117 protein-coding genes, 2 tRNA genes and 1 pseudogene (1 of these 120 only partly in view) are annotated in these 113,577 nt (G+C 67.0%); 58 read left to right on the top strand and 62 right to left on the bottom strand.

Annotation, left to right across the window (positions count from 1 at the left end):
* The 6 genes in view from A5784_RS25335 to ftsH are tightly spaced (at most 21 nt apart) and all read right to left on the bottom strand, a layout consistent with a single transcriptional unit that may run on beyond the window.
* Positions 1-21 carry the start of a DUF3180 domain-containing protein gene (locus A5784_RS25335; RefSeq protein WP_064947619.1) on the bottom strand. It extends 456 nt beyond the left edge of the window, so the window shows 21 of its 477 coding nt (coding positions 1-21); the start codon lies at positions 19-21; its stop codon lies off the left edge, out of view.
* A gap of 3 nt (positions 22-24) precedes the next feature.
* On the bottom strand, positions 25-561 hold the full coding sequence (gene folK / locus A5784_RS25330; RefSeq protein WP_064947618.1) for a 2-amino-4-hydroxy-6-hydroxymethyldihydropteridine diphosphokinase: 537 nt from the start codon (positions 559-561) through the stop codon (positions 25-27).
* Positions 558-953: a dihydroneopterin aldolase gene (gene folB / locus A5784_RS25325; protein ID WP_064947617.1), complete on the bottom strand. Its 396-nt coding sequence runs from the start codon at positions 951-953 to the stop codon at positions 558-560. Before folB ends, folK begins: the two co-directional genes overlap by 4 nt.
* A complete protein-coding gene (gene folP, locus A5784_RS25320; RefSeq protein ID WP_064947616.1) occupies positions 946-1,779 on the bottom strand; it encodes a dihydropteroate synthase in 834 nt (277 codons plus the stop codon). Before folP ends, folB begins: the two co-directional genes overlap by 8 nt.
* A complete protein-coding gene (gene folE, locus A5784_RS25315) occupies positions 1,776-2,390 on the bottom strand; it encodes a GTP cyclohydrolase I FolE (RefSeq protein ID WP_064947615.1) in 615 nt (204 codons plus the stop codon). The genes folP and folE overlap by 4 nt, the downstream gene beginning before the upstream one ends.
* Before the next feature lie 21 nt (positions 2,391-2,411).
* A complete protein-coding gene (gene ftsH / locus A5784_RS25310) occupies positions 2,412-4,709 on the bottom strand; it encodes an ATP-dependent zinc metalloprotease FtsH (protein WP_064947614.1) in 2,298 nt (765 codons plus the stop codon).
* A 132-nt stretch (positions 4,710-4,841) separates the two neighbouring features.
* On the opposite strand from ftsH, the gene A5784_RS25305 reads away from it, so the two are divergent.
* Complete coding sequence (locus A5784_RS25305; protein ID WP_197514868.1) at positions 4,842-5,762, top strand: alpha/beta fold hydrolase; 921 nt, start codon at positions 4,842-4,844, stop codon at positions 5,760-5,762.
* 22 nt (positions 5,763-5,784) lie between these two features.
* A complete protein-coding gene (locus tag A5784_RS25300) occupies positions 5,785-6,519 on the top strand; it encodes an SIMPL domain-containing protein (protein ID WP_064947797.1) in 735 nt (244 codons plus the stop codon).
* Between the two features lie 24 nt (positions 6,520-6,543).
* On the opposite strand, the gene A5784_RS25295 is transcribed toward A5784_RS25300, so the two are convergent.
* The 5 genes from A5784_RS25295 to dacB form a co-directional block, all read right to left on the bottom strand.
* Complete coding sequence (locus tag A5784_RS25295) at positions 6,544-8,736, bottom strand: molybdopterin-dependent oxidoreductase (RefSeq protein ID WP_064947612.1); 2,193 nt, start codon at positions 8,734-8,736, stop codon at positions 6,544-6,546.
* Positions 8,737-8,833: 97 nt separating this feature from the next.
* Positions 8,834-9,421: a hypoxanthine phosphoribosyltransferase gene (hpt, locus tag A5784_RS25290; protein WP_502687543.1), complete on the bottom strand. Its 588-nt coding sequence runs from the start codon at positions 9,419-9,421 to the stop codon at positions 8,834-8,836.
* A gap of 5 nt (positions 9,422-9,426) precedes the next feature.
* Entirely contained in the window at positions 9,427-10,386 is a 960-nt protein-coding gene (gene tilS, locus A5784_RS25285) for a tRNA lysidine(34) synthetase TilS (RefSeq protein WP_064947610.1), read from the bottom strand.
* The gene (locus A5784_RS25280) at positions 10,365-11,420 is read right to left on the bottom strand and encodes an Rv3626c family coenzyme F420 biosynthesis-associated protein (protein ID WP_064947796.1); all 1,056 of its coding nucleotides are present in this window, start codon (positions 11,418-11,420) and stop codon (positions 10,365-10,367) included. The genes tilS and A5784_RS25280 overlap by 22 nt, the downstream gene beginning before the upstream one ends.
* The gene (dacB, locus tag A5784_RS25275; protein ID WP_064947609.1) at positions 11,417-12,805 is read right to left on the bottom strand and encodes a D-alanyl-D-alanine carboxypeptidase/D-alanyl-D-alanine endopeptidase; all 1,389 of its coding nucleotides are present in this window, start codon (positions 12,803-12,805) and stop codon (positions 11,417-11,419) included. Before dacB ends, A5784_RS25280 begins: the two co-directional genes overlap by 4 nt.
* A gap of 128 nt (positions 12,806-12,933) precedes the next feature.
* Here dacB and A5784_RS25270 point away from each other — a divergent pair, with 128 nt between their 5' ends.
* From A5784_RS25270 to A5784_RS39335, 3 genes and pseudogenes are all read left to right on the top strand, one after another.
* Positions 12,934-13,422 (top strand): inorganic diphosphatase, encoded by a 489-nt coding sequence (locus A5784_RS25270; protein WP_064947608.1) that lies wholly within the window; start codon positions 12,934-12,936, stop codon positions 13,420-13,422.
* A gap of 80 nt (positions 13,423-13,502) precedes the next feature.
* Positions 13,503-13,985, top strand: coding sequence for a 2-oxo-4-hydroxy-4-carboxy-5-ureidoimidazoline decarboxylase (locus A5784_RS25265; RefSeq protein WP_082945063.1), 483 nt, complete (start codon positions 13,503-13,505; stop codon positions 13,983-13,985).
* Positions 13,986-14,028: 43 nt separating this feature from the next.
* Positions 14,029-14,196: pseudogene (locus A5784_RS39335) on the top strand (HNH endonuclease signature motif containing protein); the annotation flags it as partial.
* Between the two features lie 97 nt (positions 14,197-14,293).
* Here A5784_RS39335 and A5784_RS25260 read toward each other — a convergent pair.
* The gene (locus A5784_RS25260) at positions 14,294-14,671 is read right to left on the bottom strand and encodes a hypothetical protein (RefSeq protein WP_064947606.1); all 378 of its coding nucleotides are present in this window, start codon (positions 14,669-14,671) and stop codon (positions 14,294-14,296) included.
* 153 nt (positions 14,672-14,824) lie between these two features.
* Here A5784_RS25260 and A5784_RS25255 point away from each other — a divergent pair, with 153 nt between their 5' ends.
* The 5 genes from A5784_RS25255 (at position 14,825) to A5784_RS25240 (ending at position 20,000) form a co-directional block, all read left to right on the top strand.
* Positions 14,825-15,526 (top strand): hypothetical protein, encoded by a 702-nt coding sequence (locus tag A5784_RS25255; protein WP_064947605.1) that lies wholly within the window; start codon positions 14,825-14,827, stop codon positions 15,524-15,526.
* A 19-nt stretch (positions 15,527-15,545) separates the two neighbouring features.
* Positions 15,546-16,433, top strand: coding sequence for a hypothetical protein (locus tag A5784_RS25250; RefSeq protein ID WP_064947604.1), 888 nt, complete (start codon positions 15,546-15,548; stop codon positions 16,431-16,433).
* Between the two features lie 447 nt (positions 16,434-16,880).
* Complete coding sequence (locus tag A5784_RS37805) at positions 16,881-17,666, top strand: ABC-three component system protein (RefSeq protein WP_156750763.1); 786 nt, start codon at positions 16,881-16,883, stop codon at positions 17,664-17,666.
* 4 nt (positions 17,667-17,670) lie between these two features.
* Complete coding sequence (locus A5784_RS38460; protein ID WP_156750762.1) at positions 17,671-18,138, top strand: ABC-three component system middle component 2; 468 nt, start codon at positions 17,671-17,673, stop codon at positions 18,136-18,138.
* The gene (locus tag A5784_RS25240; RefSeq protein ID WP_064947603.1) at positions 18,135-20,000 is read left to right on the top strand and encodes a hypothetical protein; all 1,866 of its coding nucleotides are present in this window, start codon (positions 18,135-18,137) and stop codon (positions 19,998-20,000) included. Before A5784_RS38460 ends, A5784_RS25240 begins: the two co-directional genes overlap by 4 nt.
* A gap of 1,110 nt (positions 20,001-21,110) precedes the next feature.
* Here A5784_RS25240 and A5784_RS25235 read toward each other — a convergent pair.
* Together A5784_RS25235 and A5784_RS25230 are read right to left on the bottom strand one after the other, a co-directional pair.
* Positions 21,111-21,761: an HD domain-containing protein gene (locus A5784_RS25235; RefSeq protein ID WP_064947602.1), complete on the bottom strand. Its 651-nt coding sequence runs from the start codon at positions 21,759-21,761 to the stop codon at positions 21,111-21,113.
* Between the two features lie 54 nt (positions 21,762-21,815).
* A complete protein-coding gene (locus A5784_RS25230) occupies positions 21,816-22,694 on the bottom strand; it encodes an SDR family NAD(P)-dependent oxidoreductase (protein WP_064947601.1) in 879 nt (292 codons plus the stop codon).
* 58 nt (positions 22,695-22,752) lie between these two features.
* Between A5784_RS25230 and A5784_RS25225 the strand changes: the two genes are divergently transcribed.
* The gene (locus A5784_RS25225; protein WP_064947600.1) at positions 22,753-23,412 is read left to right on the top strand and encodes a TetR/AcrR family transcriptional regulator; all 660 of its coding nucleotides are present in this window, start codon (positions 22,753-22,755) and stop codon (positions 23,410-23,412) included.
* Positions 23,413-23,434: 22 nt separating this feature from the next.
* Complete coding sequence (locus A5784_RS25220; RefSeq protein ID WP_064947599.1) at positions 23,435-24,574, top strand: serine hydrolase domain-containing protein; 1,140 nt, start codon at positions 23,435-23,437, stop codon at positions 24,572-24,574.
* Here A5784_RS25220 and A5784_RS25215 read toward each other — a convergent pair.
* Positions 24,556-24,945 (bottom strand): hypothetical protein, encoded by a 390-nt coding sequence (locus A5784_RS25215; protein ID WP_197514867.1) that lies wholly within the window; start codon positions 24,943-24,945, stop codon positions 24,556-24,558. The two genes, A5784_RS25220 and A5784_RS25215, sit on opposite strands and share 19 nt — an antisense overlap.
* Before the next feature lie 180 nt (positions 24,946-25,125).
* Here A5784_RS25215 and A5784_RS25210 point away from each other — a divergent pair, with 180 nt between their 5' ends.
* The gene (locus A5784_RS25210) at positions 25,126-25,518 is read left to right on the top strand and encodes an STAS domain-containing protein (protein ID WP_064947598.1); all 393 of its coding nucleotides are present in this window, start codon (positions 25,126-25,128) and stop codon (positions 25,516-25,518) included.
* Between the two features lie 17 nt (positions 25,519-25,535).
* Complete coding sequence (locus tag A5784_RS25205; protein ID WP_064947597.1) at positions 25,536-25,967, top strand: ATP-binding protein; 432 nt, start codon at positions 25,536-25,538, stop codon at positions 25,965-25,967.
* Positions 25,968-25,971: 4 nt separating this feature from the next.
* Here A5784_RS25205 and A5784_RS25200 read toward each other — a convergent pair whose 3' ends face one another.
* The 4 genes from A5784_RS25200 to A5784_RS25185 form a co-directional block, all read right to left on the bottom strand.
* The gene (locus A5784_RS25200; protein WP_064947596.1) at positions 25,972-26,418 is read right to left on the bottom strand and encodes a response regulator; all 447 of its coding nucleotides are present in this window, start codon (positions 26,416-26,418) and stop codon (positions 25,972-25,974) included.
* Positions 26,415-27,941, bottom strand: coding sequence for a sensor histidine kinase (locus A5784_RS25195; RefSeq protein ID WP_064947595.1), 1,527 nt, complete (start codon positions 27,939-27,941; stop codon positions 26,415-26,417). Before A5784_RS25195 ends, A5784_RS25200 begins: the two co-directional genes overlap by 4 nt.
* The gene (locus tag A5784_RS25190) at positions 27,938-29,122 is read right to left on the bottom strand and encodes a PP2C family protein-serine/threonine phosphatase (protein ID WP_064947594.1); all 1,185 of its coding nucleotides are present in this window, start codon (positions 29,120-29,122) and stop codon (positions 27,938-27,940) included. Before A5784_RS25190 ends, A5784_RS25195 begins: the two co-directional genes overlap by 4 nt.
* A gap of 75 nt (positions 29,123-29,197) precedes the next feature.
* Positions 29,198-30,166: a TerC family protein gene (locus A5784_RS25185; RefSeq protein WP_064947593.1), complete on the bottom strand. Its 969-nt coding sequence runs from the start codon at positions 30,164-30,166 to the stop codon at positions 29,198-29,200.
* A 197-nt stretch (positions 30,167-30,363) separates the two neighbouring features.
* Between A5784_RS25185 and A5784_RS25180 the strand changes: the two genes are divergently transcribed.
* The 5 genes from A5784_RS25180 to A5784_RS25160 are packed head-to-tail and all read left to right on the top strand — an operon-like array spanning position 30,364 to position 37,993.
* The gene (locus A5784_RS25180) at positions 30,364-34,299 is read left to right on the top strand and encodes a Pls/PosA family non-ribosomal peptide synthetase (RefSeq protein WP_064947592.1); all 3,936 of its coding nucleotides are present in this window, start codon (positions 30,364-30,366) and stop codon (positions 34,297-34,299) included.
* Positions 34,296-35,657 carry a M1 family metallopeptidase gene (locus tag A5784_RS25175; protein WP_064947591.1) on the top strand — a complete coding sequence of 454 codons (1,362 nt, stop codon included), beginning with the start codon at positions 34,296-34,298 and terminating at the stop codon, positions 35,655-35,657. Before A5784_RS25180 ends, A5784_RS25175 begins: the two co-directional genes overlap by 4 nt.
* Positions 35,654-36,949, top strand: a complete 1,296-nt coding sequence (locus A5784_RS25170) for a hypothetical protein (RefSeq protein ID WP_064947590.1) — start codon at positions 35,654-35,656, stop codon at positions 36,947-36,949. Before A5784_RS25175 ends, A5784_RS25170 begins: the two co-directional genes overlap by 4 nt.
* Before the next feature lie 7 nt (positions 36,950-36,956).
* Positions 36,957-37,655 (top strand): polyprenyl-phospho-N-acetylgalactosaminyl synthase PpgS, encoded by a 699-nt coding sequence (gene ppgS, locus A5784_RS25165; RefSeq protein WP_064947589.1) that lies wholly within the window; start codon positions 36,957-36,959, stop codon positions 37,653-37,655.
* A complete protein-coding gene (locus A5784_RS25160; RefSeq protein ID WP_064947588.1) occupies positions 37,652-37,993 on the top strand; it encodes a DUF2304 domain-containing protein in 342 nt (113 codons plus the stop codon). Before ppgS ends, A5784_RS25160 begins: the two co-directional genes overlap by 4 nt.
* Here the strand turns inward: A5784_RS25160 and A5784_RS25155 are convergent.
* Genes A5784_RS25155 through A5784_RS25145 form a run of 3 tightly spaced genes read right to left on the bottom strand, consistent with a single transcriptional unit; the run spans position 37,980 to position 41,339 of the window.
* Positions 37,980-38,564: a TetR/AcrR family transcriptional regulator gene (locus A5784_RS25155; protein WP_064947587.1), complete on the bottom strand. Its 585-nt coding sequence runs from the start codon at positions 38,562-38,564 to the stop codon at positions 37,980-37,982. The two genes, A5784_RS25160 and A5784_RS25155, sit on opposite strands and share 14 nt — an antisense overlap.
* A 1-nt stretch (position 38,565) precedes the next feature.
* Complete coding sequence (locus A5784_RS25150) at positions 38,566-40,350, bottom strand: N-acyl-D-amino-acid deacylase family protein (protein WP_064947586.1); 1,785 nt, start codon at positions 40,348-40,350, stop codon at positions 38,566-38,568.
* A gap of 29 nt (positions 40,351-40,379) precedes the next feature.
* Positions 40,380-41,339, bottom strand: coding sequence for a GDP-mannose 4,6-dehydratase (locus A5784_RS25145; protein ID WP_064947585.1), 960 nt, complete (start codon positions 41,337-41,339; stop codon positions 40,380-40,382).
* Between the two features lie 24 nt (positions 41,340-41,363).
* Between A5784_RS25145 and A5784_RS25140 the strand changes: the two genes are divergently transcribed.
* Together A5784_RS25140 and A5784_RS25135 are read left to right on the top strand one after the other, a co-directional pair.
* Positions 41,364-43,115, top strand: a complete 1,752-nt coding sequence (locus tag A5784_RS25140; RefSeq protein WP_064947584.1) for a hypothetical protein — start codon at positions 41,364-41,366, stop codon at positions 43,113-43,115.
* Positions 43,116-43,160: 45 nt separating this feature from the next.
* Positions 43,161-44,441, top strand: coding sequence for a 13E12 repeat family protein (locus A5784_RS25135; protein WP_064947794.1), 1,281 nt, complete (start codon positions 43,161-43,163; stop codon positions 44,439-44,441).
* A 23-nt stretch (positions 44,442-44,464) separates the two neighbouring features.
* Here A5784_RS25135 and A5784_RS25130 read toward each other — a convergent pair whose 3' ends face one another.
* On the bottom strand, positions 44,465-44,860 hold the full coding sequence (locus A5784_RS25130; RefSeq protein ID WP_064947793.1) for a tautomerase family protein: 396 nt from the start codon (positions 44,858-44,860) through the stop codon (positions 44,465-44,467).
* Positions 44,861-44,943: 83 nt separating this feature from the next.
* Here A5784_RS25130 and A5784_RS25125 point away from each other — a divergent pair, with 83 nt between their 5' ends.
* Positions 44,944-45,417: a RidA family protein gene (locus tag A5784_RS25125; protein WP_064947583.1), complete on the top strand. Its 474-nt coding sequence runs from the start codon at positions 44,944-44,946 to the stop codon at positions 45,415-45,417.
* Between the two features lie 23 nt (positions 45,418-45,440).
* Here A5784_RS25125 and A5784_RS25120 read toward each other — a convergent pair.
* Both A5784_RS25120 and A5784_RS25115 read right to left on the bottom strand, forming a co-directional pair.
* Positions 45,441-45,516: transfer RNA gene (locus tag A5784_RS25120), tRNA-Thr, on the bottom strand.
* Positions 45,517-45,591: 75 nt separating this feature from the next.
* Positions 45,592-46,800: a DNA polymerase III subunit delta' gene (locus tag A5784_RS25115; RefSeq protein WP_064947582.1), complete on the bottom strand. Its 1,209-nt coding sequence runs from the start codon at positions 46,798-46,800 to the stop codon at positions 45,592-45,594.
* A gap of 82 nt (positions 46,801-46,882) precedes the next feature.
* Between A5784_RS25115 and A5784_RS25110 the strand changes: the two genes are divergently transcribed.
* On the top strand, positions 46,883-48,505 hold the full coding sequence (locus A5784_RS25110; protein WP_064947581.1) for an adenylate/guanylate cyclase domain-containing protein: 1,623 nt from the start codon (positions 46,883-46,885) through the stop codon (positions 48,503-48,505).
* 25 nt (positions 48,506-48,530) lie between these two features.
* Here A5784_RS25110 and topA read toward each other — a convergent pair whose 3' ends face one another.
* The 3 genes from topA to A5784_RS25095 form a co-directional block, all read right to left on the bottom strand.
* Positions 48,531-51,359, bottom strand: coding sequence for a type I DNA topoisomerase (topA, locus tag A5784_RS25105; RefSeq protein WP_064947580.1), 2,829 nt, complete (start codon positions 51,357-51,359; stop codon positions 48,531-48,533).
* Between the two features lie 103 nt (positions 51,360-51,462).
* Positions 51,463-52,056, bottom strand: coding sequence for a hypothetical protein (locus tag A5784_RS25100; RefSeq protein WP_064947579.1), 594 nt, complete (start codon positions 52,054-52,056; stop codon positions 51,463-51,465).
* 98 nt (positions 52,057-52,154) lie between these two features.
* Entirely contained in the window at positions 52,155-52,358 is a 204-nt protein-coding gene (locus A5784_RS25095) for a cold-shock protein (RefSeq protein WP_006243848.1), read from the bottom strand.
* Between the two features lie 319 nt (positions 52,359-52,677).
* Here A5784_RS25095 and A5784_RS25090 point away from each other — a divergent pair, with 319 nt between their 5' ends.
* Both A5784_RS25090 and A5784_RS25085 read left to right on the top strand, forming a co-directional pair.
* Positions 52,678-55,065 (top strand): DEAD/DEAH box helicase, encoded by a 2,388-nt coding sequence (locus tag A5784_RS25090; RefSeq protein ID WP_064947578.1) that lies wholly within the window; start codon positions 52,678-52,680, stop codon positions 55,063-55,065.
* Between the two features lie 298 nt (positions 55,066-55,363).
* Complete coding sequence (locus A5784_RS25085) at positions 55,364-56,389, top strand: PAS domain-containing protein (RefSeq protein WP_064947792.1); 1,026 nt, start codon at positions 55,364-55,366, stop codon at positions 56,387-56,389.
* Here the strand turns inward: A5784_RS25085 and A5784_RS25080 are convergent, their stop codons facing one another.
* Genes A5784_RS25080 through ssd form a run of 7 tightly spaced genes read right to left on the bottom strand, consistent with a single transcriptional unit; the run spans position 56,390 to position 60,856 of the window.
* Positions 56,390-56,749 (bottom strand): Rv3654c family TadE-like protein, encoded by a 360-nt coding sequence (locus A5784_RS25080; RefSeq protein WP_197514881.1) that lies wholly within the window; start codon positions 56,747-56,749, stop codon positions 56,390-56,392. It lies immediately after the preceding gene.
* Positions 56,739-57,023, bottom strand: coding sequence for a TadE family type IV pilus minor pilin (locus A5784_RS25075; RefSeq protein WP_197514876.1), 285 nt, complete (start codon positions 57,021-57,023; stop codon positions 56,739-56,741). The genes A5784_RS25080 and A5784_RS25075 overlap by 11 nt, the downstream gene beginning before the upstream one ends.
* 38 nt (positions 57,024-57,061) lie before the next feature.
* Positions 57,062-57,265 carry a DUF4244 domain-containing protein gene (locus tag A5784_RS25070; RefSeq protein WP_064947576.1) on the bottom strand — a complete coding sequence of 68 codons (204 nt, stop codon included), beginning with the start codon at positions 57,263-57,265 and terminating at the stop codon, positions 57,062-57,064.
* A 27-nt stretch (positions 57,266-57,292) separates the two neighbouring features.
* Positions 57,293-57,865: a type II secretion system F family protein gene (locus A5784_RS25065; protein ID WP_064947575.1), complete on the bottom strand. Its 573-nt coding sequence runs from the start codon at positions 57,863-57,865 to the stop codon at positions 57,293-57,295.
* Positions 57,862-58,632, bottom strand: coding sequence for a type II secretion system F family protein (locus tag A5784_RS25060; protein WP_064947574.1), 771 nt, complete (start codon positions 58,630-58,632; stop codon positions 57,862-57,864). The genes A5784_RS25065 and A5784_RS25060 overlap by 4 nt, the downstream gene beginning before the upstream one ends.
* Positions 58,629-59,789: a TadA family conjugal transfer-associated ATPase gene (locus A5784_RS25055; RefSeq protein ID WP_064947573.1), complete on the bottom strand. Its 1,161-nt coding sequence runs from the start codon at positions 59,787-59,789 to the stop codon at positions 58,629-58,631. Before A5784_RS25055 ends, A5784_RS25060 begins: the two co-directional genes overlap by 4 nt.
* Positions 59,786-60,856, bottom strand: a complete 1,071-nt coding sequence (ssd, locus tag A5784_RS25050) for a septum site-determining protein Ssd (protein WP_064947572.1) — start codon at positions 60,854-60,856, stop codon at positions 59,786-59,788. The genes A5784_RS25055 and ssd overlap by 4 nt, the downstream gene beginning before the upstream one ends.
* A gap of 360 nt (positions 60,857-61,216) precedes the next feature.
* Between ssd and A5784_RS25045 the strand changes: the two genes are divergently transcribed.
* The gene (locus A5784_RS25045; RefSeq protein ID WP_064947571.1) at positions 61,217-62,089 is read left to right on the top strand and encodes an HAD-IB family hydrolase; all 873 of its coding nucleotides are present in this window, start codon (positions 61,217-61,219) and stop codon (positions 62,087-62,089) included.
* 425 nt (positions 62,090-62,514) lie between these two features.
* On the opposite strand, the gene A5784_RS25040 is transcribed toward A5784_RS25045, so the two are convergent.
* Positions 62,515-63,261 carry a Fic family protein gene (locus A5784_RS25040; RefSeq protein WP_064947790.1) on the bottom strand — a complete coding sequence of 249 codons (747 nt, stop codon included), beginning with the start codon at positions 63,259-63,261 and terminating at the stop codon, positions 62,515-62,517.
* A 128-nt stretch (positions 63,262-63,389) separates the two neighbouring features.
* Between A5784_RS25040 and acs the strand changes: the two genes are divergently transcribed.
* Complete coding sequence (gene acs / locus A5784_RS25035) at positions 63,390-65,351, top strand: acetate--CoA ligase (RefSeq protein ID WP_064947570.1); 1,962 nt, start codon at positions 63,390-63,392, stop codon at positions 65,349-65,351.
* A gap of 22 nt (positions 65,352-65,373) precedes the next feature.
* Here acs and A5784_RS25030 read toward each other — a convergent pair whose 3' ends face one another.
* The gene (locus A5784_RS25030) at positions 65,374-66,078 is read right to left on the bottom strand and encodes a serine protease (protein WP_156750761.1); all 705 of its coding nucleotides are present in this window, start codon (positions 66,076-66,078) and stop codon (positions 65,374-65,376) included.
* 151 nt (positions 66,079-66,229) lie between these two features.
* Here A5784_RS25030 and A5784_RS25025 point away from each other — a divergent pair, with 151 nt between their 5' ends.
* Together A5784_RS25025 and A5784_RS25020 are read left to right on the top strand one after the other, a co-directional pair.
* Entirely contained in the window at positions 66,230-66,751 is a 522-nt protein-coding gene (locus A5784_RS25025; protein ID WP_064947569.1) for a phage holin family protein, read from the top strand.
* Positions 66,751-67,707, top strand: a complete 957-nt coding sequence (locus tag A5784_RS25020) for an alpha/beta fold hydrolase (RefSeq protein WP_064947568.1) — start codon at positions 66,751-66,753, stop codon at positions 67,705-67,707. The genes A5784_RS25025 and A5784_RS25020 overlap by 1 nt, the downstream gene beginning before the upstream one ends.
* Here A5784_RS25020 and marP read toward each other — a convergent pair whose 3' ends face one another.
* The 4 genes from marP to nth are packed head-to-tail and all read right to left on the bottom strand — an operon-like array spanning position 67,708 to position 71,004.
* Positions 67,708-68,895 carry an acid resistance serine protease MarP gene (gene marP / locus A5784_RS25015; RefSeq protein WP_064947567.1) on the bottom strand — a complete coding sequence of 396 codons (1,188 nt, stop codon included), beginning with the start codon at positions 68,893-68,895 and terminating at the stop codon, positions 67,708-67,710.
* Between the two features lie 11 nt (positions 68,896-68,906).
* Entirely contained in the window at positions 68,907-69,683 is a 777-nt protein-coding gene (locus A5784_RS25010) for an NUDIX hydrolase (protein WP_064947566.1), read from the bottom strand.
* Positions 69,680-70,327, bottom strand: a complete 648-nt coding sequence (locus A5784_RS25005) for a TlpA family protein disulfide reductase (protein WP_064947565.1) — start codon at positions 70,325-70,327, stop codon at positions 69,680-69,682. Before A5784_RS25005 ends, A5784_RS25010 begins: the two co-directional genes overlap by 4 nt.
* On the bottom strand, positions 70,324-71,004 hold the full coding sequence (gene nth, locus A5784_RS25000) for an endonuclease III (RefSeq protein ID WP_064947564.1): 681 nt from the start codon (positions 71,002-71,004) through the stop codon (positions 70,324-70,326). The genes A5784_RS25005 and nth overlap by 4 nt, the downstream gene beginning before the upstream one ends.
* Before the next feature lie 190 nt (positions 71,005-71,194).
* Here nth and A5784_RS39985 point away from each other — a divergent pair, with 190 nt between their 5' ends.
* Together A5784_RS39985 and crp are read left to right on the top strand one after the other, a co-directional pair.
* On the top strand, positions 71,195-71,428 hold the full coding sequence (locus tag A5784_RS39985) for a hypothetical protein (protein WP_064947563.1): 234 nt from the start codon (positions 71,195-71,197) through the stop codon (positions 71,426-71,428).
* 90 nt (positions 71,429-71,518) lie between these two features.
* Positions 71,519-72,193 (top strand): cAMP-activated global transcriptional regulator CRP, encoded by a 675-nt coding sequence (gene crp, locus A5784_RS24990; protein WP_003883807.1) that lies wholly within the window; start codon positions 71,519-71,521, stop codon positions 72,191-72,193.
* Here the strand turns inward: crp and A5784_RS24985 are convergent.
* Genes A5784_RS24985 through sp36 form a run of 3 tightly spaced genes read right to left on the bottom strand, consistent with a single transcriptional unit; the run spans position 72,190 to position 73,600 of the window.
* Complete coding sequence (locus A5784_RS24985) at positions 72,190-72,990, bottom strand: MBL fold metallo-hydrolase (protein WP_064947562.1); 801 nt, start codon at positions 72,988-72,990, stop codon at positions 72,190-72,192. The genes crp and A5784_RS24985 overlap by 4 nt on opposite strands.
* A complete protein-coding gene (locus A5784_RS24980; RefSeq protein ID WP_064947561.1) occupies positions 72,987-73,442 on the bottom strand; it encodes a RidA family protein in 456 nt (151 codons plus the stop codon). Before A5784_RS24980 ends, A5784_RS24985 begins: the two co-directional genes overlap by 4 nt.
* Positions 73,439-73,600 (bottom strand): Sp36 family protein, encoded by a 162-nt coding sequence (gene sp36, locus A5784_RS38450; protein ID WP_075908995.1) that lies wholly within the window; start codon positions 73,598-73,600, stop codon positions 73,439-73,441. The genes A5784_RS24980 and sp36 overlap by 4 nt, the downstream gene beginning before the upstream one ends.
* Before the next feature lie 81 nt (positions 73,601-73,681).
* On the opposite strand from sp36, the gene bagA reads away from it, so the two are divergent.
* Both bagA and bagB read left to right on the top strand, forming a co-directional pair.
* On the top strand, positions 73,682-74,713 hold the full coding sequence (bagA, locus tag A5784_RS24975) for an ATPase BagA (protein ID WP_197514866.1): 1,032 nt from the start codon (positions 73,682-73,684) through the stop codon (positions 74,711-74,713).
* A gap of 29 nt (positions 74,714-74,742) precedes the next feature.
* The gene (gene bagB / locus A5784_RS24970) at positions 74,743-75,846 is read left to right on the top strand and encodes an ATPase BagB (RefSeq protein ID WP_197514874.1); all 1,104 of its coding nucleotides are present in this window, start codon (positions 74,743-74,745) and stop codon (positions 75,844-75,846) included.
* A 9-nt stretch (positions 75,847-75,855) separates the two neighbouring features.
* Here bagB and A5784_RS24965 read toward each other — a convergent pair whose 3' ends face one another.
* Positions 75,856-76,155 carry a WhiB family transcriptional regulator gene (locus A5784_RS24965; protein ID WP_165606267.1) on the bottom strand — a complete coding sequence of 100 codons (300 nt, stop codon included), beginning with the start codon at positions 76,153-76,155 and terminating at the stop codon, positions 75,856-75,858.
* Between the two features lie 359 nt (positions 76,156-76,514).
* On the opposite strand from A5784_RS24965, the gene ponA2 reads away from it, so the two are divergent.
* The 7 genes from ponA2 to A5784_RS24930 all read left to right on the top strand — a co-directional run bounded on the left by ponA2 (position 76,515) and on the right by A5784_RS24930 (position 83,693).
* Positions 76,515-78,953, top strand: coding sequence for a transglycosylase/D,D-transpeptidase PonA2 (ponA2, locus tag A5784_RS24960; RefSeq protein ID WP_064947559.1), 2,439 nt, complete (start codon positions 76,515-76,517; stop codon positions 78,951-78,953).
* Positions 78,954-79,035: 82 nt separating this feature from the next.
* Positions 79,036-79,992 carry a metallophosphoesterase gene (locus A5784_RS24955; RefSeq protein WP_064947558.1) on the top strand — a complete coding sequence of 319 codons (957 nt, stop codon included), beginning with the start codon at positions 79,036-79,038 and terminating at the stop codon, positions 79,990-79,992.
* Positions 79,989-81,095, top strand: a complete 1,107-nt coding sequence (gene cds1, locus A5784_RS24950; protein ID WP_064947557.1) for an L-cysteine desulfhydrase Cds1 — start codon at positions 79,989-79,991, stop codon at positions 81,093-81,095. Before A5784_RS24955 ends, cds1 begins: the two co-directional genes overlap by 4 nt.
* 217 nt (positions 81,096-81,312) lie before the next feature.
* Positions 81,313-82,479, top strand: coding sequence for a sensor histidine kinase (locus A5784_RS24945; RefSeq protein ID WP_064947556.1), 1,167 nt, complete (start codon positions 81,313-81,315; stop codon positions 82,477-82,479).
* Positions 82,476-83,141, top strand: coding sequence for a response regulator transcription factor (locus A5784_RS24940; protein ID WP_064947555.1), 666 nt, complete (start codon positions 82,476-82,478; stop codon positions 83,139-83,141). The genes A5784_RS24945 and A5784_RS24940 overlap by 4 nt, the downstream gene beginning before the upstream one ends.
* Before the next feature lie 83 nt (positions 83,142-83,224).
* Entirely contained in the window at positions 83,225-83,488 is a 264-nt protein-coding gene (locus A5784_RS24935; RefSeq protein ID WP_064947554.1) for a hypothetical protein, read from the top strand.
* A gap of 131 nt (positions 83,489-83,619) precedes the next feature.
* Positions 83,620-83,693: transfer RNA gene (locus A5784_RS24930), tRNA-Pro, on the top strand.
* A 563-nt stretch (positions 83,694-84,256) separates the two neighbouring features.
* On the opposite strand, the gene A5784_RS24925 is transcribed toward A5784_RS24930, so the two are convergent.
* The 4 genes from A5784_RS24925 to A5784_RS24910 form a co-directional block, all read right to left on the bottom strand.
* Positions 84,257-85,087 carry a hypothetical protein gene (locus tag A5784_RS24925; protein ID WP_156750760.1) on the bottom strand — a complete coding sequence of 277 codons (831 nt, stop codon included), beginning with the start codon at positions 85,085-85,087 and terminating at the stop codon, positions 84,257-84,259.
* Between the two features lie 116 nt (positions 85,088-85,203).
* On the bottom strand, positions 85,204-85,569 hold the full coding sequence (locus tag A5784_RS24920) for a hypothetical protein (protein WP_064947552.1): 366 nt from the start codon (positions 85,567-85,569) through the stop codon (positions 85,204-85,206).
* Between the two features lie 343 nt (positions 85,570-85,912).
* Complete coding sequence (locus A5784_RS24915; protein ID WP_156750759.1) at positions 85,913-86,248, bottom strand: type II toxin-antitoxin system HicB family antitoxin; 336 nt, start codon at positions 86,246-86,248, stop codon at positions 85,913-85,915.
* A 260-nt stretch (positions 86,249-86,508) separates the two neighbouring features.
* On the bottom strand, positions 86,509-87,648 hold the full coding sequence (locus tag A5784_RS24910) for a serine/threonine-protein kinase (RefSeq protein ID WP_064947550.1): 1,140 nt from the start codon (positions 87,646-87,648) through the stop codon (positions 86,509-86,511).
* A 46-nt stretch (positions 87,649-87,694) separates the two neighbouring features.
* Between A5784_RS24910 and A5784_RS24905 the strand changes: the two genes are divergently transcribed.
* From A5784_RS24905 to A5784_RS24895, 3 genes are all read left to right on the top strand, one after another.
* Positions 87,695-88,192, top strand: coding sequence for an SRPBCC family protein (locus A5784_RS24905; RefSeq protein WP_064947549.1), 498 nt, complete (start codon positions 87,695-87,697; stop codon positions 88,190-88,192).
* 37 nt (positions 88,193-88,229) lie between these two features.
* Complete coding sequence (locus A5784_RS24900) at positions 88,230-89,018, top strand: acyl-CoA thioesterase (protein WP_064947548.1); 789 nt, start codon at positions 88,230-88,232, stop codon at positions 89,016-89,018.
* A gap of 77 nt (positions 89,019-89,095) precedes the next feature.
* Entirely contained in the window at positions 89,096-89,293 is a 198-nt protein-coding gene (locus A5784_RS24895; protein ID WP_064947547.1) for a three-helix bundle dimerization domain-containing protein, read from the top strand.
* Between the two features lies 1 nt (position 89,294).
* Here A5784_RS24895 and A5784_RS24890 read toward each other — a convergent pair whose 3' ends face one another.
* The gene (locus A5784_RS24890) at positions 89,295-89,759 is read right to left on the bottom strand and encodes a GatB/YqeY domain-containing protein (RefSeq protein WP_064947787.1); all 465 of its coding nucleotides are present in this window, start codon (positions 89,757-89,759) and stop codon (positions 89,295-89,297) included.
* 69 nt (positions 89,760-89,828) lie between these two features.
* Here A5784_RS24890 and A5784_RS24885 point away from each other — a divergent pair, with 69 nt between their 5' ends.
* Genes A5784_RS24885 through A5784_RS24865 form a run of 5 tightly spaced genes read left to right on the top strand, consistent with a single transcriptional unit; the run spans position 89,829 to position 95,130 of the window.
* Positions 89,829-91,082 (top strand): DUF7847 domain-containing protein, encoded by a 1,254-nt coding sequence (locus tag A5784_RS24885; RefSeq protein ID WP_064947546.1) that lies wholly within the window; start codon positions 89,829-89,831, stop codon positions 91,080-91,082.
* Position 91,083: 1 nt separating this feature from the next.
* The gene (locus tag A5784_RS24880) at positions 91,084-91,737 is read left to right on the top strand and encodes a DUF4129 domain-containing protein (RefSeq protein ID WP_064947545.1); all 654 of its coding nucleotides are present in this window, start codon (positions 91,084-91,086) and stop codon (positions 91,735-91,737) included.
* Complete coding sequence (locus A5784_RS24875) at positions 91,734-92,846, top strand: DUF4350 domain-containing protein (RefSeq protein ID WP_064947544.1); 1,113 nt, start codon at positions 91,734-91,736, stop codon at positions 92,844-92,846. The genes A5784_RS24880 and A5784_RS24875 overlap by 4 nt, the downstream gene beginning before the upstream one ends.
* Positions 92,843-93,808, top strand: a complete 966-nt coding sequence (locus tag A5784_RS24870; protein WP_064947543.1) for an AAA family ATPase — start codon at positions 92,843-92,845, stop codon at positions 93,806-93,808. The genes A5784_RS24875 and A5784_RS24870 overlap by 4 nt, the downstream gene beginning before the upstream one ends.
* Positions 93,808-95,130: a DUF58 domain-containing protein gene (locus tag A5784_RS24865; protein WP_064947542.1), complete on the top strand. Its 1,323-nt coding sequence runs from the start codon at positions 93,808-93,810 to the stop codon at positions 95,128-95,130. Before A5784_RS24870 ends, A5784_RS24865 begins: the two co-directional genes overlap by 1 nt.
* A 105-nt stretch (positions 95,131-95,235) precedes the next feature.
* On the opposite strand, the gene A5784_RS24860 is transcribed toward A5784_RS24865, so the two are convergent.
* Complete coding sequence (locus tag A5784_RS24860) at positions 95,236-96,228, bottom strand: stage II sporulation protein M (RefSeq protein WP_064947541.1); 993 nt, start codon at positions 96,226-96,228, stop codon at positions 95,236-95,238.
* A gap of 32 nt (positions 96,229-96,260) precedes the next feature.
* Between A5784_RS24860 and A5784_RS24855 the strand changes: the two genes are divergently transcribed.
* The 3 genes from A5784_RS24855 (at position 96,261) to lfrA (ending at position 99,355) form a co-directional block, all read left to right on the top strand.
* On the top strand, positions 96,261-97,133 hold the full coding sequence (locus A5784_RS24855) for an RDD family protein (RefSeq protein WP_064947540.1): 873 nt from the start codon (positions 96,261-96,263) through the stop codon (positions 97,131-97,133).
* Between the two features lie 62 nt (positions 97,134-97,195).
* A complete protein-coding gene (locus tag A5784_RS24850) occupies positions 97,196-97,771 on the top strand; it encodes a TetR/AcrR family transcriptional regulator (protein ID WP_064947539.1) in 576 nt (191 codons plus the stop codon).
* Between the two features lie 54 nt (positions 97,772-97,825).
* Positions 97,826-99,355, top strand: a complete 1,530-nt coding sequence (gene lfrA, locus A5784_RS24845; RefSeq protein ID WP_064947538.1) for an efflux MFS transporter LfrA — start codon at positions 97,826-97,828, stop codon at positions 99,353-99,355.
* Here the strand turns inward: lfrA and A5784_RS24840 are convergent.
* Entirely contained in the window at positions 99,346-99,819 is a 474-nt protein-coding gene (locus A5784_RS24840; protein ID WP_064947537.1) for an anthrone oxygenase family protein, read from the bottom strand. The two genes, lfrA and A5784_RS24840, sit on opposite strands and share 10 nt — an antisense overlap.
* Before the next feature lie 84 nt (positions 99,820-99,903).
* Here A5784_RS24840 and A5784_RS24835 point away from each other — a divergent pair, with 84 nt between their 5' ends.
* The 7 genes from A5784_RS24835 (at position 99,904) to A5784_RS24805 (ending at position 105,722) form a co-directional block, all read left to right on the top strand.
* Positions 99,904-100,662, top strand: a complete 759-nt coding sequence (locus tag A5784_RS24835; RefSeq protein WP_064947536.1) for a methyltransferase domain-containing protein — start codon at positions 99,904-99,906, stop codon at positions 100,660-100,662.
* A gap of 16 nt (positions 100,663-100,678) precedes the next feature.
* Positions 100,679-101,611, top strand: a complete 933-nt coding sequence (locus tag A5784_RS24830) for an AraC family transcriptional regulator (protein ID WP_064947535.1) — start codon at positions 100,679-100,681, stop codon at positions 101,609-101,611.
* A gap of 74 nt (positions 101,612-101,685) precedes the next feature.
* Entirely contained in the window at positions 101,686-102,678 is a 993-nt protein-coding gene (locus A5784_RS24825; protein ID WP_064947534.1) for a Gfo/Idh/MocA family protein, read from the top strand.
* Positions 102,679-102,876: 198 nt separating this feature from the next.
* Positions 102,877-103,473, top strand: a complete 597-nt coding sequence (gene hxlB, locus A5784_RS24820; protein WP_064947533.1) for a 6-phospho-3-hexuloisomerase — start codon at positions 102,877-102,879, stop codon at positions 103,471-103,473.
* Between the two features lie 55 nt (positions 103,474-103,528).
* The gene (locus A5784_RS24815) at positions 103,529-103,891 is read left to right on the top strand and encodes a cupin domain-containing protein (RefSeq protein WP_064947532.1); all 363 of its coding nucleotides are present in this window, start codon (positions 103,529-103,531) and stop codon (positions 103,889-103,891) included.
* A gap of 112 nt (positions 103,892-104,003) precedes the next feature.
* Positions 104,004-104,366 (top strand): cupin domain-containing protein, encoded by a 363-nt coding sequence (locus tag A5784_RS24810; protein WP_064947531.1) that lies wholly within the window; start codon positions 104,004-104,006, stop codon positions 104,364-104,366.
* A 330-nt stretch (positions 104,367-104,696) separates the two neighbouring features.
* Positions 104,697-105,722, top strand: coding sequence for an ATP-dependent 6-phosphofructokinase (locus A5784_RS24805; protein ID WP_064947530.1), 1,026 nt, complete (start codon positions 104,697-104,699; stop codon positions 105,720-105,722).
* Positions 105,723-105,792: 70 nt separating this feature from the next.
* Here the strand turns inward: A5784_RS24805 and A5784_RS24800 are convergent, their stop codons facing one another.
* From A5784_RS24800 to tal, 10 genes are all read right to left on the bottom strand, one after another.
* Entirely contained in the window at positions 105,793-106,056 is a 264-nt protein-coding gene (locus A5784_RS24800) for a hypothetical protein (protein WP_064947529.1), read from the bottom strand.
* Positions 106,053-106,532: a hypothetical protein gene (locus tag A5784_RS24795; RefSeq protein WP_156750758.1), complete on the bottom strand. Its 480-nt coding sequence runs from the start codon at positions 106,530-106,532 to the stop codon at positions 106,053-106,055. The genes A5784_RS24800 and A5784_RS24795 overlap by 4 nt, the downstream gene beginning before the upstream one ends.
* Positions 106,533-106,748: 216 nt before the next feature.
* Complete coding sequence (locus A5784_RS24790; protein WP_064947527.1) at positions 106,749-108,170, bottom strand: APC family permease; 1,422 nt, start codon at positions 108,168-108,170, stop codon at positions 106,749-106,751.
* Positions 108,167-108,367 (bottom strand): hypothetical protein, encoded by a 201-nt coding sequence (locus A5784_RS24785; RefSeq protein WP_064947526.1) that lies wholly within the window; start codon positions 108,365-108,367, stop codon positions 108,167-108,169. Before A5784_RS24785 ends, A5784_RS24790 begins: the two co-directional genes overlap by 4 nt.
* Positions 108,364-108,777 carry a hypothetical protein gene (locus A5784_RS24780; protein WP_064947525.1) on the bottom strand — a complete coding sequence of 138 codons (414 nt, stop codon included), beginning with the start codon at positions 108,775-108,777 and terminating at the stop codon, positions 108,364-108,366. The genes A5784_RS24785 and A5784_RS24780 overlap by 4 nt, the downstream gene beginning before the upstream one ends.
* Positions 108,774-109,094: a hypothetical protein gene (locus tag A5784_RS24775; RefSeq protein ID WP_064947524.1), complete on the bottom strand. Its 321-nt coding sequence runs from the start codon at positions 109,092-109,094 to the stop codon at positions 108,774-108,776. The genes A5784_RS24780 and A5784_RS24775 overlap by 4 nt, the downstream gene beginning before the upstream one ends.
* Before the next feature lie 718 nt (positions 109,095-109,812).
* Positions 109,813-110,832, bottom strand: coding sequence for a class II fructose-bisphosphate aldolase (gene fbaA, locus A5784_RS24770; protein WP_064947523.1), 1,020 nt, complete (start codon positions 110,830-110,832; stop codon positions 109,813-109,815).
* A 169-nt stretch (positions 110,833-111,001) separates the two neighbouring features.
* Complete coding sequence (locus A5784_RS24765) at positions 111,002-111,475, bottom strand: ribose-5-phosphate isomerase (protein ID WP_064947522.1); 474 nt, start codon at positions 111,473-111,475, stop codon at positions 111,002-111,004.
* Positions 111,476-111,511: 36 nt separating this feature from the next.
* Positions 111,512-112,192 (bottom strand): ribulose-phosphate 3-epimerase, encoded by a 681-nt coding sequence (gene rpe / locus A5784_RS24760; RefSeq protein WP_064947521.1) that lies wholly within the window; start codon positions 112,190-112,192, stop codon positions 111,512-111,514.
* Positions 112,193-112,335: 143 nt separating this feature from the next.
* Positions 112,336-113,448 (bottom strand): transaldolase, encoded by a 1,113-nt coding sequence (tal, locus tag A5784_RS24755; protein WP_064947520.1) that lies wholly within the window; start codon positions 113,446-113,448, stop codon positions 112,336-112,338.
* Between the last annotated feature and the right edge of the window lie 129 nt (positions 113,449-113,577).

Here is a 113,577-nt window from a genome sequence, read left to right as displayed (position 1 = left end):
ACGCTTGCGGGTCGGCCCCATCGATCAGTCCTGCGCGGGTTCGGTCCGCAGGGTCAAGGTCAGGTCCGTCGGCCGTACGCCGTCGCGTTCGGCCGAGTCGATGTCTGACAGCAGGCGCTGCACCGGACGGGTTTGTCCTGCGACGGTCAGGGTGGCTTCCGGGTCCACTGAAAGCCACGGGATCAGCACAAACGCCCTCAGGTGCGCCAGCGGGTGCGGCAGCGTCAGGCCGTCGGTACGCGAGCTCAGCTCGACGTCGCCGTCGTAGCAGGCGATCAGGTCGACGTCGAGGGTGCGCGGACCCCACCGCTGACCGCGAACCCGGCCCGCGGCTTGTTCCAGCTCCTGTCCGCGCCGCAGCCAGCCCTGCCCGTCGACAGCCGGGTCATCGGCGATGAGCACCGCGTTGAGGAATGGACCCTGCTCGACGCCGCCCCATGCATCGGTTTCGTATACCGGGGACACGGCCCGCACGGCGGGGCCCAAGCCGTCGAGGACCGATTGCAGCCGCGCCATCCGGTCACCGAGATTGGACCCGATCGATAGCACTATGCGGGTCATGCGCCGGCACCCCTGTTCTGCTCCTCACGTCCGCGGCGCGAGCGCCTGGCCACCACAGCGACGTCGTCGAACGTCAACGGAATCGGCGCGCTGGGCTTGTGCACCACGACCTCGACGGCGTGCAGGCGCTCGTCGGTCATGATGGCGTCGGCGATCTCCGCCGAAACCGTCTCGATCAGATTTCGCGGCGGCCCGGCGACGATGTCCGCCGCGCGCTGAGCCAGCGCACCGTAATCCAGTGTGTCACCGAGGTCGTCGCTGGCCGCCGCGGCCCGCAGGTCGAGCCAGGCCGTGACGTCGACGACGAATTCCTGGCCGTCGCGCCGCTCATGCTCGAACACGCCGTGGTTGCCGCGAACCTTCAAGCCGCGCAACTCAATTCGATCAGTCATCGACCCCTCCCGATTCCCACGCATCGAGCACGCGCAACGCGTCGACCGAAGCGGTCACATCATGCACCCGCACGCCCCAAGCCCCGTGCGCGCCGGCGAGCGCCGAGATCACCGCGGTCGCGGTCTCCCGGCCGTCCGGGGGGCGGGGTTCGCCGTCCTGGCCTGCCAGCAATGCCCCGAGGAAACGCTTGCGCGACGCCCCGACCAGTACCGGGATTCCGGTGCCCACCAGTTCGGGTAGCGCGTGCAAAAGCGCCCAATTGTGTTGGCCCGTCTTGGCGAATCCCAACCCGGGATCGATGATCAGCCGGTCGGCATCGATCCCGGCGGCCACTGCGGCGTCGACCCGGGCGAGCAGTTCGGCCCGCACGTCGGCGACGACGTCGCGGTATTCGGGAACGTGGTGCGGACGGTCGGCCCGCACCGAACGCCAGTGCATGAGCACCCACACACATTTCGCGTCTGCCACCACACCGGCCATGTTGGGGTCGGCCAGTCCCCCGGACACGTCGTTGACGATCGTGGCTCCGCACGCCAGCGCGGTACTCGCCACGTCGGCGTGCATCGTGTCGATGCTGACGGTGATGCCATGCGCGGCAAGCTTTTCGATCACCGGGGCAACTCGTGCGGCCTCGACGCGGGGATCCACCCGGGTGGCGCCGGGGCGGGTGGATTCACCGCCGACATCCACGATGGCCGCGCCTGCGGCGGCCAACGCCAACCCGTGCGCCACCGCCCGGTCGCAATCGATGAATTTTCCGCCGTCGGAGAAGGAATCGTCGGTGACGTTGACGACCCCCATCACCTGCACACGGGTGGACTTCACTTACGGAGGATAAGTTCCAGCGCCTCGGCCCGAGATGCCTTGTCGGTCTTGAACTGTCCGCGTACCGCCGAAGTCGTCGTGATGGCACCCGGCTTGCGGACCCCGCGCATGGCCATGCACAGATGCTCGGCCTCGATGACCACGATCGTCCCGCGCGGTGCGAGCTTGCGCATCAGCGCGTCGGCGATCTGCGCGGTCAGCCGTTCCTGCACCTGCGGGCGTTTGGAGTACAGGTCGACCAGCCGGGCGATCTTCGAAAGGCCGGTCACCCGCCCGTCCTCGCCGGGGATGTAGCCGACGTGAGCCACCCCATGGAACGACACCAGGTGGTGCTCGCACGTCGAGTACATCGGAATCTGTTTGACCAGCACCAGCTCGTCGTGCTGCTCGTCGAAGGTGGTGTTGAGCACCGCGTCCGGATCCGTGTACAGCCCGGCCATCAGCTCCTTGTAGGCCCGCGCCACCCGGGCCGGGGTGTCGACAAGCCCCTGGCGGTCCGGATCCTCACCGATGGCGATGAGCAACTCGCGCACGGCAGCTTCGGCGCGCGGTTGGTCGAACACCCGATGGTTGTTGTTGGTGCTCGGCGACCGCGTCGCGGGCTTCGTCATTCGAAGTCCTCCGTTCTCGGATCAGCGATCCTTGTCCTGGCCTGAATCCTCATTCGAGTTCGGTGGCGCGGGCCGGTCGGGCGCGGCCGCCGACTGACCAGGATGCGGATAGGGCTGATACGGGTACGGCTGGGGCTGTTGCCACCCCGACGGGTGGGGCGGCGGATACCAGTAACCCTGCTGCGGGTGGTACCCCGCAGGTTGCTGCTGGTTCTGCTGCTGTGGCGGCGGCGGCCAGCCCGGAGCATGCCACCCGGCGGGGGCGCCGTAATCAGGCTGGGTGGGGCCATTGGGTGCGCCGTTGCCTGCGACTCCGGCGCCGTTCTGCCGCTCGGCCTCTCGGCTGGCGGCGGCGATGGCGGCCTTGAACGCGGGCTCGGGAACCGGCGGCGGCCAGGGCTCGCCGCGCTCGATCGCGATCTCGCCCGGGGTCTTGATCGGCGGCTTGTCCGACGGCACGCGGCCACCGAAGTCGTCGAACATGGTCAGGCGGGGACGCTTCTTCACGTCACCGAAGATGGCCTCCAGCTCGGCGCGGTGCAGGGTTTCCTTCTCCAGCAGTTCGCCGGCCAGCGTGTCGAGCACGTCGCGGTACTCGGTGAGGATCTCCCACGCCTCGGTGTGCGCGGCCTCGATGAGCTTGCGCACCTCGTCGTCGATGTCGCGGGCGACCTCGTGACCGAAATCGGCCTGCGTACCCATCGTGCGGCCGAGGAACGGATCGCCGTGCTCGGTGCCGTAGCGGACGGCGCCCAGCTTGCTGCTCATGCCGTACTCGGTGACCATCGCGCGGGCGATCTTGGTGGCCTGCTCGATATCGGACACCGCGCCGGTGGTGGGCTCACGGAACACGAGCTCTTCTGCGGCGCGTCCGCCCATGGCGAACACCAGCCGGGCGATCATCTCCGAGCGGGTCATCAAGCCCTTGTCGTCCTCGGGGACGGCGACGGCATGGCCGCCGGTGCGGCCCCGGGCCAGGATGGTGACTTTGTAGATCGGCTCGATGTCGGGCATCGCCCACGCGGCCAGGGTGTGTCCGCCCTCGTGGTAGGCGGTGATCTTCTTTTCCTGCTCGCTGATGATGCGGCCCTTGCGGCGCGGACCACCGACGACGCGGTCGACGGCCTCCTCGAGTGCGGGGCCGGTGATGACGGTGCCGTTCTCGCGCGCGGTGAGCAGCGCGGCCTCGTTGATGACGTTGGCCAGGTCGGCGCCGGACATGCCGACGGTGCGCTTGGCCAATCCGTCCAGGTCCGCGTCGGGCGAGATGGGCTTGCCCGCCGAGTGCACCTTGAGCACGGCGCGACGGCCCGCGAGGTCCGGGTTGGACACCGGGATCTGGCGGTCGAAGCGGCCCGGCCGCAGCAGCGCCGGGTCCAGGATGTCGGGCCGGTTGGTGGCGGCGATGAGGATGACGCCCTGGCGGTCGCCGAAGCCGTCCATCTCGACCAGCAGCTGGTTCAGGGTCTGCTCACGCTCGTCGTGGCCGCCGCCCATACCGGCGCCACGCTGACGCCCGACGGCGTCGATCTCGTCGACGAAGATGATGCACGGGCTGTTGGCCTTGGCCTGATCGAACATGTCGCGCACGCGCGATGCGCCGACGCCGACGAACATCTCGACGAAGTCCGAACCCGAAATCGTGAAGAACGGCACCCCGGCTTCCCCGGCGACCGCACGGGCCAGCAGGGTCTTACCGGTACCGGGCGGGCCGTAGAGCAGCACGCCGCGCGGGATCTTGGCGCCCAGCGCCTGATAGCGGCTGGGGTTCTGCAGGAAGTCCTTGATCTCGTAGAGCTCCTCGACCGCCTCGTCCACGCCTGCGACGTCGGCGAACGTGGTCTTGGGCATGTCCTTGCCCAGCTGCTTGGCTTTGGACTTGCCGAAGCCGAAGCCCATGCGCCCGCCGCCCTGCATGCGGGAGAACATCACGAACAGCCCGACCAGCAGCAGCACCGGCAACATGTAGATCAGCAGCGACCCGAGGAAGCTGCCCTGGTTGACGACGGTGTTGTATTTGACGTTCTTGCCGACCAGCGCGTCGACCACGTGCACCGCGTATCCCGTCGGGAACTTGGTGATGATCTTGTTGCTGTTCTCGGTGTCGCCGTTGCTGTTCTTCAGGTCCAGCCGCAACTGTTGCTCGCGGTCGTCGATCTGCGCGCTGTTGACGTTGTCAGCGTTGATCTGGGCCATCGCCACCGAGGTGTCGATGGGCTTGTAACCGCGGGTGTCGTCGCTGAAATAGAGAAACGACCAGCCCAGCAGCAGCACGACCGCGATCGCGGTCAGCGTGCGGATCACATTTTTCCGGTTCATCAAAATCGGCCGAGTTCGGCCCGGTCCTTCCAACGTGCACAGTTGAGAGCTTTCAGGCTACCGCTAGACCAACGTCGGGCAGTTCCCGACGGTGGTCTAGCCCTCGGCCGCCGGCCATGCTTGGGTGAGGTCGTGCCCATCCCGACCGAACGGTCAGTCGATACCAACGGCGTGACATTGCGGGTGACCGAGGCGGGTGAGCCCGGCAATCCCGTCGTCGTGCTCGCCCACGGCTTCCCCGAACTCGCCTACTCGTGGCGACATCAGATCCCGGTCCTGGCAGCGGCCGGCTACCACGTGCTCGCGCCCGATCAGCGCGGTTACGGCGGCTCGTCGCGGCCGCCCGCGATCGAGGATTACGACATCGTCGCGCTCACCTCCGACATCGCCGGGCTGCTCGACGCCGTCGGAGCCGACCGCGCCGTGCTCGTCGGCCACGACTGGGGCTCGCCGGTGATGACGAACTTCGCGCTCTTCCATCCCGAGCGCGTCCGCGCCGTCGTCGCGATGAGCGTGCCTCCCGTGCCCCGGGCATCGGCCCCGCCGACGCAGATCTGGCGCAAGATGGTCGGCGACAATTTCTTCTACATCCTGTACTTCCAGGAACCCGGCGTCGCCGACGCCGAACTTGCCGTCGATCCCCGGGAATCGATGCGCCGGCTGATCACGCTCGAGGGCATCAGCGCTCCCCCGGACACGCTGCGCAACCGGCCCCTGCCACCGCTGCCGGACTGGGTCACCGCCGACGAATTCGAGCACTACATCGAGGCTTTCACCGAGACGGGGTTCACCGGACCGCTGAACTGGTACCGCAACTTCGACCGCAACTGGGAGCTGACCGAGAACACGCCTGCCCCGACCATCACGGCGCCGACGCTGTTCGTGGCGGGCACCGCCGACCCGGTACTCGGTTTCACCCCGCGTGACCGGGTGCGTGACGTGGTCAGCGGGGATTACCGCGAAGTGCTGATCGAGGGCGCCGGGCACTGGTTGCAGCAGGAGCGGCCCGACGAGATCAACGCGGTGCTGCTGGAGTTCCTCAGTGGGCTGTGACATGCCGGTAGGGTCCGGTGGCATGGCGATCGCCGCGAATGCGAAGTTGCGAACCCGTGCTCTCGTCGCCGTGCTGGCGGCTCTGCTGATCGCCGGGGTGTCGGCATGCGACGCCAAGTCCGGCCCCGACGCCCGCAGCGGCTCACCCGACACCCGGCAGGTCACCGTCATCGGCTCCGGCAAGGTGCAGGGCACGCCCGACACGCTGACCGCCAACGTGGCGATGGAGTCGGTCTCGGGGGACGTCACCGCCGCGCTCAGCCAGTCGAGCCAGCGCCAGCAGGCCGTGATCGACGCGCTGGTGGGCAACAAGGTGGATCGCAAGGACATCAGCACCACGCACGTCAGCGTGCAACCGCAGACCAATGCCGACGGCACGACGATCGCGTACCGGGCCAGCAACGCCATCGACGTCAAGATCCGCGACATCACCGCGGCGTCACAGCTGCTGGCGCTCATCGCGAACACGGGCGGGGACGCCACGCGCATCAACTCGGTGAGCTACTCGATCGAGGACGACTCTCAGCTGGTCAAAGATGCTCGCGCGCAAGCGTTCAACGATGCCAAGAGCCGCGCGGAGCAGTATGCCCAGCTCTCTGGGCTCGACTTGGGCAAGGTCATCTCGATCTCCGAGCAGTCCGGTCCCACGCCGCCGACGCCCGCCCCGATGCCCCGCATGTCCATGGACTCGGTGCCGTTGGAGCCGGGCCAGCAGACCGTCAACTTCGCGGTGACAGTCGTCTGGGAACTGACCTGAGCTAGCCTGAGCTGGATTGCCGGCTCAGCCGGCGACGGGCGCGATGTCGACGGGGATCCCGTTGAGCACCGCGGTGCCAGAGAGCGGGTCCAGCTGCGTGCCGTCGTTGAGCTGGTTGACGTTGACACCGCGCTCCGGGCTCCAACCGTGCGGCAGGGAGACCACACCGCGGCGCATGCCGTCGGTCACCTCGACAGGGGCCAGCAGCTCACCGCCAGGGCCCTTGACGACGGCGATGTCGGTGAGACCCAGCTCGGCCGCGTCGTCGGGGTGGATCTGTAGCGTGCACCGGTTGGAACCACCGGAGAGTGCGGGCAGGTTGTGCATCCAGCTGTTGTTGGACCGCAGATGCCGCCGCCCGATCAGCAGGAAACCGCCTGCCGTGCGGTGCAGCGCGTCACGCAGCCGCGCCACGTCGGCAACGATGGGCTCCGGCGCGAGTTCGATTCGGCCGCTTGGGGTTCGCAGCACCTCGGGTATCCGCGGGCGCAGCGGGCCGAGGTCGATGCCGTGCGGATGGGCCTTGAGCCGTTCGAGCGTGAGCCCGTCGGGCTTGGCGCCGAACGCGTCGCCATAGGGCCCGAGCCGCAGCATCATGTCCAGGCGGCGTTCGTAGCCCGGGCCCGGATACAGCATCGCGGTGAGCTCGTCGACATCGCGTCCCGCCACCGGCGAATCGGGGTCGGCGGTCTCCTTCGCCAGCGTCGTCGCGATCACCTGCGCGTCGACCAGAGCTGGATCTGATTGTGCCCCAAGGCCATACAGGATGAGCGCGAGCCGGGACAGGATCTCGGGCTCGGCGGGCCGCCCGTCGAGCGGCAGCGCAGGCGACGAGTAGCGCACGTTGTTGCGCACAGCGAGGTTGTTGAGTGCGACGTCGAAGTGGGCGCTCTGCGCCGGGGGTGGCGGCGGCAGGATGACGTCGGCGTGCCGCGTGGTCTCGTTGAGGTAGGGGTCGACGGCAAGCATGAATTCGACACTGTCCAAGGCCTTTTCGAGCCGCTCGCCGTCGGGTGCGGAGAGCACGGGGTTTCCGGCCACCGTGATCATCGCTTTGATCTGGCCTTCGCCCGCGGTGTCGATCTCCTCGGCGAGCGCGGCGGCGGGCAGCTCGGAGAGTGCCTCGGGGTAGCCGGACACGCGGCTGGCCCAGCGCCCGGTCTTGAACCCGCGGCCCGGTTTCGGCGGGCGCGGGGCGGGAGCCGTCGCACCGAGCGGGAACATCGCGCCGCCCGGACGGTCGAGGTTGCCGGTGAGGACGTTGATGACGTCGACGAGCCAGCTGCCGATCGTGCCGAACTCGACTGTCGACGTGCCGATCCGGCCGTAGACGGCCGCGGTCGGGGCCGCCGCGAGTTCGCGGGCCAGCGTGCGGATATCCGCGGCGGGCACCCCGCAAGCCTGCTCGACGGCCTCGGGGGAGAATTCGTCGGCCAGCGCACGCACCTGTTCGACCCCGGTCACGTGCTCGGCGACGTCGCCGAGGTCGACAAGGTCTTCGTCGAAGAGCACGTGCACGATCGCGAACAGCAGCGCGGCGTCGGTGCCGGGCCGCGGCGCGAGGTGACGGTCGGCGAGTTCGGCCGTGCGGGTGCGGGCCGGGTCGATGACGACGAGCGTGCCGCCGCGGTTGCGCAACGCCCGCAGCTTGCCGGGGAAGTCGGCGGCGGTGGCCAGGCTGCCGTTGGACACCAGCGGGTTCGCGCCGATGATGACGAGATAGTCGGTGCGGTCGAGATCCGGCACGGTGAACGCGACCGGGCTGCCGAACATCAAGCCCAGCGAGACGTGCTTGGGCATCTGGTCGAGCGTGCTGGCGCTGAACACCTGCCGGGTGCCCAGGCCGCGGATGATCAGTGGCGCGTAAAGGCTGCCCGCGATGGTGTGGGCATTCGGGTTGCCGAGGTACACGCCGACGGACGATCCGCCATGCCGGCCGATCACCGCGCCGAGCCGCTCGGCGACGACGGCGTACGCCTCGTCCCAGGTGGTCTCGGTCAGCACGCCGTCGCGGCGTACCAGCGGGCGCGTCAGCCGGTCGGGATCGTTGTCCAGCTGCCCGAAGCTCGCGCCCTTCGGGCAGATGAACCCGGCACTGAACACGTCGTCGCGGTCACCGCGGGCGCCGGTCACCCGGCCGTCGGAAATGGTGAGGGTCAGGCCACAGGTGGCCTCGCAGAAGGGGCAGATCCGCAGGGCGGTGCTCGTGTCGGCCATGCGTGCGATTCTGCGCCGCTGGATGCCCTTTGGTAAGCCTCCGGCGCCGTGCCGTTTTATAAGCCTCCGGCTTAGTGCCGTTTGGTAGGCCTCCCGCTTAGGGCTGCTCGTAGACCTTCGGTTCGAGGGTGCCGATGTAGGGCAGGTCCCGGTAGCGCTCGGCGAAGTCCAGGCCGTACCCGACGACGAACTCGTTGGGGATGTCGAAGCCCACATACGCGACATCGAGCTCGGTCTTGACGGCTTCGGGCTTGCGCAGCAGCGTGCAGACCCGCAGTGAGCGCGGATGGCGGGTGGCCAGGTTGCGCAGCAGCCACGACAGCGTGAGCCCGGAGTCGATGATGTCCTCGACGATCAGCACGTCACGGTCGTTGATGTCGCGGTCGAGGTCCTTGAGGATGCGCACCACACCCGACGACGAGGTCGACGAGCCGTAGGAGCTGACTGCCATGAACTCCAGCTGGGTGGGCAGCGGGATGGAACGCGCCAGATCGGTGACGAACATGACCGCACCCTTGAGCACGGTCACCAGCAGCAGGTCGTCGCTGCCGAGGTTGTCGCGATACTCCTCGGCAATCATCTCGGCCAGTTCGGCAGTGCGGGTCCGGATCTGCTCCTCGGACAACAGCACCGATTTGATGTCTCCTGCATACGGTTCGGCAGAGTCGACGGCCACGGGGAACAGCCTAGCTACACGGGTTCGATGTGGAGCCTCAGCACCCCGCCGTGGCGGCCGGCGATCAACCTTTGACGGCGCAAGGCCGAGCCCACAGCCACGCCACCCTGCCCTCGCCACGCGGTGACCAACCGGTTCGCCGCGCGGATCTGGGTGTCGGTGAGCCCGCTGGCCCCGCCCGACATCAGCCAGCCGCGGATGACGCGGCGGCGCAGCGCGTCGGGCAGCGCGGCCAGGCGGGCGGTGTCCAGGCCGCCGTCACCGGTGGCCGCGTCGTCGAGGGCGTGCCGGGCCAGCTCGTCGAGCGCATCGGAGTCTTCGCGCAACGCCCTGGCCGTGCGGCCGAGCGCCTCGGCCACCCCACCGCCCAGCACGTCCTCGAGCACCGGCATGACCTCGTGACGCAACCGCGACCGCGTGAACCGCGCATCGCTGTTGTGCGGGTCGTGCCACGGCGTGAGTCCGAGTTCGTCGCACGCCGCGTGGGTCAGCGCGCGACGAACCTCCAACAGCGGCCGATGCCACGGCGGGTCGTGTGGCCGCATCCCGGCGATCGACCGTGGTCCCGAACCTCGGCCCAGCCCCAGCAGCACCGTCTCGGCTTGATCGTCGAGAGTGTGGCCGAGCAGCACCGGCGCACCGGCGCGAGCTGTGTCGAGGGCGGCGTAGCGCGCCGTCCGCGCTGCCGCCTCGGGCCCACCCGCGGTACCCACCTGAACCGAAAACACCTGTGCGGCAACACAACCCGCTCGCAGCGCCTGCTCTCGCGCCGCCTCGGCCACCTCCCCCGAGCCTGCCTGCAGGCCGTGGTCCACGATCAGCGCAGTGGTGGGCCGCTGCGTCGCGGCAATCGCGGTGAGCGCCAACGAGTCCGGACCACCGGAGAGGGCCACACACCAGTGGTCGCCGTCGATGTGCGCACCGGCCGCTGCCACCGCACGCCGCAGCGTAGCTAGAGCACCCGATCGATCCATCGCTGCGGTTCGTCGATTTCTGTTGGCAGCGGCAGGGTTTCGGCGCTGGACCAGACGGTGTTGAACCGGGCCATACCGACCGCGGACACCACATGGTCGACGAAGGCCTTGCCGCGGGTGTACTGGCTGAGCTTGGCGTCGAAGCCGAGCAGCGCCCGCACGAGCCGCTGCACGGGCGGCTGCTTGCGTTGCCTGCGCTCATCGAAGCGGCGCCGGATGATGTTGACCGACGGCACCACCGCCGGGCCGACGGCGTCCATGACGTGATCGGCGTGGCCCTCCAGCAGGGTGCCCAGCACCAGCAGCTGATCGAGCGCCTTGCGCTGCGGCTCGGCCTGCACGGCCCGCACCAGGCCGAGCACACCCGTCGAACCCGGTTCGGGCGCAGCGCCGTTGCGTTGATTCCGGACATAGGTGGCCAGCCGCCCCGCCACTGCGGCGACATCGTCGCCGGCATCCTGGGTCAGCACGGCCAGCGCGTCGGACATGTGCGTGGTCAGCCACGGGTTGGCGCGGAACTGCACGCGGTGCGTGACCTCGTGCAGGCACACCCACAGCCGGAAATCCGCTGGGGTGACGCGTAATTCGCGTTCCACCGCGATCACGTTGGGATACACCAGCAGTAGCTCGCCACCATCGGGCGCGAACGGGTCGTACTGGCCGAGAATGCCCGACGAGATGAACGCCAGCACCGCACCGGTCTGCGCGCCGGTGACGCGCCCGGTGATGAACCCGGGCTTGTGTTCCGGGTCGTCGGCCCCGCCCGTCATCACCCGCATCGACCGGGTGGCCGCGCGGATCCAGTCAGGACGGTCGACGACGCGGGCCTCGGGAACCTCCGCGCCCTCATTGAGCCCGGTCACCTCGCGCACCGGCATCTCGGCGGAACGAGCGCTCTCGTAGAGCTGGTCGATCGCGATCTTGCGCGTGTAATCGGTGAACGCCGGGGCCGGGCGGGCCAGCTTGGCGCCGACCGTCGCGGCGAACTCCCAGTCGACGGCGCGGCCCGCGGTCAGCGCGGAGGGGCGGCTCATGCGCCGCACCCGCAGGAGCGCAGCACGGCCGCCACGGCGTCGATGGCGATGCGGCCGGTCGCTCCGGCGTTGTTGGACAGCAATGCGAACGTCAGCACCCGACCGCTGGCGTCGGTGACGATCCCGGCCAGCGCGTTGGTGCCGGTGAGTGAGCCGGTCTTGGCGCGAAGCCATCCGGCTGCCGCCCGCCCGGATTCGGTGTCGAGGTAACGGTTGGACAGCGTGCCGCTGCCACCGGCCACCGGGAGCAGGTCGACCAGTGGCCGCAGCTTGGGTTCGGTGGTGCCCGAGGCTGCGGTGACCACGCCGTCGAGTGTCCTCGCAGTCAGCCGGTCGAACACCGACAGTCCGCTGGAGTCGACGAGCTTGGCGCCGCTGGTGTCGATACCGACGCTCTGCAGCTGCCCGAGCACAGATTGGACGCCGCCGTCGAAGCTCTGCGAGTGATTCAGCTGATCGGCGACCTCGCGCGCGATGGATTCGGCCATCACGTTGTCCGACTCGTTCATCATCTGGCGCAGCCGCTCGATCAGCGGGGCCGACTGCACCTGCGCGATCTGCCTGCCGCCGAACTGCGCCAGCCGGGTGGCCGACACCGTCACCGTCGAGGGATCGACCCTCAGTGCGACGGCCAGGGCCTTGCCTGCCTCCAGAGCCGGGGTGGTGGTGCGTCGGGAATCGACGGTGGCCGGTTGGATGCGGCCGCAGTCGAGCATCACGGGTTCCATCGGCGCGATGTCACCGCCACCGATGTCGGCGGGATCCCAGCCCGGAGCCATCGTCGGCCCCGTGTAGGCGCTGGTGTCGACCGCGACCGCGGTGACCCGCACCCCGCTCTGCCGGATCTGATCCGCCAAATCGCTGATCCGGGCGGCGCCCTTGTACCAGGTATCGGTACCGGCCGGGGCGTCTGAAAGCGTGGTGTCGCCGCCGCCTTTGAGCACCACCAGCCCGGGCTGTTGATCGGAGGCCACGACGGTGGTGGTCAGCCGAGCCCCCCGGTCCAGCGTGAGAAGCGCCGCCGCGGTGGTGAGCACCTTGTTGACCGACGCCGGCTGCATCGGGGTGTCAGCGTCCTGCTCCCACAGCTGGGCGCCCGTGGCGGCGTCGGTCACCCGGCCGGTGATCTCGCCGAGGTCGGGGTTGGCCAGGGCGGGCGCCAGCGCGGCGGCCAGGCCACCGACGGTGGGGCTCGGCGCCGACATGTCGACCGGCGTGATCTCCGGACTGGCCGTCGCGGCCGGTGGTGCGGGTTTGGCTGCGGCAGCGTCGCTGGATTGGCGCCCCGTCAGAATGGCAGCAACGGCGACCACGGCGGCAACCAGCGCCAGAACCACGACGCCCACCGCCACGTGGGTGGAACGCCGCCACCGAGTGGGCCGCATAGTTCTCCTGCTCATTCATCGACGGGGACCAGGCACCCCGCTGCGCCAGCCTATCGCTGGATTAGGGTTGACCCGCGTCGTCGCCCGACGACCCATGACTTATCCGCAGATGCGAAGGAGCCACGACGGTGGAGTTCGACGTCGTCATCGAGATCCCGAAGGGTTCACGCAACAAGTACGAGGTTGACCACGAGACGGGCCGGGTCAAGCTCGACCGCTACCTCTTCACGCCGATGGCCTACCCCGCCGACTACGGCTTCTTCGAGAACACTCTCGGTGAGGACGGCGACCCGCTGGACGCGCTGGTGCTGCTGACCGAATCGGTGTTCCCGGGCTGCATCGTCGAAGCGCGACCGGTCGCGATGTTCAAGATGACCGACGAGGCAGGCGGCGACGACAAGCTGCTGTGTGTCCCGGCCGGCGACCCGCGCTGGGATCACATCCAGGACGTCGGCGACGTGTCGCAGTTCGAACTCGACGCCATCAAGCACTTCTTCGTGCACTACAAGGACCTGGAGCCGGGCAAGTTCGTCAAGGCCGCCGACTGGGCCGGCCGCGAAGAGGCCGAGGCCGAGTTGAAGCGATCGGTCGAGCGGTTCAAGGCCGAGGGACACTAGTCCCCACAAACCAGCACTGATTTAGCGTCCCCGTAACACGGGGTAATACCCCCGTACTCTGCGCATTCGATGATGGTCGTGTGTTGATGCATCAGGGCATGGGGCTTGACGCGTACAACGCATTGCCGATGCGGCGCGCGGTGCACGCGGCCTACGAATGCTGTTACAGCGTGCTGGTGTCCGCCGACCTGGCCCGGTCGCGTCCGTACGCCGACCACGAGAGCCTGTTCCAGAAGGCTGACGAACTGCTGTTCAGCCTGGGCGAGGATTCCATCGACGCTGTGCTGCAGGCCTACCCGCTGATCGGGTGCCGCTGGCCCGACCTGCCCGACGTGACGGCGCAGTTCGACGACGCCTTGGTCCGCTATCGCGACCGGTTCGGTTTCGGGTTCGTCATGTGCACGCCCAACTGCGATCCGACCGAGGTGCTCGACTGCATCACCTACCGCCTTCACAACGACACCGAGACCGAACGCAAGGTGGTCCGCAACGAACTGGCCCGGATCAACCGGGCCCGGCTGGAACGGATGCTGGGCCCTGAGGGCGGGTTCTACAACTGGTAGCTGAGCCGGCGGGACTTGTCGGGCCCTGTGATGTATCAGGACAGCTCTCGAACGCTGGGTCCGTTTCCGTGACCTGACCTGCCGGTTCCCGGGCTGCGGCCGTTCTGCCGAGATCTGCGACATCGACCACACCGTGCCGTTCGATCATGCCGATCCGGCATCGGGTGGGCTGACCGTCGCGTCCAACCTGAAATGCCTGTGCCGACAACATTAGCGACTGGGTGAGAGACTATTGAGCTGCCTGCCCGCCTGGCGGCCAAATGTTGAGGGCCATGGCATCCCACACGCGAGTGAAGCATGCAGCGCACCTAGTCGCCGGAAAGTTCGTGATTGATCTCGCTCAGCAGATCGAACATCCGTGAATCCTCCTTGGCAGCGGCGTCTCTGCGTGATTTCCCAACCTGAACTGCGTAATTGATCTGTTCGGTCAGATCTGAAATCGCTTCCCGCACTTCCTCTAACGTGGTCTGAGACATGATCAGCAAGGACTCATCGTTTTCAGCGGGGATGAATGTGTCGCTGTGAAAGAACTTTAAGGCATGAAGCTCGAACGGGTCCAGCGGGCGCGACAGCTTAAGCAGCACCGGATAGCGCACGGGGTGCTCATTGTGGACCTCTCGCCATTTGCTCATGGACTGCGGTGTGAGGTCCAGTCGGATGATCTTCACCTGTTCGTCTTCGGACATCAGGTGCTCTCCTAAATGCGTCTGAGGATCAGAAGGGCCACCGTAGACCTGTCCCGCGACGGACTGTTGGTGATTCCTTCGGCGCGTCGCGCCTCAGACGGCACGACCATGATTACCTGCTCAGAGCATGTCTCAGCTCGCTACCATCCGTGCATGGGGGAAGCGCGCGACGACGACGCCCCAACGGGGGTGGCACCGACCGAGCTAGGCGGAGCGATCAATGAGACCGAGGCGCACACCGCCTGGTCGCTCGATGACGGCGAGGACTGGCCGCCGCAGCGACGGCTGACGCCGGGGCGGATCACCGTTCTGGTGGTGGCCGCGAGTGTCGCGCTGGTTGCGGTCGCTGTAGTGATCGCATTCGTGTATCTGCGCCATCGGGCGGAACCGCCAACTGGGGTGACAGCGGCTCCGACGAGCACAGAGGTCGCGACGACTCCTCCGTCCCCGACCGAGACACCGGCCCCAGCAACGCCGCCACCATCACCGAGCCAGCCGCCTGCACCCGTCACGCTGCCCATGGACGGCTACGGAAACGTGCACGTGCGAACAGTCTCCGGGCGGACCGTCTGTGCGATGACCGCTGGTGACGTGCAGTGCAACGTTCACTTCACCAGACAGCTTGGGCCGAGCGACAACGGGATGCCCGCGTCCGGTGTCGGCGTCACCTCACGCGGTGCATGGCAATGGCTCTACGGAGATCCAGGTGACCCCGACTACGTGACGATGACCTACGGCACGGTATACCGGGCTATTGGTTGGACGATCACCCCGACAAGTGAGGGCACCACCTTCATGAATGATGCGACTGGGCATGGAATGACGGTGAGCGTTGACGGCTTCTCGGCATTCTGAGCAGGAACCACGGCAAGTCATGGCGAAAAAGGGAAGGCAATCGAAGTCGCAAGGTGAGAGGTACGCACCGCAGGCAATCAGCGACGAAGACTTCGTTGCCGGTGCTATCGAGTTGGGTCAGAGGCTAACTCGTCATCTCTCCGCATTGGAGAACGGCGCGGCGGGCGCAGTCGCCGATGTAGCGGCGGTTCTAAGAACCCTGATCGTAAGAGGCCAGGGTGATGACGTAATCCGAAGGTTGTGCAGAAGGAAGGGTGTTGCCATACCCGAGGTATTGGTTACGCGGGCCGCCCACGACGGCCCCTCGGTCGTTCTCTCGGCCGGAGCCATACCGGTGACGCCGGAGGACCAGGATCACCCACACCAGATCGCAACCCGCCTGGTCAACCTCAACGAGTGGTCAGACATGACGGCGTTGGTGGTGCGCGGAGGCACTCCAAGAAGGGTAAATAACTGGGAACGCGTTATTTCGATGTATGCCAACACCTTTGGTTCACACATGAGCGGAACGATACCTAACACACTCCTAAACGCATCCTCGATAATGAGCGGCGAACTGGACCTGGGCGAGTATCTGATCTTCTGCGCAGGGATCGTCGCCGAGAACACCCTGAATCAAGTCTTGGACGCGTTGGCCGGTAAACCAATCATCGTGCCCCACAAGACTGGTCGGAAGCCCAACCCATTAGCCCATCTGACCCTGCGAAACGACGAGCGCAGCGTCGGCGAGCCGGAGCTAGCACTCGCGTTCATGCCAGCAGGTCTCAAAATCGGCGACGACGAGATTGACGTGCTAAAACTACATTTCGCGGATCGCTACATGAAGGCTTCGTACTCCCGCCACTCGGACGGGCTGATCTACGGGACAATGAAATACTCGCAGCAGATTCCGGACTGGTGGGAATGATCCGAAGCGACCCAATCCGAACCGCGCGGCATCCGAGCCCCAGAGTGGCATGAACACACCTATTGGTTTGCAACGAACTGGCTGTGCGCTGCACGTAAGCTGGCCGACTGGGCAGGAAATTTTCCCGGAGGGTGAGGGCCATTGACTTCGAGCGGTATCGCGGACGCCACTCCCCATGACCTGCTGCAGCCGTCCGAACAGCCGGTTTTGACAACTTCGCAACTCGCCGGACCTCGACTGAAACCTAGTCAGATACTTCGGGTCTACCCCCCAGACGAATGGGAGGAATTTATTCTTGAATGGGCGAACTGCTTAACTTCAGAATATAGAAGCGTTAAACGATTCAGCGGCTCAGGCGATCGTGGGCGCGATGTTGTCGGATTCGTGACCGACGACGGCTTGAAGGGAGAATAGGATTGCTTTCAGTGCAAGCACTACGAGCATGCCTTGCGTCCAACCGATGCCTACCCCGAAATCGCCAAGATAATTCACGGTGTAGCGGAAGGCATCTTCACGATGCCGCGACGTTATCGTTTCGTCGCCCCCAAAGGCGCGGGCCCCAAATTAAGCCATCTGCTTTCACATACAGATCAATTGCACACAGCCTTAATGGATGCCCTCAAAGATGACGGCGCATTAAAACAAGCCGAAAAAGCATTCCGCGCCACGGTTGCCGACGCACTGTCTAGCATCGACCTATCGGTCTTCGATGTGGAGCAGTTAGACCATATAGTTGAAATCCACCGTGATAGTCCCTACCACCTTTTTCGTTTCGGTGGCCAACTCGAAGAGCGGCCGCCCTCCCCAAGTCCTCCGCACGAATTCATCAGCGAAGAAGCGGTTTACGTCGAGAAACTCATGACTGCCTATCGAGAACGAGAAGGCAAGCTCGATATGACGTGGGCCGATGTCGCGGCAATCGAGTGGTACAAAAACCATTTATCCCGGCAACGAGTAAGTTTCTTCAGTGCAGAAGCGTTGCGCACATTCGCACGCGATAAAGTCCCGCCAAGGACTTTCGAATCCCTTCAGGACGAGATTTACGATGGAGTTGTCGAAGTTGAACAAAGCTCCCACAAGGACGGTCTCGACCGGCTAACAAGCGTTCTGAACGCTGCCTGCAATGTGCAGCTGAGCGGAAATGCGCTAATCACAGTTTCGAAGCCTGTCGACAAGAAGGGGATTTGTCACCAGCTTGCAAATGAGGATCGCCTTGACTGGGTCAAAGAGTGAGCGTATGGAGCCATTAAACAGCCCAATCGAGGTCGGCATCCGCATTCTCGTCATGCTCAACGCCGCCTTCCCCTCTGCTCTCGATATGAATCGACTAGTGCTGTTCGACTACTCGCTTTTGCATAGCTTCGATCTAGGCGGGCCAGATAGCATTCATCCTGCGGTTCCCGGTCGATCAGGAGAGATGGGTATCAAGAGAACTTTGATCGAACAAGGCCTAACGATCTTAAGGCGAGCAGGTTTGATTGACGTATTAGCGAACACATCCGGAATACTGTATGCCGCATCAGAAGACGCTGATGGTTTTCTAAGTAGCATGTCGAATGAATACTCCCTGAAACTGACTGATCGCGCGTCATGGGTGACTCAAGAATTCGATGGATTGAGCGACAGCGAGATTCGTAGCCGCTTGGCCGCAATATTCAGTGCATGGAGCGAAGAGTTCGATGTTAACCCAGAAGGTTTGTCATGAGCGCCGGGATCCAGATAGATCGGTTGATCGTAAAGTCTCGGTCAGCAGTTGACGCCATTCTAGAGTTCCGCTCAGGATTAAATATCGTGTCTGGGCCGTCCGATAGCGGCAAATCATTTGTGCTCGATCTAATCAACTTTATGTTGGGTTCGTCGACACTTCGTCGCCGGATCCCAGAAATAGAGTCATATGACTACGTGGTAATGCACATCACCATTACGGGGACCGATTCTCGTAATTTGTCAATAGCGCGCCGTATAGACGGCGACAATTACGAACTTCGAGATGGTCATGTCGATACGACAGGGTCGGCCGACGAGCCCCGCCTCTTATCGAAAACCCATAACCACCGAAACCTGGACAACTTGTCTAACTTCTTATTGGACAGTATCGGCCTCGCAGGCGCACTGGTCCGTCGGAACGCGCGAAACGTGACGCGGACAATGAGTTTTCGTGACCTTGCGCATCTAGCAATTATTGACGAGACGAGTATGCAGTCCGAAGTTTCCCCCGTGACTCCGACAAATCAGTTCGCAACCGCAACGGTCGAAGAATCGGTTTTCAGCGTACTGATTGAAGGCGAAGATTTTTCCGGCCTGACAGTGACGGCCCCCTCGGCTGAGGAGAGGCGGCTATCGGAAAGTCGAACTCGCCTTCTGGACAGCGTCGTCGCGGTGCTTGGTGATCAATCGCCCTCCGCCGCGCCACTGTCCGAACTTCGCGCCCAACTCGGTCGACTGGCCGAGAGTGTAACCGCCGAGACTGCGTCGCTAGAGGAACAACTTCAGCAGCGAGACGAGATCGTTCAGCGCAGAGCGGCGGTCAGCCAAACGATCGACCAGACCACCTCTGACCTGGTTGAGTTGTCCGATCTCTTCAATCGATTCCAACTGCTTTCCGTCCAGTACGCCTCCGACCTTGAGCGGCTAGAGATGATCGGAGAAGCGGGAACGCTACTGGCGCTGTCTAATCCGGACGTCTGTGTCCTCTGCGGCGCCGCTACCGAACATCAGCACTGGGAGTTCCACCAAGAGTCCGAGCTAACGGCTCTCGGCGCGGCGGTCGACGCGGAGCGCACAAAGATCGAGAGGCTCGCTGCTGACCTCAGTCAGACCTTGCAGGACGTGCGTGACCGCGCTCGCTCGGCACAGCGCCAACTCACAGTTCTTAGAAGAGAATCGGATTCATTGTCATCGCAGCTTCGCCAGTTGGACGCAGCGCTTCGTCCGAATCGCGCGCAACTCCAAGAATTGCTGAACAAGCGCTCCTCCGTGGAACGTGCTGTGACGATCCACGAACACATTCAGGCAGTGGATGCTTTACGCGCCCAAGTGGCCGCAGACGAGCAAGAGGCGATTGCCTCCGCAGCCGAAAGGCCGTCGTCCGCGGCGTTGTCGGAGTTCTGCTCTTACATGCAATCTGCACTCGAAGCGTGGCACGTCCAAGGGGCGAGCCCAGTACGGTACGACCGACGATCTCGCGACTTCATTATCGGGGGTCGTTCCCGGGAGAGCCGGGGCAAGGGGGTGCGCGCACTGCAACATGCGGCATTTAGTGTGGCGCTGGTCCGTTACTGCGCTGACCGAAGTCTTCCGTCGCCAGGTTTCGTGGTGCTTGATTCCCCACTCGTTACTTACCGGGAACCAGATGTGGACGACCCGGCATGGGCCGATAATGCCCCTCGAACAACGTCAGAGGCGTTCTACGAGGATCTGGCGACTCGTGACGACGTGCAGCTAATAGTTATCGAAAATATCTCGCCGCCAGGGGACCTTAACGACTCAATCAATCACATTGCCTTCACGCTCAACCCCAACGAAGGTCGCATTGGCCTGTTTCCCAAAACGGCTGTCGTCGAGTGATTGCGCCGTCTTGGCTAAGCGGATCGGCACGATTCTCCGGCGCCACGCCTCCGCCTCCACCGGCCCATCTCGCCCTTCGTTCACACTCACCATGTCATTCGCCGCGATTGTCGAACAGACGGGCGGAATCTTCCTTGAAAGTCGGCACGGCACGGTGGCAGTCGCGGTCACCGACCACCAGGCCAGCCCCCAAGGCCACCAGGACGGGAGGACAACCACCTGTGCGAGTCGGGCATATTGCCTGCTCGGTAAGGCGTACGCAGCAGAATCAGCAGTTTCGGCCATGTGCCGCATGAGACACGGGGGACGGGATGGTGCCACCCCCTTGCTGCGCCGGTCGAATGGTCGGATATCCTTACCGTAATGCCAGAGTCCGAGACTCCGTGTGTGACAGTCCCTTTCGGGATGGTGACAGTGCGCGGGATGGTGCCACTGCTGGGGTGGTGGCGATGCCGGATGGTGGTGCTGAGATCCCCTGCGGGACAGTCCCTCTGGTGACCATGCGGGATGGCGCTCAGCGGGGAATCCTGCGACCAGCGAGATGGTGGCATGGTGGCGAATCCCGTGCTGTGAGGTAGCGGCTCGGCCCGACTTGGCTCGGCGGGCGGCTCGGCATCGAGCAATCGAATCGTCATCGCTTCACTCGATGGCATCGAGGTACTACCTGTGCAGACTCCACCTGTGCGGTACAGAACTGGCCGTCTCAGCGCGCAGTGAGTAGCGGTGTTGCACGGCATGCCTTCACCCGTGCCGAAATAGGTGCTGCGAGTCCCGTTGCGCTACTGCCGTTGTCGCGCCGATACGGTGAACTGTCAGCGGTGGCTTAGTCCGTTGTCGTGCAACATGGTTCGGCACCGCCTGCCGGTCACCCTCCATAGATGGTGCGGGCGATAGCGGCTCAGATCCGTTGCGGCGCGGTACCTCGTCGGCACAGAGCACCACGGTCACAACGCAGATCTGTTCCCGCGTCTCGGCCGCCCCGTCTGCCGGCAGCCAAAGCCGCTCGCCCGCGACCGATTTGAGAGCCGCCCACGTCGCATCGAGCGTGCCCGGGCGAAGCACCGGCACCTCCACCCGGTCCGAACGATCCACCGTTTTGACAACCGGTCGCTACTCGGGCCAGCCGTTGTCGAGGATGATCTGGACGAAATCGTCCCGGACGAACGACGGGTCGTAGTGCTCAAGCACATCGGCGTTGACATTGCCGAACGTGCTGCGCGGCCGGTGCTTGTTGCCGTCGGTGAAGGCCTGCAGGATTTGGCGTTTGAAGTCGGGCCGCGGGTGCGCGGCGGTGACCGCGGCCAGCGCGTCCGCTGAGAGATCGTCGCGGCCGATCCCCAGCACGTCGGTCTCGACACCAGCTGTCACCAAGGCGATTTCCGGTTCGAGGTACTCGGGCACGCCCGGCGTGGTGTGCAATGCGATGCCCAGCCACACCTTTCGCGCGTCGGCCTCGTCGACACCACGCGCCAGCAGGAACTCCCGCGCCGCGTTGGCACCGTCGACCTCGAACCGCAACTGAGAGTCGCGGTAAGGCTTGGTGAGCCCGATGTCGTGGAACATCGCGCCGGCATAGAGCAATTCGAGGTCAGGCTGCAGCCCGCGGCGACGGCCCTGCAGCGCACCGAACAGAAACACCCGGCGCGAGTGGTCGAACAGCAGATCGCTCTCCGCTTCACGGATGTATTCGGTGATGTCCCGCACCAGCTGGGTGTCGGGTATGACGATGTCGGCAATGGATTCGATGGCGGTATTGGTCATGCAGCAAGTCTGCGGAGAAAGCCGCCGATCGAGCCGTGTCCTTTCGGCCATGAATCACACAGTTTGCGACATCTCCTCAGGCGGGAACGGCACCGGATAGGGCTCGCTGAAGTCGGCGGACCGGCTGACCGCACGCCACTTGCGGTCGTCGGCGAGCAGTTGCTCATCGAGGGCAATGGAACCCTCCGCGGCGTTGACGCCAAGCGGCAGATGGTACGGAATATCCTGGCGCCGAGTCATTTTCACCAGGATCTCGGCTGCCCGCTGCGGGTCGCCCGCCATGATGGCTCCGCTGTCGCCCGCGGCGGCGCGCATGGCCCCGACGGTGTCGGCGTAGGCGTCGGGCACCTCGTGGACGGTCATCGAAGCCCCGGCCCAGTCGGTGCGGAATCCGCTCGGCTCGACGACAAGCACCCGCACGCCGAACGGGGCGGTCTCGACCTGCAACACCCGGGAGAATCCGTCGATCGCGAACTTGGCGGCCTGATACGACGCGATCCCGGGTGAGCCACCGACCCGACCGCCCATGGACGAGAACTGGATGACCAGGCCGCCCTGCTGCTCCCGCAGGATCGGGATGGCCGCCTTGGACACGTTGTAGACGCCCCAGAAATTGGTTTCGAACTGCTCGCGGAAATCGGCGTCGTCGGTGGTCTCGATGGGTGACACATTCGCGTATCCGGCGTTGTTGACGATCACGTCGAGGCGGCCGAACCGGTCGCGGGCCGCGGCCAGTGCCGCAGCCGCTGCGGCCGGGTCGGTCACGTCGAGCGCGAGCGGATAGACCCGTTCGCCGAACTCGGCAGCGAGGTCGGCGAGTTGCTCGGGCCTGCGGGCGGTGGCTGCCACGCGATCACCCGCCTGTAGCGCCGCACGAACCAGGGCGCGGCCCAAGCCGCGGGATGAACCGGTGACGAACCAGACTTTGCTCATACCGTTAGTAAAACACTGTTTCGTTAATAACGCAACAGTGTTGCGCTAGACTCGGTCTGTGCCGACCCACGACTTCCAGCGCGCCCGCAGTTCCGCGGCCAAACAGGCCCGGGAAGAGGCGATCCTCGAGGCCGCACGGCGGTTGGCCGCCGAGCTGGGTATACGGCAGATCACCCTCACCGACATCGCGACGGCCGTCGGCATGCACAAGTCCGCCATGTTGCGGTACTTCGAGACGCGTGAGGAGATCTTCTTGCGACTCACCGCCGACGGCTGGCGGGAATGGTCGGCCGCGCTGCGCGCACGCTTGGACGCCGCCGACGAGATATCCCCCGCTGCAGTCGGTTCCACGTTCGCCGCGACGCTCGCCGAGCGGGGGATGTTCTGCGATCTGCTCGCCCAGGCCCCGATGAACCTCGAACGCAATGTCTCCGTCGATGCGGTGCGCACATTCAAGCTCGCGACGCTCACCGAGGTCGACGCGATCGTCGCCGCCACGCGCAGGCTGCTGCCGGCCCTGACCGAGGAGGACGGTGTCGACCTGGTGGCCGCCGCGACGTCGCTGTCGGGCGCGTTCTGGCAGATGGCCACGCCCGGCCCCGAGATCGCCGCGCTCTACCGCAGCGAGCCCAGCCTCGCGCACGCGGTCGTCGACGTCGAATCTCGCGTCGCGCGAATACTTTCCGCGATGCTCACCGGAATCCTCGCCCAACGCTGAACCGATACCGCATGATGTGACGATGGACGACGTCGTGCACGGCCACTGTGCTGCCCGTTTCCAGCCCGTGCGCGACGCGCTGGCAGAGGCCATCGCCGGTGGGGAGGAAACCGGCGCCGCGATAGCCATCGATGTCGACGGCGAACTGGTCGTCGACATCTGGGGCGGATACGCCGACGCCGCCGGGACCCGCCCGTGGACCGCGGACACCATCGTCAACGTGTGGTCCTCGACCAAAACCGTGACGGCGCTGGCCGCGCTGATGCTGATCGACCGCGGACTGGTCGAGGCTGCCGCGCCGGTGGCCACCTATTGGCCGGAGTTCGCCGCAAACGGCAAGCAGGATGTCGAGTTCCGGCACCTGCTCACGCACTCGTCGGGCTTGTCCGGCTGGGAACCACCGTTCGGCGCCGAGGACATCTATGACTGGGAGAAGTCGACGGCCGCGCTGGCGGCTCAGGCCCCGTGGTGGCCGCCGGGCACCGCACCCGGCTACCACGCCCTGACCCACGGACACCTGATCGGCGAGGTGCTGCGGCGTGTGACGGGTACGACGCTCAAAGAGTTCGTGCGCGACGAGATCGCAGACCCACTCGGCGCCGACTTCCAGATCGGTGCGCGCCCCGAGGACACCGGCCGGATCGCCGAGGTGATACCCGCCACCGAGCCGCTCGACATCCCGATGGACCAACTGTCCGAGCCGGCTGTCAAGACGTTCCTCGGGGCACCACCACCGACGGTCGCCAACACCGCCGCCTGGCGCGCCGCGGACATCGGGGCGGCCAACGGGCACGGCAATGCCCGCTCCCTGGCGAAGATCCTGTCGGCGATCTCGTTGGGCGGCACCGTGGACGGCGTCCAACTGCTGCGGCCCGAGACCGTCGACTCGATCTTCACATTGGAGCTCGAGGGCCCCGATATGGTGCTGCTCGGCCATCCTCTGCGCTGGGGTCTGGGTTTCGGGCTACCGCAACGCGAGACAGTGCCGTTCATCCCCGACGGGAAGATCTGCTTCTGGGGCGGCTGGGGCGGCTCGTGGGAGACGATGAACCCCGACCAGCGCACCACCTTCGCCTACGTGATGAACCGGATGGGGCCGGGCGTCGAGGGTTCCGAGCGCACCGCCCGTTACCTGACGCAGTTCTACGAAGCCCTGGCCTGAGCCCGCGAGGTCAGCAGACGCTGCACATCGACACCGACGGCCCGCAGATCCTGGCCCGGGGCGGCCGCGACCAGCGTCACCCCGTCGGCCACACCGGCGGCCTCGATGTCGGCGATCAGACCCGCCAGCCCAAGCACCGTACCGACGTAACGCACGTTGGACTCGTCCGTCGCCACCTGCAACGCGCGCCGGGCTGACCGGAAATCAGCGCCGACTGCGACCGTGACGTCGAGGATCACCGCCACGTCTCCGTCGACACCGGCCCGGATCCGCCGGGCCCGCGCCAGGTCGGGCGCCGAGATCCGCACCACCGGCTCGGCGCCGTCGGTCAATTCGGTCCAGTCATCCGCATCTGCCACGAAGATCCGCACGGAGTCGACGCTACGGACGCAGGACGCGAAGCCGAAGGGTTGTACTCAGGGCGAATACAAGGAAATGACCAACGGCAGGTGTGAGTTCGCCCCGTTGTGGGTATGCAGGGCGCGGCGGCGGCGATGCCGCTTGTCCTTGTACTGTCGCCATAGGCGCACGAACACGTCGGAGGTGACCCTATGACCAGCCAGCCAATCCCCACCGAGGGCCCGAACACTGCCGCAGCGGCGGTCAACTGCGCAGTCGAAGAACGCCGCGACGGTGAGATCAGCGTCGTGGTGGTATCGGGCACAGTGGACATGCTGACTGCGCCTCGGCTCGAGGAAGCCATTCGTTCTGCCACGAAGAGCTCACCGTCGGCGGTCGTGGTCGACATGAGCGCTGTTGATTTCCTCGCCTCCGCCGGGATGGGTGTGCTCGTCGCCTCACACAACGCGCTGCAGCCCGCGGTGCGGTTCGCAGTGGTGGCCGACGGTCCGGCCACCAGCCGGCCTCTCAAACTTGTCGGCATCGACGACGTCGTGAAGTTGTTCGCGACTCTCGACGACGCACTGGCCGCGATGAGGAATTAAACGAGATTCACGTTGCCATGTCAGACCAACAACAGCCAGCGTGCTTCGCGAAGGTTGATGTCGCTGCCGTGCCAGAAGCGGCCGCCCAGGTTCGGCATGAGTTCTCGGACTGGTTGCACAGCCATCTCATGCTCGACTCGGTCAAGGCCAGCGACGTGCTGTTGGCAGTCAATGAGGCACTGGCCAATGCCGCGGAATTCGCCTATGTGAGCTCGTCGCAGCCCGGCGTCATGCATCTGCGTGCCGACTACGATCCGACTGCGGCAGTACTCACCGTTACCGTTGCCGACCAAGGCATCTGGCGGTCCGTCCGGCCGCCGACGAACAATCCGGCGCGCGGTCGCGGCATACCTCTGATGCGCGCACTCTGCGATCACGCGATCATCGACTCGTCACCGGTCGGCACGCAGGTGCGGCTGCAGTGGGACCACATCTCCGGCTCCTTGTGACCGGTCAGGACTGAGGCAGCCGCACGACCTGTACGAAGAACTCGTCGATCTGCCGAACCGCGTTCATGAACTGGTCCAGGTCAACGGGTTTGGTGACGTAGGCGTTTGCGTGCAACTTGTAGCTGCGCAGAATGTCTTCTTCGGCCGACGAGGTGGTCAGCACGACGACGGGAATGTGGCAGAGCTCTGCGTCGGATTTGACCTTCTCCAAGAGCTGGCGACCGTCGTACTTGGGCAGATTGAGGTCGAGCAGGATGAGGTCAGGTGTCGGGGCGTTCTGGAACGCACCCCGGCGATACAGAAAGTCCAACCCCTCCTCGCCGTCGCGGGCGACGTAGAGATTGTTCTCGATCTTGTTGTGCTCGAACGCTTCCCGGGTGATGAGCTCGTCACCGGGATCATCCTCGACCAGCAGGATGTCGATCGCACGCGGTTCCGCGCCTGATGTCATTGCGGGTTTCCTTCCATTCGGGGCAGGGTGAAATTGATCCGGGTCCCGCCCGAATACGACGTGTCTATCCAGATGTTGCCACCGTGGTATTCGACGATCTTCTTGCACAGCGCAAGCCCGATACCCGTTCCGCCGTAAGAATCCCGGCCGTGCAATCGCTGGAAGATGACGAAGACCTTGTCGGCGAATTCTTCACCGATACCGATGCCGTTGTCCGACACGGCGAACAGCCAGGCCTCGCCGTCGGGCTGATACTCGATCGCGACGTGGGGCACGAAGCCGTCCCGGCTGAACTTTACCGCGTTACCGATCAGGTTCTGCCACACCATCGTCAGCAGTGTCGGGTCCCCATCGACGTGGGGCAGCGGTTCGGCCGGAAGCACGATGTCCGCGCCCGAATCCTCCACAGCAGCAGACAGATTGGTCAACGCGGACGCCAGCGTCGCCCCAAGATCCACCTCTGCGCGAGTGGTGCCCAACCGCCCCACCCGGGAAAAGGTCAACAGATCGTTGATCAGTATCTGCATGCGTTTTGCCCCATCGACCGCGAAACCGATGTACTCGATTCCGCGCTCATCGAGCTTGTCGCCGTACCGCTTCTCCAATAACTGGCAGAACGAGGCAACCTTTCTGAGCGGCTCCTGCAGGTCATGTGACGCCACGTAGGCGAACTGCTCGAGCTCGGCATTCGACCGCCTCAGCTCGTCGGCCTGCTCATCCAGTGACGCCTTCGCGGACTGCGAAGCGTCGAGCTCATCGACGATCCGCTGCCGCATATCCTCGACATCGACCGAGATGGCCCGAATGTCCTTGGGCCCCTTGGGGACGATGCGGTCAGCGAAGTTGCCCTGGGTGATCCTTCGGCACGCCGCGGCAAGTGCGTCCAGCGGACGTATCACCGCACCACGCACCCAGACTGCCAGCAGCAGCGCGGTGGCGACGAATGCGACGATCACGGCGATCAGCATTCCGTCGCGCCAAGTCCGGCTGCGGTTCAGCTCATCGCGCGCCGTGTTCCTGACCTGCTCGAGGTGCGCGTTCTGGGCGTCGAAAAGTGTCCTCATACCGTCGAATTCGGTCTTCCCGCGCTCGGCGGTCCGCTCATCGACGACAGCGGGCCTGCCCGGTGTGACGCTGACGATGAGCGGAGCGGCATACGTACTGCGCCACTTGTCCGCCGCCCGCTGAATCGCGTCGAGATCGGCCAGTTGCTCCTCGCGGTCCCCCACCAGTGATCGGATGTCGGCGGCGGCCGCGGTGGCGACGCTCTGTCCCTCGTCATAAGGCTGCAGGAACTGCCGGTCTGCCGCGATGGCGTAACCGCGGACGGCCGTTTCCTGATCGCGCAGCGCCGCCTGCAGCCGGTAGGCAGCCACCCGGGCGGGCTGCAGGTGGTTGATCAGATCATCGGAAACCTGGTCGGTCCAGCGGATCATGAGCCCCCCGGCCACAGCCCCCGCGAGCACGATGCCGCCCATGGCCGCCAGCACCACGTTGAGCCAGCCCTGGACGGTGAGCTTCATCGGGGAGACCGCTCGACCCGGATCACCGCGATGTCGTCGGTGAGACCCCCATGCGGTTGAGCGTAGGTCTCGGCTTGGCCGATGAGGGCGTCGACGAACTCCCGTCCCGGCAACCCCGCCAAGGTGCGAGCCACCCGGAGCAGGCCGGCTTCCCCGAGGCGTTCGTCGCCGGCCCCCACATGGCCCTCGAACAAGCCGTCGGTGAGCAACAGCAGGCCCTGCCCTTCTGCCAGCTGCAGTTGGTTGACGGGCCACTCCTCGGCGCCGAGTCCCAGGGCGGGGCCGGCCGGCGGCTCGATCCATTCGACAGAGTTTCTGCCGTGGCCGAGCATCCCGGGGTGCCCTGCCCGCACCGCCGTGTAGCGACCGCTGTCAGGATCGATCGCCAAGCTCAGCAGCGTTGCGAACACTCCGGTCCCCGGGCGTTCGGTGGTCAGTATCCGGTCCAGTTGGCGCATCCGCTCATTTCCCCGCAACCCCGCGAATGTCAGCGCGCGCCAGCCGATCCGCAGCGCCACCCCCAACGCTGCGGCATCCGGGCCGTGACCGGCGACATCTCCGATCATCACGTGGACGGTCCGGTCGTTGGTCTGCACCACATCGTAGAAATCCCCGCCGATCAGGGCGTCCTGGCGGCTGGGCAGGGATTGCGTGATGATTTCGACGCCCGGGTCCCCGAGCAGCAACGGGGACGGGAGCAGCCCGCGCTCGAGCCGCGCATTCTCTTGCGCCCGCAGGTGACTGGCGTGCAGGGCCACGGCGGTGAGTTCGGCACGTTTGCGCTCGATGGCGTAGCGCACCGCGCGCACCAGCACCTGCGGCTCCACCCGGCCCTTGACCAGGTAATCCTGCGCGCCCGACGCAACGGCAGAAACGCCGAAATGCTCGTCGTGCAAACCCGTAAGCACCACGATCGGGATGGCGGCATCCAGCTTGGCCAGCCGGTGCAAGGCGTCGATCCCGATGGCGTCGGGCAGATTCAGATCGAGGAGCACGCAATGCGGCCGGGTGGCGGACAGTGCCTGTTCGGCGTCGGAAAGCGACTGCGCCCAACGAAACTCGATGTCGGCGTCGGCGTCGGCGATCAACTCCTCGACCAGCAGCGCATCGGCTCGGTCGTCCTCGACGAGTAGCAGCGACAACCGCTGCTCATTTTCTGCAGGCACCGTCGGTGCGCGCATGGGCCATCACATCCTTAATGTAATGAGGTCACCCAGGTCGCGCCGACCATTTGCTTTAGTGACAACTCCTCGACACTACCGGGCGTCACGCACCCGGGTCTTGTAGAGGCTCGCCACCGTGGTTATCGCCAGGGTCACGACGATCACGCCGAGACTGACCAGCGTGGGGATGTCCGGCACCGGCACGGGCTCACCGCCGTTGATGAACGGCAACTCGTTCTCGTGCAAGGCGTGCAGCACGAGCTTCACGCCGATGAAGAAGAGAATGACGGCCAAGCCCTGCGACAGGTACACCAAGCGCTTGAGCAGATCGCCGAGCAGGAAGTACAGCTGGCGCAAGCCCATCAACGCGAACACGTTGGCGGTGAACACCAGGTAGGGCTGTTGCGTGAGACCGTAGATCGCGGGAATCGAATCCAGCGCGAACAGCAGGTCGGTGGTGCCCAGCGCGACGATCACCAGGAACATCGGCGTCATCAGCCGAGACCCGTTCTCGTTGACCCACAACCTCAGCCCGTCCCAGCGGTCCGTGGTCCGCAGGTGCCGCTGCGCGAACCGCACCACGAAGTTGTCGGCGTCGTCGTCGTGCTCGGTGTCGCGCACCAGGTTGATCGCGGTGTACAGCAGGAACGCCCCGAAGATGTAGAACACCCAGGAGAACTGCTCGATGGCGACCGCACCGAGCGCTATGAAGATGCCGCGGAAGATCAGCGCCAGGATGATGCCGACGAGCAGTGCCTGCTGCTGATAGATCCTGGGCACTTTGAAGCTGGCCATGATGATCAGGAAGATGAACAGGTTGTCCACCGACAGGCTGTATTCGGTGAGCCACCCGGCGAAGAACTCCAGCCCGAACTGGCTGCCGTGGAAGGACCACACCCACACCCCGAAGGCCACTGCCAAGCCGACGTAGACCGACAGGTACGTCGCAGTTTCGCGGGTCGTCGGCTCGTGGGGCCTGCGGCCGATCACCACGACGTCGAACAAGAGCACAGCGATCGTCACGGTCAGCGTGACAATCCACTCGAGCTGGGTTACATGCATCAGGAATCCTCCGGCCGTCACAAAACGCCGGAGGTCTCTTCCACCCGCCTTACGGCCGGGCCCGCAGCACCGATCGGCTTCATGTCAGCCGATGTGATGACGACACTGCGGCGAAGGAATACTCCCCTCCGCCGACAAGTGTGCCACGCCGTGCGCTTGATCCGCCCACCGGGACCGCGGCTTAGTAGTTTGTACTCGTGACAGCTGCGGATGAAGCACACGCCGAGCACGCGATCCCTGCGCAATACGTGCTGTCCTCTGCGGCGCCCGAGCCGCGGACGCTGGTGGACATCCTGCGCGACACCGCGCGCAGATTCCCCGACGCGCCCGCGCTCGACGACGGGTCGGTGCAACTCACCTACGCCGAACTGATCACCGACGTCGAAGACAGCGTCGCCTGGCTCGCGGCGCGCGGCATCGGCCGCGGCGACCGGATCGGGATCCGGATGCCCTCGGGCACCTACGCGCTCTACGTCGCGATCCTGGCGACCCTGGCCGCCGGCGCGGCCTACGTCCCGGTGGACGCCGACGATCCCGACGAACGCGCCCAGCTGGTTTTCGGCGAGGCCAACGTCGTGGGCGTGATCACCGAGGCCGGCCTGGTGCGGGGCCCCGGATCATCGCGGGGCTGGCGTGCGGCGGCGCCGCTGGTCCGTGACGACGCCTGGATCATCTTCACCTCCGGATCGACGGGAACACCCAAGGGTGTGGCGGTGACGCACCGCAGCGCGGCCGCGTTCGTCGACGCTGAAGCACGAATGTTCCTGCAGGACAACCCAATCGGACCTGGAGACCGGGTGTTGGCCGGTTTGTCGGTGGCGTTCGACGCGTCGTGCGAGGAGATGTGGCTGGCCTGGCGGCACGGGGCCTGCCTGGTCCCGGCGCCCCGATCGCTGGTGCGCAGCGGTATGGATCTGGGCCCGTGGCTGGTGAGCCGCGACATCACCGTCGTGTCGACGGTGCCGACGCTGGCGGCGCTGTGGCCCGCCGAGGCACTGGAGGCCGTGCGACTGCTCATCTTCGGCGGTGAGGCGTGCCCACCCGAGCTCGCGCAGCGTCTCGCAGTGGACGGGCGCGAGCTGTGGAACACCTACGGGCCCACCGAGGCCACCGTCGTGGCGTGCGGAGCCAAGCTGGACGGGCAAGGGCCCGTCAGCATCGGTCTGCCGCTGCCCGGTTGGGATCTGGCGGTCGTGGACGCCAAGGGCCAGCAGGTCGCGTTCGGCGAGGTCGGCGAACTGGTGATCGGCGGCGTGGGGCTGGCCCGGTACCTGGACCCGGAGAAGGACGCCGAGAAGTACGCGGCCATGCCGACGCTGGGCTGGAGCCGGGCCTACCGCAGCGGTGACCTGGTGCGTCTGGAACCGGACGGCCTCTACTTCCAGGGCCGGGCCGACGATCAGGTCAAGGTCGGCGGCAGGCGCATCGAGCTCGGCGAGGTCGACAACGCGCTGGTCAACCTGCCCGGCGTCAGCGGCGGCGCGGCGGCGGTCCGCAAGACCGCCAGCGGCACCCCGCTGCTGGTCGGCTACATCGCCAGCGCCGATCCGGACTTCGACCTCGCCGCCGCCAGGACCGCGCTGTCGGAGGCCCTGCCGGCCGCGCTGGTGCCCCGGCTGGTGCTGCTCGACGACTTGCCGACCCGCACGTCGGGCAAGGTGGACCGCAACGCACTGCCCTGGCCGCCACCCGGCGAGACCGAGCAGGACGCCCCCGAACTCGGCGGCACCCTGGGTTGGCTGGCCGGGCTGTGGCGCGACGTTCTCGGCACCGCCGTCGACGGCCCGGAGGCCGATTTCATCGCGCTCGGCGGCGGCTCGTTGTCCGCCGCCCAGCTGGTGGCCGCACTGCGGCAGAAGTACCCACAGGTGACCGTCGCCGACCTGTACGACCACCCACGGCTCGGTTCGCTCGCCGGCTACCTCGACGAACTCAAGCCGCCTCCGCAGGTGGAAACCCGCGTGGTGAAACCGACGCCGTGGCTCACCCAGGCCGCTCAGGTGGCGTTGTCCCTGCCGTTGGCCACGCTGACCGGTGTGCAGTGGGTGGTGTGGCTGGCACTGCTGAACAACATCGCCGCGGCAGCGGGAATCGTGCCGTGGGCCACGCCCGTGAACTGGTGGTGGCTGCTGGCCGGCTTCCTGATCTTCATCACGCCCGTCGGCCGCATGGGCATCGCGGTGCTGTTCGCGCGGATGCTGCTGTCCGGGCTGGAGCCGGGCACCTACCGCCGTGGCGGCGCGGTGCACCTGCGGGTCTGGATCGCGGAGCGGCTGGCCGATGCCAGCGGCGCGGAGAACCTGGCAGGCGCGCCGTGGATGGTCTATTACGCGCGGGCGCTGGGCAACAGCGTCGGCAAGGGCGTCGACCTGCACTCTGCTCCGCCGGTGACCGGCATGCTCAAGATCGGCCACCGCGCTTCCGTCGAACCCGAGGTGGACCTCACCGGGCACTGGATCGACGGCGATCTCTTCCACGTCGGGCCGGTGTCGATCGGCAACGACGCCACCATCGGCGCGCGCACCACGCTGCTGCCCGGGGCCACGGTCGGGAAGAACGCCGATGTGGCCCCCGGTTCTGCAGTGGTCGGCAAGGTGAAGAACGGCCAGTTCTGGAAGGGCTCGCCTGCGGTGAAGTCCGGCAAGGCCCGTCATCCATGGCCCGACCACCGGCCGGGCCGCGCCCCGGTGTGGGTGGCGGTCTACGGCGTGACCTCGGTATTGCTGGGTAGCCTGCCGCTGGCCGCACTCGGCGTCGGGCTCGCCGTGGTCGGCTGGGGCGTGCGCGGAACGGCATCCCCCAAGGAGGCGATCCTGCCTGCCCTGGCGTGGACGCCGGTCGCCGCGATGGTCGCGATGGTCGTCTATGCCGGGCTGACCGTGATCGGCGTGCGACTGCTGTCACTGCGCCTGTCCGAGGGCTATCACCCGGTGCGCAGCCGCGTGGGTTGGCAGCTGTGGGCCACGGAACGGCTGATGGACGCGGCCCGCAACTACCTGTTCCCCATCTACGCCAGCCTGCTGACACCGTGGTGGTTGCGACTGCTCGGCGCGAAAGTCGGCAAGGGCACCGAGATCTCCACAGCGCTGTTCACCCCGAAGTTCACCGAGGTGCAGGACGGTGCGTTCCTGGCCGACGACACCATGGTGGCCTCCTACGAACTCGGCGGCGGCTGGATCCACGTCGCGAAGGCCACGATCGGCAAACGCGCATTCCTCGGCAACTCGGGCATCACCCAGCCTGGCCGCAAAGTGCCCGACGACGGTCTGGTCGCGGTGCTCTCGGCCGCCCCGCACAAGGCCAAGGCCGGATCGTCGTGGCTCGGCAGCCCACCGGTCCGGTTGCGCCGCAATCCCACTGCGGCCGACGCGTTGCGCACGTTCCACCCGTCGAACCGCCTCAAGATCATGCGCGGCACCGTCGAGACATGCCGCATCATCCCGGTGATCGTGACGTTCGCGATCGGGGTCGCGGTGCTCGGCGCCCTTCAGGCCTCGGCCATCCGCATCGGCTACCTGTGGACCGCGCTGGCCAGCGGTCTGGTGCTGCTGGCCGCGGGCGCGCTCGCGGGTGCCATCGCCGTAGTGGCGAAATGGTTGGTGATCGGGCGGATACGTGCCGTCGAACACCCGCTGTGGTCGTCGTTCGTGTGGCGCAACGAGGTCTCGGACACCTTCGTCGAAACCGTGGCGGCGCCGTGGTTCGCGCGCGCCGCCAGCGGCACCCCCGTCATGAACCTGTGGCTGCGCGGGCTCGGCGCCTCGATCGGACACGGCGTGTGGTGCGAAACCTATTGGCTGCCGGAGGCGGATCTGGTCACGCTGGGCACCGCGGCCACGGTCAACCGGGGCTGCGTGGTGCAGACCCACCTGTTCCACGACCGCATCATGCGGTTGGACAGTGTGGTGCTGGAAGACGGTGCGACGCTCGGCCCGCACTGCGTGGCGCTGCCCGCGGCCCGGCTGGGTGCCGGGGCCACGGTGGGCCCCGGCTCGCTGGTGATGCGCGGAGACGAGGTTCCTGCGTCGACGCGCTGGCAGGGCAACCCGATCGCGCCGTGGAACCTGTTCGGCAAGAAGCGCGGCGGCACGGCTGACAAAGGGTCCAAGAGCCCCGAGGACACCGCCGCGTGACGCGATCCGACAAGGCAGTCGCCAAGGCGGCCAAGAAAGCCGCCAAGAAGGCATCCCCCGCACCCGTCATCGACCCGTACCTGCCGGGCAACGGCAACTTCGGCTACCGGGTGTCGCGCTACGAACTCGAACTCGAGTACAAGGTGTCGGCCAATCGGCTGGCCGGGTCGGCCACCATCACCGCCGTCACACTCGCCCAGTTGCGCACGTTCACCCTTGATCTCGCGAACACCATGAACGTGTCGAGGGTTTCGGTGAACGGCCGCAGGCCCGCCCAGTTCCGATGTTCCAACGGAAAGCTGCTCATCACGTTGTCCGCACCGCTGCCCGCGGGCGCTGCGATGACCGTGCTGGTCCGCTACAGCGGCAACCCGCGGCCCATCGACACCTATTGGGGCGAAGTCGGATTCGAGGAACTCTCCAATGGCGCCCTGGTCGCCGGGCAGCCAAACGGCGCCGCGACCTGGTTCCCGTGCGACGACCATCCCAGCGCCAAGGCCAGCTACCGCGTCGAGATCAGCACCGACAGCCCCTACTACGCGATCGCCAACGGCGAGTTGGTTTCTCGCAGGGTGCGGGCCGGGCACACCGTGTGGACCTACGAGCAGGCCGAGCCGACGTCGAGCTACCTGATGACCCTGCAGATCGGCATGTACGAGCGTCACCGACTGGCGAAGTCCCCGGTACCGATGCACGCTGTGCTGCCGGCGCGGCTCAAACGCGACTTCGACCACGACTTCGACCGGCAGCCGCAGATGATGAAGTTGTTCGTCAAACTGTTCGGGCCGTATCCGCTCGCCACCGGCTACACCGTGGTGGTCACCGACGACGACCTGGAAATCCCCCTTGAGGCCCAAGGTATTTCGATCTTCGGCGCCAACCACTGCGACGGGCACCGCGGTGCCGAACGGCTCATCGCCCACGAGCTGGCCCACCAGTGGTTCGGCAATTCGGTGACCGCGCGGCACTGGCGCGACATCTGGCTGCACGAGGGCTTCGCCTGCTACGCCGAATGGTTGTGGTCGGAGAACAGCGGCGGGCCGAGCGCTGCCGAGTGGGCCAGTCGCTACCACCGCAAGCTCGCGGACCTGCCCCAGAATCTGCTGTTGTCCGATCCAGGCCCCGAAGACATGTTCGACGACCGCGTGTACAAGCGCGGCGCATTGACGCTGCACGTGCTGCGCACCCGCATCGGTGACAAGAATTTCTTTGCGCTGCTGCAGGATTGGACGACGAAGTACCGGCACAGCACCGCGTTCACCGACGACTTCACCGGGCTGGCCGCGCGCTACACCGACGAGTCGCTGCAGCCACTGTGGCAGGCCTGGCTGTATTCGAAAGCCCTGCCACCGCTGTGACCGACGGCGGCGGTACCGGCTCATCGCCATTTGATCCTCTTCGTGCAAGCGGCTCATCGCCAGGCCCGGTCACGCGCAGCAGTGTCGCCACGGTCGGGGCGGCGACCGCCATCACCGCGCTGTGCGGCTACGCCGTGCTGTACCTGGCCGCCAGGGCTCTCGAACCGGCGGGCTTCTCGGTGTTCAGCGTGTTCTGGGGCGCGTTCGGTCTGGTCACCGGAGCCGCCAACGGTCTGCTGCAGGAGGCCACCCGCGAGGTGCGGGCCGTATCGGTCAACCCCTACGTCGGGCCGGGTCCCCGCACCCATCCCCTGCGGGTGGCCGCGCTGGTGGGTCTCGTCGCGGCCTTGGTGATCGCAGGCACCTCGCCGCTGTGGGCGCCGCACGTGTTCGTCGAATCGCCCATCCTCAGTGTCGCGCTGCTCAGCGCGGGCCTCGCCGGGTTCTGCATGCACGCGACGCTGCTGGGCATGCTCGCCGGGGTGAACCGCTGGTCGCAGTACGGCGCGCTGATGGTGACCGACGCCGTCATCCGCGTCGCCGTCGCGGCGGCCACCGTGGCGCTGGGCTGGCAACTGGTCGGTTTCCTGTGGGCCACCGTGGCAGGCGCGGTGGCGTGGCTGATTCTGCTGATCGCCTCGCCCGCCACCCGACTCGTGGCCGAACTCGTGACGGCGGGCGGCCCCGGGACGTTCCTGCGGGGCGCCGCGCACTCCATCGCCGCCGCGGGTGCCAGCGCGATCCTGGTGATGGGCTTCCCGGTGCTGCTCAAGGCCACCTCGGCGGACCTCGGTGCGGCCGGCGGCGTGGTGATCCTGGCGGTGACGCTGACGCGGGCCCCGCTGCTGGTGCCGCTGACGGCGATGCAGGGCAATCTGATCGCGCACTTCGTTGACCAGCGAAGCGCGCGGCTGCGGGCCCTGCTGGCGCCTGCCGCCGTGGTCGGGGGGCTGGGCGCGGTCGGGGTGCTGGCCGCGGGGCTCCTCGGCCCCTGGCTGCTGCAGGTGGCGTTCGGGCCCGAGTACCGCGCAGGCGGCGCGCTGCTGGCCTGGTTGACCGCGGGCGCCGTCGCGATCGCGATGCTGACGCTGACCGGCGCGGCGGCCGTCGCGGCGGCGCTGCACCGGGCCTACGCGGCGGGCTGGATCATCGCGACGGTGGCGGCGGTGGCCCTGCTGCTGCTGCCTGTCGGGCTGGAAACCCGCACCGTGATCGCGCTGCTCTGTGCACCGCTGGTAGGAATCGCCGTGCATCTGGTGGCGCTGGGCCGGGCATCGGCAGGGCAGGAGTAGTAGTTTGGTGCCCATCGACACGCGCTACCACGACGTCTGGATCGTCATTCCCGCCTTCAACGAGGCGACCATCATCGGCGACGTCATCTCCGACGTTCGCTCCGTTTTCCCTCACGTGGTCTGTGTTGACGACGGCAGCCGCGACGACACCGCCGAACAGGCCTTCGCCGCGGGCGCGCACGTCGTACCGCACCCGGTGAACCTGGGCCAGGGGGCCGCCATCCAGACCGGGGTGGAGTACGCCCGCCGCCAGCCCGGTGCCGCGGTGTTCGTGACGTTCGACGCCGACGGTCAGCACCAGGTCAAGGACGTCGTGCGGATGATCGACCGGCTCAGCGCCGACGATGTCGACCTGGTCATCGGAACCCGCTTCGCCGGTGCGGTCACCCACACCCCGCCGCTCAAGCGGATCATCCTGCGCGCGGCGGCATTTCTGAGCCCCCAGAGCCGGGCACTCGGCCTGACCGACGCACACAACGGATTGCGGGTGTTCGATCGCAAAGTGGCCGATTCGCTCAACCTGACGATGAGCGGTATGAGCCACGCAGGCGAGTTCATCGCATTGGCCCACGAAAACCAGTGGCGGGTGGCCGAAGAGCCGGTCGAGATTCTCTACACCGACTACTCGAAGTCGAAGGGGCAGCCGTTGCTCAACGGGGTCAACATTGTCTTCGACGGGCTGTTACGCAGGAGGTTGTCCCGGTGAACTGGATTCAGGCACTGCTGATCGTCTCAGTGCTCGCGCTGCTGATGTATCTGCTGAACTCGCGCCGCAGTGCCCGGTCCAAGGCCTGGGTCAAGGTCGGTTTCGTGCTGTTCGTGGTGGCCGGCATCTACGCGATCCTGCGGCCCGACGACACCACCGTCGTCGCGAATTGGCTTGGCGTCAAACGCGGTACGGACCTCATGGAGTACGTACTGATCATCGCGTTCGTCTTCGTCACGCTCTCGGCGTACCTGCGCTTCAAAGACCTCGAACTCAAATACGCCAGGCTGGCCCGCTCGGTCGCCCTGCAAAACGCGCGCGTGCCTAACGACGACTGAACAGCTCCGCCAGCAGATCGATCCGGGCGTCCTCGAGCTCGGGCTGCGGCAGCACGCGGCGCACGATGGCAGCGCCGTCGAAGGTATTGAGCACGACAGCGAGCACCACGGCCAGCGCATCCTCGGGGATCTGCTCGGCGCCCGGGGCGCTCTTGGCGGTTTCGTAGATGTTCTCGACGTACTCGGCGAGCACCGTTTGCAATGTGGCCCGCAGCTTTTCGTCGGTGCGGGCGGCCACCATCAGCTCGTGCCACACGGTGTTGGTGTCGCTGCCCGCGATGTCCCGCAGAATCGTCAGCACCGCGTGCAGCGGCGGCTGCTCGGCCGGGATCTGCGCGACGAGCTTGCTGCCCAACTCCAACTGCCTGCGCGCCACCTCGTGGGCGGTCGCCGCCATGAAGTCAGTCATGGTCGGAAAGTGCCGGAACAACGCGCCGTCGGAGACGTTGGCCCGCCGCGCGATCACCGAAGCCGATGCCCGTGCGTACCCCACTTCGACGATGGTGTCGATGCCGGCGTCGAGCAGCCGGGCAACGGTCTCCTCACGACGTTGCTGCTGGGTTCTCGCCATCTCAAACTGCTTGTGCCACAGGTCGTTCGGCGCCGCGAGCGCGCAGGTAGCGACCGGACTTGACCGTGGCGCCGTAGCCATCACGGAACTGCCCGTTGCGGTACACCACGGCACCGTTGACGGCTGTCGCGACGACCGCGTCGTCGTTGCGGTTCACCATCCGGCTCAGGCCGCCGTAGAACGGCACCGAATCCTCGTGGTACGCGTCGACCTGGTCGTTGAGACCGGCCGGATCGATCACCACGAAGTCGGCACGCTCACCTTGCCGCAGGGTGCCTGCATCCACACCGAACCAATCGGCGACCTCGGAGGTCAGCCGGTGCACGGCATGCGTCGTGGTGAGGAACGGTCGACCGGCCAACTGGGCGTCACGAACTCGCTTGAGCAACCGCAGCGGGTAGTTGTAGAACGCCATGTTCCGCAGGTGCGCACCGGCATCCGAGAAGCCCATGTGCACCGAGGGCTCCTTGGCCAGCTTGTCGAGTTGCTTGGGCCGGGCGTTGGCCACGATGGTGGTCCACCGGACATTGCGCTCACCATTCTCGACGAGCACGTCGAGGAACGCGTCGAGCGGATGGATACCCCGCTCATCGGCGATCTGCCCGAACGACTTGCCGATCAACGTCTTGTCGGGGCATTCGACGATGGTGGCGTCGTGGAAATCGCGGTGCCACAACGTCGGACCGAGCTTGCGGCGGTCGAACGACCTGCGGAACCGGCGGCGGTACTCCGGGTCGGCCAGCAGCTTGTTGCGGTCCAGCTGATCACGCAGATGCAGTGCCGCAGTGCCCGCACCGAACTCCTCGAACACCGGCAGATCGATTCCGTCCGAATACAATTCGAACGGCACCGGCAGGTGCTGGAACCGCACCTTGGCATCCAGGATCCGGTTGAGCAGTCGTGTCCCCGGCCCGAGCACATGCACTGCGCCCGGCGAAGATTTGGCGTCTGCCGAGACCAGCAGGCTGACCCGCACGCCGCGGCGACGACCGAACCAGCCGCTGCTCTCCAGGAAGAAGTTCAGCGCTTCCTGCGCCTTGGCGACGTTGGGCGCACTCTGCAGTACCCGGCCGCGCTTGCGCAGCACCTTGATGAGTCTGCGGCGTTCCCGCCAGGTCGCGAATGTCGAGGGCAGCGCCCGGGACCGGAACCGGTCGCCGTCGAGCTTGTCGATCGCGGCGTCCATGCCCGACATGCCGAGCATGCCCGCGGCGAGTGCCTCGTCGAGCTTGGCCGCCATCGCCTCAAGTTCGGCATCGGTCGGGGTGACGTCTCGGGTGGTGGCGCGGTCCAGGCCGAGCACCGAGGCCCGCAGATCGGAATGGCCCAGCATCGAGGCGATGTTGGGGCCCAGCGGCAGGCTGTCGAGGGCGTCGATGTACTCGCTCGGATTCGACCATGTGCGGTGCTGTTCGAGCGCGCCGAGGACGAACTTGCGCGGCACGGCCTCGACGCGGCTGAACAGGTCGGCGGCGTCCTCGGAGTCCGCGTAGACGGTCGAGAGCGAGCACATGCCCAGCAGCACCGTCGTGACCCCGTGTCGCACCGATTCACGCAGGCCCGGGTCGAGCAGGACTTCGGCGTCGTAGTGCGTGTGCACGTCGATGAAGCCGGGCACGACCCATTTGCCGGCCGCGTCGATCACGTCGGGACAACCCGTCTCGTCGAGCGGTTTGACGGACACCGTCGCGACGATGCCGTCGCGAATGCCCAGCGTGCGGACCTGCGGGGGCGCGCCCGTGCCGTCGAACCACAGACCGTTGCGAACGATGACGTCGTAGGACATGACGTCACGCTAGCTTAGAAAGTGAGCACTCACAATCTTTTTGTGGACTCGTTCTGCCGAACCCGGAAAAAGTCGACGGTGCGCTCCACCCCGGTCGCCAGCTCGACCTGCGGCTCCCATCCGAGCAAGCTCTTCGCCCGGCTGATGTCGAGCTTCGAGCGACGCAGGTCCCCCAACCGCGGCGGATGCATCTCGGGCTCGTCAGGGACACCGACGGCTTTCGCGATCACCGTGTGCAGCTGCCGCGTCGAGGTTTCGATGCCCGTACCGACGTTGAACCGCAACCCGCCGCCATCGACGCCGGATGCCCTGACGAAGGCGTCGACCACATCGTCGACGTACACGTAGTCACGCGTATCGGTGCCATCACCGAAGATCTTGGTGGGCCTGCCCGCCAGCATGGCCTGCGCAAAGATGGCCACCACGCCCGCCTCGCCGTGCGGATCCTGCCGCGGGCCGTAGACGTTGGCCGGCGCGATGTGCGAACAGTCCAGGTTGTACAGATTGCGGAACGTGTTGAGGTACACCTCGCCGGCCACCTTGCTCGCCGCGTACGGCGAAGCCGGATTCGTCGGAATCTCTTCGCTGGTGGGGTACGTCGGCGGGACGCCGTAGACGGAACCGCCCGACGAGGTGTGCACCACCTTGCGCACGCGCGCCTTGCGCGCAGCCTCGGCGAGCCGGACGGTGCCGACCACGTTCACGGTCGCATCGAGCTGCGGATCGTCCACCGACCGCTTCACCGAGATCTGCGCGGCCAGGTGAAAAACCACCTCCGGCTGGTACTCGGCCAGCAACGCGACCAGATCGGCATCGACGATGTCGGCCTTCACGAATTCGAAGTCGTCGCTGGTCTCCGCACCCTGCAGGTTTTCGACCCGTCCGCTGCTCAGATCATCGAGACCGACGACGCTGTGGCCGTCGGCCAGCAGCCGGTCCACCAGCGTCGATCCGATAAAGCCCGCAGCGCCCGTCACCAGTGTTCGCACGATGACACCGTACAGTCGGCAAGAGTGAACCGGGTCGCGCGCACCGCAGCCGCACTGATCGTGGCGCAGCTCGTGGTCCGTGGCGTACTGGCCTTCGGTGGCTATTTCTACTGGGACGATCTCATCCTGGTCGGCCGCGCCGGCACCCAGAACCTGCTGTCCCCCGGCTACCTTTTCGACGATCACGACGGCCACGTGATGCCCGGCGCGTTCCTGGTCTCCGGCGTGATCACCCGGCTGGCACCGCTGAACTGGATTCTTCCCGCGATCAGCCTGGTGGTGCTGCAACTCCTGGCCTCCTTGGCGCTGCTGCGGGCGTTGTGGGCCATCCTGGGCTGGCGGCCGGTGCTGCTGGTGCCGCTGACGTTCGCGCTGTTCACCCCGCTGGGCGTGCCGGGGTTCGCCTGGTGGGCCGCGGCGCTGAACTCGCTGCCGATGCTGGCCGCGCTGGCCTGGGTGTGTGGTGAAGCCGTGCTGCTGGTGCGCACCGGGGCCCCGCGGCACGCCGTGATCGGGACGCTGGTCTACTTCGGCGGGCTGTTGTTCTTCGAGAAGGCCGCTGTGATCCCGTTCGTCGCGTTCGCGGTCGTCGCTCTGCTGGGATATGTCACCGGGTCGTTCGGTGTCCGCGACGTCTGGCGGCGCGGGTTGCGGCTGTGGACGGCGTGCCTGGCGCTGACCGTCGCGTGGATCGGCGTCTACCTGCTGGTCGTCAATCAGAAGCGCTGGAGCTTCGACCTGTCGATGACGTGGGATCTGCTGAGCCGGTCGTTCACGCACGGCATCGTGCCGGGCCTGGCCGGTGGGCCGTGGGCGTGGCAGCGCTGGGCGCCCGCGTCGCCGTGGGCGACGCCCCCGGTCAGCGTGATGGTGCTCGGCTGGCTGGTTCTTGCCGCCGCGGTGGCCGTGGTGCTTCGTCGCAAAGCCCGCATCTGGCCGGTGCTGGTGGTGGCCCTGGGCTACGCGGTTGCCTGCCAGATACCCATCTATCTGATGCGCTCGTCGCGGTTCACCGCACTGGAGCTCGCGCAGACCCTGCGTTACCTGCCTGACCTCGTGGTGGTGCTGGCCCTGCTGGCGGCGGTGGGCTTCTGCGCTCCGAACCGGGTGTCGCCTGCGCTCGACGCCTCCCGGGCTCGCACCGCCGTATGTGTCGGCGTGGCAATCACTTTCGTGGCCAGCAGCCTCTACTCGACCGCGACGTTCCTGCGGGTCTGGCGTGATAGCCCCGTGCCGGCCTACCTGGCCAACGCGCAGGCCGGGCTCGCGATGGCGACGTCCGCACCGCAGTTGGACCAAGAGGTCGACCCCCTGATCCTGCAACGGGTGGCATATCCGGAAAACCTGGCCAGCCACATGTTCGCCCTCGTCCGCGCTCGTCCTGAATTCGCTTCAGCAACAACAGAACTCCGCATGTTCGACCGCTCCGGCAAGCTCTTGCCCGCACTGGTGACCTGGGTGCGCAGCATCGCCGAAGGGCCTGCGCCACATTGCGGCTTCCTGGTCCAGCCCGATGCACCCGTGCGTATGCCGCTCGACGGCCCACTGCTGCCTGCGGATTGGACCGCCGAGATCAACTACCTCGCCAACAGCGATGGCTCACTGACGATGTCCCTGCCCGAAGGACCCGAGGTCAAAGTGCCTGTGCGGCCTGGGCTCAACCGCGTATTCGTCCGCCTGCCCGGTGCCGGCGACGCAATTCTCGTGCGGGCCAACACCGCCGCGCTGTCGGTCTGCATCTCCCCCGGGCCGGTCGGATTCCTGGCACCGAGGTAGGTATGGCAGCCGCACTTGTCGGTGGTGGTGGGTAGCATCGGGAGTGTGTTCGAAAGTATGTTCGAAGTGGACGCCGAGGCGAGCGAAGCTGAGCTACGCGCCCAGGTCGAGACCTTCGAACGGCTGAAGTCCGCAGCGGCCGCCGCACAAGCCCGCGCCACCGCCCTATGGGCCGCCAAACGCCGCGCCGCCGAAACCGCCGCCGGGATCCCCGCCAGCCGCCGCGGCCGCGGCCTGGCCAGCGAAGTCGCCCTGGCCCGCCACGACGCCCCCGTCTGCGGTGGGACCCACCTGGGCATGGCCCACGCCCTGGTCCACGAAATGCCCCACACCCTGGCCGCACTGGAGTGTGGCGCGTTGTCGGACTGGCGGGCCACCCTGATCGTGCGCGAATCGGCCTGCCTCAGCGTCGAACACCGCCGTCAGTTGGATGCCGAAATGTGCGCCGACCCCTCCCGCCTGCACGGCTGGGGCAACGCCCGGGTGCAGGCCGAAGCCAAGAAGATCGCCGCGAAACTCGACGCCGCCGCGGTCGTCGCACGCTCGGCCAAGGCCGCCGAGGATCGGTGTGTGACCATCCGGCCCGCACCCGACACCATGACGTATGTGACGGTGCTGCTGCCGGTCGAGCAAGGCGTCGCGGTGTATGCCGCCGCCAAACACGCCGCCGACACCACCTTCGACGAGCGCACCCGCGGACAAATCATGGCCGATACCGTCTACGAACGCGTCACCGGCCGACCCGCCGATCAGCCGGTACCGATCGAGCTGAACCTGGTGATGGCCGACACCACCCTGGCCGGCGACGACGACGCCCCGGCATGGGTCGGCAACTACGGCCCCGTCCCCGCCGGGTTCGCCCGCACCCTCGTCACCGACACCACCACCGCCGCCGAGGTGAAAGCCACGCTGCGGCGCCTGTACCGCCATCCCCGAAGCGGACAGCTGGTCGCCATGGAATCCCAGGCCCGGCTTTTTCCGAAAGGCCTGGCCACCCTGCTTGACCTCAGAGACCAGACCTGCCGCACGCCCTTTTGCAACGCCCCTATCCGCCACCACGACCACGCGACACCCAAACACCACGGCGGCCCCACGAGCGCCCTCAACGGACTCGGCACCTGCGAAGCCTGCAGCTACACCAAAGAAGCACCCGACTGGTCAGTCACCACACAAGAAACCGACGGCATACACACCGCCGAATACACCACCCCCACCGGAGCCGTCTACCAATCCACCGCCCCACCCCTACCCGGACCCCCGGTACGAACCGTGAGCATCATCGAAGGCCAGCTCAGCATCGACCTGGTCACCTTCGACGCTGCCTGACATATGCCGTGAGCCGCTACCGGTCAGACGTTGATGTCGAAGCCCAGATCAACGTCACAGGCAGCCTGGCCGCCCCGCACACCCCAATTCTCGAGCGCACTCTCGCGCAGCAGGATCGTGATGTGGTCGGCCGGAATTTCGAAGGCGCCCAAGCGATTGACGATCTCGCCGTAGAGATTGCGCTTGGCCTGCACCGAGCGGCCGACGAAGCAGTCGATGGTGACGAGCGTGTACAGATCCGGGTTCGCGAGCTTGGGCGAGTACGCGAACCGATGCGGCTCATGGCATACCAGCCGCACGTGCTTGTCCTCCTCGGGAATCTGGAAGGCAGCGACGAGCGCGGCGTGCACGGCATCGATGAGGGCCACCTCTTCGGCTGCGGTGTATAGCTTGCGGACCTCGATCAGTGAACTCGGCACCGGCGAATCGTCACACACCAGGGCCGGGCAGTCATCTGGATATTTGACGCGCACCGGTCGGCGGTTGGAGCAGGCTTGGCGCCATGGACCTCGATCGCTCCTCACGTCCGCCGGCCCCGAGGATCACTCGCATCAACCCCGATCAACTGCACAAGCCACCGGGTTATCACCACATCACGATCGCCGAGTCCGGGCGCACCGCCTTCCTGGCGGGGCAGTGCCCGCTCGATGTCTCCGGCGCACTGGTCGGCGCTGATGACATCGACCTCCAAATAGACCAAGTGGTGTCCAACTCGGCGATCGCATTGGCGGCCGTGGGGGCCCAGCCGGGCCACGTCGTTCGCTCCGTGGTCTACGTGGTGAGCGACGACTCCGTAGTTCTCGCCGCCGCGTGGCAACGGCTCACCCGCTCGACCATCGCCCCGGCATTCACTACCGCGAGCACCCTGCTCGGCGTTTCACAGCTGGGATTCCCGGGGCAGCTCATCGAAATCGACCTGACGGCAGCCCTTTTGGACAAGCGGGTGGATTCAGGCGGAGAGGAGCACGACAGGTGACGGAACCACACATCGGTCCGGGATGGAGCCACCTAGGAGAATCGAACTCCTGACCTATTCATTACGAGTGAATCGCTCTACCGACTGAGCTAAGGTGGCGTGCCCTACGGGCGGCATGAGTCTACGACAGGGCCGGGCCAGCTCCAAAGTCGCTCCCCTCCTGCCCGTCGGCCGTCAGCCGCGCAGCGCCTGCCCGACGGTGGCGACCATGGCGTCGACCGCGAACTTCGGCTTGACGTTGACGGCCAGGGCTTCGCGACATTCCAGCACCGCCTCGATACAGCGCAGTAACTTGTCCGGTGACGCGTGCGCAGCCATCGCCGCAACCTTGTCGGCCATGTCCGGGTGGTTGGCCGTCACACCGGTCGCCCCCGACGACACCAGCAGCGCATCACGGAAGTACGTCGCGAGGTCGATCAGTGCGCGGTCCAGCGCGTCGCGCGACGCCCTGGTCTGCCGAGACTTCTGCCGCTTCTCCAGTTCTTTGAGCGCGCCCGCGGCGCCTCGCATGGTGCCCGCGGTGCCCTTGCCGGTACCGCCGGCCCCCAGCGCCGTCTTGAGCTCCTCGGTCTCGCTCTCGTTGCGGCCCGCGGTCAGGGCCAGCGCCTCGGCTTCGGCGACGGCGACCATCTCTTCGGCGGCCGCATACGCCCGGGCCGGGGTGGCCGCGTCGCGGGCCAGCCCCAGGGCCCGTTTCCGGCGCTCCCTGGCTTCTGGATCGGTCGCGAGCCGCCGAGCCCGCCCGACGTGCCCACCGCTGACCGAGGCGGCCCAGCGGGCGTCTTCCTCGGGCAGGCCGTCGCCGGTCATCAGCACGTCGGCGATGGCGTCGGCTCCCGGCGTCGTCAACGCCACATGGCGGCAGCGCGAGCGCAGGGTGATCGCGATGTCCTCAGGGTCCACCGATGGTGCGCAGAGCAGGAACACCGTCGATGGTGGCGGTTCCTCCACCACCTTGAGCAGCGCATTGGCAGCGCCCTCGGTGAGCCGGTCCGCGTCCTCGATGACGACGATCTGCCAGCGTCCCGTCCCGGGCCGCCGAGAGGCGATCTGGACGATCTCGCGCATCTCCTTGACCGCGATGGACAGCCCCTCCGGGATGATGCGCCGCACATCGGCGTGGGTACCGGCCATCGTCGTCGTGCACGCGCGACACTGCCCGCACCCGGGCGTCCCGTCCGACGTGCACTGCAATGCGGCAGCAAAACACAGCGCCGCCACCGACCGGCCCGAGCCGGGAGGCCCGGTGATCAGCCAGGCATGTGTCATGGATCCTGTCGCGGCGCCGTTGTGCGCGGAATCACCCCGCGCGGCCGCAGCGGCCGCCACCAGCTCCTGTTCAACCGCGTCCTGGCCCACCAGCCGCGAAAACACACCGCTCATCACGGCCAACAGTAGTGGTCCGGGCCGACACAACCGGCGTACAGCGGCGCTGAACGTCGCCCGGGACCGATACGGTGAACGGGTGAGCACGGGGGCGGTCCCGATCGGGCGAATCAGCGCATTCGTCCGATGGGTCGCGCGTACCCCGTGGCCGGTCTTCACGCTGGGCATGCTGCAGTCCGACATCATCGGCGCGCTGTTCGTTCTCGGCTTCCTCAGATTCGGTCTGCCACCCGAGGATCGCATCCAGCTTCAGGATCTGCCGGCCGCCAACCTGGCGGTCTTTCTCGGCTACCTGTTCATCGCGTTCACAGTCGGCGCCTACCTGAGCCTGCGATTGCTGCTGCCGGTCATCCGCTGGCAACGCCGCGACACCCTGATGACCGACGCCGACCCGGCCATCACCGAGCTGGCCCGCACCCGCGCGCTGCGGATGCCGTTCTACCGAACGCTGATCAGCGTCACCAACTGGTGCCTGGGTTCGGTCGTGTTCATCGTGGCGAGCTGGCCGGTGGCCAGCCGGTCGGCACCGGTGGTCGCGGTGGCCACCGCGCTGGGCGCCACGGCCACCGCCATCATCGGCTACCTGCAATCCGAGCGCGTGCTGCGCCCCGTGGCGGTCGCCGCACTGCGAGGCGGCGTGCCGGAGAACTTCCACGCTCCCGGCGTCATCCTGCGCCAGGTGCTCACCTGGGTGTTGTCCACCGGGGTGCCGCTGCTGTCGATCGTGCTGGCCCTGGTCGCCAGCAAGTTCTCGATCCTGACGGCGACGGCCGATCAGCTGACCACCCCGTTGCTGCTGCTCGCTGTCGCTGCGCTCGTGATCGGCTTGGCCGGCACCGTGCTGGTGGCCATGTCGATCGCCGACCCGCTGCGCCAGCTCCGCTGGGCGCTGGGTGAGGTGCAGCGCGGCAACTACAACGCCCACATGCAGATCTACGACGCCAGCGAGCTGGGCCTGTTGCAGGCCGGGTTCAACGACATGGTGCGCGACCTGGCCGAACGGCAGCGCCTACGCGACCTGTTCGGTCGCTACGTCGGTGAGGACGTGGCGCGGCGGGCGCTCGAACGCGGCACCGAGCTCGGCGGCCAGGAACGCGACGTGGCGGTGCTGTTCGTCGACCTGGTGGGATCCACCCATCTGGCATCGACCATTCCGGCCGCCGAAGTCGTGAACCTGCTCAACGAGTTCTTCCGGGTCATCGTCGACACCGTCAACCGCCACGGCGGTTTCGTCAATAAGTTCCAGGGCGACGCCGCGCTGGCCATCTTCGGTGCCCCCATCGAGCATCCCGACGCCTCCGGGGCCGCGCTGGCGGCCTCCCGCGAGCTGCATGACGAACTGCTCACGGTCCTCGGCAGCGACACCGAATTCGGCATCGGTGTCTCGGCCGGCCGGGCGATCGCCGGGCACATCGGCGCGCAGGCCCGGTTCGAGTACACCGTGATCGGCGACCCGGTCAACGAGGCAGCCCGCCTGACCGAGCTGGCCAAGATGGAGGAGGGCCACGTGCTGGCCTCGGCCATCGCCGTCAGCGGTGCGCTCGACGCCGAGGCGCTGTGCTGGGACGTGTGCGAGATCGTCGAACTGCGCGGCCGCACCGCGCCCACCCAACTGGCCCGCCCGGTGAACCTGGTCACGCCGGCCGACCTGGACGCCGAACGCCAGCTCGTATCGGAGAATTCGCCCGAACCCGGGGCATGAGCAACCGGCGGTCGGAGTAACCCGGTCAGACCTTCTTGGCCGCAGCCTTTTTCGCCGGCGCCTTCTTGGCCGCCGCCTTCTTCGCGGGCGCCTTCTTGGCGGCCTTCTTGACCGGGCCGCGGGCCCGGCGGTCGGCCAACAGCTCCGAAGCGCGCTCGTCGGTGATGGATGCGACCTCGTCACCCTTGCGCAGGCTCGCGTTGGTCTCGCCGTCGGTGACATACGGGCCGAACCGGCCGTCCTTGATCACCATCGGCTTGCCAGATGCGGGGTCATTACCCAGTTCTCGCAGCGGTGGAGCCGACGCGGCCTGGCGGCCACGGCGTTTGGGCTCGGCATAGATCTTGAGTGCCTCTTCGAGGGTGATGGTGAACATCTGCTCCTCGTTGGCCAACGACCGAGAGTCCGTGCCGCGCTTGAGGTACGGGCCGTAGCGGCCGTTCTGCGCGGTGATCTCCTCGTTGTTCGACGGGTCGACACCGACCACACGCGGCAGCGACAACAGCTTCAGTGCGTCGTCGAGCGTCACCGTCTCCAGGTCCATCGACCGCAGCAGCGATCCGGTGCGCGGCTTGGGGCCGGTCGGCTTCTTGCCCTTCTTCGCCGTCGCGCCCGCGGCACCGTCGTCGGGTTCCTCAGGCTCGGGCAGGATCTCGGTGACGTACGGACCGAACCGGCCATCCTTGGCCACGATCTCGTGCCCGGTCGCCGGGTCGACACCCAGCACGCGGCCCTCTTGCGGTGTGGCGAAAAGCTTTTCGGCGAGCTCCAGGGTCAGCTCGTCGGGCGTCAGCTCGTCCTTGAGGTTGGCGCGTTGCGGCTTGAGTTCCCCGGGATTGTCCGGGTCGTCGACCATGCGCTCCAGGTACGCCCCGTTACGGCCCACCCGGACGTTGATGGCACGCCCCTCGGAATCGTCAAAGAGCTTGATGGAGTTGACTTCCCGAGCGTCGATGCCCTCGAGGTTGACGCCGACGAGCTTCTTGAGCCCACCCGCGCGGGCTACCGAACCCTCGACGCCGTGATCGCCGCCGAAGTAGAAGTTGTTGAGCCAGTTGGTGCGTCGCTCCTGGCCGTTGGCGATCTCGTCGAGCTCGTCCTCCATGGCCGCGGTGAAGTCGTAGTCCACCAGCCGGCCGAAGTGCTGCTCGAGCAGGCCGACGACGGCGAACGCCACCCACGACGGCACCAGGGCGCTGCCCTTCTTCTGCACGTAGCCGCGGTCCTGGATGGTCTTGATGATCGAGCTGTAGGTCGACGGGCGACCGATGCCCAGCTCTTCGAGCACCTTGATCAACGAGGCTTCGGTGAAACGCGCAGGCGGCGACGTGGTGTGGCCGTCGGCGGTCAGGCCGGCGGCGTCGACGCGCTGGCCCTGCGTCAGGTTGGGCAACCGGCTCTCGGCGTCGTCGGACTCGCCGCCGGCGAGCTCGTCGATGCTCTCCACGTAGGCCTTGAGGAAGCCCGGGAAGGTGATGGTGCGGCCCGAGGCGTTGAACACCACCTGCTCGCCGGTGCTGGCCACCCCGGAGATCCGCAGGCTGAGCGTCGTACCGCGGGCGTCGGCCATCTGCGAGGCGACGGTGCGCTGCCAGATCAGCTCGTAGAGCCGGAACTCGTCCGTGTCGAGCTGCGCGTGCAGCTGACCGGGGGTCTGGAAGACGTCACCGGCCGGACGGATGGCCTCGTGGGCTTCCTGGGCGTTCTTCACCTTGCGGGTGTACTGCCGCGGCGTCGGGTGCACATATTCGTCGCCGTAGAGCTGACGGGCCTGGTTACGCGCTGCGTTGATGGCCGACTCCGACAGCGTGGTCGAGTCGGTACGCATGTAGGTGATGTAGCCGTTCTCGTACAGCCGCTGCGCGATGCTCATCGTGCGCTCGGAGGAGAACCGCAGCTTGCGCCCCGCCTCCTGCTGCAGCGTCGAGGTCATGAACGGGGCGTATGGGCGCCGGGTGTACGGCTTCTGCTCGACCGAGCTGACGGTCAGCTGGGCACCGCGCAGGCCTGCCGCGAGACCGGACGCACCGGCCTCGTCAAGCACGAGCACCTCGTCGGGCTTCTTGACCTGGCCGAGCGAGTCGAAATCGCGGCCGGTCGCGACCCGGCGGCCGTCGACGGTGTTGAGCTTGGCCGTGAACTTGGGCGGTGTGGCCTCCGGATCGGACACGCTGGCGTCCAGCTCAGCGGTCACATCCCAGTACCCCGCGCTGCGGAACGCCATGCGCTCCCGCTCGCGGTTGACGATGATGCGGGTCGCCACGGACTGCACGCGGCCCGCCGACAGCTTCGGCGCGACCTTCTTCCACAGCACCGGGCTGACCTCGTAGCCGTACAGCCGGTCGAGGATGCGCCGGGTCTCCTGCGCGTCGACGAGGGAAATATCCAGGTCACGCGGGTTTTCGGCGGCGGCCCGGATGGCGGGCTCGGTGATCTCGTGGAACACCATCCGACGGACCGGGACGCGCGGCTTCAGCGTCTCCAGCAGGTGCCAGGCGATCGCCTCACCCTCGCGGTCACCGTCCGTCGCGAGATAGAGCTCGTCGACGTCCTTGAGCAGGCCTTTGAGCTCGGCGACCGTGGTCTTCTTCTCGGGGCTGACGATGTAAAGCGGCTCGAAGTTGTCGTCGACGTTGACCCCGAGGCGGGCCCACGGCTCCGATTTGTACTTCGCCGGCACGTCCGCGGCGTTGCGCGGCAGGTCCCGAATATGGCCGCGCGAGGATTCCACAACATAGTTGGAGCCCAGGTAGCTGGCTATTTTGCGCGCTTTTGTCGGCGACTCGACAATGACGAGTCGCCGGACATTGCCGGTCCTACCGCTACTGGCCCTTTTAGGGTCGTCGCCAGCCAACTGTGCCTACGCTCCACTTCTGTCAACGCCCCGACGTGCAGGGCAACTGACAATTTCGCATTCTGCGCGAGCCTACGCAAACTGGCTCCCCCATGGGCAACCATTAAATACGTGGCCAGTGCGCTAACGCAGCAGGCTCCCGCGGTGGTTCCCCCACGTTTTCTACCAGGCGCGATAACCTTCGCCTGCCGCTGACCCGCAACGCCGGGTGCGAGCCGCGGGTTCCGATAAGTGTCGGGGCGATGCCCACCCGCATCATCGCCGCTGCCAGCGCAGCGTGCGTATCGGGTGCATGCGGGTCGAGGCCAAGCAGGTAGCGGTCGTCGGCCTCGGGCGTCCCGGCCGCCAGCGTCCAGGCCCGCAGCTCCCGAGCACCGGGCAGCCAGGCCGCCGGGACCGTCTTGACGGCGCCTCTGGTCCACTCCCGGGCGATCGGCACCAGCTGAGGATCCAGCGCGGTGCGCACCAGCGGCGTGTTCTCGTCGGTACGCGCGATCTCCGGCATCAATCCGGCCTGGCCCATCATCTCGGCCAGCGCAGTCGCCCGCCACGGCTCGTCGACCACCACGGAGATGCGGGCCGCCTGCTGCCCGTCGACGTTCACGAGCACGATCTGTCCCGGGCCGGCCAGCAAGCCGGTGAGATCGGTGACCGTAGGGGGCACCGACTCCGCCGAGAAAAAGGACAGCTGGCTCACAAATCGACAGTAGGCCAGCCGACGTCAGAAAGCAGAACACCCCCGCGGGTGTCCGGTGTGGGACTGTCGCGGGGGTGTCCTATCAGGGTTGGGTTGGCTCAGACTGCCCGAACACCCGTGGCCTGCGGCCCCTTGGGGCTCTGGCCGACCTCGAACTCAACCTTCTGGTTCTCCTCCAGGGTGCGGAAGCCGCTACCCTGGATTTCCGTGTAGTGGACAAACACGTCGGCGGAGCCGTCCTCGGGGGCGATGAAGCCGAAGCCCTTCTCCGCGTTGAACCACTTCACAGTTCCCTGTGGCATCTCTCGTTCTTTCCTTCTCTTCTTACCGGGTGCGGTCCACCGACTTCCGGCGTACCGGGCCCGTTCCGACCGCCATACCTTCGTGGAGTCGTCGGAACTGACCCGACCTACAACCCTCGCAGGAACCGCGATCGCAACGACGATCCTGCGAGTGCGAGTGACAAACACAGAAGCTGCGACCGTCGTTAGTCAATCACGTTCTCCGCTGGTGCGACAGTCTCGACGTGCACTGTGTGGTGAACAATTCGTTTACAAAGCCGGGTGGGTAGCCCCGGGGGACGTTTCAGGAGGTCACGGAGTGTCGGATCGCGGGTCGGATTTGGGCCGCGGACGTGAGGAGCAATCAGGCAGAGGCCGTGAGGAGCAATCAGGCAGAGGCTTCGGGCGGGAACTGCTTGCCTGCGCGGTCGACGGCACACCCGCCGACGAGCATCCGCTGCGGCACGTCGCCGACTTGCCCCCGCGCGAGGGACACCCATCCGAGTGGCCGGCGTGGGCTCATCCAGATGTGGTGCGGGCGTTCCATGATCAGGGCATCACCGCGCCGTGGGCGCATCAGCTCGCCGCCGCCCAGCTGGCTCACGAGGGCAGGCACGTGGTCATCTCGACGGGTACTGCGTCGGGCAAGTCGCTGGCCTACCAGCTGCCGATCCTGTCGGCCTTGGCCACCGATCCACGAGCCCGGGTGCTGTACTTGTCCCCCACCAAAGCGCTCGGACACGATCAGCTGCGCACTGCTCACGTGCTGACCGAAACCATCACCGCGCTACGGGATGTCGCGCCGGTGTCCTACGACGGCGACAGCCCCACCGAGGTGCGACGGTTCGCGCGCGAGCGGTCGCGGTGGATCTTCTCCAATCCCGACATGATCCATCTGTCGCTGCTGCGCAACCACGCCCGCTGGGCGGTGTTCCTGCGCAATCTGAGGTTCATCGTGGTCGACGAATGCCACTACTACCGCGGCATTTTCGGGTCGAATGTGGCGATGGTGCTGCGCCGGCTGCTACGGCTGTGCGAGCGCTATGCGCCCAGTGGCACCGAGTCCGTCGCACCGACGGTGATCTTCGCGAGCGCCACCACCTCCGCCCCGGCCGACACGGCCGCGGAGTTGATCGGTCAAACGGTCACCGCGGTGACCGACGACGCGTCGCCGCAGGGCGCCCGCACCATCGCGCTGTGGGAGCCGGCACTGCTGCCGGATCTGACGGGTGAGAACGGCGCTCCGGTACGGCGCTCGGCGGGCGCCGAAGCCGCCCGGGTGATGGCCGATCTGGTCGAAGAGGGCGCCCGCACGCTGACGTTCGTAAGGTCGCGCCGCGGCGCCGAGCTCACCGCGCTTGGCGCACGGACCCGATTGGCCGACACCGCACCGGAGCTGGCGGAGCGCGTCGCGTCCTACCGCGCCGGATACCTCGCCGAGGACCGCCGCGAGCTCGAGCGTGCGTTGGCCGACGGGCAGCTGCGCGGGCTGGCCACCACCAACGCACTCGAACTCGGCATCGACATAGCCGGTCTGGACGCTGTGGTGCTGGCCGGCTTTCCCGGGACGGTCACGTCGTTCTGGCAGCAGGCCGGACGCTCCGGGCGGCGCGGGCAGGGTGCGCTGATCGTGTTGATCGCGCGCGACGATCCGCTTGACACCTACCTCGTGCACCATCCCGCCGCGCTGTTGGACAAGCCGATCGAGCGGGTGGTCATCGACCCCACCAACCCATATGTGCTCGGTCCCCAACTGCTCTGCGCCGCAGTCGAACTCCCGCTGACCGACGCTGAAGTACGCCGGTGGGACGCCGACGCGGTGGCCGCGACACTCGTCGACGACGGTTTGCTGCGTCGCCGGGCAGGCAGCTACTTCCCCGCCCCCGGCGCCGATCCGCATCCCGCAGTGGACATTCGCGGCTCCATCGGCGGACAGATCGCCATCCTGGAGGCCGACACCGGCCGGATGCTGGGCAGCACCGGCGCCGGGCAGGCGGCGTCATCGATCCATCCGGGTGCGGTTTATCTGCACCAGGGCGACAGTTATGTCGTCGACTCACTGGATTTCGAAGACGGCATCGCGTTTGTGCACGCCGCCGATCCCGATTACCGCACCTACGCCCGCGAGATCACCGACATCGCCGTCACCGGAGCAGGCGAACGGTCCACGTACGGGCCGGTCACCATCGGCCTGGTGCCGGTTTCGGTGAGCAACAGCGTGGTCGGCTATCTGCGTCGCGGCCTGGACGGCGAGGTCATCGATTTCATCGAACTCGACATGCCCACCAGCACCCTGGAAACCATGGCCGTGATGTGCACCATCACACCGGAAGCGTTGCAGGAGTACGGAATTGACATGTTGGCGACACCGGGCGCCTTGCATGCCGCCGAGCACGCCGCGATCGGACTGCTGCCGCTGGTGGCCAGTTGCGACCGCGGCGACATCGGCGGAGTGTCAACGGCGGTAGGGCCTTCCGGCGTCGGTGGGCTGCCCGCCATCTTCGTCTACGACGGCTATCCGGGCGGGGCGGGATTCGCCGACCGCGGATTCCGACAGTTGAGCACTTGGTGGGGCGCGACGGCCGCGGCGATCGAGGCATGCGAGTGCCCGCACGGCTGCCCCTCGTGCGTCCAATCGCCGAAGTGCGGCAACGGTAACGATCCGCTCGACAAAGCGGGCGCGGTGCGGGTACTCCGTCTGGTGCTCGGCGCGCTGAATGATGCCTGAGCGTGACCCCCGACCGCGACGACGACCGACCCCTCGACGGTCGACTGCGCGGATCGACATCTCTTTGCCACGTTCGGGCACGCCGAACACACAGACGTTGCAATGAACGGTCGGACAACGCGATCCGTTCTCAATCCCGGAGGCCGGGTGCAGTGGCAAAGTACTTGAATCCACTCATGTTTGCAACTCTCCCGCGCACTGGAAACGCAACCGTAGCCGCATTCCGGCGCCGACCGCGACGGATTCCGTCGTTGCTCAGCAGATAACCGGCCACCAAACCACCGGTAAAATGCCCGCCATGACCCACGACTGGCTGCTCGTGGAGACACTGGGTGACGAGCCCGCCGTGGTCGCCCGAGGTTCTCAGACGAAGAACCTCGTTCCGATCAGTGTGTTTCTGCGCCGCAACCCCAACTTGATGGCCATCCAAAGCGCCATCGGGGCAACCGTGCGGGCTGGTCAGGGCCTCAGCAGTATCACCCCGAAGAACGACCGCGTGATCCGCACCGAAGTGGTGCAGATGTCCGACGGACGGATCCACGGCGTGCACGTCTGGATCGGTCCACTCGACGCCGAGCCACCTCAACGCCCCATTCCTGGCCCGCTGAAATGGGACCTGACCAATGGCGTCGCGACCGATACTGCGGAATCCATACGTAACAGCGGTATGGATCCCGAAACCGAGGCCACCCACGGACGGGCCTTCGCCGACGATCTGCCGACCCGCGATCTCAACGCCGGGGAAACCAAAGTGTTGTCGATGGCAATAAAACCGGAACCCGGCAACACCCTTTGCACCACGTGGGATGTCACCGATTTCCGGGGCGAGCCGATCACTGTCGGATTCGTGGCCCGCGTGGCGTTCGAGCCGGATGACGACGGCACCGACAACCTGATCTGCCGGGCGATGAACTGGCGCAGCGAGCGCGAGGGCACCGTGGTCGCCGCCGACTACCTGGCACAACGCATCCTCGACGGCCTCGCCCGGCCAGGCGTGCACCGCGCGCTGGTCGACCTCAAGAACTGGAAGCTGTTGAAATGGCTCGATGAGCCCGCTCCTTTCTTCGACTGGCGCAGCAGCGACGGCGGACCCGCACGCGTACATCCCGCCGATGCGCGCCACATGACCAGGATGACAACGGAATTCGCCGGCGGTATGACGGCCGCGGTGCTGCGGATGCGCGCGGCCGACGACAGCTGGCACCCGATCCACATCACGATCAACCGGATCGAACTCGAGCCGGGCACCTTCGCCGGCCTGGTGGCTCTGCGGCTGCCCACCGAAGCCGAGATTGCCACTGCTGACCTGGATTTCATCGAATAGCTAAGCGGCCGAGGCCGTTTCACTCGGTCCCGCCCGGGCGGCAGCCGTCGCCGGACCGATTCCCCACCGCCCGAGCCGCACCTCGGCGTGCACCGTCAGCACCACATCGAGGCCGTCCACCCGGCACTGCGCCACCGTGGTGCGCATCGCCGACGCGACCGTGGCCGCCTGGCGGCACGCCGCATCCGGTCCGGCGATCAGCGCTCCCGCCGCCGCGAGCGCACCCAGATCCGCTGCGGCCTGGGCCCGATGCCGCGCGATCACCGCCGCACCGAGACTCGCACCCGCTGCCGTGAACGTGACGAGCACACCGATCATCGCGGCAGCCAGCACACTGGCCGAACCGGCGTCACCGCACACCCGGCTCGATCGCCGCGGCGGCGTCCGCGGTGACGGTGAGCCCCGGCAGCGCCGCGGCCACGCTGACCCGCGCCACCACGAGGGTGCCGTCACGCCGCAACTGCACCACCGCATCTCGCGGGGCGATGCGCTGGGCCACCTCGGTGGCCGAGCGATCGTCACCGCGCGCGGCCAGCCGAGCCGCTTCCCTCGCCGCGTCGACACAGCGCACCTGCATCGACACCGCACTGAGCCCGGCCAGACACAACGCAAGAACCACCACCAGGGCCGCGATCGCGAACGCCGCCTCGACAGTGACCGCACCACGATCACCTAGACCTTGGTGCTCAGCGCCCGGCTGATGATGTTGGTCAACGCCGTGACGATCGAGTCGCCGGTGACCACGGTGTAGAGAATCGCGCCGAAGGCTGCCGCGGCGATGGTGCCGATGGCGTATTCGACCGTCGACATGCCGTCCTCGTCGACCGCCAACACGGCCAACCGTGTCTGGATCTGCGCAATCATATTGCCCGCCATGATGTTTCCTCCCGATGTGTACCGATGTCACCACAAACCCGAACTCAGAACGTCTCCCGCGAGCCCCGCCACGACAGGGATGATCCCCAGACACAGAAAGGCCGGGAGGTAGCACAGCCCGAGCGGACCGGCGATGAGCACACCGGCCCGTTCGGCAGCCGCGTCGGCCGCCGCGGCGGCTTCGTGTCGCGACTGATCGGCCAATTCGGCGACCGACCGGGCCAGCGCCGTGCCCGACGATGCCGACCTGCGGGCCAGCCGCAGCAGGGCTTCGGCATTGCGATCTTTCAGGCCAGCGTCATTCGGCCACGCCGTCACGGGGTCCGCTCCCAGAGCGAGTAGATCGGCGGACCGGGTGAGCAACCCGGCGAGTGGTTCGGGTGCCGACGGCGCCGCGGCGGCCGCTGCGCTCGACACCGCCATCCCGGCGGACAGGCAGGCGGCGAACAACTCGAACGTCGATGCAGCGGCCAGCGGGTCGTCGGCTGACGAGCGCACCGCCAGTCGCGGCGCAGCCGTCGGGTGCACCCGCAGCCGCGTCGCGGGCCGATCCGCCGATACCAGCAGCGCGACCGCAAGAAACATTGCTGCCCAAGTCATTTCATCACCCCGGCCACGATCCGGTCTGACCACAACAGGCCGGCGCACGCGAGCAGCACTCCGACGACCAACAGCCATCCGCCCACACCGGGGGCCAGCAGGAACGCAACGGGCTGCGCGCCGATCAACTGCCCGAGCGCGATGCCGATAACCGGCAGCCCGGCCAGCATGGCCGCGGTGGTGCGGGCACCGGCCATGGCGGCGGTGACCCGAGCCGAAAAGCGTTCCCGCTCAACGATGTCCTGCGCAGCGGTCTGCATCAGCGTGGCCACAGCCAGACCGCGGGCCTCCGCCAGTCGCCAACACACCGCGAGCCGCTGCCAGTGCATCGGCAACGGCGACGCGACCGCGACATCGTCGAGTCCGGCCGCCACATCGGCACCCAGCCGCGCCCGCGCCGCCACGGCACGCATCCCGTCGGCCACTGGGCCGCAGACCTCCTGCGCTGCCACGGTGAACGCCGCAACCGGGTGCGCCCCGACCCGCAATTCACCGACCAACACCTCCAGCGCAGATTGCAGCGCAACAGATTCGGCGGCTCGGCGCCGCTGCATGGTTCGGCGATGACGGCGCAGTGCCACGGTGCCCACCACCGCGCCCACCGCCACCGCGACCGGGATCGGCACCAGCCACGCCAGCGCGATCAGCACCGGCGCGAGCAATACCCATGGACGCCGCCGTGGGGGGCGGGGCAACGCCCGCAGCCGACGGGGTGCCGCGGGCCACACCAGCAGGGCCGCAGCGAGTGCCAGCGCAGCGGTGGTCACGACACACCCCGCTCGACGAGCATCCGGCGCAGAACGCCTGCGCCGGAAGCAGACCCGACGTCCGCGTGCCATGCGGTGCGCACGTCGAGAATACCGTCGACACCGCGTTGCAGCACCGCGATCTCCGCCAGCCTGCGCCGCCCGTGCCGGTCCCTGCCGACATGGAGCAGTACCTGCACCGCGGCTGCCACCTGGCTGCGCAGCGCGGCCGCACTGAGACCGCCGAGCGCACCGAGGGCCTCCAACCGGGCAGGCACCTCGGCGGGGCTGTTGGCATGCACCGTGCCCGCACCGCCGTCGTGGCCGGTGTTGAGAGCACCAAGCAGGTCGACGACCTCCGCCCCGCGCACCTCGCCCACGACGATGCGGTCCGGTCGCATCCGCAGGGCCTGCCGCACCAGATCGCGGACCGTGATCTCCCCGATCCCTTCGACATTGGCGCCGCGGGCCACCAGCTTGACCAGATGCGGATGCGGCGGGGCGAGTTCGGCGGCGTCCTCCACACAGACGATCCGTTCGCTCACAGGCACCGCGCCGAGCAGAGCGGCAAGCAACGTCGTCTTGCCACACCCGGTTCCGCCGGAGATCAGGAACGCCAGGCGGGCATCGATGACCGCGTGCAGCAGCTCGGCCGCGTCGGGCGCGATGGCACCGGATGCGGTGAGGGACGCCAGATCCTGGGTGGCAGGCCGCAAGACGCGCAGGGACAGGCATGTGCCGCCGACCGCGACCGGCGGCAGCACCGCATGCAGGCGCACGGTGGCCGCGCCCGGCCCGGTGAGCTGGCCGTCGACCCATGGCTGTGCGTCGTCGAGGCGGCGTCCGGCCAGCAGGGCCAGTCGTTGCGCCAGCCGGCGCACCGCGGCCTCGTCGGCGAACCGGACCGTGGTGCGGCGCAGGCCGTTCCCGTCATCCACCCACACCGCGTCCGGCGCGGTGACAAGCACGTCAGTGGTGCCGTCGGCCGACAGCAGCGGTTCGAGCAACCCTGCGCCGGTCAGTTCGGTCTGCAGCACCCGCAGGCTGCTCAGCACCTCGGTATCGCCCAGCAGCCCACCGGATTCGGCCCGGATGGCCGCGGCGACCACGCCCGGCGTCAGCGGGGTCGTTTCGGTCGCCAACCGCTCGCGGACCCGTTCGATCAGCGATGCGGTCATGCCGCCGCCCCCGCGGGATGCGAGGCCAGCACGGTGAGCACCCGGCGGGCCGCGCCGGCCAGCGGTGCCCGCCGGCGCATCCGCACGCCGCCGCGCTCGAGACGTTCGGTGATGCCGGGCTCCGGCCGCATGGCGGCCAGCAGCGGCAGGTCGACGATGCGGGCCACCTCGGCCGACCGCAACCCGCCTGGGGCCGGACCACGCACCACCACACCGGCATTCGGGTTGCAGGCCAGCAGCCATGAGCGGGCCGCGGTCGCCGCCGCGCAGGACCGCACGTCGGCGGGCGTCACGAGGACGACGAGATCGGCAGCATCCAGCGCGGCCTCCACCGCGGCGGTACAACGTCGCGGTACGTCGCACACCACCGTCGCACCGCCACGGCATCCGGCGTCGATCACCGCACCGAGCGGGCCCGCATCGATCTCGACACCCGTTCTGCCGCTGGACAATACGCTGACCTGATTGCGGCGCGGCAAGGCGTCGCGCAGCGCCGGGAATGCCAGCCTGCCGCTCTGCAGTGCCAGGTCGGGCCAGCGCAGACCGGGCACGTCCTCGGTGCCCATCACCAGATCGATGCCGCCGCTCCACGGATCGGCGTCGACCAGGAGCGCCGGGCCGGCGTCGGAGGCAGTCTGCGCCAAGGCGGCGGCGAATACGGAAGCCCCGGCGCCACCGCGGGATCCGACGACGGCCAGGACCGGGCCGCGGCTGCCGTCGTCGGCCACCGCAGCAGCCGACAGCGCGGCCACCAGGTCGGCATCTTGGGCAGGCAGAGTCAACACCTGTTGGGCGCCAACCGAGATCGCGGCCTGCCAGTCCGCGGGCGCAGGTGCGGCGGCGCTGACGAGCGTCACGCGGTCGCGGCGCGGCAGTGCCCGCCGGGCGCAGCGGGCCGCCGCGTCGGCGTCGAGAAGCACTGCCGCAGCTGCCGTCCACGCCTTGCGGCCGGACGGTTCGCCGACGTGAACGAGTGACACACCGGCAGCCGCGGCAACGCGATCGGCATCTTCGCGCAGCACCGGATCCCCGATCATGGCGAGCACCGAGTGCGTCGAATTGGTCATGGCCCCAAGCCTGTGGCTGTCGAGGCGGTGGCGCCAGCACCCAACCGGAGAATGTGGATGAACGACGGGTTGGGGATAACTCATCGGGGGTCGCGCGGCGGCGAATTTCTCCCCGGAAAAAGAGACGACCCCCGCCAGGGGGGGAGGAGGCGGAGGTCGTCGTGTATCAGCCCCGGGGGGTCGGGCTGATGCACCTCGGCATAAGCCGAGTAATGCTCACTATACACACGGATCTGCCCAAAGACGCAAGAGATGCGGCTGCGAGTTAACAAGACGCCACCTGTGAGACAGATCGTGTCGACATGTGCCGTGAACTGCCGGTTTGTCGGCTCCGCCGGAGCGCGTCGGACACCTCCCTCTATGCTGGCGCATGTGAGTGCATCCGATCCGGTTGCCGGGGAGCCGATCGCACCGCAAGCCGGGCAGCCCAGCGGCCGCCCGGTGCGCACAGCGGCGTTCTTCGACCTCGACAAGACGGTGATCGCCAAGTCCAGTACGCTCGCCTTCAGCAAACCTTTCTTCGATCAGGGCCTGCTGAACCGACGCGCTGTTCTCAAGTCGACGTACGCGCAGTTCCTCTTCCTGATGTCGGGCGCCGACCACGACCAGATGGACCGCATGCGTTCGTACGTCACCAACATGTGTACGGGCTGGGACGTCGAACAGGTCAAGTCGATCGTCAGGGAGACGCTGCACGACATCGTCGACCCGTTGGTGTTCGCCGAAGCCGCCGAACTGATCGCCGACCACAAGCTCTGCGGCCGCGACATCGTCGTGGTGTCGGCTTCGGGCGAGGAGATCGTCGCGCCGATCGCGCGGGCGTTGGGCGCCACGCACGCCATGGCCACCCGGATGGTCGTCGAGGACGGCCGCTACACCGGCGAGATCGCGTTCTACTGCTACGGCGAGGGCAAGGTCGAAGCCATCCGCGCGTTGGCTGCGCGCGAGGGCTACGCGCTCGATTACTGCTACGCGTACTCCGACTCGGTGACCGACATCCCGATGCTCGAGTCGGTAGGTCATCCCACCGCGGTCAACCCGGACCGGGCGCTGCGCAAGGAGGCCGTCGCGCGCGACTGGCCCGTGCTGACGTTCACCAAACCGGTGTCACTGCGCGACCGGCTCCCCGCCGCCCCGTCAGGGGCCGCCGTGGCCACCACCGCCGCGGTGGGTGTGAGTGCGCTGGCGGCGGGCGCGCTGACGTATTCGCTGTTGCGCCGCTTCACTTTTTGAGCTACCGGGTGTAGTAGCTGGGGCACAGTCGTAACGATCGGGAAACTCGCTCAATTTGGGCCTTGATGTGACTGTGGTCACGTAGTACAAAGGAACCACGGAAGCTTGGAGAAGCCAAGATATAGCCAGAAGAGAAGGCTAAATCTCCCGAACCAGGCTCCCTAGCACGGGTCCCGGCACCCACGCGGAGCACATGCCGCGGAATAGGTAAAAGTGTTGCGGGCCTGCGTGATTGCGAGAAGCGGACGGACCCGACGGCCCCTTGGGTGGGGTTGCATCCGAAGCGCATTGCAAGGACGCCGAGGCCACCCACGCAACCCACATTGCACGCTTGGTAACCGGAATCCGTGCTAGCGGGCGGCGAGCCGAACACAGTTCGGAACGCCGCCCGCTTTGCGTTTGCTGGACAGATCGCCGAAAGACCCTCAGCCCGCGGCAGACTGGGCGATCTGCAGTGCTTCCCGCGCGCCGGCGTGCAGCGCTTCTGAACTCAGCAGCAGCCACGCCGTCAGCCCGTCGCGAGTGCCCGCCGCGAATCCCCGTGCGGCAGCCCGGTAATCGCCCGACTTCTTCATCCAGTGCACCTCGGGAACCCCGAGGCCGTGCGGATCCAGACCACTGGCGATCGTCACCAGTCGTGACAGTCCACGAGCCACGACTCCGTCGGCCGTACCGAACGGCTCCAAGGTCAACAGTTCGCCATGAGCGACAGCGGCCAGAATCGGCGCGGGCACGCGCGATCCTCCGGTCAGGATTTCGGCGAGCAGTTCCAACCGGCGCCCGACGGCGGGATCCGTCCGCGGCCGGCCCAGATGTTCGTCGTCGGTGAGGTCTGCGGCGGCCAGCGCATGCAGCCGGGCCAGCGCCTGCAACGGTGCCCGCTGCCACACGCCGACCAGCGTCGTCGCCCCACCCTCGAGGGCTTCCGCGACGCGGATCGCGCCTGCGGTCACAGGATCCGGCTCGCCGTCGGGGGCCAGCTGGATGGATCCGCCGTCGAGTACCGCCGAGGCCCGAGCCGCCCGCATCGCGGCCTCGCCCGCGGTCTGCGGCCAGCCGCGCAGGTTGAAGCGGTGCCGGTGCGCCCGCCCGAGCGCCTCCCTGGCCTCATCGCACGCCGCGGCCACGCCGGGAAGCTCGGCGAGCGGCGCGAGCGGGTCGGTGTTGGTCACGGCCACATACGCTAGCCGACCGCTGGTCGCCGGATCTTCGACCGTTCAGCGCACCGGGCGCGCCGTCCAGCCGACGGCGTTGTGCGTCTCCAACGCCCGTGCAACGTTCGGTGACTAGGCTCACAAACATGTCGAACCCGTCAGTGACGCACGCCGAAGTTCCGTCAGCCTATCCCCCACCCGCCGACTTCGCGGCCAGCGCGAACGCGACGGGCGAGTTGTATGCCGCGGCCGAACGAGACCGGCTGGCGTTCTGGGGCGAGCAGGCCGACCGGCTTACCTGGCAGACACCGTTCACCGAGGTGCTGGACTGGTCGGAGGCACCGTTCGCGAAGTGGTTCGTCGGCGGCAAGCTCAACGTCGCCTACAACTGCGTGGACCGCCACGTCGAGGCAGGCAACGGCGACCGGGTCGCGATCCACTGGGTCGGCGAGCCGGTCGAGGACGCACGCGACATCACCTACGCCCAGCTCAAGGATGAGGTCAGCAAGGCCGCCAACACCCTGACCGATCTCGGCCTGGTGGCCGGTGACCGGGTCGCCATCTACATGCCGATGGTGCCCGAGGCCATCATCGCCATGCTGGCCTGCGCCCGCCTCGGCATCATGCACAGCGTCGTGTTCGCAGGGTTCTCCGCCAGCGCGCTGCGCGCCCGCGTCGAGGACGCCCAGGCCAAGCTGGTCATCACCACCGACGGGCAGTACCGGCGCGGTGAGGCCGCATCGTTGAAGTCCGCCGTCGACGAGGCGGTCGAGGGACAACCGTCGGTGCAGAACGTTCTTGTGGTGCGGCGCACCGGAATTGACGTCAACTGGACGCCGGGCCGCGATCTCTGGTGGCACGAGACGGTGGAGCAGGCCTCACCCGACCACACGCCGCAGGCATTCGACTCCGAGCAGCCGCTGTTCCTGCTGTACACCTCGGGCACCACAGGCAAGCCCAAAGGCATCGTGCACACCTCGGGCGGATTCCTCACCCAGGCCGCCTATACCCACTACAACGTTTTCGACATCAAGCCCGAAAGCGACGTGTACTGGTGCACAGCCGATATCGGCTGGGTCACCGGGCACACCTACATCGTGTACGGCCCGCTGGCCAACGGTGTCACGCAGGTGGTCTATGAGGGCACCCCGGCGTCGCCGACCATGCACCGGCATTTCGAGGTCATCGAAAAGTACGGCGTGACAATCTATTACACGGCACCGACGCTGATTCGCACGTTCATGAAGTGGGGGCGGGTACTGCCCGAGGCCCACGACCTGAGCAGCCTGCGGCTGCTGGGCTCGGTCGGCGAGCCGATCAACCCCGAGGCGTGGCGGTGGTACCGCGAATTCATCGGCGGCAACAAGACCCCGATCGTGGACACCTGGTGGCAGACCGAGACCGGGGCCATCATGATCTCCCCGCTGCCCGGAGTGACGGCCGCCAAGCCCGGCTCGGCGATGACCCCACTGCCCGGCATCGCGGCCAAGATCGTCGACGACGAGGGCAACGACCTGGTCCCCGGCGCCGACGAAGCCGAGCACGTCACCGGATATCTGGTGCTCGACAAGCCGTGGCCGGCCATGCTGCGCGGCATCTGGGGTGATCCGGAGCGGTTCAAGGAGACCTACTGGTCCCGCTTCGCCGAGCAGGGCTGGTACTTCGCAGGCGACGGCGCCCGGTACGACTCGGACGGCAACATCTGGGTGCTCGGCCGCATCGACGACGTCATGAACATCTCGGGTCACCGCATCTCGACCGCGGAGGTCGAGTCGGCACTGGTCGGCCATTCCGGTGTCGCCGAGGCCGCTGTCGTCGGCGCGTCGGACGAGACCACCGGCCAAGCCATCTGTGCCTTCGTCATCCTCAAGGAAAGCGCCCACGGCGGTGCGGAGAACATGATCGACGAATTGCGCGCGCAGGTCTCCCGCGAGATCTCACCGATCGCCAAGCCCCGCGAGATCCACGTGGTGCCGGAGCTGCCCAAGACCCGCAGCGGCAAGATCATGCGCCGACTGCTGCGCGACGTGGCCGAAGGCCGTGAACTCGGTGACACCTCGACACTGGTCGACCCGAGCGTGTTCGAAGCCATCCGGGCCAGCAAGTAGGCAGCGCCGCCGGCGTCACCGCCTAGGGAATCGGCACATACCCCGTACCGGGCCGGTTCTTGGCGGTGATGTCGGCGAGTTGCGTGTTGATCGACATGGTCACCGCGGGCGTGTGCAGCGGCACGTATTTCACGACGCAGGTCGGCAGATCGTTGGTGTAGGCGCCGTGCAGCATGCCCACCAGCTTGTTGTCGACTGTGACGGGCGCGCCGGAATCACCGGGCTGCCCGCACACCTGGTTGACGATGGTGCCCGGATCCTGTCCCGGCCCCCACGTGACACCGCACGAATAGCCGGTGGTGCGGCCCAGCTTGCAGGCGATCTGGCCGAACACCGGGTCGGGGCCGAGGCCGTCGATCTGGAAACCGTTGACGTTGTCGGTCGGGGTGACCTTCTGCGGGTCGAACTGGATCACCGCGTAGTCCAGCAATTCGTTGCCTGCGACCATGGTGCCCAGCTGCCCGGCCCCGGTCGCGTTCTCGGCCGCCACCGTCGCGCCCGGGCCACCACAGTGCGCCGACGTGAAGCCGATCAGCCGGCCCGCGTTGTCGTGGCCGATGGTGGTCAGGGTGCAGAACGTGTCTCCGTTGACGACGATGCCGGAGCCTCCGCCGAGCACCACCGGATCAGCATGGGCGACACCCGGTGTGAGCAATGCGGCCAGCGCGAGAATCAATGTCCCGACAACGAATTTCCAGCGGCGTCTGGTCGCCAAGTGTCCTCCCATCGACGCGCCCGACCCGCGCACCCCAAGCGAATACTCGCATCCTACTTGGGCTCAGATGTCGGCCGGGATCGTTATCCGAGCCACCACATGGCAACATGAACCGCGACCACATCACCGAAACCAGGCATCGGACCCGGGGAGGAAGCTTCTTGTGAGCAACGGCGACCGCAGGACCGGAATTCCGGCAACGGTGACCTCGATTCCGCTGGTAGATCCGCACGCGCCCAAGCCCGACCCGTCCATCGGAGACCTGGTCAAAGATGCGACCGCGCAGGTGTCGACGCTGGTCCGCGCCGAGGTCGCACTGGCAAAGGCCGAGATCACCCGCGACGTCAAGAAGGGCTTGACCGGCAGCATCTTTTTCATCGCCGCGCTGGTCGTGCTGTTCTACTCGACCTTCTTTTTCTTCTTCTTCGTCGCCGAGCTGCTCGACACCTGGCTGTACCGCTGGGCGGCGTTCCTGATCGTGTTCGGCATCATGGTGCTGACCACGGTGGCGCTGGCACTGTTCGGCTACCTCAAGGTGCGCCGTATCCGCGGACCGCGGCAGACCATCGAGTCGGTGAAAGAAACGCGCGATGCGCTGACGCCCGGGCATGACAAAGCCGTCGCACTGCCCACGGCCGACGCGGCGCGGGCCAAGGCGGCCCCGGCCGACCCCTCGGGCTGGTAATGCCCCCACCCGACCCGTCGATCACCCGGATCGACGGGCCGTGGCGGCATCTGCAGGTGCACGCCAACGGCATTCGCTTCCACGTCGTCGAGGGCGAGAGCTCGCAGCCCGACCGTGAGAATGCGGGCGCCGACCGTCCGCTGGTCATCCTGCTGCACGGATTCGGCTCGTTCTGGTGGTCGTGGCGTCATCAGCTCACGGGGTTGCCCGACGCTCGCGTCGTCGCCGTGGACCTGCGTGGCTACGGCGGCAGCGATAAACCCCCGCGCGGTTACGACGGCTGGACCCTGGCAGGTGACACCGCGGGGTTGGTGCGTGCGCTGGGCCACAAGACCGCGACGCTGGTGGGCCACGCCGACGGCGGCCTGGTGTGCTGGGCGACGGCCGTCCTGCATCCGAGGGTGGTGCGGGCCATCGCGTTGGTCAGCTCGCCGCATCCGGTGGCGCTGCGCGCGTCGGCGCTGACCCGGCGCGATCAGGGGCGCGCGCTGCTCCCCTCGTTGATGCGCTATCAGCTGCCGATGCTGCCGGAGCGCGCGCTGACCCGCCACGACGGCGAAGAGCTTGAGCGCCTGGTGCGCAGCCGGGCCGGCATCAAATGGCAAGCCACGCAGGATTTCTCCGACACCCTCGGGCACATGCGGCGCGCCATTCAGATCTCGGGCGCCGCCCATTCGGCGCTGGAGTACCAGCGCTGGGCGGTGCGAAGCCAACTGCGCACTGAGGGCAGGCGGTTCATGCGGTCGATGAAACGGCCGGTCAATGTGCCGGTGCTGCACCTGCGCGGCGACGCCGACCCATACGTGCTGGCCGACCCGGTCTACCGCACCCAACACTTCGCGCCGCACGGCCGCTACGTAGCTCTGGCCGGCTCCGGGCACTTCGGCCACGAGGAAGATCCCGACACGGTCAACGAGCAGCTGCGCAGGTTCCTCACGCACCTGGGCCAGGGCTGATCAGGAGCTGATGCACGTCCCGGTGGCCACCCGCTGGGTGTTGCCGATCTTGGCCATCTGCTGCTCGACTTCCTTTGCGGTCAGCACGAATCCGGTGTCAGCGTCGTCGACGGCCGCGCCGAACACGACGCCGAGCACCTTGCCGGCCCGGTTGATCATCGGCCCGCCCGAATTACCCTGCCGCACAGTGCCCCGCACGGTGTAGACCTCGCGGGTGACGGTCGTGGTGCGGTAGATGTCGGGGCCTTTGAGCTCGATGATCTCGCGCACGCGTGCCGGGGTGGCCAGGAAGTCACCGCCGCCGGGGTACCCCATCACGACCGCGTCGGTGCCCTGTGGGGCCGCTTGGTCGGCGAAGGTCAGCGGCGCGGTCGGCAAGTCGGGGACATCGAGGATGGAGATGTCGGCGTTGGGGTCGTAGGACACGACGCTCGCGTCGTAGGTCTTGCCCTCGGCTTCGACGGTCACACTGTCCGCTCCGGCCACCACGTGGGCGTTGGACATCACCCGGTTGGGCGCCACGACGAATCCGCTGCCCTCCAACACCTTCTGGCAACTCGGTGCGATGCCCTTGATCTTGACGACGCTCGGCCGGGTGGCAGCGACGACGGCGTCGTTGGCCAGGCTCGCATCAGGCGCGTCGACGTTGACGATGGGGGTGCGGCCGAACGGCTGCAAGACGTCGAACCCCGACGTGTCCAGCAGGCTCGACAGCCGCGTCGGCACCGACTTCAACCACGGCGGCGCCACCTTGTCCACCTCGGTCAGTACTCGCGAATTCTTCACTGCCGCAGCCAGGTTGGGCTGGTCCGATGAGGTCAGCGGGGTGGCCAGCAGGTAGGCCGCCACCAGGACGGCCACCAGTTGCAAGGCCACGCCGATGGCCGAGTCGAACACCCGAAGGACCGGATTGCGCAACGCGCTGCGGACCGCGCGGCCGAGCACCACGCCGGCGATCTCCCCGACCACGACGAGCGCCAGGATCAGGAACAGCGACGCGAACAGTTTGGTGCGCGGCCCTTCGATGTGGCTGACGATGTGCGGGGCGAGCAGCAGGCCGGCCACCGCGCCCAGCACCACGCCCACGAAGGACAGCAGCGAGCCGAGCGCGCCGGAACGCCAGCCGGAGATGGCGGCGACGAACGCGATGCCGGTGATGGCCAGGTCAAGCCAAAGCGAAGGTGTCATTTACTTCCAGTTCAACGTTGCGCTTCACCGTAGCCGTTCGGATGCCCGACAAGCGCCATTGCCTCGTCGAGTTCACGTACGTCGTCGGTGTTCCACGGCTGCGCCCAGCCCGCGACATCGAGGATGGCCGAGATGACCTGCCCGGTGAATCCCCACACCAGCATCTCGTTCAGCAGAAACGCCGGGCCTGCGAACCGCCGGGTGGCCGCTTCGCGACAGACCATGAGCCGATTCTCCGGATTGATGAACGCGCGCACGGGCACTCGTGCGACCACCGCGGTCTCGGACGGGTCGACGACGGCCACCGGGCCGGGATCGGGTGAGTAGGCCAGCACCGGGACGACGTGAAATCCCGACGGCGGGATGAACATGCGTTCCAATGTGGCCAGCGGACGTAACCGTCCGGTATCGATGCCCGTTTCCTCCCACGCCTCGCGGAACGCCGTCGCCACCGGGCCCTCGTCACCGGGATCGGTGGCGCCGCCGGGAAAAGCCGCCTGCCCGGCGTGGTGCCGCAGCGTCGACGCCCGCACGGTGACCAGCAGATCGGCATCGTCGGGAAGGTCGGGCGCAGGAACATCGGCAGGGCCGGAGAACAACACGAGCACCGCGGCGTCCCGACGGGCACCGGCCAGAGCCGCCTGCTTGTCCAATTCGACGATGCTGGCCAGCACGTCCGGCGGAACCCGGCGACGATACGCGTCGGGCACCCCGTCGACGTTGTCCACCAGAGGTCGCAGCCACGCCGGCGCGGCATCGGGATTCAGCTCGCCGAGCTGGGAAGTCAACGCGCTGCTCCTTGGCCCAATTTCTCCGACACCGCCGCGGCGATCTCATCAGCGTTGGAGAAGGGCCGCGGCACGATTCCGGCCACGCTACCGTCTGCGCGCAGCACCACCGTCGCAGGCATCACGTTGGGCACCCGCAGAGCGGCGGCGATCAGCCGACGACCGTCCTGCAGAGTCGGCAGCCGAACACCGAGTTCGGCCAGCCGCAGCAGCGCGGCTGCCTCGTTCTCGTCCTGGTGCACGGTGACCACCACGAGGTCAGACCCCATGCGGCGCTGATACTCCGCCATCGCGGGCAGTTCGTCGGCGCACGGCCCACACCAATACGCCCACAGGTTCAGCACCACCGTGCGTCCGGCGAGCGCGCGAGCCACGTCGACCGCGGCGCCGTCACCCGCACACTGCAGCGTGATACCGGACAGGGCCTGCGGCCCCGGACCTTGCCCCGGCGACGGGCACGGCGGCAGGGCCGCTCGGGCGCGCGGGCCGGCGAGGGCCTGCGGGGTGTCGGCATCGCGGTGATCGCGGCCTGCCGCAGGCGCGACGCCCGCGCTCGGGACGTCGCGCATCTGCATCCAGAACGCCGTCCCCAAGGCCACCAGGACCACCAGCACGGCGATGGTCCAGCGGGTCGAAGCCTTCACAGCCCGGCGAGAGCCAGCAGGTGCTCGGTCTCGGGGCCTTTGACCAGCGGGGCGGCGACGAGTGGATCGGTGGGACCAGTACCGAACGACGGGCAGTCCTTGGCCAGTACGCACACGCCGCAGGCGGGTTTGCGGGCATGGCAGACGCGGCGCCCATGAAAGATCACGCGGTGGCTGAGCAGCGTCCACTCGCTGCGTTCGATCAGCTCGCCGACGGCGAACTCGACCTTGACCGGATCTTCCTCCTCGGTCCAGCGCCAGCGCCGCACGAGCCTGCCGAAATGGGTGTCGACGGTGATGCCGGGGATGTCGAAGGCGTTACCCAGGATCACGTTGGCGGTCTTGCGTCCGATGCCAGGCAGCGTCACCAGGTCTTCCATTGTGGCGGGCACCTGGCCGTCGAAACGCTCGACCAACTCCTGCCCCAGCCGGATGAGCGACGTGGTCTTGTTGCGGTAGAAACCGGTCGGCCGGATCAGCTCTTCCATCTCGGTGCGGTCGGCCTGCGCGTAGTCCAGCGCGGTGCGGTATTTGAGGAACAGCGCGGGCGTGGTCAGGTTGACGCGCTTGTCGGTGCTCTGCGCCGACAGGATGGTGGCGACGGCGAGCTCGAGCGGGTTGGTGAAGTCCAGCTCGCAGTACACATGCGGAAATGCCTGGGCCAGTTCACGATTCATGCGTCTGGCGCGCCGGACCAGGCCAAGGTGCGTCTCGGTGTCCCATTTTTTGGGACGGGCTGTTTTCCCAGTTCGGACGGCACCCGCGCTCACCCTTGCCAGCGTACTGATTCCCTCCGACACACCCGGCAGCGGACCTGGTGGCATTTCGTGACCTCCCTGAGACCTACGCCGTGTTTACTTCACCCTTGTGTCGTGGTTGCTGGTGGCGCTCGTCCCCGCCTTGCTGATGCTGGTGGCGGTGGGGCTCGGCCGGCTCGAGAATTGGCTCGCCACCGAGCGCCCGGCCGGTAGGCGCGACACGCTGAACGGTCTGCAGCGGCGGCTCGCGAGCCTCGACGGCGACCGTTTGCCCACGCGGGGGTACAGCCAGCACGCGACGAATCCCGGATTTCACACGACTCGCCATGCCAATCGTGTGTAGCGTGGGCTAGTCGCGAAACCGCGTACCTCTAGACTGATCACGAATTGTCAATAGAGGGTCAATACCACCCGACACCTTAAGAGGAACAACGTGGACGAGATCCTGGCCAGGGCCGGAATCTTCCAGGGAGTCGAACCCACCGCCGTATCAGCGCTCACCAAGCAGCTGCAGCCAGTCGACTTCCCGCGCGGGCATACCGTGTTCGCCGAAGGCGAGCCCGGTGACCGGCTGTACATCATCATCTCCGGCAAGGTGAAGATCGGCCGCCGCTCGCCGGACGGCCGGGAGAACCTGCTGACCATCATGGGTCCGTCGGACATGTTCGGTGAACTGTCGATCTTCGACCCGGGTCCTCGTACCTCGAGCGCCACCACCATCACCGAGGTGCGCGCCGTGTCGATGGATCGCGACGCCCTGCGGGCCTGGATCGCCGACCGGCCCGAGATCGCCGAGCAGCTGCTGCGGGTGCTCGCCCGTCGCCTCCGGCGCACCAACAACAACCTGGCCGACCTGATCTTCACCGACGTGCCGGGGCGCGTCGCCAAGCAGCTGCTGCAGCTCGCACAGCGGTTCGGCACCCAGGAGGGCGGCGCGCTGCGCGTCACCCACGACCTGACGCAGGAAGAGATCGCTCAGCTGGTCGGCGCCTCACGGGAGACCGTGAACAAGGCACTGGCCGACTTCGCCCACCGCGGTTGGATCCGCCTTGAGGGCAAGAGTGTGCTGATCAGTGACAGCGAGCGCCTCGCAAGGCGTGCCCGCTAGTCCCTCAGGTAGTCCAGCTGGGCCTGCACCGACCATTCGGCTGCAGGCCACAGTTTTTTATCCACATCGGTGTACACGTGCTCGACGACCTGACGCGCGGTCGCGTCGTCGCCGAGTTCCCGCAGTGCGCCGCGGACCTGGTTGAGGCGGTCCTCGCGGTGTGTCAGATACATCTGCGCGACGGCCGCCAGATCGCCCAGCTCCGGGCCGTGACCGGGTAACACCGTGCGCCCACCCAGGCCCTGCAGCCGGCGCAGTGACTCCAGATAGTCACGCAGGCTGCCGTCTTCGGTATCGATGACGGTGGTGCCGCGGCCAAGCACGGTGTCCGCGGTCAGCACCGCGTCGTCGAGCACGAAGCTCAGCGAGTCGGCGGTGTGTCCCGGTGTGGCCATGACGGTGATCCGCAGGCCGGCCGCCTCGATCACCTCGCCATCGGAGAGCGGGCCGCCGAGACCGCGCAGGAAACCACTGCCCACCGAGCGGACCGTGGCCCCCGTGGCGTCGACGATCTTGTCGACCGCGCCCGTGTGGTCTTCATGTTTATGGCTGATCAGCACCAGCGGAATCCGCCCGAGCTCGGCGATGCGGGCGACGTGCTCGTCATCGTCCGGGCCGGGGTCGACGATGACCATCTCGTCGCTGCCCGGCGCGCGCAACACCCAGGTGTTGGTGCCCTCCAAGGTCATCAAACCCGGGTTGTTGCACAGCAGCACCGAGGCCGACACCGTCTCTGTTTCGATGACCGGCCTCAACAGCCCATAGGCCGGGTGCTGCAGATCCGCGCCAGAGGTCACGCGACCTCGACGATGATTTCGACCTCGACAGGTGCATTGCGCGGCAACTCCGACACACCGACCGCCGAACGCGCATGTGCGCCGGCCTCGCCGAACACGGCGCCGAAGAGTTCGGAAGCACCGTTGACGACGCCGGGCTGCCCGCTGAAACCGGGAGCGGACGCGACGAAGCCGACCACCTTGACGACCTTGACGACGGAGTCGATGCCCACAAGCGCGTGCACCGCGGCCAGCGCGTTGAGCCCGCACAGGCGCGCCAGCTCACTGGCCTGCTCGGGGCTGACGTCGGTGCCGACCTTGCCGGTCGCGACGAGCTCGCCGTTCTGGATGGGCAGCTGCCCAGCCGTGTACACCAGATTCCCGGTCCTGGTCGCCGGCACGTAGGCGGCCAGCGGCGCCACCACCTCGGGCAGTTCGATGCCCAGTTCGGTCAGTCGCTGCGAGACGGTCACTTCGGCCTCTTCAGGTAGGCGACATGCTGTTCACCCGTCGGGCCGGGCAGCACCGAAACCAGCTCCCAGCCGTCTTGGCCCCACTGATCGAGAATCTGTTTTGTGGCGTGCGTCAGCAACGGCACGGTTGCGTACTCCCACCGGGTCGGTTCGCTCATGGGCTGAGCTTATCGGGCGAGCCCCGCACAGCGCGCAGCCCGCATACGCGAAGCACACCAGTACAACCCAGTTAGCATGCAGTGGTGGCAACCACAGAAAGCACGGCCAAGCACATCAGCTGGCCGTCGCGGCTGACCAAGGCCCGTCTGCACTTCGTGTCGGGCAAGGGCGGTACCGGCAAATCCACCATCGCTGCGGCCCTGGCCTTGGCCCTCGCGGCAGGCGGGCGTCGGGTGCTGTTGGTGGAGGTCGAGGAACGGCAGGGCATCGCGCAGCTGTTCGACGTCCCGCCGCTGCCGTACGAGGAGGTCAAGATCGCGACCGCCGAGGGCGGCGGCCAGGTCAACGCCCTGGCCATCGACATCGAGGCGGCTTTCCTGGAATACCTCGACATGTTCTACAACCTCGGCCTGGCCGGCCGGGCGATGCGCCGCATCGGTGCCATCGAATTCGCCACCACCATCGCGCCCGGCCTGCGTGACGTGCTGCTCACCGGGAAGATCAAAGAGATCGTGACGCGAACCGACAAGAGCGAGAAGGCCAAGCGCATCGCCTACGACGCCGTCGTCGTCGATTCTCCTCCCACAGGCCGCATCTCGCGGTTCCTCGACGTCACGAAGGCTGTCTCGGACCTGGCCAAGGGCGGCCCGGTGCATTCGCAGGCCGACGGCGTGGTCAAGCTGCTGCACTCGGAGCAGACCGCGATCCATCTCGTGACCCTGCTGGAGGCCCTGCCCATCCAGGAAACCCTTGAGGCCATCGACGAGCTCACCGAGCTGGGCCTGCCGATCGGCAGCGTCATCGTCAACCGCAACATCCCCGCGTACCTGTCCCCCGAGGACCTGGCCAAGGCAGCCGACGGCGACATCGACGCCGACGCGGTGCGGGCAGGCTTGGAGAAAGTCGGAATCAGGTTGTCCGACAGTGACTTCGCCGGTCTGCTCACCGAGACCATCCAACACGCCACCCGACTCGCGGCGCGCGCGGAGAGCGCCGAGCAGCTCGACGCCCTCGACGTCCCGCGCTTGGAACTGCCTGCGCTGTCCGACGGTGTCGACCTGGGCAGCCTCTACGAACTCGCCGAAGCTCTTGCCCAACAGGGGGTCCGATAACCGTGAGCACCAAACCCGCTGCCCTCGACATGGGCGCCATCCTCGCCGACACCTCCAACCGGGTCGTAGTGTGTTGCGGCGCAGGCGGTGTCGGCAAGACCACCACTGCGGCTGCGATGGCGCTGCGCGCTGCCGAGTACGGCCGCACCGTCGTGGTGCTCACCATCGACCCGGCCAAACGACTGGCGCAGGCGCTCGGCATCAAGGATCTCGGCAATACGCCGCAACGGGTTCCGCTGGCCCCCGAGGTCACCGGCGAACTGCACGCGATGATGCTGGACATGCGCCGGACGTTCGACGAGATGGTGGTCCAGTATTCGGACGCGGGCCGCGCCGACGCCATTCTGGAGAACCAGTTCTACCAAACCGTGGCAACCTCGCTGGCCGGCACGCAGGAGTACATGGCCATGGAGAAGCTCGGTCAGCTGTTGGCCGAGGACAAGTGGGATCTCGTCGTCGTCGACACCCCGCCGTCGCGCAACGCGTTGGACTTCCTCGACGCACCAAAACGGTTGGGCAGCTTCATGGACAGCCGGCTGTGGCGCATGCTGCTGGCCCCGGGCCGCGGTATCGGCCGGTTGGTCACAGGCGCGATGGGACTGGCGATGAAGGCCCTGTCCACCGTGCTGGGTTCTCAAATGCTTTCCGACGCAGCGGGTTTCGTCCAGTCATTGGACGCCACGTTCGGCGGATTCCGCGAAAAGGCTGACCGCACTTATGAATTGCTCAAACGTCGCGGCACGCAGTTCGTTGTGGTGTCGGCCGCCGAGCCCGACGCGCTGCGCGAGGCGTCGTTCTTCGTCGACCGCCTCGCCGGGGAGAACATGCCACTGGCGGGGTTGATCCTCAACCGGACCCACCCCACGTTGAGCGATCTGCACGCCGAAAAGGCCGAAGAGGCTGCCGACGACCTGGCGGCCGAGGATCCCGACGCGCTGGCGGTAGCGGTATTGCGAATCCACGCCGACCGGGCGCAGACCGCCAAGCGCGAGGTGCGGCTGCTGTCCCGGTTCACCGGAGCCAATCCGCACGTCGCGATCGTCGGCGTGCCATCACTGCCGTTCGACGTGTCGGATCTGGAAGCGTTGCGGGCGATCGCCGATCAGATCACCGGCGTCGGGGAACCCGTCTAGAGGGGCGCGCTAAACAGCGCTGCGATGTTTGCGCTGGGCGGCGAAGAAGTCGGCCCAGGAAACAACTTCGGGGTGCTGCTTGAGCAGCGCGCGACGCTGGCGTTCGGTCATCCCGCCCCAGACCCCGAACTCGACGCGGTTGTCCAACGCATCGGCGCCGCATTCGAGGATCACCGGGCAGTGCCGGCAGATCACTGCGGCTTTGCGCTGGGCCGCGCCGCGGACGAACAACTCGTCAGGATCAGCCTGCCTGCAACGCGCCTGCGACACCCACGCGATGCGCGCCTCGGCTTCGGCTCCGTGTGCCAAACTGTGAGCAGGACTGGGTGTGGCCGTAGTCGTCTTTCGCGTGACAGTTCGTGAATCTGACACCTGCGATCCCTTCGTTCCAACCTTCGACCGCTATGGCCGACGGTGAGCCCTCCGGTGTAGAACGCCGATGCGATCTACGCCACATTGCGCCAGCCTGTGTTACCTGGGTCGCACTGTGTGTCCAAGCTAGGTGGTCAGAGGGTATTAACGCAACAGTTTGCGAGGCACTTTTTTGGGACGGCCGTGCAGTCTGATCATGCATCGCGGCGTTTACGCCGTTTCCCCAGCGAGATCGTGATAACGCCGTTCATCCGCTCGCCGGTGGACCCCCAGGGAAGCGTCGTTACTCTGTACCCATGCCAGACCAGCCGACGCGACCGCCCACCACGGTCACGGTCATCAAGCTCGCCTGGTGCTGCCTACTAGCCAGCGTCCTCGCGGCCGCCTTCATGTTCCCGGTCGTCGGCGGATTCGGGCTGATGTCCAACCGCGCCTCCGACGTCGTTGCCAACGGCTCCGCCGCATTGGTGGAAGGCGACGTGCCGCAGGTGTCGACGATGGTCGACGCCAAGGGCAACACCATTGCCTGGCTCTACTCGCAGCGCCGGTTCGAAGTACCCAGCGATCAGATCGCAAACACCATGAAACTGGCGATCGTCTCCATCGAGGACAAACGGTTTGCCGAACATAACGGTGTGGACTGGCAGGGCACCCTGACCGGCCTGTCCGGTTACCTGTCCGGCAACGCCGACACCCGTGGTGGCTCCACGCTCGAACAGCAGTATGTGAAGAACTACCAACTGCTGGTGGTCGCACAGACCGACGCCGAGCGCCGCGCCGCCATCGAGACCACGCCTGCCCGCAAGCTGCGGGAGATCCGGATGGCGCTGACGCTGGACAAGACGTTCACCAAGCCCGAGATCCTCACCCGCTACCTGAATCTGGTGTCGTTCGGCAACGGTTCCTACGGCATCCAGGACGCCGCCCAGACTTATTTCGGCATCAACGCCTCTGAGCTGAACTGGCAGCAGGCCGCACTGCTCGCGGGCATGGTGCAGTCGACCAGCACACTCAATCCCTACACCAACCCCGACGGCGCCCTGGCCCGCCGGAACCTGGTGCTGGACACGATGATCGACAACATCCCGCAGGAGGCCGACGCGCTGCGGGCCGCCAAGGAGCAGCCGCTGGGCATCCTGCCGCAGCCCAACCAGCTGCCGCGCGGCTGCATCGCCGCGGGCGACCGGGCGTTCTTCTGCGATTACGCGCTGGAGTACCTGGCGCGGGCGGGTCTGAGCAAGGAGCAGGTCGCCAAGGGCGGCTACTTGATCAAGACGACGCTGGATCCCGATGTGCAGGTGCCGGTCAAGTCGGCGATCGACGGTATCGCGAGCCCGACCATCGACGGCATCGCGAGCGTGATGAGCGTGGTCAAGCCGGGCAAGACGTCGCACCCGGTGGTCGCGATGGCCAGCAACCGCACCTACGGCCTGAACACCGACGCGGGCGAAACCATGCAGCCGCAACCGTTCTCCCTCGTCGGCAATGGTGCGGGATCGATCTTCAAGATCTTCACCACGGCCGCCGCCATGGACATGGGAATGGGCATCAACACCACCCTTCCGGTGCCGGGCTTCTTCCAGGCCAAGGGTCTCGGCAGCAGCGACACCCCTGGCTGCCCGAAGGAAACCTGGTGCGTGAAGAACGCGGGCAACTACAAGGGCGCGATGAGCGTCACGGAGGCGCTGGCCACCTCGCCCAACACCGCGTTCGCCAAGCTGATCTCGCAGATCGGCGTGCAGCGAGTGGTCGACATGGCCGTCAAGCTGGGCCTGCGGTCCTACGCGATGCCCGGCACGGCACGCGATTACGACCCGGACAGCAACGAGAGCCTGGCCGATTTCGTCAAGCGGCAGAACATCGGGTCCTTCACGCTGGGGCCGCTCGAGGTGAACGGTCTCGAGCTGTCGAACGTGGCCGCCACCTTGGCTTCCGGTGGTATGTGGTGCCCGCCCAACCCGATCGACAAGGTCGTCGACCGCCACGGCCAGGAAGTCTCGGTGACCACCGAGACCTGCGAGCAGGTGGTGCCCGAGGGTTTGGCGAACACCCTGGCCAACGCCATGAGCAAGGACGACACCGGGGGCGGCACCTCGGCCGGAGCAGCAGGCTCGGTGGGCTGGGATCTGCCGATGTCCGGTAAGACCGGCACCACCGAGAACAACAAGTCCTCGGCGTTCCTCGGTTTCACCAACCAGTACGCCGCGTCCAACTACATCTATGACGACTCGTCCACTCCGAGTGAGCTGTGCTCGTTCCCGCTGCGCCAATGCGGTAACGGCAACCTGTTCGGCGGTAACGAACCCGCCCGCACCTGGTTCACCGCGATGAAGCCGATCGCCAACAATTTCGGCCCGGTCGCGTTGCCGCCCACCGATCCTCGGTACGTGGACGGCGGGCCCGGCTCGCAGGTGCCCACGGTCAACGGCTTGGACGAGAACGCGGCGCGGCAGCGGCTGAAGGAGGCCGGTTTCCAGGTCGCCGACGGCAGCGCGTCGGTCAACAGCAGCGCCAAGTACGGCACCGTCGTCGGTACGACCCCCAGCGGGCAGACCATCCCCGGCTCGATCATCACGATCCAGATCAGCAACGGGATCCCGCCACCACCGCCGCCACCACCGGTGGCGATCCCGCTGCCGGGCGGTCCGCCGCCCGAGATCGGCCAGACGGTCGTGGAGATCCCTGGCCTGCCGCCGATCACCGTGCCGGTGCTCGGTCCGCCGCCACCGCCGTGACGGCCAGATCACGATGTGCACTTGCCCACCCTGACCGGCCAAGAAGCGGTACGGCACAGCATCGCGCAGTAGGCTGCCAACCATGTCAGCCGCCTCGGTAGCCAAGAAGACAGCCGCCGTCGCCACCGGCTCGTTGGTGGCCGGGATCGGGTATGCGTCGCTCATCGAGCGCAACGCATTCGTCCTGCGCGAAGCGACCATGCCCGTGCTGGCCCCCGGGTCATCGCCGCTGCGGGTGCTGCACCTGTCCGATCTGCACATGCGGCCGGGTCAGCGCCGCAAGCAGGCCTGGTTGCGGGACCTGGCCCGCCTCGAGCCGGACCTGGTGGTCAACACCGGCGACAACCTTGCGCACACCAAGGCGGTCCCGGCCGTCGTGCAGTCGCTGAGCGAGCTGCTTTCGGTGCCGGGCCTGTTCGTGTTCGGCAGCAACGACTACTTCGCGCCCCGGCTGAAGAACCCGCTCAACTACGTGACCAAACCGCAGCACCGCGTGCACGGCGATCCGCTGCCGTGGCAGGACCTGCGGGCGGCGTTCACCGAGCGGGGCTGGTTCGACCTCACGCATACCCGTCGCGACATCGAGGTGGCCGGCCTGCACATCTCGGTGGCCGGCGTCGACGATCCGCACCTAAAGCGGGACCGCTACGACACCATCGCCGGGGCGGCCAACAGCGCCGCGAACCTGACGCTGGGTTTGACCCACTCCCCCGAACCGCGGGTGCTTGACCGCTTCGCGGCCGACGGCTACCAGCTGGTGCTGGCCGGCCACACCCACGGCGGCCAGCTGTGCCTGCCGTTCTACGGCGCGCTCGTCACCAACTGCGATCTGGACCGGTCGCGGGCCAAGGGTGCCTCCCGATGGGGCGCGAACATGGCCCTGCATGTGTCGGCGGGCATCGGCACGTCGCCGTACGCCCCGATGCGGTTCTGCTGCCGCCCGGAGGCGACGCTGCTGACGCTGGTGGCAGCACCCACCGGTGGTGGTCATGTCGGCAGCCGTGCCGGCACGTCGTCGCCGACCGTCTCCGCACGGTGAACACGCCGGCAGGCACGGCGTCGCGCTGCCAGCCGCGTGACTGGGTGGACAACGCGGTCCGATTGATCGAGGCCGACTCCCGGCGCAGCGCCGACACCCACCTGTTGCGCTACCCCTTGCCATCGGCGTGGTGCGACGGCGTCGACGTGGCGCTGTATCTCAAGGACGAGTCGACGCACATCACCGGAAGCCTCAAGCACCGGCTGGCCCGGTCACTGTTCCTGTACGGGCTGTGCAACGGGTGGATCGCCGAGAACACCACGGTGATCGAAGCCTCGTCGGGTTCCACAGCGGTCTCCGAAGCGTATTTCGCGGCGCTGCTCGGCCTGCCGTTCATCGCGGTGGTGCCGTCGTCGACCAGCACCGCCAAGATCGCCCTCATCGAATCACAGGGCGGCCGTTGCCATTTCGTCGCGAAGTCCTCACAGGTGTACGACGAGGCGCAACGGCTCGCCGCCGAGACCGGTGGGCACTACCTGGATCAGTTCACCAACGCCGAGCGGGCCACCGACTGGCGCGGCAACAACAACATCGCCGTGTCGATCTTCGAGCAGATGCAGATGGAGGCCCACCCGATTCCGGAGTGGATCGTGGTGGGCGCGGGCACCGGCGGCACCAGCGCGACGATCGGCCGGTTCATCCGGTACCGCCGCCACGCGACGCGGCTGTGCGTCGTCGACCCCGAGAACTCCGCGTTCTTCCCTGCCTATGCGCAGGGCCGCAGCGACATCGTCACGGGCGCATCGTCGCGCATCGAGGGCATCGGCAGGCCGCGGGTCGAGCCGTCGTTCCTGCCCGATGTGGTGGACCGCATGGTGTCGGTGCCCGACGCCGCGTCGGTCGCCGCGTCACGGCACGTCAGCACCGTCCTGGGACGCCGGGTCGGGCCGTCCACTGGCACCAACATATGGGGCGCGTTCGGGTTGCTCGCCGAGATGGTCAAGCACGGGCAGAGCGGGTCGGTGGTGACCCTGTTGGCCGACAGCGGCGACCGCTACGCCGACACTTACTTCAACGACGACTGGGTGAGCGCCCAAGGGCTCGACCCGTCGGGGCCTGCCGCGGTGCTCGCAGAGTTCGAACGCTCGGGGTCCTGGACCTGATCGTCGGCTCCGTCAGCCGTCGCGAACAGCCACAGCGCCGCGACCGCGAAAAAACCCAGGTAGATGGTGGCGCCAAGAGTGGTCATCGTCGTCTCCAGTCGTGCCGGTGGGTTCAGTGTGCACAACGCCACCGACATGCCGAATCCATCCCGCGACGGATCGTGACGTACGCCGCGACGCGGATGCCGTGGTGAGCTTGCCGGACTAGGTTGCGGTTATGGACGCCCGCGCCGATTACCGCCGCCCGGCGTTGTGGCTGGTGCCGGTGCTCGTCGCGGTCATCCAGGTGGCAGGGAGCACCGGGATGCGTCATCACCGCGGCCCGGAGCTGCCGCCGCTGACCTGGTTCGGTTTTGTACTGCTGCTGGCCGGACCGCTGGTGTTGTTGGCCCGTTACCGCTATCCGTATGCGGTCCTGCTGGCGGTCACGGCGATCACCGCGACCTATCTGCTGGCCGGGTTCGGTCCCGGGCCGGTGTTCCTGTCGCTCGTGGTGGCGTTCGTGCGGGCCGCGACGGTCTGCCCGCGGTGGTGGACCTATCCGCTGCCGCTGATCGGCTGGGTGGCGGCCGGGTGGGTGCTGCCGTGGCTGGCCGGCGACCCGCGTCCGCCGCTGGAAGCCATCGGCGGGCTGGGTGCGTGGCTGGTGGTGCTGATCGCGATCGCCGAGGGTCTCCGACAGCGCCGCTCGGTGGTGGAGGCCCGTCGGCTCCGGCAGGACGCGATGGCGTCGGCGGCGCGTTCCGAACAGCAGCGGGAGGCGACGGCCGCGCGGCTGGCCATCGCCCGCGAGTTGCACGACGTGCTGGCGCACAGCCTGTCGATGATCAACGTGCAGTCGTCGGTGGCGCTCGAGCTCCTCGACAAGCAACCGGAGCGGGCCGGTCCTGCCCTTGCGGCCATCAAAGATGCCAGCCGCCAGGCGATTTCAGACGTGCACTCGCTGGTCACCGCACTGCGCGCCGAGGGCGGCGAGCCCACCGCACCGACCCCCGGCATCGCCGATCTCGACGGCTTGCTCGCCCCGGCCCGCGCGACCGGACTGACCGTGACGACGACGGTGACGGGTCTGCCGCGGCCGCTGCCCGCGGTCATCGACGTGGCCGCGGCCCGCATCGTGCAGGAGTCCTTGACCAACGTCGTGCGTCACTCGACGGCCACCACCGCCGCGGTCACCGTGGACTACAGCGGATCCCGGTTGGCTGTGGCCGTCGATGACAACGGCGCTCCGCGGACCGGCCTGTCCACCGGCGGCAGCGGCATCACCGGCATGCGGGAGCGCGCCAAGGCGCTCGGCGGATCGTTCAGCGCCGGGCGCGCACCCGGCGGCGGTTTCAGCGTGCGAGCCAGTCTGCCCGTCGACGAAAGCGCTTACGCCGGATGACGATTCGTGTGGTGGTCGCCGACGACCAAGCGCTCGTGCGAGCCGGTTTCGTGGCTCTGCTCGACGCGCAGGACGGCATCGAGGTAGTGGCCGAGGCCGATACCGGATCCCGGGCCCTGGCCGCCGCCGCCGAACTGCGGCCCGACGTGGTGCTCATGGATATCCGGATGCCCGAGATGGACGGCCTGACCGCCACCCGGGCCATCGCCGGCGATCCGGAGTTGGCCGGGGTGCGCGTGGTGGTGCTCACCACATTCGAACTCGACGAGTACGTGTTCGAGGCGATGCGGGCCGGGGCCAGCGGATTCCTCGTCAAGCACACCGAGCCGGCCGAGCTGGTCCGTGCCGTGCGCGTGGTGGCCGACGGCGATGCGCTGCTCTCGCCGTCGGTGACGCGTCGGCTGGTCGCGGAGTTCGCCGCGCACGCCAAGTCTCCTGCCGCGCCTGCGCTGCCCGACCTGACCTCACGGGAACGGGAGGTGATGGCCCTGGTCGCCGAGGGGCTGAGCAACGCGGAGATCGGCGAGCGGCTGTTCATGAGCCCGGCCACCGCCCGCACCCACGTGAGTCGCATTCTGATGAAGCTGGGCGCCCGTGATCGCACCCAGCTGGTGGTGCTGGCCTATGAGAGCGGCCTGGTACGTCCACGATGGCAGGGCTGACGCAGCCACTACGCATGGGCGCGTACCGCAGATGACGCCCGCGGGCCGATGTTCCCGACGCCCTTGCCCGGCAGGCTTGAGGCATGAACATTCACGAAATCACCCCCACTGCAACCACATTCCTCGCCGAGCACGGGCCGCGGTTCACCGAGCACGCATGGAATCCCTGGTTCCTGCTGATCCCGCTCACGTTCTGGACGCTGGTGATCGTCGGCATCGTCTTCACCGTCCGGCGGTTCCGCGGCCGCCAGGGTGAGCGCACCCTGCGTGATGCCTACGCCAAGGGTGAGGTCGACGAGGCCGCGTACCGCGAGCGGCTGGCCGTCCTGCGCGAAACACGTCGCTGATCTGCGGTGCAGCGTCGAGTTCGACGTCAGGGTCGCGCTCGCGCCCTATCAACGACCCTGGCGTCGAACTCGGCGCCGGTAACCGTTTGGCTTTCAACCACCCCTGTGCGATACGCTGTCGAGGCTTCACACGGGGTGTGGCGCAGCTTGGTAGCGCGCTTCGTTCGGGACGAAGAGGTCGTGGGTTCGAATCCCGCCACCCCGACAGTGTGATCAAGGCCCTGACCAGACATTTGATGGTCAGGGCCTTGTTGTTGTCAGGGGGCAGAATCACCGGTGGCCCGCAGTCAGCCCGCAGTAGTTTTTCATCATTGCCGTGGCGGTGCAGTACCCGGTACATATCCAGCACCGATACCGCACGCCGCACACGCCGAGCCGACGCCCTACGCAGCGCCCAGCACCAGCGCAGCAGCCAACGCAGGCACCGGCGCCACGACCGCCTGGCACGACACCCCAACCGTCACCAAGCCAGGCAGCAACGCCCGGCCGCTCCCGAGGTGCGAGCTGCCGCCGGTGCGCCCCTGACCTGCCCGTTTTTGAAGGGACCGACGCGGCGACGCCATCGACGTCGCCCGATCTATCCCATTTTCCCACCAAAACTGGCCGAAAGTAGCCCTGACCAGGCCCGAACAACCAAAAACAAGGCCGCCAAAAAACGACTCCAACCTGAGACGGTGCGCGCGAGGCTGGCAAAGGGTCGGCGGCGGCGCGCCCCCTAAAAAACGGCGGCCCACCACAGCACGTCCGAGCAACCGGTGGCGCGATCGTCTAGTCGCCCTTGAGCAAGTCGTCGACTTGATCTGTCCAGTCGCCGGCGTAAATGGACTGCACTAGCATGCCCATCGTCGTGTCGCCCCGGGCAGCCATCGGTCCGTCCTGTGAATCGTCGGTGATCGCAGCGTCGGTCTGCTCGGGAGCCAGCTTGCCGCCAGGCGAGGCCCTGATGAACTTCATCACGCCGTCGGGCATCCAGACTCCGGCGGTGCTCGGCGTTTGCGGGAAATAGAATCCCGCGCGGTCGGCGATAACCATGTCGGCTAGGTCCGTGTCCAGCGACACGACGGTGTTCCGCACCCATCCAAAATCGGCGCCTTCTCGAAAATCTCGGTCGCGATCCTTTGAAATGAAGCCTGTAGTGGCAGCATTGTGCCGGTCCTGCGCAGCCGCTCCGTGCTTCTGCTGCCAGCCCATGACGAGCCCGTTGAGCTGGCGCTGGTATTCGAAATCGACTCGGTCGTGGTCGCCCGCTCTCAGTTCCACAATCCGGGTGATGGTTGGCGGCTGGTCCGGCTGGTAGGGGTTGAAGACGTGTCGACGGATTGCAGAGTCGCTGACATCGACGCGTTCGAGCGTGCGGCGCTCTAGATGGTCCTTCGCGTCCTTGAACTCTTCGAGGTCGCCCAGCCGCGCGTTCAGCGTTATCGACCAATCCAAGTAGCGGTCGTTTTTGAATCCGTAGCGCACGTGCAACTCGGTGAAAGCGCGAACATTGGGCGGCCGGAGATCCCCAACGTACTCGTTGTACTCCAGACCGCTCGGTGGGTGATACCGACCTGCAGATCGTTGCTGGGCACGCCGTTGAGCACGATTGGTAGACATGGCGGGCAGCGTATCTGCGGCGGGCTGCCCCTGCGGGAAACTTGGGACGGAACGCCTGGTGTGTCGGTTTTTGTGACGGATGGCTGGGGTCGGGTCAGGCGCTAGCCTCGGCGCGCCTAATCAGGCTGGTACGGCGGCCTGGCGAACTCCTCGGCGATAGCGTCGAGTTCTTCTTGCTCGTCGATGCGGTTCTGCCGTTCCGCTTCAGCGCGCACCTTGTTGGCAGCCGCTTTCTCGTCTGCCTCTTTCTGGAAGGCTTCGAACCTATCGTTCGCATCCTCGATGATCTCGTCGAGCTTGGCGATTGTGTCAGCAATTCCATCCTTGGAGGAGGACACGTAACCGCGTGAACCGGCACCGAACGGTTCGGATGTATCTATCCCACCTGGAATCTCGCACGTGGCACCGACCTTTTCATGGAAGAGGTGGAACCACATCCCAGGTGGCTTGGGCGCGACCTCAAAGTGGATGTTGATGTTCACCGCGCTCGGAGCCGAAGTCTTCGAGAGTTTTGGCGTGCCGACCCGCCTGACGCGCACCCAATTCCCAGCCATGTGTTGTTTGCCCTCCCGGTTTCAAGCGTGATTGGTGTAGTCCCATATCTAACATGAGGGTCGGGGAGCTCGGGTGGCTCAAAGACGGCGATCTCACAGCGTGCCCCACAAGCCGGGGGTCGGGATTTTTTTCCCCCTCGGCCACCGAGCAGAATTTGAGCGGTCCTCGGGGGACCTCTGAAATCCGCAGGCAACTCATGGACACGATGTCCCCGAGTTCCCTGCCATCTCAAAGGGTCGGTTTTCAAATGCGACCCTTCTGGCCAGGTGCCTATGCCTGCCGGTTCGGCCGGCTCACCTCGACATGCGGGGGTAGCGGCTGGCCGTCGTCCTCGTCGAGTGCCGCGGCCTCCGCAGCTGCCACTTCCTCGTCCATGAGGTCGCGGAATTCCTTGCTCATGATGTGCACCTCAAAGGAATCGGGCGCCACGTCGAGCCACGTAGCGATGAGATCGCGCGCCATCGGTTCGACCTCGGCCAGATCGTGCACCTGGGTGGGCAGTCCCTCGTCCGGGTTATTACCCAGACCGGGCACGCGCACCACCCACCACCGTTCTCCGCGTTCGACGATCGCGGTATAGGTCTTCATCCCGGCAACGGTACTCACTCACTGGTACCTCAGGCTTCGGAACGGGGAGTGGCCCGCAGCTGGCCCGCAGTAGTTTCAGCAACCACTGTTTCCGTCCAACAACACAAGCGTCTGACCAGGCATTACCCAACCGATCAAACGCGACAATCATCGCAAACCGCCAGGACGTGGAGTTCGGGACGAAGAGGTCGTGGGTTCGAATCCCGCCACCCCGACAGTGTGATCAAGGCCCTGACCAGACATTTGATGGTCAGGGCCTTGTTGTTATCCGCCACCCCTCAGTCGTGGCGCCCCTTCTTCTTCCCGTGCGGCGGCTTCTCCTCGCCCTGGTCGGCGGGCACGGTCGGGGTATGTGGCACGACGCTCATGAGGGCCGTCGGGGCAGTTGTCGTCGGCGACGGCACGGGGCTCGCCGGCGCCTGCTGCGGGGAACGATCGACGGCCAGCAAGATGATGCCCAGAATCACAGCGGCCGCAGCGGCGGCGGCAATCAGCCCCATCTTGAGGCGTGAGCGCGGCGGGTGAGCCGGCGGAGGCGGCAGGACGGTCGACGCCGGCTGCATCATCGGCAGCGGCGTCGTCATCACCCGGGTCGCCGGGCGCGCGGCAGGCTGTCCGGTCAAGGCCGCGCGCATGGCTTCGGCATCGCCGAAACGGAACTGCGGCTCGCGAGCCATCGCCGACTCCAGCACGAACACCACAGCAGGATCGGCGTCTGGGCGCAGCTTCCTGATCGGCACCGCAGGCTCGTCGAGAATGGCCCGCATGGTGGCCGCCGGGTTGTCCCGGTCGAACGGGCGCCGACCGGTCAGCGCCTCGTAGCCGAGGACACCGACGGCGTACAGATCGTCGGACGCCGACGCGGGCTGACCCGTAAGTCGTTGCGGGCTCAGGTAATTCACGGTGCCGAACAGTTCCCCGGTACGCGTTTGGCTGCCGCCTTCGGTCTTGGCGATCCCGAAGTCGGAGAGCTTGGCGGCGCCGGAGGCCGTGATGAGGACGTTGCCCGGTTTGATGTCGCGGTGCAGGATGCCCGCGCCGTGGGCGGCCGACAGGCCTGCGAGCACGTCGGCCAGCACGGCACGAACCCGCTCGACCGACATCGGTCCGGCGGCGATCTCGTCGGCAAGTGAGCGCCCGGGCAGCCGCTCCATGACGATGAACGGTGTGCCGTGATGCTCACCGCTGTCGTGGACCACGACGATGTTCGGATGGTTGAGCGCCGCGGCGGCGCGCGCCTCGTCGTCAAACCGGCGCCGCAGACCGTGATCGGTCACCCAGCCCGCGTGCAGCAACTTGATCGCGACCGGGCGCGCCAGCCGGGTGTCCCACCCGTCGCGGACCTCGGCCATCCCGCCGCGACCCAGGATGCTGCGCACCTCGTAGCGGTCGACGAGGAGCTCATCGGTTCTCCCCATACCCGGACTATCGCACACCCGGCTGAGGCCCTGGCATGCTCAACCCATGCCCCGGTTCCCGCTCGAAACCGCCGACCCCGAGTTCTTCACCACTGCGCCGCACATCTTCCGTTACGTCAAGCGCTTTGCTGCATCGCCCGACCGCGTGTGGGATTCGCTGACCTCCGACGAGTCACTGGCCGCCTGGGGGCCGTCGGTCACCCGCCTCACCTGGCTGTCCCCGCGGCCGTTCGGCGTCGGGAGTTCCCGCGAGGTGGTGCTCGCCCCCGGCGTGGTGAAGGTGCACGAGACGTTCTTCCGGTGGGAGGACGGCCGTCGCTATTCGTTCTCCGTGGACCACGCGAACATTCCGTCGCTGCGCCGGTTCGCCGAGGACTACCTGATCGAGCCTGCCGGCGATGGGCAGACGCAGTTCACCTGGATCGTGGCGCTCGAACCGAAGCCGGCGTTCGCGCTGCCGTTCAAGGCGTTGGCGCCGGTGGTGAAGGCCGCGTTCGGCCGGCTGGCCTCCGACGGTGAACGGTACTTCGCCGCACAGGTGTGAGACAGCTCCCAACCGAGCGGTTGATAGCGTCTGGTCGATGACCGCGCAGAGCTGGATCGCCCGTCTGCTGAAGTTCGAGCGGCACGGCGACACCTTCCGGATTCACGAGCCCAAGCGTTCGGCTGTCGCGCGCCTCTACGGCGGGCTGATCGCCGCTCAGGCGCTGGCCGCGGCCGGGGCCACCGTCGGGCCCGGCAAACTACCGCAGTCGCTGCACGCATACTTCGTCCGCGGCGGCCGTTACGACGCCGAGGTGGAATTCCAGGTCGAGCGCACCCGCGATGGCCGCAGCTTCGACACCCGCCGGGTCACCGCGATCCAGAACGGCGCAGTGATCCTGGAGATGATCGCGTCCTTCCATCTGCCGGAGCCTGGTGCCGACTGGTACCCCGATCTCCCGACGAAACTCGAATTCGACTCTGCCGCGCCGAAAGAGACGATGCTCGACTTCGGCGAATGGTTCGAGCTGCGTACCGTGCCGGGCGACAAGACGGAGTTCGCCGTCCCGCCGTTCTGGATCAGGTCACGTCAACAGATCGAGGACGACCCGTTGATCAGGGCCGCGACGCTGGCGTTCATGTCGGACCTGGGTCCCGTCCCGGCCGCGCTGCCGCCGCATGTCGAGTTGCGACGCGATCTCGGTTTCGCCGCCAGCCTGGACCACGCGATCTGGTTTCACCGGCCGTTCCTGCCCGAGCAGTGGCACCGGTATGAGGTGCGGTCGGTGAACCACAACGACTCGCGGGGCCTGTCGGTGGGATCGCTCTATGCCGCGGACGGAACGCTGATCGCCAGCACCACCCAGGAAGCCCTCTGGCGCCTGTGACCCGCTTTGACACGTGTCGAGGATTGTGACGAAGCGCGCGTTGACGCGGTAAACCCACAGATCAGACAATCATTCGCGTGTTGGGAAAAAGCGAGCGGGAACTGGTGGCTGACGTCGAGGAGCGATTGGTAAAGCGCTTCGCGCAGCTACCGCCCGCTCGTGTATCCACCGCCGTGCTCGCCGCGCACACCCGATTTCAGGGCAGCTCCATCCGCGACTTCATCCCGCTCCTGGTGGAGCGCCGCGTGAGTGCCGAACTGGCCGCCCTCAGCTGAGCTACAACCGCGACTTCACGGCTGCCGACAACCGGGCGCCGTCCGCCTTGCCGTCGGCGATCGCCGTCGCGACCTTCATCACCTGACCCATTTGACGCATGCTCGGGCGCTCGCCGATGTCCTCGGCCACCTGGGCGATGGCCGAGTCGGCGACATCGGCCAACTCCGCGTCGGTCAGCGGCGTCGGCAGGTATTCGTCGATGACCCTGGCCTCGGCATGTTCATTGGCCGCCAACTCGCCACGCCCGTTCTGCGTGTAGATGCCGGCGGCTTCCCCGCGCTTCCTTGATTCGCGGGCCAGCACGGCGATCACTTCGGCGTCGGAGAGGTCACGCGCCTGCTTGCCGGAGACCTCCTCGGTCTGTATCGCGGCCAACAACATTCGCAGCGTCGCGGTCCGCAACTTGTCCTGCGACTTCATTGCCGCGGTCAAATCCGCGCGCAACCTGTCCTTGAGTTCGGCCATGGCCACAACCTACGCCGCCGGGCGGCAGGTCACGTTGTCAATTTTGCCGGTGATCGACAGGATGGAGAGATGACCAACGACGCCGGCGGGTATTCGCCGTACCCGCCGCCGCCGGGCCAGCCGGGTTACGGACCCCCGCCCGGCTACGGGCCACCGCCTGGGTACGGGCCACCGCCGGGTTACCCGCCGCCACCGCCTGGGTACGGACCGCCACCCGGTTACGGACCGCCACCCGGTTACGGACCGCCACCCGGTTACGGACCGCCACCCGGTTACGGACCACCGCCGGGTTATCCGCCGCCACCACCCGGTTACGGGCCCCCGCCGGGCTACCCGCCGTATGGTCCGCCCCCCGGCTATGCGGTGGCGTTCAAGCCGGGAGTCATACCGCTACGGCCACTGAGTCTTTCGGACATCTTCAACGGCGCCGTCGGCTACGTGCGGGCCAACCCGAAGGCCACGCTCGGACTGACCACCGTCGTCGTCGTGGTCGCGCAGGTCATATCGCTGCTGCTGCAGATCGGTCCGCTGACCACGTTCGGCGATTACGGCTCAACACTGCAGGGTGATACGCCGTCGCCGGAAGCTCTCGCACTGGTCTCTGCGGGCAGCTTCGCCGGCGTCATCGTCGCGGCGCTCTCGGGTGTGCTGCTGAGCGGCATGCTCACGGTGGTGGTCGGGCGTGCCGTCTTCGGCGGAACGATCACCATCAGCGAGGCCTGGCAGCGGCTGCGCGGCAGATTCTGGGCGTTGCTCGGCCTGACCGCGCTGGAAGCCTTGGCGTTCGGTCTGATCGGCGCGATCATCGCGCTCATCATCGTGATCGCCGCGAGCGCGGGCGGCGGCGTTGCGGCTTTCGTCGTCGGCGCTCCCCTGGTGTTGGCGGCCATCGTCGGCCTGATCTACGCGGCCACCGTGCTGCTGTTCGCGCCGCCACTCATCGTGCTGGAACAACAACGGGTATTCGCCGCCATCGCACGGTCGTTCGCTCTGGTGAAGGGCGACTTCTGGCGCGTGCTGGGCATCTGGCTGCTGGCCGGTATCGTGGCCAGCCTGGTCGCGGCGGCGGTCGGGATACCGTTCGGCATCGTGGGCGGGCTGCTCAGTAGCTCGCCGGCCGGCATCTCGATACCGGGGTTGATCGTCTCGGCGATCGGCAGTGTCATCGGACAGATCATCACCGCGCCGTTCAACGCGGGTGTCGTCGTGCTGCTCTACACCGATCGCCGCATCCGCGCCGAAGCCTTCGACCTGGTGCTGCAGACGGGTGCGGCCGGGCCGGCGGAATCCACCGACCAGCTGTGGCTGACTCGGCCGAGGTGACGTGAGCGCCATAGACATCGACCGCGACGCCGCGCACGACGCTGCGCAAAACGAGCTCAGCAAGCCGATCTACCCGAGATCGTCGCCGACGCAGCAGTTCCTCGACTGGATCACCGAGTTGTTCTATCGCCTGGCCATGCAGGGTTCGAAGATCCCCGGCGGCTGGTTCACCATTGCGGTGCTGGCGATCCTGCTCGTGCTGGCCGTGGTGGTGGCGGTGCGGACGGCGCGGCGCACCATGCGCACCAACCGCGACCGGCAGCACGCGCTGTTCGGCAGTCAGGAGCTCAGCGCGGCCGAGCATCGCCGCACGGCCGAGCAGTATGCGGCCCAGGGCAATTGGGCGGCCGCCATCCGGCACCGGCTGCGCGCGGTGGCCAAACATCTTGAGGAGACGGGGGTTCTCGACCCCGTGCCGGGTCGAACGGCGACCGAGCTGGCGCGCGACGCATCAGTCACTCTCGGCGATCTGTCGAGCGAACTATTCAGCGCCGCAGGCGTATTCAACGACGTCACCTACGGTGAACAGCCGGGCAGCGAACCGGCGTACCGGATGATCGCCGATCTCGATGGCCGGTTGCGCGACCATGGCCGCACGCCTGTCGGCGCCGCAGCGGCGGCCGCCGGTACCGACGGCTGGACGCCGGTGCGATGACGTTGCGTTGGCGCACAGCGCGCTGGGTGCTGCTGGCTGCCGTTGCCATCGTCGCGGTGGCCGCGGTCAGCACCTACCTGACCGCACCGCGACCGGGCGGCAGGCTGGATCCCGAAGCGACCGGCCCCGACGGCGCGCATGCCCTGGTCTCGCTGCTGCGCCAGCACGGTGTCGACGTGATCACCACCGAGACAATCGGCGACGTGCAGCGCGCGGCCAGCCCCGACAGCCTGGTGGTAGCCGCGCAGACGTTGTATCTGTCGGACGATGATCAGCTGCACCAGCTGGCCTCAGCCCCGGGCGATCTGCTGCTGATCGAACCCGTCGGCAAGACCCGAGAGGCGTTGGCACCGAAGATCAAACAGGGCAAGGCCAGTTCGTTCGGCGGGGGTGCCCCCGACTGCGATCTGCCTGAAGCCGCCCGCTCCGGCTCCGTCGAACTCGGCCTGACCAACACGTTCGAGCCGGTCGACGACGCCAAGGTGACGCGGTGTTACGAGGGTGCTGTGGTGCGCTACCAGGACGGCGGTCGAATCGTCACCGTCGTCGGCACCGGGGACTTCATGGCCAACGGCGGTCTGCTCAAGGCGGGCAATGCGGCCCTCGCGATGAATCTGGCCGGTGACCGGTCCCGGGTGATCTGGTATGCGCCCCAGCACCCCGAAGGCGAATCATCCGGCACCACCGGCATATCCGATCTGCTACCCAAGCAGGTGCGGTGGGTCGTGCTGCAACTGGCCCTCGTGGTGGCGCTGCTCGCGGTGGCCAGTGCCCGTCGACTCGGGCCGCTGGTCGCCGAGTCGCTGCCGGTGGTGGTGCGCGCGTCCGAGACGGTCGAGGGCCGCGGCAAGTTGTACCGCAGCCGCCGCGCGCGCGACCGCGCTGCCGACGCCCTGCGGTCGGCCACCGTGATGCGGCTGCTGCCACGGCTCGGGCTGACCACCGGCGCTGCGCCCCAGGCGGTCGCCGCCGCGGTCGCCGCACGCGGCGGGGGCGACTCCGGCATGGTCAGCCACATCCTGTTCGGCCCGCCCCCTGGCACCGATTCCGACCTTGTAGTTCTGGCCCACCAACTCGACGACATCGAAAGGCAGGTCGCGCAGTCGTGACTCAGCCCGCCCTTGATTCCGATACAGCGCGAAATGCCCTGCTGTCCTTGCGAAATGAGATCGCCAAGGCGGTCGTCGGGCAGGACGCGGTGGTCAGCGGCCTGGTGATCGCACTGCTGTGCCGCGGCCACGTCCTGCTCGAAGGTGTGCCCGGCGTGGCCAAGACCCTGCTGGTGCGGACCCTGGCCGCCGCACTGCAACTGGAATTCAAACGCGTGCAGTTCACGCCGGACCTGATGCCCGGTGACGTCACCGGCTCGTTGGTGTACGACGCGCGCACCGCCGAGTTCGAATTCCGCGCCGGGCCGGTGTTCACCAATCTTCTTCTCGCCGATGAAATCAACCGGACCCCGCCGAAAACCCAAGCAGCACTGTTGGAGGCGATGGAGGAACGTCAGGTCAGCGTCGACGGACAGCCGCGGCCGCTGCCCGACCCGTTCATCGTGGCGGCCACCCAGAACCCCATCGAGTACGAGGGCACCTACCAGCTGCCCGAGGCGCAGCTCGACCGCTTCCTGCTCAAGCTCAATGTGCCGCTCCCGCCGCGGGATCAGGAGATCGCGATCCTGGGCCGCCACGCTCACGGCTTCGACCCCCGCGATCTGTCCGCGATACGGCCGGTGGCCGGCGCCGCCGAGTTGGCCGCCGGTCGCGAAGCGGTCCGGCAGGTCTTGGTCGCCGACGAGGTGCTCGGCTATATCGTCGATATCGTCGGCGCCACACGGCATTCCCCCGCCCTGCAGCTGGGTGTGTCACCACGCGGCGGCACCGCGCTGTTGGCCACCGCGCGGTCATGGGCCTGGTTGTCCGGCCGCAACTACGTCACGCCCGACGATGTCAAGGCCATGGCGCGTTCCACGCTGCGACACCGCATCGCGCTGCGCCCTGAGGCCGAGCTGGAAGGTGCCACCCCTGACGGTGTGCTCGACGGCATCCTGGCGGCCGTGCCGGTCCCACGCTGATGGTTCTCACCCGCCGGGCCGGTGTCGCCGCGCTGATCGCCGCTGTGCCGATCGCGCTGGCGCCTTGGCCGGCAACGGTTTTCGTGGTCCTGCTGGCCGTGTTGGCGATCGCGATCGTGCTGGATGTGACGTTGGCCGGCCGCCCCGCGTCGGCGGCAATCGTACGCAGCGGGGACAGCACGGCGCGGCTGGGCCAGGCCGTGGACGCGGTGCTGACGGTGCACAACACGGGGCGTCGCCGGATGCGGGGACGGCTGCGCGATGCCTGGGCTCCTAGTGCCGGTGCCGATCCCCGCACCCACGCGTTGAACATCGCTGCCGGACAACAGGTTCAGCTCACCACCCGGTTGCGGCCGGTGCGGCGCGGGGACTTACGGTCGGAGTTCATCGCGGTGCGGTCAATCGGCCCGCTCGGCCTGGCCGGCCGTCAGCGCACACTGCCGGTCGCGGGGCAGGTGCGGATCTTGCCGCCGTTCCTGTCGCGCAAGCATTTACCGTCGCGGCTGGCCCGGCTGCGCGAACTGGACGGCGCCATACCGGTGTTGATCCGCGGGCAGGGCACCGAATTCGATTCCCTGCGTGAGTATGTCGTCGGCGACGACGTCCGCTCGATCGATTGGCGGGCCACCGCCCGCCGCGCCGACGTCGTGGTGCGCACCTGGCGGCCGGAGCGGGACCGCCGGTTGGTGATCGTGCTCGACACCGGGCGCACGTCGGCAGGCCGCGTCGGCGTCGACCCGACCGCGAGCGATCCGAGCGGCTGGCCCCGGCTGGACTGGTCGATGGATGCGGCGCTGCTCCTGGCGGCTCTGGCGTCGCGGGCCGGTGATCACGTGGATTTCCTTGCCTTCGACCGGGTTACCCGCGCCGGGGTGTGGGGCGCGTCGCGCACCGAGCTGCTGGCGCAGCTGGTGGAAGCGATGGCGCCGCTGCAACCGGCGCTGGTGGAGTCCGACGCGTCGGCCATGGTGGCCGCGGTGACCCGGCGGGTGCGTCAACGCGCCCTGGTGGTGCTGCTGACCGACCTCAACGCCTCGGCACTCGACGAGGGTCTCATGGCGGTGCTACCCCGGCTGTCGACGAAGCATCAGGTGCTGCTGGCGGCGGTGGCCGACCCCAGGGTCGAGCGGCTGGCCGCCGGCCGCGACGACGCCGCGCAGGTGTACGACGCGGCGGCCGCGGAACGGGCCCGCAACGACCGTCGCACCATCGCAAACCGGCTGCGCCGCAACGGTGTTGACGTTGTCGATGCCGCGCCCGAAGACCTGGCACCGACGCTGGCCGACCATTATCTCGCGATGAAGGCGGCGGGGAAGCTCTAGTTTCCGTGCTCCAGTTTCCCTGCGCGAGCAGACATGGCGGTACCGGAAACGCGGCGTGTCGCGTACCGCCACGTCTGTTCGCGGGAGAAAGGGCGGGGAGGAAAACTAGCCCACAGGAACGACGTCGGGGGCGTCTTCGACGTCGCCGGTCTCACCGGCCCGCACGGCCTTGCGGCCGAAGTAGATGACGTAGGTGAGGAATGCGACCTCGACGGTGACGCCGATCCCGATCCGCACCGCGGTCGGCAGCGGTGACGGCGTCACCATCGCCTCGACCAGACCGGAGACCAGCAGCACCACCGCCAAGCCCACGGCGACTGCCACCACCGCCCGGCCCTGCTCGGCGAGCACCTGCCCGCGCGGCCGGTCACCGGGTGCAATCACCATCCAGCCCAACCGCATCCCGACCGCCCCGGCCAGGAACACGGCGGTGAGCTCCAAAAGCCCGTGCGGCAGGATCAAACCCAGAAACAGATCGCCTTTGTTGGCGGCGAACATCAGGCCGGCGATCACGCCGAGGTTGGCCGCGTTCTGGAACAGCAGGTACGGGATGGGCAGCCCGAGCAGGATCGCGAACCCGATGCACTGGGCAGCCACCCACGAGTTGTTCACCCATACCTGCAGTGCGAACGAGCCGGCCGGGTTGTCGCTGTAGTACGACGCGAAATCGTGATTGACCAATTGGTCGATCTCGCTTGGGGTTCCGATGGCCGTGTGCACCTCGGGGTTGCCGCCGACCCAGAAGGCCAGGCCGAACACCACCGCCATGAACACCACTGCTGTGCCCAGCCACCAGCGCCACGACCGGTAGGCCACCACCGGGAAGGACACCGTCCAGAACCGGACGAACTCGCGCCACAGCGGGGCATGCGCACCGGTGACCACGGACCGGGCCTGCGCCACCAATCCCGACAGCTTGCCGACCAGCACCGAATCGCTCGATGCCGATCGCACCATCGACAGATGGGTCGACACCCGCTGGTACAGGTCCACCAGCTCGTCCACCTCGGCGCCGGTCAGCCGTCTGCGCCGTTTGACCAACTGCTCCAGCCGGTCCCAGGTGGCGCGATGGGCCAGCACGAACGCATCGACATCCACCCGGCCGATGGTAATCGGTAGGTTGGGACGCTATGTCCTACCAACCGGCGTCGGCGCCCGGACCTGTGGTGACCGGGGATGCGGTGATCCTCGACATCCAGATCGCGCAGCTGCCGGTGCGCGCGCTCGCCTCGATCATCGACATCCTGGTGATCGTCGCCGGCTATGTCGTGGGCGTGATGCTGTGGGCACTGACCCTCACGCAGCTCGACGATGCGCTGTCAGCCGCGATCCTGATCATCTTCACGGTCCTGACGCTGGTGGGTTATCCGGTGGTCATGGAGACGACGACGCGGGGCCGCTCGCTGGGCAAGATGGCGCTGGGCCTGCGGGTGGTGTCCGAGGACGGCAGCCCGGAACGCTTCCGCCAGGCGCTGTTTCGGGCGTTGTCGGGCTTCATCGAGATCTTCATGTTCACCGGGGGCCCCGCGGTGATCTGCAGTCTCATCTCGCCCAAGGGCAAACGGATCGGCGACATCTTCGCAGGCACATTGGTGATCAGCGAGCGCGGGCCCAAGCTCACGCCGCCGCCGGCCATGCCGCCGATGCTGGCGTGGTGGGCCTCGTCTCTGCAGCTCTCCGGGCTCGGCCCCGAGCAGGTCGAGCTGGCCCGGCAGTTCCTGTCTCGGGCGCCCCAGCTCAACCCCCGCATCCGCGACGAGATGGCACAGCGGGTGCTGCACGAAGTCGCCACGCGGATCTCGCCGCCACCGCCGCCCGGCGCTCCGCCACAGTTCGTGCTGGCCGCTGTGCTGGCCGAACGGCACCGCCGGGAGGTCACCCGTCTGCTGCCGCCGACACCGGGTCCGTACCCGCAGGCACCGCAGGCCACGCAGTACGCGCCACCACCGACAACGCCGCCGCCACCTGCTCCTCAACCCGGCGGATTCGCCCCGCCGAACTGACACCCACTCGGTGATGGGACATACATGTCCCATTTTGGCCCAATTGTGCTACATTCTGATGCATGAGTATCCAGGTGGCCGCCCCCAGCGGTGTGCGTGAGCGCACCCGCAGGGCGATCCTGGATGCCGCGATGACGATGCTGGCCGACCATCCGGCCGCCAGCATGGCCGAAATCGCCGCGGCCGCGAACGTCGGGCGCAGCACGGTGCACCGCTACTACCCGGAGCGTTCCGATCTGCTGCGCGCCGTCGCCTACCACGTGCACGCACTCAGCAGCGCCGCGATCGAACTCGCCGAGCCCACCAACGGGCCGCCCGAAGCCGCGCTGCGCCGCGTGGTGGAAAGCCAGCTCGACCTCGGCCCCATCGTGCTCTACATCTACAGCGAGCCGACCATTCAGGCCGATCGCGAGCTGGCAGCCCATCTGGACACCGGCGACGAGGCGATCACCGAAGTGCTCGAGCGCGCGTCGGCGGAGTGTCCCGAATACCCCCCTGGGTGGGCCCGCCGCGTGTTCTGGGCACTGTTGCTGGCCGGCTACGAGGCCATCAAGCAGGACGGCACCGCTCGGCATCAGGTGGTCGACGCCATCATGAAGAGCCTCACCGCCGGCACAGTTCACTTGCCGCGTAGCTGAATTTCTCTGCACTACACCGCTTTTCATTTTTCTTTTACTTACAGGAGTCTTTCCATGTCCGCCTGCCTCGACGCCACGCCGTCGCAGACAGTCACCACCCCCAAACGCGCCTGGATGGCGCTGGCCGTCCTGATGCTGCCGGTGCTGCTCATCGCGATCGACAACACCGTGCTGGCGTTCGCCTTGCCGATGATCGCGGAGGATTTCCGGCCCGCGGCGTCGGTCCAGCTCTGGATCGTCGACGTCTATTCACTGGTGCTCGCCGCACTTCTGGTCGCCATGGGCAGCTTCGGTGACCGGATCGGCCGGCGCCGCATCCTGCTGATCGGTGCCAGCGGCTTCGCCGTCATGTCGGTCGCGGCCGCGTTCGCCCCGAGTGCGGCGTATCTCGTCGCCGCCCGCGCCGCCCTCGGCGTGTTCGGCGCGATGCTGATGCCCGCGACGCTGTCGCTGATCCGCAACATCTTCACCGAGGCCGGCCCTCGACGGCTCGCCATCGCGATCTGGGCGTCCTGCTTCACCGCAGGCACCACGCTGGGCCCGATCGTCGGCGGCGCTCTGTTGCAGCACTTCCACTGGGGTTCGGTGTTTCTGGTTGCCGTGCCGATCTTGCTGCCGCTGCTGGTGCTCGGCCCGCGTCTGGTGCCCGAGTCCCGTGACCCGAATCCGGGCCCTGTCGACCTGCTGAGCGTGGCACTGTCGTTCACCGCGATGCTGCCGTTCGTCTGGGCCGTCAAAACCGTTGCGCACGACGGCTTGTCGATCCCGGTGGCGATTGCCTTCGTCGTCGGCATCGGCTCGGGCGTGTCGTTCGTGCGCCGGCAGAATCGCAGTGCCACCCCGATGCTCGATATGAGCCTGTTCTCCTACGGCCCGTTCAGCTCGTCGGTGCTCGCGAACTTCCTGTCGATCGTGGGCTTGATCGGATTCGTGTTCTTCGTCTCCCAGCATCTGCAGCTGGTGCTCGGCCTCTCGCCACTGGCGGCGGGCCTGGTCACGCTGCCGGGTGCGCTGGTGTCGATGATCGCCGGTATCGGGGTCGTCAAGGCGGCCAAGCGCTTTTCGGTGCAGACACTGATGGTGGGCGGTTTGTCGTTCGTCGCGGCCGGCTTCCTCTTGATCATGCTGTTCCGTCACGACCTGACGGTGGTCGCGGTGATCGTGTCGTTCATCGTGCTGGAACTCGGGGTCGGTGTCTCGCAGACGGTGTCCAACGACACCATCGTGGCCTCGGTGCCTGCCGCGAAAGCCGGTGCGGCATCGGCGGTCTCGGAGACCGCCTATGAGCTCGGCGCGGTGGTCGGCACCGCGACGCTCGGCACCATCTTCAGCGCGTTCTACCGGACCAACGTCGAGATTCCCGCCGGGTTGACGCCCGAGCAGGCCGGAGCGGCCGGCGAGAGCATCGGCGGCGCCGTGTCGGTCGCCACCGAGCTGCCCGCGGAAACCGCGGCACGCCTGCTGGATTCGGCCCGCTCGGCGTTCGACTCCGGCATCGCGCCGACGGCGCTGATCGCGGCGGCGCTGTCGCTGACGGCCGCGGCGATCGTGGCGTGGTCGTTCCGCGGAGCCGCTCAGCGGTAACGCAGCCCGGTCAGCAGCAGCGCCCCGGCCAGGAAGCCGCTGAGCGTGCGGACGTGGTTCCACGCACTCCAGGTGCTCAGGTACGCCTGCCATTCGGTGGCCGCGTGGGCCAGGTCGACGCCGTCGAGGTGGTTGTTCAACGGCACGTTGAACGCCATGGTGACGACCAGGGGAAGCACCCCGACGACCGCGCCGGCCAGCAGCAGCCAGCCGCCCGGCCGGTTCAACTGGAACAGGGCGACGACGCCGACCACCATCGCCAGCACCGCCGATCCGAGGAAGAACAACAGGAACGCGAGGTTGGCATTGGCCTCGGCGTTGATTCCGCGCATGGCGGTGATCGCGGCGACCGGGCCCGTGCGGTCCAGACCGCGCATGACGAAGGTGGAGAAGGCATAGAACAGGCCGCCCGCTGCGGCGCTGGCCAGCGCGGTGGTGGCGGTCAGGGTGGTGACAGGGTTCATGGCTTCAGTCAACGGCCACCCGCCAGGACGTTCCATCGCTGGAAGTCCTGTTTACATACGCAGGAGTCTTGAGAGGATGATCGCATGACGCGTGACTTCGACGCACTGATCGCCGAGGCGGACGCCGCACCGGTCGACGGGTGGGATTTCTCCTGGCTCGACGGCCGCGCCACCGAAGCCCGGCCGTCGTGGGGATACCAGCGGCTGCTCGGGCAGCGGATGTCCTCGGTGGCCTCGGCACTGGATCTGCAAACCGGTGGCGGCGAGGTGCTCGCCGGGGTTTCCGCGTTCCCTCGGACCATGGCGGCGACCGAGGCGTGGCCCGCCAACCTGGACCGGGCCACCCGGCGGTTGGGACCGCGCGGTGTCGTGGTGGTCGCGGCGCGCGACGAGCCACCGCTGCCGTTCGCCGACGCTGCGTTCGAACTCGTGACGAGCAGGCATCCCGTCACCGTGTGGTGGGCGGAGATCGCTCGGGTGCTTGTTCCCGGAGGCCGCTACTTCGCTCAACATGTCGGTCCGGCAAGCGTTTTCGAGCTGGTCGAGTTCTTTCTCGGACCGCAGCCCGAGGCCCGCGGCAAACGCGATGCCGTCGACGAGAGCGCGGCAGCCGTAGCGGCAGGCCTTGAGATCGTCGACGTGCGCTCCGAACGGCTGCGGATGGAGTTCTTCGACGTCGGCGCGGTGGTGTACTTCCTGCGCAAGGTGATCTGGACGGTGCCCGGCTTCACCGTGGCCGGCTACCGCGACCGCCTGCTGCAGCTGCATCGCCAGATCGAATCGGAAGGGCCGTTCGTGGCGCACTCGTCGCGGCATCTGATCGAAGCCCGCAAACCCGGCTGACGGTTACGCTACGGCTGTGGACGCGCTGGCCGGACTACTCGACGGCGTGCGGGCGCGGGGTGCGTTCGTATTGCGGATGCGGCTGGACCCGCCGTGGTCGATGCGTATCCGCGACGAGGCGCCGCTGACCTTGATCTGCCAGACCGCGGGCAGGGCCGTCATCGTCGGTGACACCAGCGGATTGACCTGGCTGGGTCCCGGCGATGTGGCGGTGACGCGCGGCACCGAGCACTACACGTTCGCCGACGATCCGGCCACCGCGCCGTCGGTGGTGATCCACCCTGGGCAGCGCTGCACCACGCTCGCCGGCGCCGATCTGCGATTCGAGTTCTCCCTCGGTGTGCGGACCTGGGGCAACGCCGCGGCAGGCGCGAACCAGTCCGTGGTGTGCGCCTACGAGGGCCGCAGCGCGGTGAGCGCCCGGCTGCTCGACGCCCTGCCTGATGTGCTGGTGGTGCGCAGCACCGACTGGGATTCCCCACTGGTGGACCTGCTCGCCACAGAGGCAGGCAACGACGGCCCGGGCCAAGAGGCCTACCTGGACCGGCTGCTCGATCTGCTGCTGATGGCGGTACTGCGCAGCTGGTTCGCCCAACCCGCCCATGCTCCCGCCTGGTGGCGGGCCGAGCAGGATCCGATCGTCGGCCCTGCCCTGCGGCTCATGCACCACAACCCCGCGCACCCGTGGACCGTCGCCAATCTTGCTGCCGCCGTGGGATGTTCACGCGCCGTTTTCGCGCGCAGGTTCACCGAGCAGGTCGGCGAGCCGCCGATCGCATTCCTGACCGGCTGGCGGCTGGCGCTGGCGGCCGATTTGCTCTCCGGCAGCCGGGCCACGGTCGCTGCGGTCGCCCGCGAGGTCGGCTATTCGACGCCGTTCGCATTGAGCAGCGCCTTCAAGCGGGCCTACGGCATCAGCCCCAACGCGCACCGCGCCATGGCGGGTTGAGACTTGACGGGAGGCCGCGCACTCGCGACTATCTCAGCGACTTCGCGAACCCTTTGACACAGAACGGATATCACATGTCGATACGTTGGGGAATCGTCGGGCCCGGCCGAATCGCGGCGAAGCTGGTGAGCGACTTCGCCCACGTACCGGACGCGAAAGTCCTCGCGGTGGCGTCCCGATCCGCCGATCGGGCAAGCGCGTTTGCCGACAAATACGGCATCGAGCGCAGCTACGGTTCGTACCGGGAGATCATCGCCGACCCCGACGTCGATGTGCTGTACGTCGCGACCCCGCATACGCACCACCACGCCATCGGGCTCGCCGCTGCGGCGGCAGGCAAAGCGTTGCTGGTGGAGAAAGCCTTCACCGCCACCATCGAGGGCGCCGAATCCCTGGTGGACGCGGTGCGCAAACACCAGGTGTTCGCGATGGAGGCGATGTGGACCCGCTTTCAGCCCGCGGTCGTGGCCGCCCGCAAATTGCTCGCCGATGGCGCGATCGGCACGGTTCGGTCGGTGCAGGCCGACCTCGGTGTGACGCGGACCTTCGACCCGACCGATCGGGTGTTCGCCCACGAACTCGGCGGTGGCGCCCTCTTGGACCTGGGCGTCTACGTGGTGTCGTTCGCGCAGATGGTGCTCGGAAATCCGACGTCCGTATCGGCGTTGGGTTCGCTCGAACCGTCGGGGGTGGACGCCGACGCGACCCTGCTGCTCGGTTTCGAGGAAGGCCGGACCGCCACCCTGATGTGCTCGTTGCACAGCCCGATGCCCGGGCACGCGCGGATATTCGGCACCACGGGCTGGATCGATATCCTGCCGCGCTTCCACCACCCGAATTCCTTTGTGCTGCACCGACAAGGACACGACTCAGAACAGTTCGACCTGCCCGCACTGGGCGACGGGTTCTCGCACGAACTCATCGAGGTCACCGAGGCGCTCAAAGCAGGCCGCACCGAGAGCGCAGTCATGCCACTCGATGACACGCTGACCGTGCAACGGGCACTGGAGGATGCGCTGACGCAACTCGGCGTCCGATTTGTCGAAGAGCCCGCGGACTTCCTGTGATCGTGTGACGCTGTAGCGGCGGGCGGCCGGCGGCCGCCCGCTACGGTCCTGGCACGGGCCCACCCGCGCCTGCGCTGCAGAGGCCGGGCCCCCTACTCAAACGGGTAGATCAAACCATCCCAAATTGGCGTTCCTCCCACCCGGAAATGACAGGACGATGTGTATCAAGTCCCACCTCTGGATGAGGAGAAGAGAATCATGTCCGCCGCCAAGACCTACCCCGCCTCGGAAGTAACCCGGGACAGCATCAGCAACAACATCGCCCTGGTTCGCGACGAGATCGCGAGCACCACGTCCAAAGTCAACGAGGAGCAGGTGGCCATCCTGGCTCGCCACCTCGTTCGGGGCGGACGAGTTTTCGTGGCCGGCGCCGGTCGCAGCGGGCTGGTCCTACGCATGGCCGCCATGCGGCTGATGCACTTCGGGCTGAACGTGCACGTCGCGGGCGACACCACCACCCCGGCGATCGCCGACGGTGATCTGCTGCTGGTGGCTTCCGGCTCGGGCACCACCTCCGGTGTGGTCAAGTCCGCCCAGACCGCAAAGAAGGCCGGGGCGCGCATCGCCGCCTTCACCACCGATCCGAACTCGCCGCTGGCCGGTCTGGCCGACGCTCTGGTGATCATCCCCGCCGCGCAGAAGACCGATCACGGCTCGCACATTTCGCGTCAGTACGCCGGATCTCTTTTCGAGCAGGTGCTGTTCGTCGTCACCGAAGCCGTGTTCCAGTCGCTGTGGGATCACACCGACGTCGAGGCCGAGGAACTCTGGACGCGCCACGCCAACCTCGAGTGATCAGGCCCCTCACCGGTCTCCACAGTTCCCCACAGACGGCAGAAAGCTGAGTTCGATGACCGAAACCTTCCGGCCCGCAGAGCTTTTCGAGGGCAAGCTCGACGAAGCCCTGCTCGCCCCGCCCCTGGCCGAGGTGATTGGTGACGAGATCCCGACCCGGATCGCCATACCCTTCAAGAGCGACGACGAGCGCATCCTCTCCGGCGTCTGGGAGGCCAACCCCGGCCTGTCCCGCTGGGAATTCTTGGACCGCGGCGAATCGATCCACGTCCTCGAAGGCCGCATGGTCGTCACCGAGGATGGCGGCGAGCCCGTCACCGTGGAAGCCGGATCCGCCGCCTTCTTCCCCATCGGGTGGAAGGGAACCTGGGAGATCCAGGAGCGCATCCGCAAGTTCTTCGTAATCTTCGCGGCTTAACCCGGTCCGCGGTCAGGCCCAGGGGGACACCCCCGGGCCTGTCTGCGTGAGTGGGATCGCCACGAGGATCCATGCCCCGCACAGAGAAACAGAAAACAGAAAGGTACAACCAATGACCGAAGTTTTCCGGCCCGTCGAGCGCTTCGAAGACGACCTCGAGGTGGCTCAGCTCGGCCAGCCCTCGGCCGAGGTGCTGGGTGACCCGATCGCGACGCGTTCGTCCGTTCCCTTCATCGACGAAGACCACGGCATCCGTTCCGGTGTCTGGGAGGCCCAGCCGGGTCTGTCGCGCTGGGAGTTCATCGACCGCGGTGAGATCATCCACGTGCTCGAAGGGCGCATGATCGTCACGCAGGATGGCGGTTCGCCCATCACCCTCGAAGCCGGATCTGCCGCCTTCTTCCCCATCGGCTGGACGGGCACCTGGGAGATCCAGGAGCGCATCCGCAAGTTCTTCGTCGTCTACGCGAAGTAGTCGGTACCTGTCAGGCCCGGGCCACGTCCCGGGCCTGACAGGCCGACCGGCACCACCCAACCGAATACCCGCCCCCGACCTAACCACCGGCGCGATGATGCCATCGACCGTCACCACCCGGCCTCGGCGCAATTCACGTGAATACTGCGACGGCCCTTGACGATCGCGCGATGCGTCGCCCACCCCGATCAACCGCCGAGCTCAACCACTCGCACCCCGCCCGAGCAGCAGTCATGGGCCCGCAGCAGCATCGATGCCGCTGTGAGGCGATACCGAGGAGCCAGCGGTGTCCGAACACTCGCACCTACCTCCTACGAGCTGAGTCGAAACATGAAAATCGGAATCCTCACCAGCGGTGGCGACTGCCCCGGGTTGAACGCGGTCATCCGCGCCGCCGTGCTCAAAGGCATTGCCGTGCACGGTCTCGAATTCGTCGGCTTCCTTGACGGCTGGCGCGGCGTCGTCCAGGGCGACGTCATCGACATCCCGCGCAGCATGGTCCGCGGCATCGCCAAGCAGGGCGGCACCATCCTCGGTACCTCCCGCACCAACCCGTTCGAAAACGGCGGCGGCCCAGAGGTCATCAAAGGACACATGGACCGGCTCGGCATCGACTCGATCATCGCCATCGGCGGCGAGGGCACCTTGGCTGCCGCCAAGCGCCTCACTGACGCCGGCTTGAAGATCGTCGGCGTCCCGAAGACCGTGGACAACGACCTCGATGCCACGGACTACACCTTCGGTTTCGACACCGCCGTGCAGATCGCGACGGAAGCGATCGACCGCCTGCGCACCACGGGCGAATCGCACCACCGATGCATCATCGCCGAGGTCATGGGCAGGCACGCGGGCTGGATCGCGCTGCACGCAGGCATGGCCGCCGGCGCCCATGCCATCCTCATCCCGGAACAGAAGATCAGCATCGACCAAATCACCCAGTGGGTGAAGGGCGCTCACTCGCGCGGGCGGGCACCGCTGGTGGTGGTGGCCGAAGGGTTTGTTCCCGAGCACATGGAATCCCCGCACTCCGAGCGCGGGCTGGACGCTTTCGGCCGCCCCCGGCTCGGCGGGATCGCCGACCAGCTGGCGCCCGAAATCGAGAGCCGCACCGGCATCGAGACCCGCGCCACCATCCTGGGCCACATCCAGCGTGGCGGCGTGCCATCGGCTTTCGACCGGGTCCTGGCCACCCGGCTGGGCATGGCTGCCATCGACTCGGTGGTGGCCGGCTACTGGGGCACCATGGTTGCGCTGAAAGGCACGGAGATCGAACAGGTGAGCTTCGAGGAGGCCCTCGGCAACCTCAAGGCCGTTCCGCTCAGGCGCTACGAAGAGGCCGCATACCTGTTCGGCTGAGCTGGCCACTCCCCCAACGATTCTGGCCGACCCGCCCGGGGCGGATCGGCCAGAATCAGTGTTGTGTGCCTCAGACGTGCTTGGCTCTGTGCCAGCGCTTGGCAGCGACTTGATATGCGTCGAGCAGGCTCAGGGCGTACACGAAAACCCCTCCGGCCACTCGTCCGATGGCAGACGCTTCCGGCGGTGCCACCATGTAGGTGACCACGCCCAGCAGCACGATGTAGAAGGCGAACACCAAGCCCCGGCGGGGCTGTCCGTTCACGACCTGGCCCACTCCCGGTAGGAGTACAGCGATGGCGAGGACCATCAAGGGATGAATCAGTCGGTTCACAGCGACTCTGCCTCCGATACTGCTACCGGGCGGTGCGGATTCAGGCCGGCGGCCTGAGCGCGGAGCCCGTCGATCATGGTGACTGCCTTGTGCAGATCCTCCGCGGTCACCCGTACTTCGGAGAGATCAGCCCGCCGGGTGACCCGGTAGGCCGTCGAATTCGCCTGTGCGCCACGGACAACGCAGCGCACGCCCCGCTCGGTCACGAGAACCTGCTTGACTTCAGCGTCCTCGGTGACCAAACCTACTGCGGCTTCGACCAATTCACGATCCATGCCCTCGGGATCACAGGCCACCGACACCCACTTGGGCCAGGCCGGGTCACGCCACCGCAGCAGATCGCGGTGACCCGAGTAGAACTCGTTTCCGGTCTCGTTGCTGAGCACCGACAAACTCGGCTGCCCCGGTATGTGCTCACGCATCGTGACGATGAGCCGCAGCACCGGGACGGTGCGTAGCGCCAGCGCGTCTACCACTGGCTCCACCCGCACGTCGCGGCCCTCGAATCGCCCATACAGCAACGGGAATTCGAGTCCGCGGGGAACGACACGGCATTGTTCGAGCACACCGGTGGTGCTCGAACAATGCCGCCCGGTCGCGCTGAACGCGGGCCACGTGACGGCGGTGCTGGTAGGTCAGCACCACCGCCCCGACTACGGCCATCGCCAGCGCGACCCAGAGCGTTCCGGACATCAGTAACCTCGAGGACGCGGCAACGGCGCAGTGAACTCAGCATCCCGGTCGACGTACTTGAACCGCCGGAGAACGAACCACACCGAAGCGAGCAAGTAGAACACCAGGATCGACATCAACGTGGTGCCGTAGCCCAAGTAGGTCGCGAAGAACACGATCGCCGCGATCACTGCCAGTGCGATCGAAGGGATCGGGTGCATCGGCAGCGTGTAGGCCCGCTTGATGGAGCCGATCGGCCACAGCTTCCGGAACCTCAGCATGTTGACCACCATGAACGCGTAGGTCAGCAGGCCCGACAGGATCGAGAAGGTGATCACCGTCGACAGCAGCGTCGGCTTGTTCAGCAGCAGCGGCAGGATCGCGAAGGCGATGGCCACCGGCACCAGGAACAGGATCGAGCGGTACGGCGTCCGGTACCGCGGGTGCACGGCCCCGAACCACTCCGGGAGGTAGCGGTCGCGACTCATCGCGAACCAGGACCGCGAGGAGTCGGTGATGCAGCCGTTGGCCGATGCGAGGGTCGCGGCCAGCGTGCCGAGGAACAGCAGCCAGACAAGCACACCGGAATGGGTGAGCTGCGCGGCGTCGAACAGCGGCGTGATCGACGTGCCCAGGTACTGCCAGGGCAGCAGTGACGCGCACAGGTACCAGGTGAGGCTCGCCGCGATGATCAGCGTCATGATGCCTGCCAGGCTGCCGAGCGGGATCGACCGGCTTGGCGAGCGGCATTCCTCCGCGGCCTGGGCGGTGCCCTCGATGCCGAGATAGAACCACATGCCGAACTGGAAGGCCGCGATCACGCCGATCCAACCGTAGGGAAGCCCGGCATCCGCCGATGAGACCAGTGCGCTGAACTGCGTGCCCATGTCCCAGCCGGAGACGCCGATGAACAGCGCGATGATGGTCAGGAACGCGAAGCCCGTGATGATGAAGTTCACCGACAGTGTCGCCAGCACGCCGCGGTAGTTCAGCAGTGCCAGAAGCAGGATCGCCAGCACCGCGAACGGATAGGCCGACAGGTGCTGCTTGTTACCGAGCAACCCCGACATCGTGGTGAGCAGGTCGCCGAGAACGTTCGCGTTGGCGGCCTCCAGCATAGTGTACGCCATGGTGAGGTAGAGCCCGACGTTGAACGCCATGAGCGGGCCGATCGAGTGCTTGGCCTGGGCGTATTGACCACCGGCCGCCGGGATCGCCGACGCGACCTCGGAGTTGATCATGACGACGCAGGTGTAGAGCAGGCCGACGAACCAACAGGCGATGAGCGATCCGTACAGGCCGCCCTTCTCCACCGTGAAGTTCCAGCCCATGAACTCGCCGACCAGCACGATGCCGACACCCAACCCCCAGATATGGATCGGGCCGAGCACCTTTTTGAGAGTGAGCGCTTCGGTGCCTCCAGCGGTGCTGACTTCGCTCATGACTGGCGCCTTTCAATGTCATCCGACTCGCCGGCCAAATGCTGCCATTCAGCATCCTCGCCGAGATCCTCAATGGTGTGCACGAGGAATTCCTCGTCGTAGTCGCGGCTGACCTTGTACGCGTCGAAAAGCATCCAGGCGGCGACCAGCGCTGCCAGAACCCAGGCGCCGTATTCGAAAAGAGTCCAAAAATTCATGATTCCCGTCCCGGTCCGAACCTGGCTGTGATGACTTCGCGGTATTCACGGAACGACATGAGATACACGAATGCCAGGTACGCGGCGGCCAGCGCGGTGATCCCGATCAGTGGCAGCCATTCGATCGTGTATTTGTTGTCGCTCGGCGTATTGGCCGCGGCCAGCTCCCCGACAGTCGCATCGTCGACCATGTCTTTCGACTTCATGAGCTCGAACTGTTGCTTTTCAGCCGGGCTCATATTGAGCTGCGAGATGGCGGTGGGCTCCGACGCGGCGGGCGCTTCGTCCTCCTGCGCGAAGACGAAGGTCGTGACGAACAGCGTGATGAACAGCAGGGCGATCAGGCTCGCTGCGTCCACGAACTGTCCGGCCTTGGACTGCCGCGTAAAACCTGATGTCGTACTCGTCATGCTGCGGTCACCTCCACGCTGCGGGTGGCCTTCTTGGCCTTCCGGTTCGCGTCGAGGTGGTGAATGTCTTCGCCGTAGACATGCTCACGCTCGATCTTGTAACGCCGGCTCATCGAGAGAAGTCCCAGCGAGTTGAATGTTCCCAAGATGACGAAAGCGACCGCGAGTATTGCTTTGACTTTCACGTTGTCGATGACGCTGAATGCGGCGAAGTACGTGAATAGCAAAGTCGCCCACATCAGGGCCGCGAGTAAAGTCGCGACGCCGACGTCTCGCTTGAACATGGATTGAATCCGTGCATCGAGCCCAGGGTCCATGACAAATTACCTCTTCCTGCGGCAATGCCGCATTCTTCCCGGCATCGAAGAATGCCAGAATGGTGGGGGGCACCGAATTGGTGAGCAACAGAGATTTCAGCGAATTACAGCGAAGTTGTGGCGAGCTGCCAACGAGCGGCTGACGACGTCCTGCACGACGTCGACGAAGCCGCGACACTACGGATACGGAGGCGTTGCCCTCAGCGCCGAGAGCAGGCTCGATGAGCGAACGAGTCGCCAACCACCGAGCTGACCCCGACGATCCACGTGGATCTTCATAAGACCTCTCGTTCTCGGAGACACTCCGATGACGACGCAAGTCGGTTTCCCGACACGAAACTCTGTTTCCCAGTAAGAATAGAACAACGTGCGCGGGTCATGTGTCAAGGGTCACATCGCCTTATCCGGTGTGACGTCCGGATATGCCCAGCTGAGGGACGTGATACCCGAACCTGGCAATCGGCCGGTCCAGGGTTCCGCACGGCGGTTCAGCGCTGTCTGAGTGGCGCGAACGGTGGCCCGTGCGCACCCGAAAGGCTTTGACCTGATTCGCTATTCGACGGCGTCAGGGCGACCGGCGCGCACGCCGACAACGGCCCGGGCGAGCGCCCGGGCCGTGACGGTTTTCAGTGTGATGGTTATGAAGGCAGGGGTGTTCCCACAGGGCCACCCGTGGCGTCCACGATGCCTGTGTGACCCCTGCCCGCCTAGGAGACGCTCAGAACGTCTTTCCGGCTGAGCCGAGCTGCTGGGTGGCTTCGACGAGCCGCGCCGCCATCCCGGCTTCGGCCTTGGCGCCCCACACGCGCGGATCGTAGGTCTTCTTGTTGCCGATCTCGCCGTCGACCTTCACCACGCCGTCGTAGTTCTTCAGCATGTGGTCGGCGACCGGACGCGTGTACGCGTACTGGGTGTCGGTGTCGATGTTCATCTTGATCGTGCCGTAGGAGACAGCGTCGGCGATCTCCTGCTCGCTGGAGCCGGAGCCACCGTGGAACACGAGGTCGAACGGCTTGACCTTGCCGATCTTGGCGCCGACCTGCTCCTGGATGTCCTTGAGGATCTCCGGGCGCAGCTTGACGCCACCGGGCTTGTACACACCGTGCACGTTGCCGAAGGTGAGCGCCGTGATGTAGCGGCCGTTCTCGCCCGCGCCCAAGGCGTCGATCGTGGCCAGCGCATCGTCGACCGTGGTGTAGAGCTTCTCGTTGATGGCGTTCTCGACGCCGTCCTCCTCGCCACCGACGGTGCCGATCTCCACCTCCAGCACCATCTTGGCGGCCGCGGTGCGCGGGAGCAGCTCACGTGCGATCCGCAGGTTTTCCTCGAGGGTCTCGGCCGAGCCGTCCCACATGTGCGAGTTGAACAGCGGGTTGCGACCGGCCTTGACCTCTTCCTCAGAGGCGGCCAGCAGGGGCAGCACGAAACCGTCCAGCTTGTCCTTGGGGCAGTGATCGGTGTGCAGCGCGATGTTCACGTTGTACTGCTTGGCGACCTCGCGTGCGAAAGCCGCGAATGCGAGGGAACCGACCACCATGTTCTTGGCCGAGGCGCCCGACCAGTAGGCGGAGCCGCCTGTGGTGATCTGGAGAATGCCGTCGGACTCAGCGTCGGCGAAACCGCGCAGGGCCGCGTTCAGCGTCTGGGAGGACGTGACGTTCACGGCCGGGTACGCGAAGCCGCCCGACTTCGCACGGTCGAGCATCTCGGTGTAGATCTCTGGTGTTGCTATGGGCATGCTGCCTCCTGTGTTGAGTTTTCGTCGGCGGAAACGAGCTTCGGCCTAACCGTAGGCACCGCACGAATGTCGGTTTCCAGCAGCGCAGCCGTCGACCTCCCCAGCCTGCTGGCCAGAAAGGTCGACGGCTGCCGTGCCGAGGCGTCGAGCGCTTGCGGGAAGCGCCGGATTACTCGACGACCTCGCCGGTGGTTTCGTAGGTGGCGATCTTGCCGATCCGCCGGACGTGGCGCTCGGCATTGCTGAACGGCTCGGCCAGGAACGCCTCGATCAGTTCGGTGGCCTCCTCGACGGAGTGCTGCCGGCCACCCACCGCGACGACGTTGGCGTCGTTGTGCTCGCGGGCCAGTTTCGCCGTGTCGAGGTTCCACACCAGGGCCGCACGCACGCCCTTGACCTTGTTCGCAGCGATCTGCTCACCGTTGCCCGAGCCGCCAAGCACAATCCCGAGGGCGTCCACGCCGGCAGCCTGGTCGGCCACCACCGCGAGCGCGGCATTGATGCAGAAAGCCGGGTAGTCGTCCTCGGCGTCGTACTCCTTGGGCCCGTGGTTGACCATCTCGTAGCCCTTGGCTGACAGGGCCTCGATCAGGTGGGAGCTGAGCTCCATGCCGGCATGGTCGGTAGCGATATGAACGCGCATGTATCTGGGTCCTTTTGGCTGGTCGGGGATCCGGCGTTACTTGGCGAAGGCGAGCTGGGCGTTCTTGCGGAGCGATTCGATGGCTTCCTCGGGAGACGGCTTCCCGTACACGGATGATCCGGCCACGAAGATGTTGGCACCGGCCTCCGCGGCCCGGGCGATGTTCTCCTCGGTGACGCCACCGTCGACCTGGATCGCCACGTTCACCCCGGAGCCGTCGACGGCCGCGCGGGCGCGGCGGATCTTGGGCAGCGTGACGTCCAGGAAGGCCTGGCCGCCGAAGCCCGGCTCCACGGTCATGATCAGCAGCATGTCCAGTTCGGCGAGCATGTCCAGGTACGGCTCCACCGGAGTGGCCGGGCGCAGGGCCATGCCCGCCTTCGACCCACGCGCACGAAGTTCGCGGGCCAGCTTGATGGGCGCGACGGCCGCCTCGACATGGAATGTCACCGAGTCCAGACCGGCGTCGGCGAACATGGGTGCCCAGCGGTCGGCGTCAGAGATCATCAGGTGGGCGTCCAGCGGGATGGGGCTCACCTTCTGCAACCGCTGAACGACCGGCAGACCGATCGTCAGATTCGGGACGAAGTGGTTGTCCATGACATCCACGTGCGCAGCATCAGCGTTGCTGATGCGAGCCAGCTCGGCTTCGAGGTTGGCGAAGTCGGCCGAGAGGATGCTGGGGTTGATACAGCATTTCTGCGGTGAAGCGGACATGGCGTCTGCCTTTCGATAGCGGTCAGTCAGGGCATGCGAGATCGGGCCTTCGGCCACGGATCGCGCCGCGGCCCGGTTGCCGGCCGCCGTGGAGACCTTTCGGTTTCCACGGCAGCCGAGACAACCGAGGCGGGTTAGGAACCCTACTTGGCAGACGCGAGGGCACCCTCGACGTCGGCCAGGAGGTCCTTCCAGCTGGCGACGAACTTGTCCAGGCCTTCGGACTCGAGCAGTGCGACGACATCATCGTAGGAGATGCCGAGGCCCTCGATGGCGCTGAGCACTTCCTTCGCCTCGTCGTACTTACCGGTGATGGTGTCACCGGTGACGACGCCGTGGTCGAAGGTCGCGTCCAGGGTCTTCTCCGGCATGGTGTTGACCACGTTGGCAGCGACGAGCTCGGTCACGTACAGGGTGTCCGGGTACGCCGGATCCTTCACGCCGGTCGAGGCCCACAGGGGACGCTGCGGACGCGCGCCGGCCTTGGCCAGCAATGCCCAGCGCTCGGTGCTGAAGAGCTCCTCGTAGACCTGGTAGGCCAAGCGGGCGTTGGCAACGCCTGCCTTGCCCTTGAGCGCCTTGGCCTCGTCGGTGCCGAGGGCGTCGAGGCGCTTGTCGATCTCGGTGTCGACGCGGGAGACGAAGAACGACGCGACCGAGTGGATGTTCGACAGGTCGTGGCCGTTGCTCTGAGCCTGCTCCAGACCGGACTGGAAGGCGTTGATCACGGCACGGTAGCGCTCCAGCGAGAAGATCAGGGTCACGTTGACGCTGATGCCTTCGGCCAGGACGGCGGAGATGGCTTCCAGGCCTTCACGGGTGGCCGGGATCTTGATCAGGACGTTGTCCTTGGCGACCTTCTTGTACAGGTTCTTCGCCTCGGCGATGGTGCCTGCGGCGTCCCACGCCAGGCGCGGGTCGACCTCGATGGAGACGCGACCGTCGACGTTGTCGGTGGCGGCGGCGACCGGCGCGAACAGGTCGCAGGCGTCGGCGACGTCGGCGGTGGTGATCTCGAAGATCGTCTCTTCGACGTTGGCGCCGCGAGCGGCGAGCTCGGCGATCTTGGCGTCGTAGTCGTTACCGGTGGTGATCGCGGCCTGGAAGATCGACGGGTTGGTGGTGACACCAACGACGCTCTTCTCGTCGATCAGCTTCTGCAGGGAACCGCTGTCGAGGCGATTGCGGGAAAGGTCATCGAGCCAGATCGACACGCCGGCGCTCGAAAGCTGTGCAGTGGGGGTTGCGTTGCTCATCGCTTCTGCTTCTTCCTTCAAATATCGAATACTTTGGCTGGTTGCGGTCGCGCCGCGGGACGGCCCGGTGGGCGGTCCCTGTCTCTTATACACATCTCCGAGCCCACGAGACTACGCTGCATCTCGTTT

This window comes from Mycobacterium sp. 852013-50091_SCH5140682 (assembly GCF_001665685.1).
Classification (GTDB): Bacteria; Actinomycetota; Actinomycetes; order Mycobacteriales; family Mycobacteriaceae; genus Mycobacterium.
This window is presented reverse-complemented; position numbering and strand designations above follow the sequence as displayed.

Bases quoted from the DNA above. Each gene is read 5' to 3' on its own strand.
- folK (WP_064947618.1), bottom strand. From the start codon at position 561: ATGACCCGCATAGTGCTATCGATCGGGTCCAATCTCGGTGACCGGATG.
- folB (WP_064947617.1), bottom strand. From the start codon at position 953: ATGACTGATCGAATTGAGTTGCGCGGCTTGAAGGTTCGCGGCAACCAC.
- folE (WP_064947615.1), bottom strand. From the start codon at position 2,390: ATGACGAAGCCCGCGACGCGGTCGCCGAGCACCAACAACAACCATCGG.
- ftsH (WP_064947614.1), bottom strand. From the start codon at position 4,709: ATGAACCGGAAAAATGTGATCCGCACGCTGACCGCGATCGCGGTCGTG.
- A5784_RS25300 (WP_064947797.1), top strand. From the start codon at position 5,785: ATGGCGATCGCCGCGAATGCGAAGTTGCGAACCCGTGCTCTCGTCGCC.
- A5784_RS25295 (WP_064947612.1), bottom strand. From the start codon at position 8,736: ATGGCCGACACGAGCACCGCCCTGCGGATCTGCCCCTTCTGCGAGGCC.
- tilS (WP_064947610.1), bottom strand. From the start codon at position 10,386: ATGGATCGATCGGGTGCTCTAGCTACGCTGCGGCGTGCGGTGGCAGCG.
- A5784_RS25280 (WP_064947796.1), bottom strand. From the start codon at position 11,420: ATGAGCCGCCCCTCCGCGCTGACCGCGGGCCGCGCCGTCGACTGGGAG.
- dacB (WP_064947609.1), bottom strand. From the start codon at position 12,805: ATGCGGCCCACTCGGTGGCGGCGTTCCACCCACGTGGCGGTGGGCGTC.
- A5784_RS25260 (WP_064947606.1), bottom strand. From the start codon at position 14,671: ATGTCCGAAGACGAACAGGTGAAGATCATCCGACTGGACCTCACACCG.
- A5784_RS25255 (WP_064947605.1), top strand. From the start codon at position 14,825: ATGGGGGAAGCGCGCGACGACGACGCCCCAACGGGGGTGGCACCGACC.
- A5784_RS25250 (WP_064947604.1), top strand. From the start codon at position 15,546: ATGGCGAAAAAGGGAAGGCAATCGAAGTCGCAAGGTGAGAGGTACGCA.
- A5784_RS38460 (WP_156750762.1), top strand. From the start codon at position 17,671: ATGGAGCCATTAAACAGCCCAATCGAGGTCGGCATCCGCATTCTCGTC.
- A5784_RS25240 (WP_064947603.1), top strand. From the start codon at position 18,135: ATGAGCGCCGGGATCCAGATAGATCGGTTGATCGTAAAGTCTCGGTCA.
- A5784_RS25235 (WP_064947602.1), bottom strand. From the start codon at position 21,761: ATGACCAATACCGCCATCGAATCCATTGCCGACATCGTCATACCCGAC.
- A5784_RS25230 (WP_064947601.1), bottom strand. From the start codon at position 22,694: ATGAGCAAAGTCTGGTTCGTCACCGGTTCATCCCGCGGCTTGGGCCGC.
- A5784_RS25220 (WP_064947599.1), top strand. From the start codon at position 23,435: ATGGACGACGTCGTGCACGGCCACTGTGCTGCCCGTTTCCAGCCCGTG.
- A5784_RS25210 (WP_064947598.1), top strand. From the start codon at position 25,126: ATGACCAGCCAGCCAATCCCCACCGAGGGCCCGAACACTGCCGCAGCG.
- A5784_RS25205 (WP_064947597.1), top strand. From the start codon at position 25,536: ATGTCAGACCAACAACAGCCAGCGTGCTTCGCGAAGGTTGATGTCGCT.
- A5784_RS25200 (WP_064947596.1), bottom strand. From the start codon at position 26,418: ATGACATCAGGCGCGGAACCGCGTGCGATCGACATCCTGCTGGTCGAG.
- A5784_RS25195 (WP_064947595.1), bottom strand. From the start codon at position 27,941: ATGAAGCTCACCGTCCAGGGCTGGCTCAACGTGGTGCTGGCGGCCATG.
- A5784_RS25190 (WP_064947594.1), bottom strand. From the start codon at position 29,122: ATGCGCGCACCGACGGTGCCTGCAGAAAATGAGCAGCGGTTGTCGCTG.
- A5784_RS25185 (WP_064947593.1), bottom strand. From the start codon at position 30,166: ATGCATGTAACCCAGCTCGAGTGGATTGTCACGCTGACCGTGACGATC.
- A5784_RS25155 (WP_064947587.1), bottom strand. From the start codon at position 38,564: ATGGCGAGAACCCAGCAGCAACGTCGTGAGGAGACCGTTGCCCGGCTG.
- A5784_RS25150 (WP_064947586.1), bottom strand. From the start codon at position 40,350: ATGTCCTACGACGTCATCGTTCGCAACGGTCTGTGGTTCGACGGCACG.
- A5784_RS25125 (WP_064947583.1), top strand. From the start codon at position 44,944: ATGGACCTCGATCGCTCCTCACGTCCGCCGGCCCCGAGGATCACTCGC.
- A5784_RS25115 (WP_064947582.1), bottom strand. From the start codon at position 46,800: ATGAGCGGTGTGTTTTCGCGGCTGGTGGGCCAGGACGCGGTTGAACAG.
- A5784_RS25095 (WP_006243848.1), bottom strand. From the start codon at position 52,358: ATGCCACAGGGAACTGTGAAGTGGTTCAACGCGGAGAAGGGCTTCGGC.
- A5784_RS25085 (WP_064947792.1), top strand. From the start codon at position 55,364: ATGACCCACGACTGGCTGCTCGTGGAGACACTGGGTGACGAGCCCGCC.
- A5784_RS25070 (WP_064947576.1), bottom strand. From the start codon at position 57,265: ATGGCGGGCAATATGATTGCGCAGATCCAGACACGGTTGGCCGTGTTG.
- A5784_RS25065 (WP_064947575.1), bottom strand. From the start codon at position 57,865: ATGACTTGGGCAGCAATGTTTCTTGCGGTCGCGCTGCTGGTATCGGCG.
- A5784_RS25055 (WP_064947573.1), bottom strand. From the start codon at position 59,789: ATGACCGCATCGCTGATCGAACGGGTCCGCGAGCGGTTGGCGACCGAA.
- ssd (WP_064947572.1), bottom strand. From the start codon at position 60,856: ATGACCAATTCGACGCACTCGGTGCTCGCCATGATCGGGGATCCGGTG.
- A5784_RS25045 (WP_064947571.1), top strand. From the start codon at position 61,217: ATGCTGGCGCATGTGAGTGCATCCGATCCGGTTGCCGGGGAGCCGATC.
- acs (WP_064947570.1), top strand. From the start codon at position 63,390: ATGTCGAACCCGTCAGTGACGCACGCCGAAGTTCCGTCAGCCTATCCC.
- A5784_RS25030 (WP_156750761.1), bottom strand. From the start codon at position 66,078: ATGGGAGGACACTTGGCGACCAGACGCCGCTGGAAATTCGTTGTCGGG.
- A5784_RS25020 (WP_064947568.1), top strand. From the start codon at position 66,751: ATGCCCCCACCCGACCCGTCGATCACCCGGATCGACGGGCCGTGGCGG.
- marP (WP_064947567.1), bottom strand. From the start codon at position 68,895: ATGACACCTTCGCTTTGGCTTGACCTGGCCATCACCGGCATCGCGTTC.
- nth (WP_064947564.1), bottom strand. From the start codon at position 71,004: ATGAATCGTGAACTGGCCCAGGCATTTCCGCATGTGTACTGCGAGCTG.
- sp36 (WP_075908995.1), bottom strand. From the start codon at position 73,600: ATGAGCGAACCGACCCGGTGGGAGTACGCAACCGTGCCGTTGCTGACG.
- bagB (WP_197514874.1), top strand. From the start codon at position 74,743: ATGGGCGCCATCCTCGCCGACACCTCCAACCGGGTCGTAGTGTGTTGC.
- ponA2 (WP_064947559.1), top strand. From the start codon at position 76,515: ATGCCAGACCAGCCGACGCGACCGCCCACCACGGTCACGGTCATCAAG.
- A5784_RS24955 (WP_064947558.1), top strand. From the start codon at position 79,036: ATGTCAGCCGCCTCGGTAGCCAAGAAGACAGCCGCCGTCGCCACCGGC.
- A5784_RS24945 (WP_064947556.1), top strand. From the start codon at position 81,313: ATGGACGCCCGCGCCGATTACCGCCGCCCGGCGTTGTGGCTGGTGCCG.
- A5784_RS24940 (WP_064947555.1), top strand. From the start codon at position 82,476: ATGACGATTCGTGTGGTGGTCGCCGACGACCAAGCGCTCGTGCGAGCC.
- A5784_RS24935 (WP_064947554.1), top strand. From the start codon at position 83,225: ATGAACATTCACGAAATCACCCCCACTGCAACCACATTCCTCGCCGAG.
- A5784_RS24925 (WP_156750760.1), bottom strand. From the start codon at position 85,087: ATGTCTACCAATCGTGCTCAACGGCGTGCCCAGCAACGATCTGCAGGT.
- A5784_RS24910 (WP_064947550.1), bottom strand. From the start codon at position 87,648: ATGGGGAGAACCGATGAGCTCCTCGTCGACCGCTACGAGGTGCGCAGC.
- A5784_RS24905 (WP_064947549.1), top strand. From the start codon at position 87,695: ATGCCCCGGTTCCCGCTCGAAACCGCCGACCCCGAGTTCTTCACCACT.
- A5784_RS24900 (WP_064947548.1), top strand. From the start codon at position 88,230: ATGACCGCGCAGAGCTGGATCGCCCGTCTGCTGAAGTTCGAGCGGCAC.
- A5784_RS24890 (WP_064947787.1), bottom strand. From the start codon at position 89,759: ATGGCCGAACTCAAGGACAGGTTGCGCGCGGATTTGACCGCGGCAATG.
- A5784_RS24885 (WP_064947546.1), top strand. From the start codon at position 89,829: ATGACCAACGACGCCGGCGGGTATTCGCCGTACCCGCCGCCGCCGGGC.
- A5784_RS24875 (WP_064947544.1), top strand. From the start codon at position 91,734: ATGACGTTGCGTTGGCGCACAGCGCGCTGGGTGCTGCTGGCTGCCGTT.
- A5784_RS24865 (WP_064947542.1), top strand. From the start codon at position 93,808: ATGGTTCTCACCCGCCGGGCCGGTGTCGCCGCGCTGATCGCCGCTGTG.
- A5784_RS24855 (WP_064947540.1), top strand. From the start codon at position 96,261: ATGTCCTACCAACCGGCGTCGGCGCCCGGACCTGTGGTGACCGGGGAT.
- A5784_RS24850 (WP_064947539.1), top strand. From the start codon at position 97,196: ATGAGTATCCAGGTGGCCGCCCCCAGCGGTGTGCGTGAGCGCACCCGC.
- lfrA (WP_064947538.1), top strand. From the start codon at position 97,826: ATGTCCGCCTGCCTCGACGCCACGCCGTCGCAGACAGTCACCACCCCC.
- A5784_RS24840 (WP_064947537.1), bottom strand. From the start codon at position 99,819: ATGAACCCTGTCACCACCCTGACCGCCACCACCGCGCTGGCCAGCGCC.
- A5784_RS24835 (WP_064947536.1), top strand. From the start codon at position 99,904: ATGACGCGTGACTTCGACGCACTGATCGCCGAGGCGGACGCCGCACCG.
- A5784_RS24825 (WP_064947534.1), top strand. From the start codon at position 101,686: ATGTCGATACGTTGGGGAATCGTCGGGCCCGGCCGAATCGCGGCGAAG.
- hxlB (WP_064947533.1), top strand. From the start codon at position 102,877: ATGTCCGCCGCCAAGACCTACCCCGCCTCGGAAGTAACCCGGGACAGC.
- A5784_RS24815 (WP_064947532.1), top strand. From the start codon at position 103,529: ATGACCGAAACCTTCCGGCCCGCAGAGCTTTTCGAGGGCAAGCTCGAC.
- A5784_RS24810 (WP_064947531.1), top strand. From the start codon at position 104,004: ATGACCGAAGTTTTCCGGCCCGTCGAGCGCTTCGAAGACGACCTCGAG.
- A5784_RS24805 (WP_064947530.1), top strand. From the start codon at position 104,697: ATGAAAATCGGAATCCTCACCAGCGGTGGCGACTGCCCCGGGTTGAAC.
- A5784_RS24790 (WP_064947527.1), bottom strand. From the start codon at position 108,170: ATGAGCGAAGTCAGCACCGCTGGAGGCACCGAAGCGCTCACTCTCAAA.
- A5784_RS24785 (WP_064947526.1), bottom strand. From the start codon at position 108,367: ATGAATTTTTGGACTCTTTTCGAATACGGCGCCTGGGTTCTGGCAGCG.
- A5784_RS24780 (WP_064947525.1), bottom strand. From the start codon at position 108,777: ATGACGAGTACGACATCAGGTTTTACGCGGCAGTCCAAGGCCGGACAG.
- A5784_RS24775 (WP_064947524.1), bottom strand. From the start codon at position 109,094: ATGGACCCTGGGCTCGATGCACGGATTCAATCCATGTTCAAGCGAGAC.
- fbaA (WP_064947523.1), bottom strand. From the start codon at position 110,832: ATGCCCATAGCAACACCAGAGATCTACACCGAGATGCTCGACCGTGCG.
- A5784_RS24765 (WP_064947522.1), bottom strand. From the start codon at position 111,475: ATGCGCGTTCATATCGCTACCGACCATGCCGGCATGGAGCTCAGCTCC.
- rpe (WP_064947521.1), bottom strand. From the start codon at position 112,192: ATGTCCGCTTCACCGCAGAAATGCTGTATCAACCCCAGCATCCTCTCG.
- tal (WP_064947520.1), bottom strand. From the start codon at position 113,448: ATGAGCAACGCAACCCCCACTGCACAGCTTTCGAGCGCCGGCGTGTCG.